Origin of the sequence: Limnobacter humi (assembly GCF_024518835.1) — a bacterium.
Classification (GTDB): domain Bacteria; phylum Pseudomonadota; class Gammaproteobacteria; order Burkholderiales; family Burkholderiaceae_B; genus Limnobacter; species Limnobacter humi.
In genome coordinates this window covers 114069-229411 of the sequence record NZ_JANIGO010000004.1, presented here as the reverse complement: position 1 = coordinate 229411, position 115343 = coordinate 114069, and the positions used below count along the sequence as shown (strand labels likewise).

The 115343-nt window shown below is 55.5% G+C and carries 109 protein-coding genes, 4 tRNA genes and 1 pseudogene (2 of these 114 cut by a window edge); 69 read left to right on the top strand and 45 right to left on the bottom strand.

The genetic code is table 11. The features are described 5' to 3' along the window. Both NQT62_RS12760 and NQT62_RS12755 read right to left on the bottom strand, forming a co-directional pair. A protein-coding gene (locus NQT62_RS12760) for a DNA internalization-related competence protein ComEC/Rec2 (RefSeq protein WP_256765105.1) crosses the window boundary here: on the bottom strand, positions 1 to 1423 show its 5' portion. Its footprint begins 1010 nt before the window's first position; 1423 of the gene's 2433 nt are visible here — the first part of the coding sequence; its start codon is at positions 1421 to 1423; the stop codon falls past the left edge of the window. Between the two features lie 81 nt (positions 1424 to 1504). Beyond that, positions 1505 to 2296 carry a TatD family hydrolase gene (locus tag NQT62_RS12755; RefSeq protein ID WP_306173675.1) on the bottom strand — a complete coding sequence of 264 codons (792 nt, stop codon included), beginning with the start codon at positions 2294 to 2296 and terminating at the stop codon, positions 1505 to 1507. A 15-nt stretch (positions 2297 to 2311) separates the two neighbouring features. On the opposite strand from NQT62_RS12755, the gene NQT62_RS12750 reads away from it, so the two are divergent. Then, entirely contained in the window at positions 2312 to 2869 is a 558-nt protein-coding gene (locus NQT62_RS12750; protein ID WP_256765103.1) for a DUF2062 domain-containing protein, read from the top strand. Between the two features lie 12 nt (positions 2870 to 2881). Here the strand turns inward: NQT62_RS12750 and NQT62_RS12745 are convergent, their stop codons facing one another. The 3 genes from NQT62_RS12745 to NQT62_RS12735 form a co-directional block, all read right to left on the bottom strand. Beyond that, positions 2882 to 3808 (bottom strand): recombination-associated protein RdgC, encoded by a 927-nt coding sequence (locus tag NQT62_RS12745; protein ID WP_256765102.1) that lies wholly within the window; start codon positions 3806 to 3808, stop codon positions 2882 to 2884. Between the two features lie 91 nt (positions 3809 to 3899). Beyond that, the gene (locus tag NQT62_RS12740; RefSeq protein ID WP_256765100.1) at positions 3900 to 4616 is read right to left on the bottom strand and encodes an ABC transporter ATP-binding protein; all 717 of its coding nucleotides are present in this window, start codon (positions 4614 to 4616) and stop codon (positions 3900 to 3902) included. Next, complete coding sequence (locus NQT62_RS12735) at positions 4609 to 5862, bottom strand: lipoprotein-releasing ABC transporter permease subunit (protein WP_256765192.1); 1254 nt, start codon at positions 5860 to 5862, stop codon at positions 4609 to 4611. The genes NQT62_RS12740 and NQT62_RS12735 overlap by 8 nt, the downstream gene beginning before the upstream one ends. A gap of 27 nt (positions 5863 to 5889) precedes the next feature. On the opposite strand from NQT62_RS12735, the gene NQT62_RS12730 reads away from it, so the two are divergent. The 4 genes from NQT62_RS12730 (at position 5890) to lysS (ending at position 11607) form a co-directional block, all read left to right on the top strand. Further along, positions 5890 to 7152 (top strand): hypothetical protein, encoded by a 1263-nt coding sequence (locus NQT62_RS12730; RefSeq protein WP_256765099.1) that lies wholly within the window; start codon positions 5890 to 5892, stop codon positions 7150 to 7152. Then, positions 7149 to 8897, top strand: a complete 1749-nt coding sequence (gene recJ / locus NQT62_RS12725) for a single-stranded-DNA-specific exonuclease RecJ (protein WP_256765098.1) — start codon at positions 7149 to 7151, stop codon at positions 8895 to 8897. The genes NQT62_RS12730 and recJ overlap by 4 nt, the downstream gene beginning before the upstream one ends. 67 nt (positions 8898 to 8964) lie before the next feature. Beyond that, positions 8965 to 10069, top strand: a protein-coding gene (gene prfB / locus NQT62_RS12720; RefSeq protein WP_256765097.1) for a peptide chain release factor 2 whose coding sequence is annotated in 2 segments (ribosomal slippage) — positions 8965 to 9045 and positions 9047 to 10069 — 1104 coding nt in all. Because the reading frame shifts where the segments join, the coding sequence is not laid out codon by codon here. A 2-nt stretch (positions 10070 to 10071) separates the two neighbouring features. Beyond that, complete coding sequence (gene lysS / locus NQT62_RS12715; protein ID WP_256765096.1) at positions 10072 to 11607, top strand: lysine--tRNA ligase; 1536 nt, start codon at positions 10072 to 10074, stop codon at positions 11605 to 11607. 267 nt (positions 11608 to 11874) lie between these two features. On the opposite strand, the gene NQT62_RS12710 is transcribed toward lysS, so the two are convergent. Genes NQT62_RS12710 through NQT62_RS12700 form a run of 3 tightly spaced genes read right to left on the bottom strand, consistent with a single transcriptional unit; the run spans position 11875 to position 18691 of the window. Continuing rightward, positions 11875 to 12786 (bottom strand): transglutaminase family protein, encoded by a 912-nt coding sequence (locus NQT62_RS12710; protein ID WP_256765095.1) that lies wholly within the window; start codon positions 12784 to 12786, stop codon positions 11875 to 11877. 2 nt (positions 12787 to 12788) lie between these two features. Continuing rightward, complete coding sequence (locus NQT62_RS12705; RefSeq protein ID WP_256765093.1) at positions 12789 to 15356, bottom strand: circularly permuted type 2 ATP-grasp protein; 2568 nt, start codon at positions 15354 to 15356, stop codon at positions 12789 to 12791. Between the two features lie 41 nt (positions 15357 to 15397). Continuing rightward, the gene (locus NQT62_RS12700; RefSeq protein ID WP_256765092.1) at positions 15398 to 18691 is read right to left on the bottom strand and encodes a transglutaminase family protein; all 3294 of its coding nucleotides are present in this window, start codon (positions 18689 to 18691) and stop codon (positions 15398 to 15400) included. 63 nt (positions 18692 to 18754) lie between these two features. On the opposite strand from NQT62_RS12700, the gene NQT62_RS12695 reads away from it, so the two are divergent. Both NQT62_RS12695 and NQT62_RS12690 read left to right on the top strand, forming a co-directional pair. Further along, entirely contained in the window at positions 18755 to 19303 is a 549-nt protein-coding gene (locus NQT62_RS12695) for a pyridoxamine 5'-phosphate oxidase family protein (RefSeq protein WP_256765091.1), read from the top strand. A gap of 11 nt (positions 19304 to 19314) precedes the next feature. Then, positions 19315 to 20277 (top strand): CE1 family esterase, encoded by a 963-nt coding sequence (locus tag NQT62_RS12690; protein WP_256765090.1) that lies wholly within the window; start codon positions 19315 to 19317, stop codon positions 20275 to 20277. Positions 20278 to 20295: 18 nt separating this feature from the next. Here NQT62_RS12690 and NQT62_RS12685 read toward each other — a convergent pair whose 3' ends face one another. Then, positions 20296 to 20574 carry a hypothetical protein gene (locus NQT62_RS12685; protein WP_256765089.1) on the bottom strand — a complete coding sequence of 93 codons (279 nt, stop codon included), beginning with the start codon at positions 20572 to 20574 and terminating at the stop codon, positions 20296 to 20298. A gap of 597 nt (positions 20575 to 21171) precedes the next feature. Then, entirely contained in the window at positions 21172 to 21588 is a 417-nt protein-coding gene (locus tag NQT62_RS12680; protein ID WP_256765088.1) for a hypothetical protein, read from the bottom strand. 69 nt (positions 21589 to 21657) lie between these two features. Between NQT62_RS12680 and NQT62_RS12675 the strand changes: the two genes are divergently transcribed. Continuing rightward, entirely contained in the window at positions 21658 to 22014 is a 357-nt protein-coding gene (locus tag NQT62_RS12675; protein ID WP_256765087.1) for a hypothetical protein, read from the top strand. A 15-nt stretch (positions 22015 to 22029) separates the two neighbouring features. On the opposite strand, the gene iscX is transcribed toward NQT62_RS12675, so the two are convergent. The 16 genes from iscX to NQT62_RS12595 all read right to left on the bottom strand — a co-directional run bounded on the left by iscX (position 22030) and on the right by NQT62_RS12595 (position 33133). Then, positions 22030 to 22224, bottom strand: coding sequence for a Fe-S cluster assembly protein IscX (iscX, locus tag NQT62_RS12670; RefSeq protein ID WP_256765086.1), 195 nt, complete (start codon positions 22222 to 22224; stop codon positions 22030 to 22032). Between the two features lie 11 nt (positions 22225 to 22235). Continuing rightward, a complete protein-coding gene (gene fdx / locus NQT62_RS12665; protein ID WP_256765085.1) occupies positions 22236 to 22574 on the bottom strand; it encodes an ISC system 2Fe-2S type ferredoxin in 339 nt (112 codons plus the stop codon). Between the two features lie 24 nt (positions 22575 to 22598). Continuing rightward, positions 22599 to 24476, bottom strand: a complete 1878-nt coding sequence (hscA, locus tag NQT62_RS12660) for a Fe-S protein assembly chaperone HscA (RefSeq protein WP_256765084.1) — start codon at positions 24474 to 24476, stop codon at positions 22599 to 22601. Further along, a complete protein-coding gene (gene hscB / locus NQT62_RS12655) occupies positions 24476 to 24997 on the bottom strand; it encodes a Fe-S protein assembly co-chaperone HscB (RefSeq protein WP_256765083.1) in 522 nt (173 codons plus the stop codon). Before hscB ends, hscA begins: the two co-directional genes overlap by 1 nt. Beyond that, a complete protein-coding gene (iscA, locus tag NQT62_RS12650) occupies positions 24997 to 25320 on the bottom strand; it encodes an iron-sulfur cluster assembly protein IscA (protein ID WP_256765082.1) in 324 nt (107 codons plus the stop codon). Before iscA ends, hscB begins: the two co-directional genes overlap by 1 nt. Before the next feature lie 27 nt (positions 25321 to 25347). Continuing rightward, the gene (iscU, locus tag NQT62_RS12645) at positions 25348 to 25728 is read right to left on the bottom strand and encodes a Fe-S cluster assembly scaffold IscU (RefSeq protein WP_256765081.1); all 381 of its coding nucleotides are present in this window, start codon (positions 25726 to 25728) and stop codon (positions 25348 to 25350) included. Positions 25729 to 25767: 39 nt separating this feature from the next. Then, positions 25768 to 26979: an IscS subfamily cysteine desulfurase gene (locus NQT62_RS12640; protein ID WP_256765080.1), complete on the bottom strand. Its 1212-nt coding sequence runs from the start codon at positions 26977 to 26979 to the stop codon at positions 25768 to 25770. 41 nt (positions 26980 to 27020) lie between these two features. Then, a complete protein-coding gene (gene iscR / locus NQT62_RS12635; RefSeq protein ID WP_256765079.1) occupies positions 27021 to 27506 on the bottom strand; it encodes a Fe-S cluster assembly transcriptional regulator IscR in 486 nt (161 codons plus the stop codon). Positions 27507 to 27793: 287 nt separating this feature from the next. After that, positions 27794 to 28702, bottom strand: a complete 909-nt coding sequence (locus NQT62_RS12630; protein ID WP_256765078.1) for a segregation and condensation protein A — start codon at positions 28700 to 28702, stop codon at positions 27794 to 27796. 24 nt (positions 28703 to 28726) lie between these two features. Next, a complete protein-coding gene (locus tag NQT62_RS12625; RefSeq protein ID WP_256765077.1) occupies positions 28727 to 28912 on the bottom strand; it encodes a DUF3460 family protein in 186 nt (61 codons plus the stop codon). 67 nt (positions 28913 to 28979) lie between these two features. Beyond that, on the bottom strand, positions 28980 to 31019 hold the full coding sequence (gene metG / locus NQT62_RS12620; RefSeq protein ID WP_256765076.1) for a methionine--tRNA ligase: 2040 nt from the start codon (positions 31017 to 31019) through the stop codon (positions 28980 to 28982). 72 nt (positions 31020 to 31091) lie between these two features. Then, positions 31092 to 31184 (bottom strand) — tRNA-Leu (locus NQT62_RS12615). Between the two features lie 16 nt (positions 31185 to 31200). Continuing rightward, positions 31201 to 31274, bottom strand: a tRNA-Cys gene (locus NQT62_RS12610). A 76-nt stretch (positions 31275 to 31350) separates the two neighbouring features. After that, positions 31351 to 31426, bottom strand: a tRNA-Gly gene (locus NQT62_RS12605). Between the two features lie 153 nt (positions 31427 to 31579). After that, positions 31580 to 32296 carry a 7-cyano-7-deazaguanine synthase QueC gene (gene queC / locus NQT62_RS12600; protein WP_256765075.1) on the bottom strand — a complete coding sequence of 239 codons (717 nt, stop codon included), beginning with the start codon at positions 32294 to 32296 and terminating at the stop codon, positions 31580 to 31582. Positions 32297 to 32464: 168 nt separating this feature from the next. After that, positions 32465 to 33133 carry a response regulator transcription factor gene (locus tag NQT62_RS12595; RefSeq protein ID WP_256765074.1) on the bottom strand — a complete coding sequence of 223 codons (669 nt, stop codon included), beginning with the start codon at positions 33131 to 33133 and terminating at the stop codon, positions 32465 to 32467. Positions 33134 to 33575: 442 nt separating this feature from the next. Here NQT62_RS12595 and NQT62_RS12590 point away from each other — a divergent pair, with 442 nt between their 5' ends. The 7 genes from NQT62_RS12590 (at position 33576) to NQT62_RS12560 (ending at position 42062) form a co-directional block, all read left to right on the top strand. Further along, positions 33576 to 34214 (top strand): RNA polymerase sigma factor, encoded by a 639-nt coding sequence (locus tag NQT62_RS12590; RefSeq protein WP_256765073.1) that lies wholly within the window; start codon positions 33576 to 33578, stop codon positions 34212 to 34214. Between the two features lie 9 nt (positions 34215 to 34223). Continuing rightward, a complete protein-coding gene (locus NQT62_RS12585) occupies positions 34224 to 34640 on the top strand; it encodes a hypothetical protein (protein WP_256765072.1) in 417 nt (138 codons plus the stop codon). A gap of 17 nt (positions 34641 to 34657) precedes the next feature. Next, positions 34658 to 36580: a peptidase domain-containing ABC transporter gene (locus NQT62_RS12580; RefSeq protein ID WP_256765071.1), complete on the top strand. Its 1923-nt coding sequence runs from the start codon at positions 34658 to 34660 to the stop codon at positions 36578 to 36580. Between the two features lie 17 nt (positions 36581 to 36597). Continuing rightward, entirely contained in the window at positions 36598 to 37956 is a 1359-nt protein-coding gene (locus NQT62_RS12575) for an HlyD family type I secretion periplasmic adaptor subunit (protein WP_256765070.1), read from the top strand. Continuing rightward, positions 37953 to 39605, top strand: a complete 1653-nt coding sequence (locus tag NQT62_RS12570) for a TolC family protein (RefSeq protein ID WP_256765069.1) — start codon at positions 37953 to 37955, stop codon at positions 39603 to 39605. The genes NQT62_RS12575 and NQT62_RS12570 overlap by 4 nt, the downstream gene beginning before the upstream one ends. Positions 39606 to 39774: 169 nt before the next feature. After that, entirely contained in the window at positions 39775 to 41139 is a 1365-nt protein-coding gene (locus NQT62_RS12565) for a hypothetical protein (RefSeq protein ID WP_256765068.1), read from the top strand. Positions 41140 to 41216: 77 nt separating this feature from the next. After that, a complete protein-coding gene (locus tag NQT62_RS12560; protein ID WP_256765067.1) occupies positions 41217 to 42062 on the top strand; it encodes a hypothetical protein in 846 nt (281 codons plus the stop codon). A gap of 24 nt (positions 42063 to 42086) precedes the next feature. Here NQT62_RS12560 and NQT62_RS12555 read toward each other — a convergent pair whose 3' ends face one another. Then, a complete protein-coding gene (locus tag NQT62_RS12555) occupies positions 42087 to 43142 on the bottom strand; it encodes an ABC transporter ATP-binding protein (protein ID WP_256765066.1) in 1056 nt (351 codons plus the stop codon). A 73-nt stretch (positions 43143 to 43215) separates the two neighbouring features. Between NQT62_RS12555 and NQT62_RS12550 the strand changes: the two genes are divergently transcribed. Beyond that, positions 43216 to 44841: an ABC transporter permease gene (locus NQT62_RS12550; protein WP_256765065.1), complete on the top strand. Its 1626-nt coding sequence runs from the start codon at positions 43216 to 43218 to the stop codon at positions 44839 to 44841. Here the strand turns inward: NQT62_RS12550 and NQT62_RS12545 are convergent. The 3 genes from NQT62_RS12545 to NQT62_RS12535 form a co-directional block, all read right to left on the bottom strand. Continuing rightward, positions 44838 to 46082 (bottom strand): DUF2863 family protein, encoded by a 1245-nt coding sequence (locus NQT62_RS12545; protein WP_256765064.1) that lies wholly within the window; start codon positions 46080 to 46082, stop codon positions 44838 to 44840. The two genes, NQT62_RS12550 and NQT62_RS12545, sit on opposite strands and share 4 nt — an antisense overlap. 48 nt (positions 46083 to 46130) lie before the next feature. Further along, positions 46131 to 47081 carry a sterol desaturase family protein gene (locus NQT62_RS12540; protein ID WP_256765063.1) on the bottom strand — a complete coding sequence of 317 codons (951 nt, stop codon included), beginning with the start codon at positions 47079 to 47081 and terminating at the stop codon, positions 46131 to 46133. A gap of 164 nt (positions 47082 to 47245) precedes the next feature. Continuing rightward, positions 47246 to 48256 carry an alpha/beta fold hydrolase gene (locus tag NQT62_RS12535; protein WP_256765062.1) on the bottom strand — a complete coding sequence of 337 codons (1011 nt, stop codon included), beginning with the start codon at positions 48254 to 48256 and terminating at the stop codon, positions 47246 to 47248. 113 nt (positions 48257 to 48369) lie between these two features. On the opposite strand from NQT62_RS12535, the gene NQT62_RS12530 reads away from it, so the two are divergent. Further along, positions 48370 to 49386, top strand: a complete 1017-nt coding sequence (locus NQT62_RS12530) for a helix-turn-helix domain-containing protein (RefSeq protein WP_256765061.1) — start codon at positions 48370 to 48372, stop codon at positions 49384 to 49386. A gap of 211 nt (positions 49387 to 49597) precedes the next feature. After that, positions 49598 to 52189, top strand: coding sequence for a bifunctional aconitate hydratase 2/2-methylisocitrate dehydratase (acnB, locus tag NQT62_RS12525; protein WP_256765060.1), 2592 nt, complete (start codon positions 49598 to 49600; stop codon positions 52187 to 52189). A 79-nt stretch (positions 52190 to 52268) separates the two neighbouring features. On the opposite strand, the gene NQT62_RS12520 is transcribed toward acnB, so the two are convergent. After that, positions 52269 to 52757: a hypothetical protein gene (locus NQT62_RS12520; protein ID WP_256765059.1), complete on the bottom strand. Its 489-nt coding sequence runs from the start codon at positions 52755 to 52757 to the stop codon at positions 52269 to 52271. Between the two features lie 126 nt (positions 52758 to 52883). Between NQT62_RS12520 and NQT62_RS12515 the strand changes: the two genes are divergently transcribed. Next, entirely contained in the window at positions 52884 to 54389 is a 1506-nt protein-coding gene (locus NQT62_RS12515) for an amidase (RefSeq protein ID WP_256765058.1), read from the top strand. A 26-nt stretch (positions 54390 to 54415) separates the two neighbouring features. Here the strand turns inward: NQT62_RS12515 and NQT62_RS12510 are convergent, their stop codons facing one another. The 5 genes from NQT62_RS12510 to prpB all read right to left on the bottom strand — a co-directional run bounded on the left by NQT62_RS12510 (position 54416) and on the right by prpB (position 63365). Beyond that, entirely contained in the window at positions 54416 to 57181 is a 2766-nt protein-coding gene (locus NQT62_RS12510; RefSeq protein ID WP_256765057.1) for a phosphoenolpyruvate carboxylase, read from the bottom strand. Between the two features lie 233 nt (positions 57182 to 57414). After that, entirely contained in the window at positions 57415 to 58614 is a 1200-nt protein-coding gene (gene prpF / locus NQT62_RS12505; RefSeq protein WP_256765056.1) for a 2-methylaconitate cis-trans isomerase PrpF, read from the bottom strand. Next, entirely contained in the window at positions 58611 to 61229 is a 2619-nt protein-coding gene (gene acnD, locus NQT62_RS12500; RefSeq protein ID WP_256765055.1) for a Fe/S-dependent 2-methylisocitrate dehydratase AcnD, read from the bottom strand. Before acnD ends, prpF begins: the two co-directional genes overlap by 4 nt. Positions 61230 to 61242: 13 nt before the next feature. Next, entirely contained in the window at positions 61243 to 62400 is a 1158-nt protein-coding gene (gene prpC / locus NQT62_RS12495; RefSeq protein ID WP_256765054.1) for a bifunctional 2-methylcitrate synthase/citrate synthase, read from the bottom strand. A gap of 77 nt (positions 62401 to 62477) precedes the next feature. Next, a complete protein-coding gene (gene prpB / locus NQT62_RS12490; RefSeq protein ID WP_256765053.1) occupies positions 62478 to 63365 on the bottom strand; it encodes a methylisocitrate lyase in 888 nt (295 codons plus the stop codon). Positions 63366 to 63545: 180 nt separating this feature from the next. On the opposite strand from prpB, the gene prpR reads away from it, so the two are divergent. Next, complete coding sequence (prpR, locus tag NQT62_RS12485; protein ID WP_256765052.1) at positions 63546 to 65174, top strand: propionate catabolism operon regulatory protein PrpR; 1629 nt, start codon at positions 63546 to 63548, stop codon at positions 65172 to 65174. A 34-nt stretch (positions 65175 to 65208) separates the two neighbouring features. Then, on the top strand, positions 65209 to 65520 hold the full coding sequence (locus tag NQT62_RS12480) for a DUF2845 domain-containing protein (protein ID WP_256765051.1): 312 nt from the start codon (positions 65209 to 65211) through the stop codon (positions 65518 to 65520). Positions 65521 to 65553: 33 nt separating this feature from the next. Here NQT62_RS12480 and NQT62_RS12475 read toward each other — a convergent pair whose 3' ends face one another. Then, positions 65554 to 65871, bottom strand: coding sequence for a hypothetical protein (locus tag NQT62_RS12475; protein ID WP_256765050.1), 318 nt, complete (start codon positions 65869 to 65871; stop codon positions 65554 to 65556). Positions 65872 to 66135: 264 nt separating this feature from the next. Between NQT62_RS12475 and NQT62_RS12470 the strand changes: the two genes are divergently transcribed. From NQT62_RS12470 to NQT62_RS12455, 4 genes are read left to right on the top strand one after another with little or no spacing between them, the layout of a single operon-like run. Then, complete coding sequence (locus NQT62_RS12470; RefSeq protein ID WP_256765049.1) at positions 66136 to 66309, top strand: hypothetical protein; 174 nt, start codon at positions 66136 to 66138, stop codon at positions 66307 to 66309. Further along, the gene (locus NQT62_RS12465; protein WP_256765048.1) at positions 66297 to 66572 is read left to right on the top strand and encodes a hypothetical protein; all 276 of its coding nucleotides are present in this window, start codon (positions 66297 to 66299) and stop codon (positions 66570 to 66572) included. Before NQT62_RS12470 ends, NQT62_RS12465 begins: the two co-directional genes overlap by 13 nt. 52 nt (positions 66573 to 66624) lie before the next feature. Beyond that, on the top strand, positions 66625 to 67029 hold the full coding sequence (locus NQT62_RS12460; protein WP_256765047.1) for a PPC domain-containing DNA-binding protein: 405 nt from the start codon (positions 66625 to 66627) through the stop codon (positions 67027 to 67029). 33 nt (positions 67030 to 67062) lie between these two features. Next, entirely contained in the window at positions 67063 to 67542 is a 480-nt protein-coding gene (locus NQT62_RS12455; protein WP_256765046.1) for a TspO/MBR family protein, read from the top strand. A gap of 20 nt (positions 67543 to 67562) precedes the next feature. On the opposite strand, the gene NQT62_RS12450 is transcribed toward NQT62_RS12455, so the two are convergent. Both NQT62_RS12450 and NQT62_RS12445 read right to left on the bottom strand, forming a co-directional pair. Then, positions 67563 to 68546: an HpcH/HpaI aldolase/citrate lyase family protein gene (locus tag NQT62_RS12450; RefSeq protein WP_256765045.1), complete on the bottom strand. Its 984-nt coding sequence runs from the start codon at positions 68544 to 68546 to the stop codon at positions 67563 to 67565. 93 nt (positions 68547 to 68639) lie between these two features. Beyond that, a complete protein-coding gene (locus NQT62_RS12445; protein WP_256765044.1) occupies positions 68640 to 69626 on the bottom strand; it encodes a malate dehydrogenase in 987 nt (328 codons plus the stop codon). A 167-nt stretch (positions 69627 to 69793) separates the two neighbouring features. On the opposite strand from NQT62_RS12445, the pseudogene NQT62_RS12440 reads away from it, so the two are divergent. The 29 genes and pseudogenes from NQT62_RS12440 to NQT62_RS12300 form a co-directional block, all read left to right on the top strand. Beyond that, positions 69794 to 70513: pseudogene (locus tag NQT62_RS12440) on the top strand (GntR family transcriptional regulator); the annotation flags it as partial. Positions 70514 to 70690: 177 nt separating this feature from the next. Further along, positions 70691 to 71104 (top strand): succinate dehydrogenase, cytochrome b556 subunit, encoded by a 414-nt coding sequence (gene sdhC, locus NQT62_RS12435; RefSeq protein ID WP_256765042.1) that lies wholly within the window; start codon positions 70691 to 70693, stop codon positions 71102 to 71104. A gap of 3 nt (positions 71105 to 71107) precedes the next feature. Next, the gene (sdhD, locus tag NQT62_RS12430) at positions 71108 to 71485 is read left to right on the top strand and encodes a succinate dehydrogenase, hydrophobic membrane anchor protein (protein ID WP_256765041.1); all 378 of its coding nucleotides are present in this window, start codon (positions 71108 to 71110) and stop codon (positions 71483 to 71485) included. Between the two features lie 2 nt (positions 71486 to 71487). Then, positions 71488 to 73269, top strand: coding sequence for a succinate dehydrogenase flavoprotein subunit (gene sdhA / locus NQT62_RS12425; protein WP_256765040.1), 1782 nt, complete (start codon positions 71488 to 71490; stop codon positions 73267 to 73269). 22 nt (positions 73270 to 73291) lie between these two features. Next, positions 73292 to 74008 carry a succinate dehydrogenase iron-sulfur subunit gene (locus NQT62_RS12420; protein ID WP_256765039.1) on the top strand — a complete coding sequence of 239 codons (717 nt, stop codon included), beginning with the start codon at positions 73292 to 73294 and terminating at the stop codon, positions 74006 to 74008. A gap of 75 nt (positions 74009 to 74083) precedes the next feature. Continuing rightward, on the top strand, positions 74084 to 74356 hold the full coding sequence (locus tag NQT62_RS12415; RefSeq protein ID WP_256765038.1) for an FAD assembly factor SdhE: 273 nt from the start codon (positions 74084 to 74086) through the stop codon (positions 74354 to 74356). Positions 74357 to 74386: 30 nt separating this feature from the next. Next, positions 74387 to 75694 (top strand): citrate synthase, encoded by a 1308-nt coding sequence (locus tag NQT62_RS12410; protein ID WP_256765037.1) that lies wholly within the window; start codon positions 74387 to 74389, stop codon positions 75692 to 75694. Between the two features lie 86 nt (positions 75695 to 75780). Next, positions 75781 to 77322, top strand: coding sequence for a 2-isopropylmalate synthase (locus NQT62_RS12405; RefSeq protein WP_256765036.1), 1542 nt, complete (start codon positions 75781 to 75783; stop codon positions 77320 to 77322). A 147-nt stretch (positions 77323 to 77469) separates the two neighbouring features. After that, positions 77470 to 77739, top strand: coding sequence for a 30S ribosomal protein S15 (rpsO, locus tag NQT62_RS12400; RefSeq protein ID WP_256765035.1), 270 nt, complete (start codon positions 77470 to 77472; stop codon positions 77737 to 77739). Between the two features lie 130 nt (positions 77740 to 77869). Further along, the gene (gene pnp, locus NQT62_RS12395) at positions 77870 to 80029 is read left to right on the top strand and encodes a polyribonucleotide nucleotidyltransferase (RefSeq protein WP_256765033.1); all 2160 of its coding nucleotides are present in this window, start codon (positions 77870 to 77872) and stop codon (positions 80027 to 80029) included. Between the two features lie 6 nt (positions 80030 to 80035). After that, positions 80036 to 81025: an NAD(P)H-quinone oxidoreductase gene (locus tag NQT62_RS12390; protein WP_256765032.1), complete on the top strand. Its 990-nt coding sequence runs from the start codon at positions 80036 to 80038 to the stop codon at positions 81023 to 81025. A gap of 60 nt (positions 81026 to 81085) precedes the next feature. Then, positions 81086 to 81853 (top strand): triose-phosphate isomerase, encoded by a 768-nt coding sequence (gene tpiA, locus NQT62_RS12385; protein WP_256765031.1) that lies wholly within the window; start codon positions 81086 to 81088, stop codon positions 81851 to 81853. Positions 81854 to 81860: 7 nt separating this feature from the next. Then, positions 81861 to 82226, top strand: a complete 366-nt coding sequence (gene secG, locus NQT62_RS12380) for a preprotein translocase subunit SecG (protein WP_256765030.1) — start codon at positions 81861 to 81863, stop codon at positions 82224 to 82226. Between the two features lie 6 nt (positions 82227 to 82232). Then, a tRNA-Leu gene (locus NQT62_RS12375) sits at positions 82233 to 82318 on the top strand. A gap of 89 nt (positions 82319 to 82407) precedes the next feature. Beyond that, on the top strand, positions 82408 to 82767 hold the full coding sequence (locus NQT62_RS12370; protein WP_256765191.1) for an NADH-quinone oxidoreductase subunit A: 360 nt from the start codon (positions 82408 to 82410) through the stop codon (positions 82765 to 82767). A gap of 18 nt (positions 82768 to 82785) precedes the next feature. Further along, entirely contained in the window at positions 82786 to 83262 is a 477-nt protein-coding gene (locus NQT62_RS12365; protein WP_256765029.1) for a NuoB/complex I 20 kDa subunit family protein, read from the top strand. 12 nt (positions 83263 to 83274) lie between these two features. After that, positions 83275 to 83874 carry an NADH-quinone oxidoreductase subunit C gene (locus NQT62_RS12360; protein WP_256765028.1) on the top strand — a complete coding sequence of 200 codons (600 nt, stop codon included), beginning with the start codon at positions 83275 to 83277 and terminating at the stop codon, positions 83872 to 83874. Positions 83875 to 83876: 2 nt separating this feature from the next. Further along, positions 83877 to 85130 (top strand): NADH-quinone oxidoreductase subunit D, encoded by a 1254-nt coding sequence (locus NQT62_RS12355; protein ID WP_256765027.1) that lies wholly within the window; start codon positions 83877 to 83879, stop codon positions 85128 to 85130. 14 nt (positions 85131 to 85144) lie between these two features. After that, a complete protein-coding gene (nuoE, locus tag NQT62_RS12350; protein ID WP_256765026.1) occupies positions 85145 to 85624 on the top strand; it encodes an NADH-quinone oxidoreductase subunit NuoE in 480 nt (159 codons plus the stop codon). Then, the gene (gene nuoF, locus NQT62_RS12345) at positions 85621 to 86916 is read left to right on the top strand and encodes an NADH-quinone oxidoreductase subunit NuoF (RefSeq protein ID WP_256765025.1); all 1296 of its coding nucleotides are present in this window, start codon (positions 85621 to 85623) and stop codon (positions 86914 to 86916) included. The genes nuoE and nuoF overlap by 4 nt, the downstream gene beginning before the upstream one ends. 20 nt (positions 86917 to 86936) lie before the next feature. Beyond that, on the top strand, positions 86937 to 89204 hold the full coding sequence (gene nuoG, locus NQT62_RS12340) for an NADH-quinone oxidoreductase subunit NuoG (protein WP_256765024.1): 2268 nt from the start codon (positions 86937 to 86939) through the stop codon (positions 89202 to 89204). Beyond that, positions 89201 to 90274 carry an NADH-quinone oxidoreductase subunit NuoH gene (gene nuoH / locus NQT62_RS12335; RefSeq protein ID WP_256765023.1) on the top strand — a complete coding sequence of 358 codons (1074 nt, stop codon included), beginning with the start codon at positions 89201 to 89203 and terminating at the stop codon, positions 90272 to 90274. The genes nuoG and nuoH overlap by 4 nt, the downstream gene beginning before the upstream one ends. 12 nt (positions 90275 to 90286) lie before the next feature. Further along, positions 90287 to 90778 (top strand): NADH-quinone oxidoreductase subunit NuoI, encoded by a 492-nt coding sequence (gene nuoI, locus NQT62_RS12330; RefSeq protein ID WP_256765022.1) that lies wholly within the window; start codon positions 90287 to 90289, stop codon positions 90776 to 90778. 29 nt (positions 90779 to 90807) lie between these two features. Beyond that, positions 90808 to 91422 (top strand): NADH-quinone oxidoreductase subunit J, encoded by a 615-nt coding sequence (locus NQT62_RS12325; protein ID WP_256765021.1) that lies wholly within the window; start codon positions 90808 to 90810, stop codon positions 91420 to 91422. Between the two features lie 16 nt (positions 91423 to 91438). Further along, positions 91439 to 91744 carry an NADH-quinone oxidoreductase subunit NuoK gene (gene nuoK, locus NQT62_RS12320; protein WP_256765020.1) on the top strand — a complete coding sequence of 102 codons (306 nt, stop codon included), beginning with the start codon at positions 91439 to 91441 and terminating at the stop codon, positions 91742 to 91744. Between the two features lie 6 nt (positions 91745 to 91750). Then, a complete protein-coding gene (nuoL, locus tag NQT62_RS12315) occupies positions 91751 to 93736 on the top strand; it encodes an NADH-quinone oxidoreductase subunit L (RefSeq protein ID WP_256765019.1) in 1986 nt (661 codons plus the stop codon). Positions 93737 to 93772: 36 nt separating this feature from the next. Beyond that, positions 93773 to 95254 carry an NADH-quinone oxidoreductase subunit M gene (locus NQT62_RS12310; RefSeq protein WP_256765018.1) on the top strand — a complete coding sequence of 494 codons (1482 nt, stop codon included), beginning with the start codon at positions 93773 to 93775 and terminating at the stop codon, positions 95252 to 95254. A 22-nt stretch (positions 95255 to 95276) separates the two neighbouring features. Continuing rightward, on the top strand, positions 95277 to 96740 hold the full coding sequence (nuoN, locus tag NQT62_RS12305) for an NADH-quinone oxidoreductase subunit NuoN (protein WP_256765017.1): 1464 nt from the start codon (positions 95277 to 95279) through the stop codon (positions 96738 to 96740). A gap of 21 nt (positions 96741 to 96761) precedes the next feature. Further along, on the top strand, positions 96762 to 97064 hold the full coding sequence (locus tag NQT62_RS12300) for a DUF2818 family protein (RefSeq protein ID WP_370569180.1): 303 nt from the start codon (positions 96762 to 96764) through the stop codon (positions 97062 to 97064). Between the two features lie 57 nt (positions 97065 to 97121). Here the strand turns inward: NQT62_RS12300 and NQT62_RS12295 are convergent, their stop codons facing one another. Both NQT62_RS12295 and NQT62_RS12290 read right to left on the bottom strand, forming a co-directional pair. Continuing rightward, positions 97122 to 97685, bottom strand: a complete 564-nt coding sequence (locus tag NQT62_RS12295) for a hypothetical protein (RefSeq protein ID WP_256765016.1) — start codon at positions 97683 to 97685, stop codon at positions 97122 to 97124. A gap of 86 nt (positions 97686 to 97771) precedes the next feature. Next, the gene (locus NQT62_RS12290) at positions 97772 to 99424 is read right to left on the bottom strand and encodes an electron transfer flavoprotein-ubiquinone oxidoreductase (protein WP_256765015.1); all 1653 of its coding nucleotides are present in this window, start codon (positions 99422 to 99424) and stop codon (positions 97772 to 97774) included. Between the two features lie 243 nt (positions 99425 to 99667). Between NQT62_RS12290 and NQT62_RS12285 the strand changes: the two genes are divergently transcribed. The 6 genes from NQT62_RS12285 (at position 99668) to ftsB (ending at position 105408) form a co-directional block, all read left to right on the top strand. Continuing rightward, on the top strand, positions 99668 to 100372 hold the full coding sequence (locus NQT62_RS12285) for a CoA transferase subunit A (RefSeq protein WP_256765014.1): 705 nt from the start codon (positions 99668 to 99670) through the stop codon (positions 100370 to 100372). Positions 100373 to 100382: 10 nt separating this feature from the next. Then, a complete protein-coding gene (locus NQT62_RS12280) occupies positions 100383 to 101027 on the top strand; it encodes a 3-oxoacid CoA-transferase subunit B (protein ID WP_256765013.1) in 645 nt (214 codons plus the stop codon). A gap of 94 nt (positions 101028 to 101121) precedes the next feature. Beyond that, positions 101122 to 102768 carry a CTP synthase gene (gene pyrG, locus NQT62_RS12275; protein ID WP_256765012.1) on the top strand — a complete coding sequence of 549 codons (1647 nt, stop codon included), beginning with the start codon at positions 101122 to 101124 and terminating at the stop codon, positions 102766 to 102768. Between the two features lie 55 nt (positions 102769 to 102823). Continuing rightward, positions 102824 to 103684, top strand: a complete 861-nt coding sequence (gene kdsA, locus NQT62_RS12270) for a 3-deoxy-8-phosphooctulonate synthase (protein WP_256765011.1) — start codon at positions 102824 to 102826, stop codon at positions 103682 to 103684. A 29-nt stretch (positions 103685 to 103713) separates the two neighbouring features. After that, positions 103714 to 104997 (top strand): phosphopyruvate hydratase, encoded by a 1284-nt coding sequence (gene eno, locus NQT62_RS12265; protein ID WP_256765010.1) that lies wholly within the window; start codon positions 103714 to 103716, stop codon positions 104995 to 104997. Positions 104998 to 105039: 42 nt separating this feature from the next. Further along, entirely contained in the window at positions 105040 to 105408 is a 369-nt protein-coding gene (gene ftsB, locus NQT62_RS12260) for a cell division protein FtsB (protein ID WP_256765009.1), read from the top strand. Positions 105409 to 105418: 10 nt separating this feature from the next. On the opposite strand, the gene hslO is transcribed toward ftsB, so the two are convergent. Together hslO and NQT62_RS12250 are read right to left on the bottom strand one after the other, a co-directional pair. Then, on the bottom strand, positions 105419 to 106336 hold the full coding sequence (hslO, locus tag NQT62_RS12255) for an Hsp33 family molecular chaperone HslO (RefSeq protein ID WP_256765008.1): 918 nt from the start codon (positions 106334 to 106336) through the stop codon (positions 105419 to 105421). Positions 106337 to 106365: 29 nt separating this feature from the next. Continuing rightward, a complete protein-coding gene (locus NQT62_RS12250; protein ID WP_256765007.1) occupies positions 106366 to 106890 on the bottom strand; it encodes a gamma carbonic anhydrase family protein in 525 nt (174 codons plus the stop codon). 68 nt (positions 106891 to 106958) lie between these two features. Here NQT62_RS12250 and NQT62_RS12245 point away from each other — a divergent pair, with 68 nt between their 5' ends. The 9 genes from NQT62_RS12245 to NQT62_RS12205 are packed head-to-tail and all read left to right on the top strand — an operon-like array spanning position 106959 to position 114757. After that, positions 106959 to 107762: a ferritin-like domain-containing protein gene (locus NQT62_RS12245; protein WP_256765006.1), complete on the top strand. Its 804-nt coding sequence runs from the start codon at positions 106959 to 106961 to the stop codon at positions 107760 to 107762. A gap of 14 nt (positions 107763 to 107776) precedes the next feature. Beyond that, positions 107777 to 108703 carry a 3',5'-nucleoside bisphosphate phosphatase gene (locus NQT62_RS12240; protein WP_256765005.1) on the top strand — a complete coding sequence of 309 codons (927 nt, stop codon included), beginning with the start codon at positions 107777 to 107779 and terminating at the stop codon, positions 108701 to 108703. Between the two features lie 15 nt (positions 108704 to 108718). Further along, a complete protein-coding gene (locus NQT62_RS12235; protein ID WP_256765189.1) occupies positions 108719 to 109375 on the top strand; it encodes an L-threonylcarbamoyladenylate synthase in 657 nt (218 codons plus the stop codon). A gap of 2 nt (positions 109376 to 109377) precedes the next feature. After that, positions 109378 to 110034 (top strand): site-2 protease family protein, encoded by a 657-nt coding sequence (locus NQT62_RS12230; RefSeq protein WP_256765004.1) that lies wholly within the window; start codon positions 109378 to 109380, stop codon positions 110032 to 110034. 3 nt (positions 110035 to 110037) lie between these two features. Then, complete coding sequence (locus NQT62_RS12225; RefSeq protein WP_256765003.1) at positions 110038 to 111240, top strand: tryptophan--tRNA ligase; 1203 nt, start codon at positions 110038 to 110040, stop codon at positions 111238 to 111240. Between the two features lie 16 nt (positions 111241 to 111256). Continuing rightward, positions 111257 to 111826, top strand: coding sequence for a class I SAM-dependent methyltransferase (locus NQT62_RS12220; protein WP_256765002.1), 570 nt, complete (start codon positions 111257 to 111259; stop codon positions 111824 to 111826). A 12-nt stretch (positions 111827 to 111838) separates the two neighbouring features. After that, entirely contained in the window at positions 111839 to 112717 is an 879-nt protein-coding gene (dapA, locus tag NQT62_RS12215) for a 4-hydroxy-tetrahydrodipicolinate synthase (protein ID WP_256765001.1), read from the top strand. 25 nt (positions 112718 to 112742) lie between these two features. Further along, positions 112743 to 113906 (top strand): NlpB/DapX family lipoprotein, encoded by a 1164-nt coding sequence (gene bamC / locus NQT62_RS12210; RefSeq protein WP_256765000.1) that lies wholly within the window; start codon positions 112743 to 112745, stop codon positions 113904 to 113906. 26 nt (positions 113907 to 113932) lie between these two features. Beyond that, positions 113933 to 114757 (top strand): MBL fold metallo-hydrolase, encoded by an 825-nt coding sequence (locus NQT62_RS12205; protein ID WP_256764999.1) that lies wholly within the window; start codon positions 113933 to 113935, stop codon positions 114755 to 114757. A 71-nt stretch (positions 114758 to 114828) separates the two neighbouring features. On the opposite strand, the gene NQT62_RS12200 is transcribed toward NQT62_RS12205, so the two are convergent. Then, complete coding sequence (locus NQT62_RS12200; protein WP_256764998.1) at positions 114829 to 115047, bottom strand: hypothetical protein; 219 nt, start codon at positions 115045 to 115047, stop codon at positions 114829 to 114831. A gap of 239 nt (positions 115048 to 115286) precedes the next feature. After that, positions 115287 to 115343, bottom strand: partial view of a cupin domain-containing protein gene (locus NQT62_RS12195; protein WP_256764997.1) — the final stretch only. 1095 nt of this gene lie beyond the right edge of the window; only the last 57 of its 1152 coding nucleotides appear in the window; its start codon lies beyond the right edge, outside the window; it ends in the stop codon at positions 115287 to 115289.

Below are 115343 nucleotides of genomic sequence, written 5' to 3'. Positions count from 1 at the left end.
ACAGTGCTTGTAACCAAATGAGGGCATTCTCCAGCAGGGTTAGAGAGTCGCCAGCGAGACGTAGCGCCCAAGTTTGGTGGCCCAGCCCGCCCAGCAAGGTCAGTGGTGTGCTGACGATGCTCATCCAGGGGATGGCGATTGCGTTGGCCAACGGACTAAGGATGGACTGCTGGTTAAATAGCAGCACCGAGGGAACGAGCAAACCCATGGTGACCGCGAATTGGGCGCGAACCGGTTCGGTCAGCCAGTCTGGCCAGCGTTTGTTCAATCGGTAATGACCGTGGCTGGAAAAGATCAATGTTGCAATGGCAGCAAAACTGAGCTGAAAGCCGGTGTCGTAGAGGCTCCAGGGGCTGCCAAGCACGCACAGAAAAACAGCGGTGAACCACACGTCCCATGGATTGACCCGGCCTTGCCGGTGCAGCAGCCAAACGGTCAGTGCCAGCATGTAAACCGTGCGTTGCGCCGGTGCCTGCCAACCGGAGGTCAGTGCATACACCAGCGCCAATCCAGCGCCGCCCGCCAGGCCCACCTGTCCAGCCGGGTATCGAAGGCACAGGCCGGGGCTAAGCCGCCACAGTTGCCCGAGTAACCCACCGAACAACTGGGCAAACAGCGTGATATGTAAACCCGAAATGGCCACCAAATGGGCAATGCCGGTGTTGGCATACAGGGTGCGATGGTCAGGGTCGATCAGCCCCTGGTCGCCGGTGAGCAAAGCCAGGGTGAGGGCCTGCTGGCTGTGGCCGTCCAGGGCTTGCATCACCCATTGCGTCAGTGACCAGCGAACACGGGCCGGCCAATGTTGCAGGCGTTGCCAGACGGTGTTCAGGCTGTCGACTGGTGTGAAGTCCTCAGTCGCTTGCGCAAACCCCGACAGGCCGGTCTGCATCCAATGGGGTTCAATGGAGAATCCATCAAAATTTTTGGTGGGATGCAAGGCTCGCAGGGTGAGCCTGGTCGTGTAGTGGTCACCAATCTGCAAGGTGACCGCTTGCGACAGGGGCAAGCGGATTTGTACCTGAGCGCGTTTTGTCAGGCAATCGCTGGCGGTGGTGGTCTGAAGCACCGCGCGCGCAAAACCGCCTGTTCGCATGCTCAGCTCCAGCAACTGGAACGTTGTATTCACATGGCGTTGATGGCATTCCAAGGCAATGCGTTTGGTCAATGTACTGGTACTGTCCAACGCCATCCAGCCATAGCCGGTTGCACAAACCCCCACCAGCAGACACCACTGGATCACCGGCCATGCTGAGGCGGATCGCTTGGCCGCCATCCACAGGGTGAGGCATATGCCCAGCCCCACAAGCGCATGCGCAGCCCATGGCAGCAACCACTGGGCAGGGCTGAGGCTGCACAACCAGATACCGAGCACGAACGCAGTGATCAGTACACGGAATCGGGGTGGGCTGGTGGTTTGCATGCGCCAAGCTTGTCATGGTGCTGGCGATTTAACCCGAGGCGGTGAACATGGATGACCCGCCCAGTGCCGCCCAAATGACGTTCAGGCGATTGGGATCCGTGCCAGCGCTGGCAACGCGTCGATTGTATTGTTGTGCACGATACGGGCCAGTTCGGTCAGTTCCTTGCCCCGCAGGGCCGCTATCACGGTCGCGATGCGGGGCAGGTGGGCGGGTTCATTGCGCTGTCTGTTGATCCATTCCGGTGCAATGTCAGGCCCGTCGGTTTCCAGCACCAGTGCCTCGGCGGGTAAGTCAGCAGCCAATCGCCGAAGTTGCAGCGCCCGTGTAAAAGTGCAAGCGCCGCCGAAGCCCAGTTTCATCTGCAGATTCAAAAAATGGTCAGCTTGCTGAAAGCTGCCGTTGAATGCGTGGGCAATGCCACTGGTGGGCTTGAACATTCGCAGGCCTTTCAGGATCGGGTCCTGCGCTTTGCGCACGTGCATCACCACCGGCAGATCAAAGTCCCGAGCCATCTTCAATTGGGCGTGAAAAAATTTCACCTGCCGATTCCAGTCCAACCCGGGTACAAAACCGTCCAGACCGATTTCCCCAACGCCCGCCAGCAAGGGATCGTCTCTGTTCTGCTGAAGTGCATCTCGAAGCGTATCCAAATGGTAGTCCGTGGACTGGTGCACAAAAAGCGGGTGAATGCCCAAGCAATAGACTGCCCCGGGTGTGCGATGGGCAAGTGCAATCAGAGCATTAAAATGGTCCGCATGCACGGCTGGTAACACAAACCGGTTAACATGTTCTTTCAGCGCGCGTGAAACCACAGCCATCCGGTCGTGGTCATATTCCTGTGCATCCAAATGTAGGTGTGTGTCTGTCCACATGTTGTTGAGTTTGCCATGATTCGCCGCTGGATTCGTCATCATTTGCCCTCTGCCGAACACTTTGAGCGGCTACCGTTGTTGCGGCATTTCAAGTCGCACCTGGCACACCCCAATTTGTGGGCCTTGAACCGCCGCAGCATCGCTGGTGGTGTTGCCGCTGGTTTGTTTTGCGGACTTATTCCAGGCCCATTTCAGGTGGCGGCTGCTTTTGTCTGGGTATTGGTGTGCAAGGTCAATTTGCCAGTGGCATTTGCCACCACCTGGTACACCAACCCCATCACCATTGTGCCGCTCTACATTGTGGCGGTGGCCTATGGTGATTGGTTACTGGGTTCGGGTGCGAACGCAGTGATGCACCCAGTGCCTGATTGGGACTGGCACCATTTCTCAGGCTCAATGCATGCGCTTCTGGATTGGATGTTGAGTTTGGGGCCATCGCTGGCCGTGGGTTTGCCAGCCCTGATGGTCACCTTGTCGGTGTTGGGGTATTTTGCCGTGCGTGTGGGTTGGAATATTGGTGTGCGCTTCAGTTGGGCCCGTCGAAAAGCACGCCGGGCCCGCGAACAGGGTTGATGAGAGTTCAGGTCAGGCCGCTTTCAGGTCTTGATTGGCGCTTTCGCCCACCTTCAGTTCACCACCCAGCAGGTTCACCACATCGGCAATCAGCTTGCGCAGTTCACCACTCATGAGTGCGAAGTCGGTGTCGAATGCATCGTTGTCTTTGTCCAGCTCAGCACTTTCCTTGAGTACATCCAGCGGCGCAAGGCGCTTGAGTTGCAAATTTTCCTGCAATACAAACGACACCCGGTCCGCCCAGGTGAGTGCCAAGCGTGTCGCAGTTTTTCCTCCTTGGATATGTCGGGCCACTTCCGCACTGTCCAGGCTGTGCTTCACATAGCGGATGGTGGCGGCTTGCTCGCCACGGCTGCGCAGTTCGCAATCCTGGTCCACCGTAAAGTTGCGTGGGTTGTCCTCCTCGGTCAGCCATTGGGTCATGGCCGTGCCCGGTGACACCTTGGTTTTCAGCAGGGTGAGTGCCAGACCCGGTACCGATTTCATGAGCAGGCTCATGACATCTTCCGCCTTACTTGGGCTGCCGGCATCAATGATCAACAATTCGTCTACCGGGTTGATCCAGGCGTAGGTCCGGCTGCGAATGACGAATGCACGCGGCAGCAACTCGGTCACCACCGCTTCTTTAATGTCTTTGACCTGCTTACGTCCGGGCTTGTAACCTTCGCGTTCTTCAATCTCAGCCACGCGGGCCTGGGTGAATTGCTTCACCACACTGGTTGGCAGCAGTTTTTTCTCGACCCCCAAGCTGATCAGCAACTGCTTGTTCAGTTCAAACACCAAGGGCTCGCCATCGGCTTTGGGGGCAACCCAGCCGCGGGTTTGCAAGTCGCCACCACCGCAGGGTGGCAAACCGTGTTCAGCCAATTTGTCATGCAGGCTGTCGGCGGTTTCGTTCCAGTTGTGGAGGCGATAAATGAACAGGTTTTTAAACCACATAGGGTGTGTCGTCGAAAAAAAGGATGAGGGGTGAAGAGTCTAAACCAAATGCCGCGTGATCTTCTTGCGGTCACTTCGACTCTCAATGACTTCAATCTTCGTTCGCTCGTTTCAGTTCGCCTTTTTCCAGGCGCAACACCCGTTTGCAGCGGCAAGCCAGTTCCAGTGAGTGGGTCACAATCACCAGCGCAGTACCCAGTTCCTGGGTGGCATTCAGCAATAGGTCGAACACGGCATCGGCCGTTTCCTGGTCCAGGTTGCCAGTGGGCTCATCGGCCAGAATGGCCTTGGGTTGGGTCACCATGGCGCGGGCAATGGCCACACGCTGGCGTTCCCCGCCCGACAATTCTGCTGGGCGATGGCTCAGACGATGCGCCAGACCCACTTTTTCCAGCAATGTTCGGCTGCGGGCCTGTGCATCCCGCTTATTCAGGCCACCAATGCGCAGCGCCATGGCCACATTGTCCAGCGCGGAAAATTCGGGCAGCAAGTGGTGAAATTGGTAAATAAACCCCAAGTGGCGGTTGCGCTTCAGGCCCAACTGCTTGACCGACCAAGGCTCAATCGCTTCACCACTCCACAACACCGAGCCACTGTCGGCCTTTTCAAGGCCGCCCAACACATGCAGCAAGGTGCTTTTGCCGGCGCCCGATGCACCCACAATCGCGACGGTTTCGCCCGCCGTAATCTGCAGATCAAGGTGCTTGATCACTTGGGTGGCTTGGTCGGCCGCACCAATGCCTTGAAAAGCTTTGGACAGGCTGCGGGTTTCCAACACCACGGGGGCTTGTTGATGGGGATTATTCATACCGCAGTGCCTCGGCGGGTTCGGCGCGTGATGCTCGCCAGCTGGGGTAAATGGTGGACAGTACACTCAATACCAAGGCCACGGAAACGATGGTGATGACATCGCCCAAGCGTGGATCTGAGGGTAGCTCACTGATGAAGTAAATGGACTTGGGCAAAAACTCCACACCCAGGGTGCGTTCAATAAAAGGCACGATAGTCCCCAGGTTGATGGCCATCAGCCAACCTGCTGTGACGCCGAGGAATGTACCAATCCAGCCCACCAAGGCGCCCTGCAACATGAAAATGCGTTGAATGGAAAACGGGCTGGCCCCCAGCGTACGCAAAATGGCAATTTCACCGCGCTTGTCCTTCACGGTCATCACCAACATCGAGACCAGGTTGAAAGCGGCCACGGCAATAATCAGCGTCAGAATAATGAACATCATCCGTTTCTCGGTTTGAACGGCAGCAAACCAGGTGCGGTTTTGCACCGACCAATCCCGGACCCACACGGTGGGCGGCAGGTTGCTTTCCAGTTTGCGGGCCATGAAGGGCGCACTGTTCATGTCTTTCAGTTTGACGCGCAAGCCGGTGGGCCCATTGCTGCGGTAAAAGCGGGCTGCGTCGTCGATGTTCATCAGCACCAGGCCACTGTCGTATTCATAGTGGCCCGTGCTCACCAGGGCGGCGATTTGAAATGCCCGCAGACGGGGAATCATGCCCGCCGGAGTCATTTGGCCCGATGGCGCAATTAATGTGATTTTGTCGCCCACCTGCACACCGATTTGACGGGCCAGGTCCAGACCAATCACCACTTTGAATTCGCCAGGTATCAAGTCAGCCAGCGTGCCGCCCACCACTTGCTGGAAGGTGGACACCTGGGTTTCCAGGGCGGGGTCGATACCGCGCACAATGGCTGGCCTTAGCAAGTCGCCATAGGCCAACATGCTTTCACCCGCCACATAGGGCGCCACGCCTACAATGTCGGGGTCGAAAGCCTTGATCTGCTTGCGCAAGTCATCGGGGTCGATAAAACCATCCTGCGGCGCCAGAATTTCGATGTGGGCAATGACCGACAGCATGCGGTCTCGAACTTCTTTCTGGAAGCCGTTCATGACGGACAGCACCACGATGAGCGCCGCAACGCCGAGGCCAATACCGGCCATGGACAAGCCCGAGATGAACGAAATGAATCGATCGCGACTGCGGTGGCCACCACCGCGCACGTAGCGCAAGGCAATCTCGACGTCAAAGGGTAAACTAATCACAGCTGTGTCCGATTGATTGTTTGTGTGCCTGCACCCCGTGCAGCGCGCACCCATTGTAGTGTGAATAAAACCGTGTCCAACACCCACCATGCGCCTTTGCGGGTTCTCGTCCCCAACATTCTCGTTCCCGAGGCTGCACTGGCCCGCCTCCAGCGATCCCAAGGTGCGAGGGGCCAAAGCCAGTCGCCCAGTCAGATTTTCCAGGGTTTGCCAACCGGCTTGCTTCAGGTCATGGCCCGCAGTCAGCCCGATGTGCACCAGCCCAGCGGGCAGCTTGACCGGGTTGAGGCCTGGTTATTGAACAGCTTGGATCCCAATGGGCTTGCAAAGTTCGACCAGTATCCAGCCTGGGCGATGTTCAATGCGCAGGCACCCGATTTCACACGATTTTTTGCCAGTGTGGGCAACCTCGAACTGAACCGGGACGGTGTGCAATTCACGCCGCCTGAGGTGCTTCAAATCAGCCAAGCCGACCTGGCTGCGTTTTGGTCTGTGGTGCAAGGTGAACTGGAAGCACAGGGCTGGCGCTTGGACGGGCCACCGGGATTTCACACGGCGTTGAGTAACAACACCCCGCTGCCCATGGAACAGGCCTCGCCTTGGTCGGTGCAAGGCATTCGGCTCACCGACTATTTGCCCATGGATGATGATTGCGCTGCCTGGCGCCGCATGTGGCTGAACCTTCAGGTGGAATTGCACAATGCACCCTTCAATCAAGTCCGTGAGCAACGGGGCTTAAAGCCGTTGAACGCCTTGTGGTTTTGGGGCGGTGGCCGCAGTTGGCAGGCCGCCGAGGCGCTGCCCACAGTGAAATCCGTGGGGTTGGACGGCGTGTTTGATGCTGTCAAAATCACCGATGCCGGCGGTGAAGCGTTGAATCGCATCGTGTTTTGGACCCAATTGTTGAAGGGCACCCGTACACCGGACGCCCAGCCATCGACCGTCTACGTGGTGGACTTCGACGGTTGGGGGGGCTCCACGGCGGCTTTCAACATATTGGAAGCTGAAGTGCTTGAACCCATGCGCCTGGCCGGTTTGGCGTTTGATTGGACCCTGATGGGTCAACACGGGTGGCGAACCGCCCGCAGCGGTTGGACGCAGCGTTTGAAATTTTGGCAACGGCAACCCAATTGGCTCCACCTGGCCGAACCGGAACCCGATGGCTTGCCGACGGAAGACGACCTGCAAGCGGCCTACCAGCGCGGCCAGCAGGAGCAGGATCAACTCAATGCCATGCTGCTGGGCGAGTTTGAACCCCAAGCTGACGCCCGAAAGGCTCGACCATGACACAACACACCAACACACCCCAACTGAAGGTACGCACGGCACAGCCCCACTTGGAGGCCCGGTTGCAACAGCAAGGACTGCACCCTTTGTTGGCCCGTTTGATGGCTGCACGCGGTGCAGTCAAGCCTGAGGAGGTTCAAACCCGGTTGCAGGATTTGCTCAACCCACTGGACATGAAGGGCATGGCCGAGGCCGCTGAGATATTGGCGGACGCACTGGAGGCAGGGGCTCGCATTGTGGTCATCGGTGATTATGATTGCGATGGGGCCACTGCCACGGCTGTGGCGGTGCGCGGGCTGCGCATGCTGTTGGCTGCATTGGGGGCCGATGAAGCAGCCTGCCGTTATCACATTGATTTTTTGGTGCCCAACCGCTTTGACTATGGCTATGGCCTGAGCCCGCAAATCGTGCGCCTGGCTGCCGAGCAATTTGAACCCGATTTGCTGGTGACGGTGGACAACGGCATTGCCAGCGTGGACGGGGTTCGTGAAGCCAACGACCTTGGAATTGGTGTGCTGGTGACCGACCACCACCTGCCGGGCGACACCTTGCCGGAAGCCCTGGCGATTGTGAACCCCAACCAGCCGGGTTGCGGGTTCGAGAGTAAGTCGATTGCCGGTGTGGGCGTGATGTTTTACACCTTGCTGGCCACCCGCGCCGTGCTGCGCGACCGGGGGGCATTTGACGCCCAAAGTCAACCCAAAATAGACCAACTGCTCGACCTGGTGGCCTTGGGCACCGTGGCCGATGTGGTCAAGCTGGATGCCAATAACCGCCGTTTGGTGGCCCACGGGCTGAAACGCATTCGTCAGGCGCAGGCCCAGCCGGGTTTGCTGGCTTTGTTCAACGAGGCTGGTCGTGACCACCGCAAGGCAGTGGCCACCGACCTGGGCTTTTCGATTGGCCCACGCTTGAATGCAGCAGGGCGATTGTCTGACATGACCATCGGTATTCGAACCCTCATCACGGACGATGCGGCCGAAGCCAGTCAACTCGCGGCCCAGTTGGGTCAAATGAACGAGGAGCGCAAGCGGATTGAAGAGTCCATGAAGCGAGATGCCTTGGCCGATATTGAAGCCTTTGTCAGCAGCGACAACCCTGCCGCAGGCGTGGTGGTGGCCCACGACAGTTGGCACCAGGGTGTGATCGGCATTTTGGCCTCCCGCATCAAGGAAAAACTCTACCGCCCCACCATTGCGCTGGCGCCGGGTGATGCTGGGCAGTGGAAGGGCAGCGGGCGATCCGTACCCGGTGTGCACTTGCGCGACGTGCTCGATTTGGTGAGCAAACGCCTGCCCGAAGGCGCCATGCCCAAGTTCGGCGGACATGCCATGGCAGCGGGCTTAACGCTGGATGGCCAATACCTGGAGCAATTCAAGTTAGCCTTTGCCCAAGCCGTGCTTGACCTGAGCGATCCGTCTGCGCTCACGCAAACGGTGGAAACCGACGGGTCTATTCCTGCGGATTACATCGTGGGCCAGGCCGCTGACCTGCTGGAAACGCAGGTGTGGGGACAGGGATTTCCACCCCCGTTGTTTCACGACGAATTCGAGGTGCTGGAACACCGTTTGCTGAAAAACGCCCACAGCAAATTCACGCTGCGCCGGGATGGCAAAACCTTTACGGCCTTGCGCTGGCGCAGCGTAGAGCCCCTTCCGCACAAAGTTCGCATTGCGTACCGCTTTGAACGCGATACATTCCAGGGGGGTGAGGCGGTGCAACTGATTGTGGAGCATGTGCTGTAGGGGCCATGAAACCGGCGGCGGCTTCCTGCGTTACAATAGAGGGTTACGCAAACACACGCTGAAAACCATGGAAGCCGAACGCTTAAACGCCCTGATCAACACCCTGACTGACCTAGCCGACCGTGCAGGCCAGTTGCGGAGGTATCTTTGACGTCGATCGCAAAGCGGAACGACTGACCGTCGTTGATGCCGAGCTGGAAGCCCCCGACGTCTGGAACGACCCCAAACATGCGCAAGAGCTGGGCAAGGAAAAGAAGCTCCTCGATGGCGTGGTGGTGACCATGAACACGGTGCAAAGCAATCTTGCCGATGCCTCTGAACTGGCCGACATGGCCAAAGGTGAAGGCGATTTCGACACCCTGGAAGCCATTGAAGCTGACGTGGAATCGTACAAAAAGGTCATTGAAGACCTCGAGTTCCGCCGCATGTTCAGCAACCCGGCCGACCCCGCCAATTGCTTTATCGACATCACCGCCGGTGCTGGTGGTACAGAAGCGCAAGATTGGGCGTCCATCCTGCTACGTCAATACATCAAATACTGTGAGCGCAAGGGTTTCAAGGTTGAAATCATGGAGCAGTCCGATGGTGATGTGGCCGGTATCAAATCCGCTACCCTGAAAGTGGAAGGCGACTACGCCTTTGGCTACCTGCGCACTGAAACCGGCGTGCACCGCCTGGTTCGCAAGTCTCCATTCGATTCGTCGGGTGGTCGCCACACCTCGTTTGCCTCGCTGTTCGTGTATCCCGAGGTGGACGATTCATTTGAAATTGAAATCAACCCCGCCGATGTTCGCACTGACACCTACCGCGCCAGTGGTGCGGGTGGTCAGCACATCAACAAGACCGATTCTGCCGTTCGTTTAACCCACATTCCCACCGGGATTGTGGTGCAGTGTCAGAATGACCGCTCGCAGCACCGCAACCGCGACGAAGCCTGGAGCATGCTGAAGGCCAAGCTGTATGAATTTGAAATGCGCAAGCGCATGGCCGAGCAACAAGCCCTGGAAGACACCAAGACCGATGTGGGTTGGGGCCATCAAATTCGCAGTTATGTGCTGGACAACAGCCGCATCAAAGACTTGCGCACCGGCGTTGAAATTTCCAACACCCAGCGCGTGCTGGATGGCGACCTCGACCCCTTCATTGAAGCCAGCTTGAAACAAGGCATCTGACCATGAATGACAAAACACAGAACACGGGTGCCGACGAGCAGCCGTTGGATGAAAACCAGATCATCGCCGAGCGCCGTGGCAAGCTGAGCAAGCTGCGTGAAAAGGGGCAAGCGTTTCCAAACGGCTTCAAGCCCACCCACAAAGCGGCCGACTTGCATGCCCAATATGGCGATATCAGCAAGGAGGAACTGGACCCACAAGGCATTGAGGTCAGTGTGTCGGGCCGCATGATGCTCAAGCGCGTGATGGGCAAGGCCAGTTTTGCCACCGTGCAGGATGGCACTGGGCGCATTCAGTTTTACATCAACAACGATGGTGTGGGCGAAGCGGCTCATGGCGAATTCAAGCATTGGGACTTGGGCGACATCATCGCCGCCAAGGGCAAGTTGTTTAAGACGATGAAGGGTGAGTTGAGTGTGCACTGCACCGAAATCCACCTGCTGGCGAAGAGCCTGCGCCCTTTGCCCGACAAGTTCCACGGCCTGGCCGACCAGGAAATGAAATACCGCCAGCGGTATGTCGACCTGATTGTGACCGAAGAAACCCGCAGCACCTTTGTGGCCCGCTCCAAGGCGATGTCGTCCATTCGCAGTTTTATGGCCAGCCATGGTTTTCTGGAAGTGGAAACACCCATGCTGCACCCCATTCCCGGTGGTGCATCGGCCAAGCCATTCATTACCCACCACAATGCGCTGGACATGGAAATGTTCCTGCGCATTGCGCCTGAACTGTATTTGAAGCGCTTGATTGTGGGTGGGTTTGAACGGGTGTTCGAGATCAACCGCAACTTCCGCAATGAAGGGGTGAGCCCGCGCCACAATCCCGAATTCACCATGATGGAGTTTTACGCGGCGTATTGGGATTACCGCGACCTGATGGACTTCACCGAGAAGGTGATCCAGAACGCCGCCATTCAGTCACGCGGCACCGCCACACTGACGTATCAGGGCCGTGAACTGGACCTGGCCAAGCCCTTTGCGCGCCTCACCATTGTGGAAGCCATTCAGAAGTATTTCCCGGAATACACCACTGAACAACTGAACGATGTGGCTGCATTGAAAGCTGCGCTGTTGAAGAAAGGTGTGAATACCGAGAAAGAACCTGCGCTGAAGAATGCGGGTGTGGGCGCTTTGCAGTTGGCCCTGTTTGAAGAAACGTCGGAAAGCCTACTGTGGGAGCCCACCTTCATTGTGGACTACCCGGTGGAAGTATCACCCTTGGCCCGCGCGTCGGACAACAATTCGCAGATCACCGAGCGATTTGAATTGTTCATCACCGGTCGTGAAATTGCCAATGGCTTTTCCGAGTTGAACGACCCCGAAGACCAGGCTGACCGCTTCCGCAAGCAGGTGGAAGCCAAAGAAGCAGGCGATGACGAGGCCATGTTCTTTGACGCGGATTACATTCGCGCGCTGGAGTACGGCATGCCCCCCACCGGTGGTTGCGGCATTGGGATTGACCGGTTGATGATGCTCATCACCGACAGCCCCAATATTCGCGATGTCATTTTGTTTCCGCACTTGCGGCGCGAGGATTGAACGCTGCTTAAGCAAAACCGGCAGCCAGGTCCGAACGCCCCCCAAAGGGAAAGGTTTCCCCGCGCATGTCGAACCGTCCCGAGAACTCGCCACTGCGTGGCTCAGACATCTCGGTCCGTGTGTTCGAATGCTGTGCGGGTCAAACCGATCGGGGGGCTGACTGTTCGGCGCCGGGCATACCGGCATTGCTAGGGGGCATGGCACCGAGTCGTATGGCGGCCTGCGCGGTAAAGCGTAGCGCCACGAATAAGCGAATCGCGATGCCCGTCAAAACACCGTAACACCCACCTTCAAACTGTGCTGCCCACCCCCATGCACCACGCCCCGAATCGGGGGTACATCCGCATAATCACGCCCCAAGGCCACCGTCACATACCGGCTGTCGGGCAACTGGTTGTTGGTGGGGTCGAAATCAACCCAACCCAGCTCCGGACCACACCACAGCGACACCCAAGCGTGGCTGGCATCGGCCCCCAGCAACTTGGGCTGCCCGGGTGGTGGCTCTGTCAGCATGTAGCCGCTCACATAGCGAGCCGACAATCCCAAGGAGCGCAGTACGCCCAGCATGACATGGGCAAAGTCCTGGCACACGCCTTGGCGTTTCTGCATCACTTCTTCGACTGTGGTCTGAATGGTGGTTGAGCCGCTTTTGTAGGTGAATTCCTTGAAGATCCGCTGCATCAAGGCGTAAGCGGCTGGTACCACCGCACGATTTGGCCAAAAGTCCAGCCGTCCGTAATCGCGCAGGCTGTCCAAGATCGGCACATGCTTGCTTTCGAATCGAAATTGAAAGTCGGTGCTCACTTCTTGCCCTGCCTTGTAGCGCAGCGCATCAACAATACCGTGCCAAACGGGTGATTCAAGCTCATCCAGTGAGCCTGTGTGCAACATCGGGATCACCTCTACTTCCAACTCGCTCACCACTTCCAGGTGGTCATGTGGGTAGTTCATTTCAAAGTGATGAACCACGTTACCAAAAGCGTCCTGGCTGGTTTGCACAGTGGACGGATTGGGCCGAATTTTCAGGGCATGTCGCAGCAGTTTTTGACCCTTGCGCAAGAGGCCCACCGTCATCTGGTTACTTTCTTGCGGCTGGAGGATACAAATCTGTTGCGAGCACTCTGCTGGGCTTTGGTAATCGTATTCGGTGACATGTATCACCTTGCGTTGTTCTGCCATGTTCACCGCCCCTGGATCACTTGGTCCGGTTGATCGGCCAGCCTGAAATACTGGGCACCTACTAGGTCTGACAATTTGTAGGCGGTGTCGAGCAAGTCGGCGAGCCATGCTCGCAGCTTACGCCCGGTTTCCGCAGGGAAGGGGGGTTGCAGGCTTTCCAGTGACAAGCCCTCGGGTAGCCGGTTGTTGCGGTACACACTTTCAAACAACATGCGCAGGGGTTGCACGTCGCCCGGCAGCTGGTTCAGCACAATATTCAGTTTGTACAAAATGCGCTGCACGGCGTAGGGGGAGTCTTTGTCAAACAGCAACAGGTCCAGTGCAGGCAGCCATTCAAAACGGTGTTGGTATCGGCTGCGGTAAGTAATCGTGCTGTCCGCCATGGCCACAGCCAGTGCCAAGCCATGTTCGCCTGCACGCCCCGGCATGCTGGTCATGGACAGCAAACAGTCGCAGGCACTGCACAGGCGCTCCAGTTGACGGCCCAGTTGAAGAAATCGCCAGCCGTAGTCCCGGGTCATGTGGTCACTTTGTTCGCCATGCATGGCCATGAGGTAAAGCTGTATGCGTTCCAGTGCGGGCGTGGGAATGGTTCGCAGGGCTTGGGTACCTTGGGGTTCATGCAGTACTTTGGAGCAATCATTGAGCAGTCGCCAATGGTGGCTGCTCAGGCGGTCGCGCAGTTGACCAGCCACCACGGCAAGTCCATTCAGTTGGGCAGCCAGGCCCATGGCGGGTTTGCCACCCAAGCCAGGTTTGTACCAAATGCGGTTCAGAACATCGTCTTCAAAATCGTTTTGGCTCAGTGGGGCTGCTGCATCAAACTCGCTACTCAGGCCCTGTTTACCGCACAACTCGTGCAGAAAGCCCAGCGTGGTGGTGTCCAGTACCTCTTCCTCTTCCAGCAAAGTTTGCGCGTGCATCAGCAGGCGAAGCGAAAAACTGGCCCGCTCGGTGTAACGTCCGAGCCAAAACAGGTGTTCGGCAGCACGGCTGGACACAGGCCTGCGCAGTTCCTTCAGGTCTTTGGCCTGAAGGCGCTCTTTCAAATTGCTACTGCGGTCAACCGCTTGCCCGGTACACACCCAGGTGTCCAGGCTGCTGCCACCTTTTTGCATGGACACAATCCCATGTTGGTCGCCCGCAATGCGGGTCAGCCCGCCTGGCATCACCTTGTAACTGCATTGCCCATCGGTGACGGCAAACAGCCGAAGCATCATGGCGCGTTCTTCCACATGGCCTTGCGCAGTCCAGATGGGCACGCGTGACAACGGGATTAATTCCTGCAGGGTATATTCCGATGGATGCTGGCTGATGCGTGACAACCAATTGCGTTTGGCGATGTCGTCCAGCGATGAGCCCATCACAGATTCCATAACCCGGCCTTTGCGGTTGGGCCCGGTGGATTTGATCACCAGATTGTCCAAGCGCTCGCTGGCCTGTGCCCAGGCTGGTGACTCGCCGCACCACCAACTGGGTACACTGGGCAGCACCAATTCTTCGTTGAGCATGTGCTCGGCCAAACCCGGCATAAAGCCGTGCATGGCGGGGCTTTCCAGCCAGCCCGCACCGGGCATGTTCGCCAGCACTACCCCACCGGTGCGGGCTGCCTGTAACAGGCCGGGTACGCCCAGTTGGGAATCTTCGCGAAGTTCCAGTGGGTCCAACCATTGGTCGTCTGTACGGCGCATCAGGCCGTCGATTTGCTCCAGACCATGCACGGTTTTCAAGTAAACCGTGTTGCCCCTCACCACCAGGTCACTGCCTTCCACCAGCGTGATACCGAGGTAGCGGGCCAGGTAGGTGTGTTCAAAATAGGTTTCGTTGTAGGGGCCCGGGGTCATCAACGCAATGCGGGCCTGTTCACCTTTGGGCGACAACCGTCGGATGGCGTCGATGGTGTCGCGATAAAAGCCAGCCAAGTGTTGCACTTGCATGTCACGGAAAGGGCGACTGAAACTGCGCGAAATGCTGAGACGATTTTCCAGTGCATAGCCCAGGCCAGAGGGTGCCATCATGCGGTGGTTGATGATCCACCATTGCCCATCGGGACCCCGGCCCAGGTCGAAGGCCACCAGGTGCAGCCACACATCGCCAGCAGGTTTCACGCCTTGCATTTGCGGCAAATAACCTGCGTGTCCATACACCAGGTCTGCTGGCATCAGTCCACGCCGTAGAAATTCCTGTGTGCCATAGGCATCCACCATCAGCGCATTCAGCAGCCGGGCGCGTTGAACAATGGCCTGCTCCAACAGTGCCCAATCGTTACCGTCCAAAATAAACGGTAGCAGGTCGAGTGACCATGGTCGCGCAGCGCCCTGGTGCTCGTCGGCGTATACGTTGTAGGTGATGCCATTGTCTCGAATTTGCCGCGCCAACGCCTGTTGCTTGGCATTCAGGTGGTCGGCGACGTGTTGTCGCGGCAGGTGCGACAAAAATGTGGACCACACCGGTCGAAGGCGACCTTCCCCAGCCAGTTCACTGTAGTACGCGCTGGTGCCATCCAGAATGGCCTGTTGCCAGGCAATGTCGGCATCTGCAATGTTCGGCAGGTTGGGGTTGGCGCTCACGGCAGGCCACAGTTCAGCGATGAAGCATTCATTTTACTGGTTTAAGACCATCGCAAATCCAGTGTAAGCGGGAACTCGCCCCGGGGCTTGCAATCGCTGGCTGTCCACGGGCCCTGGCTGTGGCCCATCCGGAAAAAGCGGGCCAGGCGTCGGCTTTCCGCTTCAAAGGCATTCACCGGGAATACCTCATAATTCCGGCCGCCTGGGTGGGCCACATGAACTTGGCACCCCCCCAGACTGCGGCCATTCCAGGTGTCGACCACATCAAACACCAAAGGGGCATGCACACCGATGGTGGGGTGGAGCGCATTGGGTGGCTGCCAGGCGCGGTAGCGCACACCCGCCACATATTCACCGGCTCGCCCCGTTGGGTGCAAAGGCACCGGGTGCCCGTTGCAGTTGAGCAGGTATCGCTCATCCACCCAATTGCGAAGCCGCACTTCCAGCCGTTCAAGCGAGGAGTCGACGTAACGGACTGTACCACCGGCGCTGCCTTCCTCGCCCAACACGTGCCATGGTTCCAGCGCTGCATGAATATCCAATCGAAGGTCGCGCACCTGCAAATCGCCGATCTTCGGGAATCTGAATGCGACATGCGGTTCAAACCAGGCCATCTTCAAATCAAAACCACCCTCGTTCAAATCATTCAGCACATCCTCCAAATCCTGCCGAACAAAGGTGGGCAGCATGAACTGGTCATGCAGGCGGTTACCCCAATTCACCAGCCGGGCTTTGTAGGGGCGCTGCCAGAAATGGGCAATCAGGCTGCGCAGCAGCAATTGCTGAGCAAGGCTCATCCGCGCATTCGGTGGCATCTCAAAGGCGCGCAATTCCAGCAAGCCCAGGCGGCCTGTGGTGGAGTCGGGGCTGTACAGTTTGTCGATGCAGAACTCACTGCGGTGTGTGTTGCCTGTGCCGTCCACCAGCAGGTTGCGCAACAGCCGATCCACCAGCCAAGGCGGGGGTTCGCCGTTGTGCCGCTGGGTTTGCCGATCCAGCTCGGTGAGCGCCAGTTCAAGCTCGTGGGTTTGGTCGGTGCGGGCCTCATCCACGCGGGGGGCCTGGCTGGTGGGACCAATAAACAGGCCTGAGAACAAATAACTCAAACCCGGGTGGTTGTGCCAGTAACGCAGCAGGCTGGCCAGCAAGTCGGGTCGACGCAAAAATGGGCTGTCTGCCGGGGTTTGCCCACCCATCACGATGTGGTTGCCGCCCCCGGTGCCCGTGTGTCGGCCATCCAGCATGAATTTCTCGGTGGATAAGCCGCACTGCCGGGCCTCTTCATACAAGGTGCTGGTGAGCCTCAGCAATTCTCCCCAATGCTGGCTGGGTTGCACATTCACCTCCAGCACACCGGGGTCGGGGGTCATCTGAAGCACGGTGAGGCGCGGGTCGCGCGGTGGAGGGTAGCCCTCCAGCACCACCGGGCATGTCAGGTCGGCTGCTGTTTTCTCAATGGCCGACAGCAGCTCCGCATAGTCTTCCAGGCTGGCCAGTGGTGGCATGAAAATATACAGGTGCCCTTGTCGTACCTGAGCGCACAGTGCTGTGCGAACGATCCCACTGGCGCTTTCAAACAGCGCAGGCTCAGTCGATGCGCTTGACTGCAAGTTGGCTTGCGCTGCAGTGTGCGATTGAAATTGGGTTTTTGGAATCAACGGTGGCGGTGCTGTGTCGAATGGATCTCGCTCGATCAGCACCGGCAGGTCGGCCTTGCTGGCCCAGGGCAATGAGTCCAGCGGCAAGCGGTAGCCCATGGGCGAGTCGCCCGGTAGCAAGTACAGCCGCTCATCCCGCAAAAACCAAGGGCCTGTCTTCCAGCCCGCGTCGCTTTTGGCCAGTGGCAGGCAATAGCCGGTTACGCTGCCCAGGCCTTGTGCAAACACGGCACGCAGCCGCTTGCGTTCCAACGGGTCGTCAAGGCGCGAATCAAACGGGTCCACATTCACCGGTAAACGGCGTTCGCGCCACAGGTGGTACCACGCGTCTTCATGGCCAGCCAGTAGGTGGGTATCGCTCACAAACAGGTTGTGGCACAGGCGTTTCAGGAATGTCTTGCCGTCGGCTGTGGTCGCCTTGCCTGGGCTTTGCTCATCATCCAGCAAGCCCCGGTTGTGCCACAACACCGTGCCGTCTTTCATCCAGTACAGGCTGAGCGCCCAGCGGGGCAATTGTTCGCCGGGGTACCACTTGCCTTGGCCAACATGAAAAAAGCCACCCGGGCCGTAATGCTGGGCCATCCGCTTCAAGAGCTCAGACCCGTAAGTGCGTTTGGTCGGTCCCAGCGCGTCTGTGTTCCACTCAGCACCCCCGCGGTCGGTATTGGACACGAAGGTGGGCTCACCACCCATGGTCAAGCGCACGTCCAGTGCATCCAGCACTTTGTCCACGGTGTGGCCCATGGCTTGAATGTCTGCCCATGTTTCTTCCGTGTAGGGTTTGCTGGTCCTGGGGGCTTCGTGAATGCGTTGAATCTGCATGTCGTGTTCAAACACCACCTCGCATTCATCCAGCGCACCGGTGATGGGGGCTGCACTGCCCGGGTCGGGGGAACAAGCCAATGGTATGTGGCCTTCGCCCGCCAACAGGCCCGATGTGGGGTCCAGACCAATCCACCCGGCACCGGGCAAGTAGACCTCGCACCAGGCGTGCAGGTCAGTGAAGTCGGCGTCGGGGCCGTCTGGTCCGTCAATGGCTTTAACATCGCTTTTGAGTTGAATCAAATAGCCCGATGCAAATCGGGCTGCCAAGCCCAGCCGTCGCAGCACCTGCACCATGAGCCAGGCCGAGTCACGGCAAGAACCACTTCGCTTGTGCAGGGTCTCGTCCGGTGTTTGCACGCCAGGCTCCAGGCGTATCAGGTAGCCAATTTTCTGAAACAACAGTTGGTTCAAGTACACCAGGTAATCCACGGTGCGGCAACGGTCACGCACCAGGGTGTTCATGAATTGTTCAAACACAGGGCCCAGCGGGCAGGGCTTTAAGTAGGGCGCCAGCTCATGGTCCAAGGTGGGGTCGTACTTGAACGGAAAGTACTCGGCCTCTTTTTCCAAAAAGAAATCGAAAGGGTTGTAGACCGCCATCTCGGCCACTAAGTCAACAGCCACCTCGAATTCGGTGGTTTTGTCCGGGAAGACCAAACGTGCCAAGTGGTTGCTTTGTGGATCTTGCTGCCAGTTGATGAAATGCTGGGCTGGCAGTACCTTCAAGCTATAGCTCAATATCCGTGTGCGTGCATGGGGCGCAGGCCGCAGGCGCACCACTTGGGGGCCAAGGTGTATGGGCCGGTCATACCGGTAACGTGTAATATGGCGCAGGGCAATGTGAATGGACACGGTTCAATTCCCAAAAACAGGGCATCAATGTCAGCAAATAATCCTCTTGTGATGTGACAAAGCATGAATCATGCCGCTGAAACATGGGCCACGCTGGTTCGGGCCAGCGTGGACAACAAACACCCTTGGCGCACACCCGCCTTGTGCACGCAGGGTTTGGAAGGCCCCAATGCACGCCATGTGGTACTGCGCAAGGCAATGCCAGACGCGGCGACCCTGGTGTTTTACACGGATCGCCGAAGCCAAAAAATGCGTGATCTTGAACACTGCAACACAGTGAGCCTGGTGTTTTGGAACCCCAAAAGCAACACCCAGTTACGGGTGTGGGGCACTGCCCGTATTGAAAACGATGATGTTCAAACTGAGCAATACTGGGCCCGTGTGCCCGACCACGCCCGGCGCGACTACGCCACACTGTCAGCACCGGGCTCCGCGTTGAATGCCAGTGACGAACAGGCGCATGACATGAGCCTGGCTCGCCAGTGTTTTACGGTGTTGTTGGTGCAAGTTGATCGATTGGACTGTTTGCAATTGAGTCGACTGGGGCATTTGCGCTGGGGTGCTCAGCGCAATTCGCAGGGTGAATGGATGCTGCAGGATTTGGTGCCTTAAAGGACATGGGTATGCAGTTTCAACCAATTGCTGATCGTTTGGTACGCCTGGCAGCCTGTGCTTGTTGGCTCTTTTTGTGGCCATTGCAATCTGTTCATGCGGATGTGCTGGAGGTAAACGGACAGAAGCGCACCTTCACCTTGGTGAAGCCAAATGCCAACAAGCCCGCCCCTTTGGTGATGGTGCTACATGGCAATACGCAGCAAGGCGCAGACTTGATGGAGCGCAGCAGTTGGCCTGAATTGGCACGCCGAGAGGGCTTCGCCGTGGTGTTCCCCGATGGGCTGAACGGCAGTTGGGCCGATGGCCGGTATCCGGCCGAGCGCGCAGGCACTGTGCCACCAACAGGCACAGACGACCGTGCGTTTTTGCTGGCCCTGACCGATCATTTGATGCTGCGGGGCATCGCAGACCCCCGCCGGGTGTATTTGGCCGGAGTATCCAATGGCGGGGCCATGGCGCTAACACTGGCCTGCAGCGATCCGCAACGCTTCACCGCCGTGGCCAGTGTCATCATGTTGATGACGCAAGGCTTGTTGGACACTTGCACCGATTTGCAACCCAATCCACCCTTGCCGATGTTGTTCATGAACGGCACTGAAGATCCCTTGGTGTCATTCACCGGGGGACAAGGCCGCGCGGGCCGTGCGGTTCGCGGAGCGTGGTCTTTTGAAGAAACACTGGGTTTTTGGCGCAGTTTCAATGGCTGCCAGGACGGTGATGCTCGGGTGGTGCAATTGCCCAACAAGGACACTCGGGATGCCAGCACGGTCACCCGTGTTGAATCAAATTGCCCCAACGGAACTGATGTGCTGGCTTACCGGGTGAACGGTGGCGGGCACCGCACGCCGGGCCGAAGCCCGGATGCGCGTTTTCCGAAGCTGGTGGACAAGGTGCTGGGTCCACAGAACCATGACATCGACGGACCCGAGGAAATCTGGGCCTTTTTTCAGCGGTTCAGTTTGGTGCGATAAGTCACTTTTTTGGCAGCATTACCGACATTGACGAGGCGGCTGGTCTGAGCTGAATGCTTGTCGGCTTGATGCGATTCGGAGGTGCTGATTCGATGTGAAAATTTCCACATAGAGCTTGGTGCTGTCCTTCTGAAGGGCGGTGTTTGCTTGCATGGCAGCTTTTGTCAATGGACTGACTGTTAATTCCAGCCGTGCCCAATCGACGCAGCGCGCTGACTTGACTGGAAGCCATTCAACATCAATCACCTCACCCAAGGCACCGAGGGGTTGCAAGGCGACTGCGGGTTGTTCATCCATGGTAGCTGCGGACAGCCAATAGTTCAGACGACAAGGTGTACTGGTTTCAGTCTGACAACGGTTGGTCTTTTCGGGAAGGCTGTGCAATCGAACCCAAATGGATTTGCTGATGGTTGGTGAATAGTCATTGACCTCTTTGGTTTGTCCGATCGCAATCATTCGAGTCAGATCGGTTGAATTCGATGCGGCCCATGTGTCCGCAACCGACATTTCAAATGTCAGCGTCAAACCGAGCACACTCAAGGATTTTTTAAGATTGACTCTCATCCTTAATCCACCGACAAATCTATGTGGTCATGATGGCCATCCACTGCAAATGGTCTACCCGATTTCTTCTTGAAAAGCGGCCCAAAATTTTCTCGTCGACCCTGTTGCAACTCAAACTTGGAGAGCATTGTCAATGCTGTTGAGAACATGGGGGCCGAATTCGACCTTAACACCGTTGATATTGCTGGGTAATGTGGCCAATCAAGCGACTCCAATCAATACAAAGCCGACAAACTAGCAAAATCCTACCGCACTCAACAAATACAGTCTCCGTTCAGAAATCGGGTGTTACCGACCGAGGGATTGGGCATTGATGCCCATCCCCAATGTTCATTTCCGCTTTTTCTTTTGTGACACCACTTTCAATGGGTCCAGACTATCCATTTCGACCAGCAAGCGAGTGATGTTTTCCAGCTTGGCCCGGTGCATGTTCAATTCAATTTCAGTGCGTTCCAGTTGAACGCTCAAAGCGGCATTCTCCTTTTCAGCCATCATCAACTTTCGGTTCAGTTCCTGGTTTTCCTGCTCCAGTTCTTTGTGGGCCTGGTACATCTTCATGAGGTTGGTTTGCAGGCTGCGTACCTTGTCCTGTAGTCCATCCACTGTGCTTTTCAAGCCGCTTTCAAACTGGCTGACCTGGTCCACCACGGCCGTCAGCAGGTTGCCTGCAGGCAGGGAGGCAGCACCCGCTTGCGCAACGGATTTCAATCGGCTCAATACAGCACCGCTTTTCTTGGTTACACCCATGGTTTTGTCTCCTGTTATGATGGTTGGGTCGCAGTGTGCAGTGTGCCCTGCTTTTTCGAACCTGCAAAGATGAAACTTTTACACCCTGCAAATTGTTTGCTCGCACTGTCGCTGTCCATGGCAGCGTGTGCGTCGCCACCGCCCAAGTCCGTGGAGCTGGCCAAGCGAATCACCAATGTGCAGTGTGAGCCTGCAAAAACCACGGTGATCACGCTGGATACCGAGTTGGCCAAGGCGGGGGTGGCAGTCAATGCTGCGCGTTGCGCAAGCGATGGCCGCATGTACGCTGCGGTGTGCGGCGGGCCTACCGCCTTTATTCGAGTGGTGTCGGTGGATGCCAGCGATGAGCAAAAAGCCCGGGCCTTGGGTTATCAACCCGTCAGTCTTTTTCCCGGTTTGACGGACAGCAATTGCCCGGCAAACTGATTTTCAAACACGCTTTTAGTCCTGCTCGTCGATCCAGGTCATCTGGATCGCTTCCAAAATTTTTTCATTGGACTTGCTAGCGTCATCAGCAAACCCAGGCAATGCCATCACCCACGCATGCAGGTCGGTGAAGCGAATGTACTGGGGGTCCACATCGGGATGCGCATCAATCAGGGCCAGCGCGATGTCCAGCGTATCGGTCCATTTCATGGTCGAGTCTCTCAGTGGTGTTCTCGGGCGTGGTTTTTGGTGTACTTGGGCAGTTCCAGCGTGAGGTCTTTTTGGGCGACTTTCACCTGGCAAGACAGTCTGCTTTGGGGGGTCAAGCCCCATGCCATGTCCAGCAAGTCATCTTCATCATCGTCGCTGGCTTCCAGGCTGTTGAACCCCTCGCGCACAATCACATGGCAGGTGGTGCAGGCACAACTCATTTCGCAGGCATGCTCAATTTCAATGTCGTGTTTCAACAGGCTTTCGCACAGCTGTTCCCCTGTCGCCACTTCAAAGGTTTTGCCTTCGGGGCACAGCGTTTCGTGGGGCAATACCTTGATTACCGGCATGGTCAATACTTCCTTGATTCCCGTTTATTGATTGGTCAATTGTTGGCTGACCGCATCCAGCGTTTTTCCAGCCAGGGCTTTGCGAATGCCTGCATCCATGCGGCGCGCAGCAAAATCTTCAGTGAGGTGGCTCAAACTTTCAATGCCTTGCTCAATGGCGCGCAGCTGGTCGCTGCCAGCAAGCTCACGCAATGCACCCACACTGGATCGAATTGATTTCAATTCCGTGTCGTCTAGCAATTGTGCATCTTTTTCAAGCGCGGCTTCGACCGATTCCACCAGGCGCATGGCCTCCACCTGCTGCTCACGCAACTGGCGTGCATGCATGTCGGCTTCAGCATGCTCAAAACTGCTTTTCAGCATGTCGGCGATTTGATCGTCGCTCAAGCCATACGAGGGTTTCACCGTGATGTTGGCCGACACATTGGAGCCGGTTTCCACCGCATTCACCGACAGCAAACCATCGGCGTCGACTTGGAACGTGACGCGAATGCGTGCAGCACCGGCCACCATGGGTGGAATACCCCGCAATTCAAACTTGGCCAGTGAGCGGTTCTCGCTCACCAATTCGCGCTCGCCCTGCACCACATGAATGGCCATCGCGGTTTGACCATCTTTGAAAGTGGTAAATTCCTGCGCCCGGGCCACTGGAATGGTGCTGTTGCGGTTGATGATGCGCTCGGTCAGACCCCCCATGGTTTCAATACCCAGCGACAACGGGATCACGTCCAGCAACAGCAGTTCATCGTCGTTGCGGTTGCCTGCCAGCATGTCGGCCTGAATCGCCGCACCGAGGGCCACCACTTCATCCGGATTCAGGTTGACCAGGGGTTCCTGACCGAAAAATTCTTTCACCGCCTTGCGAATGACTGGCATGCGGGTGGATCCACCCACCATCACCACACCGTCAATCTCGCCAATCGACAAGCCAGCATCCCGCAGGGTTTTGCGCGTGGCCGTCAGGGTGCGCTTGACCAGGGGCTCAACAATGTTGGCAAACTGCTCAGCTGTCACGGTTTCAGCAATGGTTTCACCGCTCTTGAAGTTGACACTCAGAAATGCAGTGTGTTCGCTGGAGATCTGTTCCTTCACCCGGCGGCAGGCCATCACCAGGCGGGACCGTTGTTGCGGATTCAGCTCCGTCAAGCCATGCGTTGCCAGAAAGTGGTCGGCCATGGCGCGGTCAAAATCATCACCGCCCAAGGCGGAGTCACCACCCGTGGCCAGCACTTCAAACACGCCCGCTTGCAGGCGCAAAATCGATACATCAAAAGTACCACCACCCAGGTCAAACACCACAAACTGGCCTTGGGCCTTTTGGTCCAAACCGTATGCCACAGCAGCAGCGGTGGGTTCGTTGATGAGGCGCAATACATTCAGGCCCGCCAGTTGAGCAGCGTCTTTGGTGGCCTGTCGCTGGGCATCGTCAAAGTAGGCAGGTACCGTGATCACAGCGCCCACCAGTTCACCACCGAGCGATGCTTCAGCCCGTTTGCGCAAGGCGCGCAGAATGTCGGCCGACACCTCCACCGGGCTTTTGACGCCAAAATCCGTGTCGATGTTCACCATGCCTGCGGTGTCGGTCAAGCGGTAGGGCAGCTTCAGGCCCTGCACATCGGCATGGCCACGGCCCATCAACCGTTTGACGGAAAACACCGTGTTGAATGGATCGGTATCGGCACAAGCCAATGCCTCTTCACCCAGGTTTTTGACCCCTTGTTCGCCGTAACGAACCACGGAGGGCAATATCACGCGGCCAGATGCGTCGGGCAAACAACTTGCGCTGCCAGAGCGCACGCTGGCCACGAGCGAATGGGTCGTCCCCAGGTCGATGCCAACCGCCAGCCGGTGTTCATGCGGCGCGGTGGACATGCCGGGTTCAGCAATCTGCAACAAAGCCATTAGCTGGCATCCTCCATCTGCTCCAGCTTCTTCTGAAGCTCCAGCAGGAATTTGTCAATGAACATCAAGGCCTGCGCGGTGTGCGTGGCGGCCTTGGCATCCCGTTCTTCATCAATCTCTCGGGCAATCACACCTAGGCAGCGACGCTTTTCAGCAGCCACGGCGTCCATCAGTTCTTCAAGTGCAGCGGGCGAGTCAATGTCTTCAGCCTCTTCACGCCAGTCCATTTGCTGCATCAGCAGGGCAGGGGGCAATTGGCTTTGCTGGGCGCGGGGTGCTTCTCCCTGCAGTTCACACCAGTAAATGGCGCGCTCCAAGGGGTTTTGCAATCGCTTGTAGGCTTCGTTGATACGGGTGGCCCACTGCACAGCCAGGCGCTTTTCCTGCGCACTGGCATTGGCAAAGCGGTCTGGATGCGTTTGGTTTTGCAGGCGAAGGTAGGCCTTGCTCAGGGCTTCCTTGTCCAGCGAAAAGCGTGCAGGCAGGCCAAACAGTTCAAAATCGCTGTCGCTGAGGTTCATCACACGGTAAAGCTTTCACCACAACCGCAGCGGGCTTTCTCATTGGGGTTGTTGAATTTGAACCCTTCATTCAAGCCTTCGCGGGCAAAGTCCAGCTCAATACCTTCCAGGTAGGGCATGCTCTTGGGGTCCACAAACAGCTTCACGCCATGGCTTTCAAACACGGTGTCTTCCTCGGCCGAGGTGTCCACAAACTCCAGCTTGTAAGCCATGCCCGAACAACCCGTGGTGCGAACACCCAGGCGCAGCCCAATGCCTTTGCCGCGTTTGGCCAGAAATTTGGAGATGTGGTCAGCAGCCCGTTCTGTCAGTGTGATGGCCATGGTGTTTCTTCCTTCTCAAACCCTGATTCAAGCGTGCTTCTTTTTGTAGTCTTCCACGGCGGCCTTGATGGCGTCTTCGGCCAGAATGGAGCAGTGGATTTTGACCGGTGGCAGTGCCAGTTCTTCGGCAATGGCGGTGTTCTTGATGTCCAAGGCTTGGTCCAATGTTTTGCCCTTGACCCACTCGGTCACCAGCGAAGACGAGGCAATCGCCGAACCGCAGCCGTAGGTCTTGAATTTTGCATCGGTGATTACACCGTTTTCACCCACTTTGATTTGCAGCTTCATCACGTCGCCGCAGGCGGGGGCTCCCACCATACCGGTGCCGACTTCATCGTCGTTTTTGTCGAATGAACCCACGTTGCGGGGGTTTTCGTAGTGATCAAGCACTTTGTCGCTGTATGCCATGGTACTTCTCCTTCAATTCCGGTTGGTTCAGTGGTCCGCTCAGTGGGCGGCCCATTGCACAGTGTTCAGGTCTACGCCGTCGAGGTGCATTTCCCACAACGGGGACAACTCGCGCAGCTTGGCCACTTTGGTTTTCATGAGTTCGATGGTGAAATCAATGTCGGCTTCGGTGGTAAAACGGCCCACCGAGAAACGGATGGAGCTGTGCGCTAGTTCGTCGCTACGGCCCAGTGCGCGCAGCACGTACGACGGCTCCAGCGAGGCCGATGTACAGGCAGAGCCCGAAGACACAGCGATGTCTTTCACCGCCATGATCAGTGACTCACCTTCAACAAAGTTGAAGCTCACGTTCAGGTTGTGCGGCACGCGGCGCTCCAGGTCCCCGTTCACATAAATTTCGTCGATCTGTTTCAAGCCATTGAGCAAACGGTCGCGCAAGGCGCGGATTTTTGGCAATTCGGTGGCCATTTCTTCCTTGGCAATGCGGAAGGCTTCGCCCATGCCCACAATTTGATGCGTGGCCAAGGTGCCGGAGCGCATGCCACGCTCGTGGCCACCACCGTGCATTTGGGCATCAATGCGAACGCGGGGCTTGCGGCGTACATACAGGGCACCCACACCTTTGGGGCCATAGGTTTTGTGGGCTGAGAAGCTCATGAGGTCCACTTTCAGCTTGTTCAAATCGATGTCGATTTTGCCAGTGGCTTGGGCAGCATCGACATGGAACACAATGCCTTTCTCGCGGCACAGCTCACCAATGGTCTCGATGTCTTGAATCACACCGATTTCGTTGTTCACATACATGACTGAAATCAGCACGGTGTCAGGACGAATGGTGGCTTTCAAGACATCCAGGTCGATCAAGCCATTTTCCCGAACATCCAGATACGTGGCTTCAAAACCGTGGCGTTCCAGCTCGCGGAAGGTGTCCAGCGTGGCTTTGTGCTCGGTTTTCACCGTGATGATGTGCTTGCCCTTGCTTTCACCGTAAAACATGGCCGCGCCTTTGACAGCCAGGTTGATGGACTCGGTTGCGCCCGATGTCCAGACGATTTCGCGGGGATCGGCATTGACCAACGCAGCCACATGGCCACGGGCCTTTTCAACCGCGTCTTCTGCTTCCCAGCCGTACGCATGGCTGCGTGATGCGGGGTTGCCAAAACTTTCGCGCAGGAAGGGGATCATGGCATCGACCACGCGGGGGTCCACAGGGGTTGTGGCGCTGTAATCGAGGTAAATCGGCATCTTCATGTTCAACTGCTCCAAATGTGTTCTGTCGTATCGTGTGTTACTCAGGCTTGGGCTGCGGTATTCAAATCCATCGGCCTGTCGCGAAACTGAATGGTTTTTCCTGTGCCCTTTTCGGCGTCTTTTTGGCGGTGTTTGTCCACCAGGCACTGCAAGCTGACCGAGCCCAGGTATTCCAGCATTTTCTGGTTCAGGCTGGACCACAGGTCGTGTGTCATGCACTGGCCTTCATCGGTGCAGTTTTCCTTGCCGCCACATTGGGTTGCATCCAGTGGCTCATCCACAGCCAGAATGACATCGGCAACGCTGACCTTGGTCAGTGGTCGCGAAATCTGATAGCCACCGCCTGGGCCGCGAACACTATCCACCAGCGCATGGCGGCGCAGTTTTGAGAACAATTGTTCGAGGTAGGACAGCGAAATATTCTGGCGTTGACTGATGCCAGCCAACGACACGGGGCCTTCATCCTGCTGAAGGGCGAGGTCGATCATCGCTGTGACGGCAAAACGGCCTTTCGTGGTCAATCGCATGGCACAAACCCAATTCCGAGTATTTTGGTCAAGTATAACAAAGTTGACTAAATCACTCAACTTTGATGTGGTGCAACATGGCTGGGGAAAACCCGATTTTGGTTTGTCAGAATATTGCGGCACTGCGCGGTTACCTCACCCTTGGCTTTACCTTCGAGGGGCGTTCGGACCGGGCTACCGGTGTTGCTGGGGAGCAGTAAAAAGGCACGGGCTAACTTTGCTGCTACAGGGGCGGTCAACAGCCATCGGTTACTGGCGTTGCTTGGTGACATCAACCCGGCCGAAGGCTAAACCGGGTCAGCACCATCTGCATGAAACGGCACAGCCGGCTCGGCCGAGGTTTGCGAACCCGTCGCTTCATATCCCAAGCGCACGTAAATCGGTGCGTAGGGCTCGGCCTGCGTCACCTTGACCAAACCTTCTCGAGTCAGTTCCAGCATGGCGATGAAGTGAACCACCACCACAGCCACCCCTTTTGCGGTGTCAAACATGTCAAAAAATTCAACGAATTTTTGGGTTTGCAGACGGCGCAATATTCGGGTCATGTGCTCGCGCACAGACAACTCCTCGCGAGAAATCGTGTGGGCCTTTACCAAAGAGGCCCTGCGCAAAATGGCTTGCCACGCCTCTTTCAGCTCGTCTGAATTCACGTCAGGGTACTGCACCACTGTGCTCGGGTCGTGATGTGCGTGGGGCGTCCAGAAATCTCGACCCAGCATGGGCACGCGGTCTAGCTCCTGAGCAGCCAGCTTGATTTGTTCGTACTCAATCAGCCGCCTGGCCAGCTCGGCACGGGGGTCTTCTGTATCGTCTTCACCGTCTTTGGGAATAACCGGCAGCAACATGCGCGACTTGATTTCGATCAACATGGCGGCCATCAGCAGGTACTCAGCAGCCAATTCGAGGTTGCGGCTTCGTATTTCTTCCACATAGGTCAAGTACTGACGGGTCAGTTCGGCCATGGGGATGTCCAGAATATTGAAATTCTGTTTGCGAATCAGGTAGAGCAACAGGTCCAGAGGGCCTTCAAAAGCCTCCAGGAACACCTCTAGCGCATCGGGTGGGATGTAGAGGTCTTTGGGTACATTGAACAGTGGCTCGCCGTACAGGCGAGCCAAGGCCAGACCGTCCACTGTGTTGGGCGTGCTGTCCTGGGCGCTGCTCAGCCCGACATCGGCAAGCTCTGGGGTGCTCATGCGGGCGTGCTCATGGGTTGGTGCTTAATTGCTCTGGTACACGTAAGGTTTTTGGGGAACCTTGGCCGTTTTGAAGCCGGCTTGCAGTTCGCGGTCCAGTTGCTTGTCCCACAGCAACGAACGTCCTTTGAGCTGTTCCTGTTCCAGATGGGGGCGTTCCTGTTTCAGTTGATTCAGAAATTGTGTTGCTTCAGATTCGTAGTGCGCCATGTTCAATGCCTGTTCAAAGGGTTTTCTTGGATTTTATCAGGGGGCCTGCGTCAAAGGCCCGCCATGGTCAACTGATTTTCATGCCGGGCGTCAAAGGTCCGGTCGCGGTCAGGGTGGACAGCACCGAGTCATTGTCTGCAGCGGCGCACAGCACCATGCCTTCGGACACGCCGAACTTCATTTTGCGTGGGGCCAAATTGGCCACCACCACCACGAACTGGCCCACCAGCGCCTCGGGTTTGTAGTGCGCAGCAATGCCGCTAAAAATGTTGCGTGGCTTGACCTCGCCCAAATCGACCGAGAGCTGAAGCAGCTTGGTTGAACCGTCAACCGCACTGCAACTCAGCACTTTGCCCAGGCGTAAATCGACTTTGGCAAAGTCGTCGATGGCAATGAATTCGCCCGCTGCGGCGTTTGTTACTGGCGCAGCACTGGCGCCCAGCGACTGTTTATTGGCTTCAATCAGCGCCTCAATTTGTTTGGCGTCGACCCGCTGCATCAAGTGTTTGAACGGAGAAATTGCCTGGCTGGATTCCAGTGGGTGGTTCACACTGCGCCAATTCAACTGTCCAACACCCAGCAATTGCTCCGCATTGCTCGCCAACGTTGGCAGCACGGGTTTCAAGTACACCGTCAACAGCCGGAAGGCTTCCAAGCACACCGAACAGGCGGTGTGCAGTTCGGTCCGTTTGTCCTCGTTTTTTGCCAGGTCCCACGGCTTTTCCTGATCGACATAGGCGTTTACTGCATCAGCGCCCGCCATGATTTCACGAATTGCTTTGCCATATTCACGCTCGTCGAAGTGCTCAGCGATGGTCGCGGCCTGCGCGCGCAGCTGTTGCAGCAAGGGGTGCTGCATGGCGTTGTCCTGCACCTTGCCATCAAAGAACTTGACCAAAAAGCCGGCGCTGCGGCTGGCAATGTTGATGTACTTGCCCACCAAATCACTGTTCACCCGGGCCGTAAAGTCGGTGAAGTTCAGGTCCAGGTCTTCCATGCTGGAATTCAATTTCGCGGCAAAGTAATAGCGCAGCCACTCTGGGTTCAGCCCTTGTTTGATGTAGCTTTCAGCGGTGATGAAGGTGCCTCGGGATTTGCTCATCTTGGCGCCATCCACGGTCAGAAAGCCATGCGCATTCACTTTGGTGGGTGTGCGAAGGCCTGCGAACTGCAACATGGCCGGCCAGAACAGGGCATGGAAATACAGAATGTCTTTTCCGATGAAGTGAATCATTTCGGTTTGGGTGTCAACCGCCAGAAATTCCTGGTAGTCCACGCCAATCCGCTCGCAGAGGTTCTGAAAGCTGGCGAAATAACCCACGGGCGCATCCAGCCAAACATAGAAATATTTGCCGGGCGCGTCAGGAATTTCAAAGCCGAAGTAAGGTGCATCGCGGGAAATGTCCCAGTCGGCAAGTTTTCCACTGCCTTCCTCGCCCAACCATTCCTGCATTTTCCGGCTGCCTTCGATTTGCAGGCGGCCTGGGCTTTGTGTCCATTGGCGCAAAAACTGTTCGCACCGCGGGTCAGACAACCTGAAGAAATAGTGGTCTGAGCTTTTTCGTACGGGTGTTGCCCCCGACACGGTGGAGTATGCGTTTTTCAGCTCTGTGGGTTGGTAGGTTGCCCCACACACTTCACATGAGTCACCGTACTGATCTTTGGCACCGCACTTGGGACATTCGCCCTTGATGAACCGGTCAGGCAGGAACATGCTTTTAACCGGATCATAAAACTGCTCAACCGACCGGGTTTCAATCAGACCTTGTTCTCGAAGCCGCTTGTAGATGGTTTCGCAATGGGCTTGGTTCTCGGGCGCGTTGGTTGAATAGTAGTTATCGAATCCGACAAAAAAGCTGGCGAAGTCACGCTGGTGTTCCAGGCTGACCCGTGCAATCAGTTCTTCAGGTGAAATACCCTCGGCTTGCGCGCGCAGCATGACTGGTGTGCCGTGGGTGTCGTCTGCGCACACGTAATACACCTCATGCCCCAGCATTTTCTGAAAACGAACCCAGATGTCGGTTTGGATGTACTCCACCAGGTGGCCCAAATGAATGGCGCCATTGGCATACGGAAGTGCAGAGGTAACGAGAATGCGGCGTGTCACGGTGATTCACAAAGGGTGTCGGTACAAGCCGACATTGTACTTCGGGATGCCTACGTGAGGCGCTAAGTTGTGTGGTGCCCGGGACCGGAATCGAACCGGTACGCCCCTTTTACGGTAAGCGGCGGATTTTAAGTCCGCTGTGTCTACCAATTTCACCACCCGGGCGGCCTGCAGATGTATTTGGAGGCGGGGGTCGGAATCGAACCGGCGTACACGGAGTTGCAGTCCGCTGCATGACCACTCTGCCACCCCGCCAAGGGTGTTCTACGCGGCATAAAAGCCACCCGTAGACGTGGAAAAGGGGAAGTGTAGCACTTCCCCTTTGGAAATATGGAGCGGGAAACGAGGCTCGAACTCGCGACCTCAACCTTGGCAAGGTTGCGCTCTACCAACTGAGCTATTCCCGCGTTTTCAGCAACAATGTGTCGCTGAGAGAACGAAATTATAGCAATTAATTTGCACCTGTCAAACACTTTTTTAAAATTTTTTGGAATGACACGGGTTTGCTTAAAGTTTGGGCAAACCCGCGCGGGGCCTTGTTGCCGGTCCATGCGAACGTGTTAATTTTCAAGTGGTTGATTCACCGTGGAAATGTACTGTGACCAACCGTTTTTTCGCAATTCACAGGCGGGGCATTGGCCACAGCCATAACCCCAGTCGTGCAGTAGGCTGCGGTCGCCCATGTAACAGGTGTGTGTTTGAGTCCGTATGATGTCCAGCAAGGCTGCTCCACCCAGTTGTGCCGCCATTTTAAAGGTGTCGGCTTTGTCGATCCACATCAAGGGTAGTTCAAACCGGAACTGGCTGGCCATGCCCAGATTGGTGGCCACCTGAAGGGCCTTCAACGTGTCTTCCCGGCAATCTGGATAGCCCGAAAAGTCTGTCTGGCACATGCCACCGACCAATGTGTTCAGTTCCCGGCGATAGGCCACGGCGCTGGCAATCAGAAAGAACACCAGGTTACGGCCTGGTACAAATGTGTTGGGCAAGCCACTTTCCGAGAGCTCAATTTTGCGGTTTTCGGTCAGAGCGCAATCCGATATCTGGCCCATCCAACCCAAGTCAATGACCCGGTCTTCTCCAATTTTATGAGCCCAAGCTGGGAATGCTGTGCGAATGCCTGTTAGCACCTTCAAGCGGCAGTCCAATTCCACCCGGTGTCGTTGCCCATAGTCAAAACCGATGGTTTCGACATGATCAAATCGGGACAGGGCCCAAGCCAGGCAGACGGTGCTGTCCTGGCCGCCTGAGAATAGGACCAACGCTTTGTTTGACATGCTGTTTGACGATGTGGGTGTTAACTCAACATCTCAATTGTAGCGTGTTGTGACTTTGGGCCGACTGTCGCCACGTGTTTGCGGGCTGGAGCGGATGTGAAAAAGCCCCGCTGAATGGTCGGGGCTTTAAAGGGCTTGATCGTTTTGGCGATGTTCCGGCTTTTCGGGTCAGCTGGCCAAGCCAGCGGAGATCGCGTATTTGACCAATTGAACACTGGAGTCGAGGCTGAGTTTTTGAAGCAGCCGTGCACGGTATGCATCAATGGTTCGTGGGGATACCTTCAGCAGCTCTGCGATTTCGCGCCGTGGGCGGCCTTGCGCAATCAGTGTGAGTACTTGGCGTTCGCGACGGGTCAGTTGTGTAGTCTCTTCGTCGTCCTGGAACGTGTTCAGCTTTCCGCCCAGCTCAGTGCGTTCTGGCGTGTGGGTTGCATTGGGTTTGGCATTGACCAGCTCCGGTGCAACGAAGCGCACGCCCGCTGCCACGGTGTCGATGGCCTCGCGCAGTGTTTCTACTGAGGATTGGCGGCCCACACATGCCCAAACACCTTGTTTGAAGGCCATGGCCAGAATGTCTTGCGCTGATCCCTCGCAGACCAACACGATGCGGACGTCGGCGTAATGCTCACCGATATGCTCAACCACTGTTTCGCCATGGCTGCTGCCTTTTTCCAGTGTAACAACCACGATTCGGGTCTCGGCGCTGGCCAGGTGATTGTCAATCTCTGCAAGGGTTGTTCGGTTGGTCACGAACATGGGTTGCAGGCTGACAGTGCGGCTTACAGACGATGGATTCAGTGCTGACGAATCACGCCCTGGGCTGGTGCGGCCAGCCATTATTTTTTCATTTGTCATAGTCCCACCCAAGGTCGGCTGGTTTGGCCAGCTCGTACGTAGTGTCATGTTAGCCCCGCATTTGACGTTCACGTTCTGTACTGCAACGATTGTGACTGTTACTTAACACCTCATAAATCGGATTCAACTATCAGTCGGTAAAGTTAGCGCTTGTCAATTCGGGGGTATCCAATATGGGGATAGATCTTTCGGTAATTGTCTGTAAGCAAACCAACACAAGATGCTGTTCGGTCCCTTTAACTTTTGCTAGTATCACTGAGCTGAGGGATACCGAGAAGTTACATCCCCAGATGCGGGTGGCCCTATTGAGCGGTTTGACCTGAAAAACTGGGCTTATTTGACAGACCCTGACACCCGCTCGGCCAGTAAATTACGACAGTAAAGAATCGTTCCATTCCAGAAACGACCTCTCGGGGACACTCATTTGAAAGACGAACTGGCTTCTCTGATCGAGCGCATTGCCAATCGCGACCGCCGCGCGTTTGAGGAGCTGTATCGCCTCACGTCCCGGAAGATGTTCGCGGTGGCCATGCGCATCGTTCGTGAGCCTGGCGTCGCCCAAGATGTCATTCAGGATTCCTACATCCGCCTCTGGCGGTATGCCCACACTTTCAATGCCAAGCTGTCTGCCCCGGAAACCTGGTTGCATCAAGTGGTTCGCAATCGGGCCCTGGACCTGATCTCTCAGCAAGGGTATGCGCAAAACTGCATTTCAATCGACCAGTTTGCCGACAATGATGATGGTGAGCCCAATGCGCTGCTGGAGGCCCACAGCACCCATGCCGATGAAGGTGATTCGGGGCAGGTGATGCGGGATTGCGTTCAGAAGCTGGAAGGCAAGTATCGCCAAGTGCTGACCCTGGCCTATAACCATGGGATGAGCCACGCAGAAATCGCGGATCACTTGGACGTTCCTTTGGGTACGGTGAAAACCTGGGCCCGGCGCGGTTTGATTGAATTGAAAGCGGTCTACGACGAGTACCAATCGGAGTTGACGGCCATGTCACTGGCTGCAGTGAACAAACACCGCCAGGATGCTGAGCAACCTGGTTTCATGGCCTAGGAGGCATTCATGACCGATGATGAAAAAAACTGGTTGGCGGCCGATTATGTGCTGGGTGTATTGCGTGGCGCGGAAAAACTCGCTTTTGAGCAGCAGATGCGCCATGACACCATACTGGCAAGAAGTGTGCTGGACTGGCAAACGCGCCTGAGTCTGATTGATGGTCAAGGCCAGGCCTTCACGCCGTCGATGAGTGAGGCTGACATTGATGCGGCCCTGGGGCAGGTGTTTGAACGGGTTTGCAAGGCGATTGACGCTCAGTCTGAGGCGGACGTGAAGTTAAACAACCCGTTGACTCGGCTTAGTCGCGAGCAATTGGGTGCGATGCGCCCGGCGGTTGTGCGCATGATTGCCTCCTACCTGGTGCTGCTGGAGCGTTTGAAAGCCCAGCAAGCCCGCATGGCCAGTTCCGCTGGCCTGGCCTGAAAATCTAGGATTTTAGAATGTCAGTCAAATATTTGTTCAAAGAACGCCTGGAAGCACTCTGGAACTTCGGCTTAAAGTCGGGCAGTAACGCTGGGGAAGAGGGCGAGGCTGCTGCCTTGGGGCAACAGGGTGAGCGCACGGTTCAAAGCGTGATTCGCGGCGCCTTGCCCATGCTCAAACGAGCCGCGTTGCTGTCAGTGTTTGTCAACTTGGTGGCCTTGTTTCCGGCGGTGTTTTCTTTGCAAGTGTACGACCGCGTTATTTACCGCGGTGGCTTGAATACCTTGGTGGCGTTGTTGATTGGCATGGCCATTCTGATGGCGGCCGATTTGATTTTACGGTCGTTCCGTGCTCGGGTTTTGCGGGTGGCCGCAGTGAAAATCGATGGTCAAATCGCCAGTGACCTCATGAACAAAATTCTGGCCATTCCGCTGCGTCAGCTGGAGGCCAAATCCACCGCTGCATGGTACGCGCTGTTCAAGGATGTTGACACGGTGCGGGTGGTGTGGAGTGGGGCTGTGGCCATGACCATTCTGGATCTTCCGTTTGCCATCTTGGCTTTGGGCCTGATTGCCACCATCGCCTTGCCCATTCTGCCCGTGGTGCTGGCTGGTTTGGCGTGCCTAGCCAGCCTGGCTTGGTATAGCTCCGGTGAATTCCGTAAACGCAGGGTCGAAGAATTCGCCCGGGCCCGTCGCCGGGACGAGGTGTTGGCTGAGGTGTGTCGAGGTCGTGAGGCCATCAAAAGCCTGGTGCAAGATGACTCGGCCAAACGGGCTTGGGTATCCAGTTACAACTCCTGGGTTCAGGAAAGCTTCAGCAAAAACGGCGAGCTGGAAGATCAGCGCGAACTGTCGACCACCATCATGCTGTGCGTGAACGTGGCCATCACCGCCGTGGGTGCCTTTTCCGTGATTAACCAGTGGATGACTGTGGGTGGTTTGATCGCCTCCAACATGTTGGCCAGCAAAGCGATTGGACCATTGGCAGCGTTGTCCGGACACTGGCGTTCAATTGCCCATGCCCGTGAGGCCACTGACCGGTTGAATGATGTCTTGGCTGCGCAGGAAGAAAAACAGGCCACAGGCCTGAGCTTGCCGATGCCGTCTGGCGCCTTGCGCCTGGAAAACGTGAGCTATCAGCACGTGGGTGCACAAAAAGAAGTGGTCAAAACCGTTTCCGCTCAAATCGGTCCGAGAGGGTTGTATGGATTGGCGGGCGACAACGGGGCGGGCAAATCCACCTTGCTGAAACTGCTCCGCGGTCTGTATGAACCACAAGAAGGGCGGGTGTTGCTGGACGAGTATGATCTGTCGCAGTTCTCCCGGGTGGAATTGTCCAAGTGGATCGGATTTTTACCTCAAACCTCCCAATTGTTTGAAGGCACGATTGTCGACAACCTGCGACGGTCAAATCCCGATGCCAGTGACGAGCAGATCCTTCTGGCATCCAAGCGGTCGGGTGCGCATGACTTCATTGCCAAGATGCCCGATGGTTACATGACGCAAGTGGGCGAGGGCGGTAACCGGCTCTCTGGCGGTCAGCGCCGCCGCATTGCGATCACCCAGGCGTTTTTAAGTGATGCGCCAGTGTTGTTGCTGGATGAGCCCACCAACGACCTGGACTTTGCAGCGGAAACCCATTTGATGGCTGTTTTTAAAAGCCTGGCGACCGTGAAAACGATTGTGATGGTGACCCACTCGGTCCGGCTCATGTCCATTTGCGACAAGATTATCTATCTCGACAAGGCATCCAAACTCCATGTGGGTGCCACACCCGAGATGTTGAAGCTGCTGTATGGCATTTCCGTGCCGAAACCGGTGGCACCGGTGGCCAAGCCGACCGTGGCTCCGGTCACTGATCAGTCGGCGCCAGGTGGCTTAAGCAGTGCGTCAGCGGTGTCCGATACTGACACCAGCGGCAAAGCGGCCCAGGCCTGATGAGTGAGACACCGGACATGAACAAACCCAACAACGCGGTGGCTGAAGTGCCCAAGCGAGAGCCCGCCCTGCGAAACGACCCTCAGGTGATTGAGGTTCCCTCGTTGTACAAACCCACCGGCGGCACCTTTGACACCAAGAGCAAATTCGCTTTGGGGCTGATTTCGATTGCGCTGTTTGCCTCGTTGTTTATTCGGGTCGATCAGGTGGTCAGTGCACCTGGTAAGGTCATCCCGTCCAGCCGCATCAAAACAATCCAGCACTTAGAAGGCGGTATCGTCAAAGAGCTGGATGTGAAGGAAGGCGATGTGGTGAAAGAAGGGGATGTGTTGGTTCGCCTGGACTTGGCCACGTCCGGGATCAACATTGAGGAATTGAAAAGCCGCCGGGCAGCGCTGGAAATGAGCCGTGCACGTCTCATTGGTGAAGCCTCCGGCAAGCAGCCTGAGTACCCTGCCGAGCTCATCAAGGATTTTCCAGAACTGTATCGCACCGAACAGTCCACCTACATTGCCCGCATGGCAGAACTCAATGGCGTTTTGTCCGTGAATGACAGCCAAACGCTGGGCAACCAGGGCAAGGTGGGTGAGTTACAAGCCAAGCTCGACGGTTTGCAAAACCGTGAAGTCACCACAGCCCGCGAGTTGGAAATCACCAAGGAATTGGTCCGTGAACGGTTGGTGTCCCAGTTGGAGTATTTGACCAAAAAACGTGAATACGACAGCTTGGTGGCCGAGATCAACTCCATTCGTCAAACCATTGCATCTGCCCAGGCGGCGGTCACCGGCGGTCGTGCCAAGCGCATGGAAGAAGACGGCAAATTCAGGCGTCGTGCGGCTGATGAACTGACCACCCTCGAACGTCAATTGGCCAGCTTGAAGGAAGACATTGGCCGCGCCACGGATCAGCGGGACCGCGCTGTGATCAAATCCCCGATTGACGGGGTGGTGAAAAACCTGAAACTTCAGGCTGTGGGCAACGTGGTCCGTCAAGGTGAGCCCATGATGGAAGTGGTGCCGGTTGACGAAGTGCTGGTGGTTGAAACACGGCTTTCACCGTCAGACCGTGGCTATGTTTCGCTGGAACAAGAGGCTCAGGTTAAAGTCTCGGCGTATGATTTTCTGCGTTACGGCACACTGCCCGGGAAAGTCAGTCAGATTGCTGCGGACACCGATCCAGGCAGTGAAGAAACCGGTCCATACTATCGGTTGATTGTGAGCACTGACAAAGCATTTTTTGGCACCGCTAGCGCTCCGCTGCGGATATCACCGGGCATGACGGCCGAGGTTGACATCAAGGTGGGCTCACAGCCCTTTATTTACTATCTGCTTAAACCAGTATTGAAACTGAAGTACGACGCTTTCAGGGAACCATGAACAAAAACCATTGGGGTGGGAACAAGCTGCAGGCAATCTTGCTGGTGCTGGCCGGCTTGTCTGTGAGCGCACATTGCATGGCTGAAGTGGCCGTCAAAAAGGGCGTCAACAGCGCAGCCCGCCGCATATCACCGGCTGAAGCAGCCGACATGTCAATTCCCGACCAAGCGAAGTTCCGCTTCCTCAACATGTTGCGAACCAACCCGGAAATTGCAACATCGCGCATCAACTTGAACGCCCAGCAGTATGTGGAAGACGCTGCCCGTGCAGCCTACTATCCCAAGTTGACTGTGGGTGCGAATGCCAGTTCAAGCTCCACCGTCACCAACCGCCAGTCCACGGACATCACCGTGACTCAGCCTATCTACACGGCCGGACGCATCGGCGCACGGGTGGATGCCGCGTTGGCCGATGAAACGATTGCGCAAGGCCAATTCAACAAAACAGTGCAGGATGTGGTGCTGGAATCATTCATTGCCAGCAATAACCTGTCCCGAAATTCATTGTTGGTCGATGCATCACGCGCTGCGGTAAGTGCGGTTTCTCAGCTGTTGGCCTTGGAAGAAAAACGGGTGGAGTTGGGCGGTAGCGGTATCACCGATGCCCAGTTCGCCAAGGCTCGGTTGGCTGTGACCCAAGACCGTTTGGTGAACTACGAGGGGCAGTTGGACGAATCCCGCGCGACCTATTTCAAATATTTTGGTGCCTATCCGGAAGGGTACAACGTGCCGGAACTTGAAATCACCAAGACCATGCTGCCACCCAATCTGGACGATGCGGTGAACAAAGCCCTGTTTGCCAATCCCGATATCCGCGTGGCTGAGGTTCAAATCACCAAAGCCAAACACAATTACAAAGCGGAAGATGCGAGCCTTTACCCCTCCTTGAACCTGGTGGGGATTCAACAGTTTTTTGGTGAAAAAGATCCATTTACGGGCAAAAACACCGACAGCTCTGTGAACTTGCGTTTGTCTTACAGTGCCTTTTCTGGCGGTGAACAGGTGGCCCGCGTTAACCAGGCTGCAGCCACCATCGATACACGGCGAACGCAATTGACCTCGTCCCGCATGCGGGTGGAAGAATCGGTTCGTTTTCAATGGGGGCGTTATTTGGCCGGTACTGCGCGGTCCAACACCTTGCGCAACGCCTATGCTGATTCACTGCAGGTGTTCAAAAACCGCAAACGCCTGCGTGACTTCGGCCGCGAAACCGTGATCGTGATGCTGGATGCCCAGGTTGAGTACTTCAACGTGCTGATTGCCTATGTGAACGCGGTGTTCGATGCTCGGGAGGCTGGTTTTCGCCTGATGCACGCCATGGGCCAAATGATGCCCACCGCTGGTGCAGAGGCCACGTGGTTTGCCCAGTTTTTTGCTCAGCAAACCGAGCGCGCTAGGCTGGAGGAAAGTCTGAAGGCCACCGCAGACATCGCCAGCAGCCCGGCAGACCAGGACATTGCCAAGCGCTTGGGCCTGGATGTAAGCCAGAAAGAGATTCAGAAGGCCTCTGAATTCACGCTGACACCGGCCCAGCGTTTGCAGGTGGAGCGGGAGGCGGAAAAGGTTCGAGTAGCGCCCAGCGACAATGAGAAGGGTTTGAAGCCCAAACTTCGCGCAGCGCCCATTTTAGACCCCCGTTTTTATCGGTAAGTAAAACCTTGATTGTTGTCGGTAAAGTGCGGACAATGTGAATTAGAAGCACTTTTACCCGCCAATTCCTGGCATTCCTGTGCTCCCTGGCTTGAGACACTAGTCTTATCGGGGAAGACCATTTGGGGCCGGGGCTTGACCGGTTCTCTTGAACAGGGAAGGCAAGATCATGGGTGACACACCGCAGTTTGAATCGCAGTGGACAAGTCTGGATGCAGACCTGCAAAAAGCAGAGTCGGTGCTTGCCGATCCGCATGCGCTGAACATGCAGATTCTTCAGTCCACCATTGATCACATCCCTCAAGACCTCTCGGCCGCCAGTGCCAGCCTGCCCAAGCCGACACTCAACAATCCGATTGCGCACAGTTATGCCACTGCCCCGTTGGGTGGTGTGGCGCCGGCTTTCTCGGGTTTGGGTTTACTGGCCGCGACGGCAGACCATGGGGGTGCAGCATCCGCACTGGGCTTGGTGTCCTCCACTGCTGCCGCAGCGCCCAGCAGTTTTGGAAAAACCAGTTTGGGTGATGCCGCTCAGCTGTCGCATTTGGGTGCGAAAGCCTTGGTCGATACCATGCCGCCAGAACGTCTGGCCGATTCTCTGCCTTTGCTCAAACCGATTGTTGGACAGGAGTCTCACAGCATGAGTCCCGAACTGGATCATTTGTTGGCTTCGTTCATGAGTCCTGAAGCCATGTCGTCTGCCATGGACCCTGCACACTTTGTACAAGGACTGGGCAGCAATCCCAGCGCGGATGCACTTCAAGCTGCCATCAACACCTTGGTTGATCAAATCAATTTGCTGAACAGCACCTTTGAACCTGTTTATGAAAACTTGGGAGTCGATGTTTCTCAACAGGTGAGCGATTACTCCGCGTTGCCCAGCAACGACCTCGGCGTGATTCTTCATGACGATGCATCGAACCTCAGCGATTCGCTGTCGTCACTGCTGCACATCACCGATACCATCGGTAACCCGTCGATCGATAACCTGTTGCATTTGGGCAATGCAGTGGATGATGTGGTGTCTCTGGTGGGTAGTTTGCCTGGTGTTGATTTGTCACCTGTCTTGACGCCGGTAACGGATGTGGTCGGAGGCATCACAGATGGTGTGGGCGGTATCGTGGGGGACATCACGCACCCCATCACCGACATTGTCGGTGGCATTACCGAGCCGATCACCCAGCCCATCACGGATATCGTCGGTGGCATTACCGAGCCGATCACCCAGCCCATCACGGATATCGTCGGTGGCATTACCGAGCCGATCACCCAGCCCATCACGGATATCGTCGGTGGCATTACCGAGCCGATTACCCAACCCATCACCCAACCCATCACCCAGCCGATTACCGATGGTGGTGGCTTGTTGGGCACGGCAACGGGTGGCCTGCTGGGCACACTCCAGGCGGACCCTGCGCCTGCCCCCGATACCAGCATGCTGAACTCGCTGAGCAGCGGTATTTCTAGCACTGCAGGCTCTGCAGAGGGCGCTGTGTCCCACCTGTTGGGTGGTTTGGACCCAACGAAGACTTAAGAATGTCCGATTCGATTTGAATCCGAATTGTGGGCTGTGTCGTATAATTGACATAGTCACAACGTTCGGACGTTACCGTGCAACCCACTGCAATTCAAATTCAGGCAGACGACAACCACAGCACAGTTCAAGGTGAACTGATCGACGTTGCACGTGCGGCGTCCATTCGGGTGTTTGAACACAGTGCACCTTCCGGTGATGTCGGTTTGGTCCGGCTGGATTCCGTGTCAGGTGTGTTGAAAGGGGCGCACATACAATCCACGGTTGGCGAAGTGTCTACCTTGGGCGACGTCCGTCTGTTTGCCAGCCACTGCGTATCAGATTCCAGTTTGCTGGGTGAACACCCCCTGGTGTCTGGTACAGCCACAGCGGGTCTTTGGATGGAATCCGAACCTGCCGGAGCCCTTGCCCACATGACACACGATCACAGCACTGCCCATCTGGGCCATGATTTGACAGGGTTGATTCCAAAAATTGATGCCGCCTTGGCAGGTCATCTCAGTGCGGGTGAGCTGAACCAACTGATTGCAGATCTTCAAAGCCAGGTGCTCGACCTCAACAGCGGCGGTCAGCAGTTGTTTGGCGACCTGAGTAGCGACATTCATTCGACTGTGCATGAACTGCAGGGGCTCGACAGCCATGTTCTGCTCAGCACCATGAGCCTGGACAGTGCTTATTTGGGAGACCCAGTATTGGATGCCATGACTGCGTCCACGCCACTGGCCACCCTGACCACGCTGGATGGTTTGTTTACCTCGCCAGAGGCGTTCCCCCTGACACTGGATTTTTCAAATCCGCACAGCGTGCACGAGGCAACTGAACTGTTCGCCGCAGCTGGTGGCTCTTCCATCAATTCGTCCGCTTCGTCGGCCGATTCGGGGCTTGTGGCTGATTCGGGCAACAACACCAACGACTTGGGTTGATCTCAGCGGGTTGTAATCCGCCGTTCACTGTCGCGCAAACACCATCACATGGTCCAGTTCCAGCCGGATGCCAATGGGTTCCCCAATGGTGTGATTGTGGTGGCTGGGAACCAGCGCCATCACCTGATCGCCACTGTCCAAGGCCAGCGTGTACAAAAAATCGGCGCCGCGAAAAGCCTTCCGAACAACCCGTGCTTGTAGTGGACTGGCGTCGTCGTGGATGATGTCATCCGGACGAACCAAAACGTCGAATTCCCCATCGCAGGGTACCTGGCTTTGCTGCAGCGGCAATTCGCCCAGTTCGAAGGCGATGCCTTGCGCTGAGCGGCGCGCCGGCAAAAACACGCCCTGACCAATGAAGTCAGCCACCATTCGGGAATTCGGTTGGTGGTACAGCGCGTAGGAAGAGCCCCACTGCTGCAATCGACCCTGATCCATCACGCCGATTTCGTCGGCCATGCTGAATGCTTCATGTTGATCGTGCGTTACCAAAATGGCACTCATGCGCTCAGCTTTTAGAATATCCCGAACCTCCAGGGTCAAGCGCTCTTTCAGTTCAACATCAAGATTGGAAAACGGCTCATCGAGCAACATGAGTGCCGGGCGTGGTGCCAGGGCCCGCGCCAAGGCCACACGTTGCTGTTGGCCACCAGACAGTTCGTGCGGGTACCGTCGGGCCAGGCTTTGCAATCCGACCAGCTCGAGCAGATCGCTGCAGCGCGCTTTCCGGTGTGCAGCCGGTTCGCCGTGGAGCCCAAACGCAATATTGTCCTGAACAGTGAGGTGGGGAAACAGCGCGTAGTCCTGGAATACCACACCCACTTGACGTTTTTCCGGATTCAGAACCTCTCCGGGCTTGCTCACGCACCGACCTGCAATTCGGATTTCTCCGGACGATGGCGGTAGGAAGCCGGCGATGGCCCGAAGCAGGGTTGTTTTACCGCAGCCAGACGGCCCCAACAAACAGGCAATGGTGCCCGCCTTGAGCGCAAAGCCAATGTCTTTGACTGCGGGTTCACCGGCGCCAGCATACCCAATGGTCAGACGGTCAATCTCAAGTGCCAGGGAAGGAGTGTCCATGGATGAACAGCGCAGCTGCCAACTTAAAGTAAAATGATAATTACTTCTATTTTGCCATGCTTAGGCGGTTGGTTTGTTGACATTGGGTATTCGAAGTCGGGTTTCAGCGGGTTTGCTGGCGGCCATGTTGCTGTTGCCGTTCTGTTGCCTGGCGGGTATGGCCTTGGTGGGGCTTTACTCAGCGCCAGACGTCTTGCTGCACCTGATGTCCACCACCTTACCTGGTTTGTTGTTTCAAACACTGGGGCTTGCCTTGGGTGTCATGGTTCTCACCAGCACCATGGGTGTATTGCCAGCTTGGTGGATCACCACCCACGAATTTCCAGGCCGGCGCTGGATTGAATGGTTACTGATTCTGCCGCTGGCCATGCCATCCTACGTGATTGCCTATGCGTACACCGATGCCTTGCAGTTTTCCGGCCTTTTCTCCACCCTGTTGCGCTCGCTGCTGGGACTACAATTCCGGATGCCTGACATTCGGTCGCTCACTGGTGCAATACTGGTCTTGTCTTTTGTGCTTTATCCCTATGTCTACCTCCTGGCGCGTGCGTCCTTTCTGGCCAGAAGCCCCTCACTGATGGATGCGGCCCGATCGCTCGGATACTCAGCCACTCGCGCCTTCTTGCAGGTGGCATTGCCAGTGGCCCGCCCAGCCTGGGTGGCTGGTTTGGCGTTGGTGTTGATGGAGGCCCTGTCCGAGTTTGGCGCCTTGGCCTATTTCGGTGTGCAAACATTCACCACCGCCATTTTCAACACCTGGTTAAACCTGGGTGACCGGGCCTCTGCAGCCCTTCTATCCGTGATGTTGTTGCTGATGATGCTCGGTTTGATTGTGGCTGAGGGTCGAGCCCGTGGCCGTGCCCAGTTTTACACCCAGTCAGGCAAAGGGCAAACCATGGTACGCAGTCGATTGAAACCGCTGCAGGCTGCGGTGGTGATGACCCTGTGCACGCTGCCTTTCCTGCTTGGTTTTGTATTGCCAGTGATGTTTTTGCTTGTGTTGTTGCAGCATGTGGACACCTCAATTGACTGGGCACGCAGCTTGGCATGGGCCAAACATTCAGCCATCCTGGGCTTTTCGGCCGCAGGCGTGTCGCTCGTGTTGGCCGTGTTTTTGTCGTATCTCAAGCGCCAGCAGCCACAGCGCTGGATTCAAACTGTGCACCGTCTGGTTGCGCTGGGTTATGGGGTGCCCGGTGCCATTCTGGCGATTGCGATCCTTCTTCCACTGGCTTTTGTCGATCGCTTTACTTTTGAGATGGGATGGTCGCTGCCCGCACTGACCGGTAGTGTGGTCGCACTGGTGTATGCCTACAACGTCCGTTTTACATCGGCTGCCCTACAGGCCGTGGATGCCGGTCTGAATCAAATCACACGGCACATCGATGAGTCTGCTCGTGTGTTGGGGCGAACTGCTCGACAGGTGCTGTGGCAGGTACACCTGCCCATTCTCAGAGGGCCTCTGGCCACCGGTGTATTGCTGGTGTTGGTGGATGTGGTGAAGGAATTGCCAGCCACCTTGGTATTGAGGCCGTTTGATTTTGATACGCTCGCTGTGAAGGCGTATCAGTTTGCGGCCGATGAACGTTTGACCGAGGCTGCCGTGCCTTCATTGTTGATTGTTCTGGTTGCCCTGGTCCCCATTCTGCTGCTCATGCGCCAGGGCGCGCGCCAGCAGCAGTCGGGTACCGGGCACTAGTGCAGCTGCATGGTGTTGGGCAGTTCGGAGTCTTCTGGCAATTCTGCATGCATCAGTTCCCCTTCCGGATTGGGGTAGAGGGGTGAGCCACAGTCTTCGCAGTATTCCAGCGGAAAGCGTTCTTCCAGCACAGTGATCTTTCGGATACCGACTTCTTTCAGCAGGGCTTCAATCTTTGAACGGATAACAGGATTATCCGGTTCGCTTTCAATGTCTCGCTCGTACACTGGATCGGGCTCATTGCCATATTCTTCGCCAATGAGCGGCCACACCACACCGTGCACCACGTCCGGAGTGCCCTCCAGTGAAAATCCAATCCGATACTCCTCAATTTCGCCCCGGTCCACAAAAGCGCCCACACTGGCACAGATTTTTTGAGGCGGTACGTCCAGTGCACTCTCCAGGAACGCGGCCGATGCTCTGACCGAATAGGCCCGTGCCTCTTTCTCCGCCTCACGGCAAGCGTTGTACAGCCCGTTGGGCAGCATCAGTTCCAGCAGGCAACCGGGCATGATTTTCTGAAGTGCCTGACTTCCAACCACACGCCAGTTTTCCAGCACTTCTTCTTTGCTGAGCAACACGCCATTGCTATGGGATTCCACCTGCCATTTGAAAGCAGGTTGTCCGTTGGGCACTGCAATGGCTCCAATCAGGTAGCGGACATCTGACAAGAAACTCTGCGTTGCCGGAAGGTTTTCAGTGTCGATTCGAACCATGACCTTGTCCACGGCGGCCTGGCCCAATTGGCGCGCCAATTCAGCCGCAGATGTATAGCTTTCCGGCAACTGGTCCGGGCTAAACAGCATATTGGTCAGTACCAGATGCGCCTGATCGGACAGTACATTTTTGTGCAACAGTTCGGTGAACAAGGCCACCGTTGATTCATCAATTTTGCCCGATGGAATGTTGTAGGTTGACCAAGCCAGAATGGGCGCAGCCAACAACAGTACATCGACTGAACCGTCACCGATGGCTGGCGATTCAACCGTGTTTTCAATGGCAAAGGCCAGTTCGTCATAAGCGCGGTAGTTGGTGCTGTACAGATGGTCCAGTGTTTGAACCAGCGTGGTGTCGCTGCGGCTCTCCAGCATGGGTGCCAATGCCGCAAACAGCTTTTTTTTCCAGAATCGCCGTTCCAGGCGGCTACCCGCGTCGGCCAGCAATATGGCCAGGTTGGCCAGTGGCTTGGCATACTTGGAGAGCTTGGAGCGGGAGGCGGTGTTCAGCGGTTTTCGGCGCATGGGTGGTTCCTGTAGGGTTCCACCCATTGTAGTACGAGATGGTCCTGCTTACGCTTTTGCGGTGGCGGCTGGCGTTGGTTTGTCTCGCAGGTTGGACTGATCTGCCAAGCCAGGGCGTACCCACTCCGGTGGTGCCCAAATGTGCTTGATGCGTTGCCACAGTGGCCCAGGTTTTAACGCATCGCTGAACATGTCGCGCCATTCATGTGTGTTCAGGGTCCAGATGTTGTTGGTTGTGGGCTGGCGAACAATGCCGTAATCCACCGCTGCAACTTCCGGCTCAAAGGTGCCGAACAAACGGTCCCAAATAATCAGCACACCACCGTAATTCTTGTCGATGTATTCGGCGTTTCGACCATGGTGAACCCGGTGATGGGATGGCGTATTAAACACGAATTCAAACCATCGGGGCAGTTTGTCCACCGCTTGGGTATGCACGAAATACTGGTAACCCAGATTCACGCCATAGGCCAACAACACGGCCCACACTGGGAAGCCGATGATGAGCATGGGCGCCCAGAAAATCTGGTGCAGGTTCACGGCGTAAAAAAGGCTTTGACGCATGGCGGTGGTGGTCGTCATGTTCTCGCCACTGTGATGAACCACGTGGGCGCACCAAAACCACCGAATGCGATGGCTGGCCCGGTGAAACCAGTAATAACAAAACTCGATGCCAAACAGCAGACCGAGAAAATTCAGTGGGGTTACCTCAATGGTGGCCACACGAAAACTGTACAGCCACTCCATGAACACACTGACAAACAAGGCATACCACACCACTTCCATGGCCTGGTAAGTGCCGCCCAGCAGCATGTTGGTCATGACCTCTTGCTTTCTAAAAAAGAAAGACCGTCCAACCTTTTTCAGGTACAGATACTCGACCGCAGTGCCCAACAGGAACAGTGGGGTCAGTATGCTGAGGAATACCTGTTTCCAGTCCGGGTCAGGACCGAAAAACAGATGTATGGTGGGCAATGCCTGCTGGATCAGCGCTTCCATGTGGGGTCTCCCCGTGGTGTTGTGTTGATGTTGGCAGTGTGGCGGGAAATGGTCGACTGTTCTTGCGAAATCAGGACTATTTTTTGTGATTTCGCGCCAAATGGAATCTCGATGCACTGTGTTGGCGCTTTTTGCTCACCCCCGTGACGACGGCCGCAGGCTCATCACTTGAGCCCAGCCTCCCACGCCAAATACGCTGCAGCCACCTCGTTGGGTTTTTCCATCATCGGTACATGGCCTGTTTGGTCCATCAGGATTACCTTGGCCTGGGGCAAACCTTCGGCCAGTTCGGCAGCGCCATCCACATGCAGTACCCGGTCATTCTGACCCCACACAATCATGGCTGGGCCTTTGTAGCTGGATGCTTTCAATGTGCTGGCCAGGTCCGATGGCAGCGCCTTGAAGTCTTTGTAAATCCGTTGGTTCAATGCTTGATCTCGAATGGCACGTTCGGCCATGGCGTTCACCACAAAACCCGGTGCAAAAGCCGGCCGTTTGTACATCACCGTGTCCACAATATTGTCAAACTCCGCGCGGTTGCCTGCGGTCAGTACAATTTTTCCCGTGGTGTCATAGGTCTTCAGCACCTCCGATTTTCTCGAAGCCTGCAAACCAGCGGGCGCCAAAAACAGGATGGAGCGCACCGCGTCGGGATAGCGGGCCGCATAGGCGCCGGAGATCCAGCCGCCCATCGAGTTTCCACCGATGTGTACCTTGTTTAGACCAATCTTCTGCAGGATGGCATGTACACGGTCCGCTTGCGTGTTAATGCGATAGTCTGCATCGGGTACGCGGGTGGATCCACCAAAGCCAGGCACATCAATGGCGTAAACGGTGAAGTGATTCTTCAGTTCCTTTGCAAATCGGTTGAAGTTGTCTTTGGAGCCACCAAACCCGTGTATCAGCACCAATGGCTCACCCCGCCCACCCGTCAGATAAGGCACTTTAAATCCGTCGATATCGACTTCACGTCGTTCCAGACCACACCAGGCGCGCTCAGCGGCGATGGCCAAACCAGCCAGGCCCTGAATCTCGCCCTCGGGTTGTTTCAAACTGCACGCCGCTACACCTGTGACCATGGCAACGCCCAAGGCCAATCGGCCCAGCCACAATCCCAAGGTGGCGTGTGGTCGGCCAGGCAAGTTGTGCAGGGCTTTGTCAGTGTACTTTTTCATGGCGCGTCTCCGGTATGGTGGTTGCTTTACGCGATAGCATAGAGCAGGCTTGCGCTTGGGGAAGACTTCATTCCCGCTGAAATTCGGACACCCTTTGCCTGTTTGTCGCCCAGATGACATTGACACCACCCCCCATCCCGGTTGATCTCGGCCACATTTCAGCCAGTTACGTCAATCTGCTGTTTGATTGGCTTGAGTTGGCCCATCCAGACCTGGCGAGGCAAATCCCATTTGATCGGCCTTCGCCTGGTGACTTGAATCGGGTCCCTGTTGCCGACTGGCAGCCCATGCTCGCTTGGGTAGACCAGCAGTTGAAAGACCCGGACATGCCACTTCGGGTCGCCGCCAGCGTAAAAACCGCCAACACTGGGCTACTGGGCTATATGGCGTCCTGTTGTGCGACCTTGGGCGAGGCCTTTGCCCGACTGCAACAGTTTGAACACCTGATTTATTCCGTGAATGCCCTGCAGGTTCAGTTCGATGGCGGGCTGTTGTGTTTGCGGTGGGGGGCCGAGCGAGGCAAACCTGGCCATTGGGTGGATTCAGTCGCCATCGGGGTATTGGTTTCATTCACCGGTAGCCTGGTTGATCAGCCGGTTCCTCTAACGCATGTTTGTTTTGTGAATCCGCCACCGGTCAACGTGGCTTACTTCGAACGCTTTTTCGGTTGCCCGGTGCTGTTTGATCAGCCCTACACTGAAGTGGCCATGCCAGACTCGGTGTTGCAGTGGTCGCTCAAATCACCGGATGCAGCCTTGCGCCAATTGTTGGACCAGCAAGCCGAGCAGTTGTTGGCCAGGGTACCAGAGCAGCTCGAGGCCATGCCTGGCCTTCAGCGCGCCATTCAGGACAGTGTGTTGGCTGGCTTGCCCATGTTGGAGGAAGTGGCCAAGCGCCTCTGCATGAGTGCGCGCACGCTCCAGCGTCATTTGCAATCACAGGGCATGACGTTCCGTGGCGAACTGGAAAAGGTTCGCATTCGGATGGCTCGGCACTGTCTTGAAAAGCAAGACATGAGCTTGGTTGATTTGGCGAGTTTTTTGGGCTACAACGACCAAAGTGCCTTCACCCACGCATTCAAGCGAGCGGTTGGACAAAGCCCTGCCAAGTATCAAAAATCCCGCCATTGACCCCGCACTGCAAAATCGAGTGTGCAATCGGTTCTGAAGCCTGTAAAAAGAGGTCAAAGTCCTATATCATATATAAGACTTGTTGAGCCAACTCGCCCTGTTTCGCGCCGCCATCGACTTGCGGTTTTTGCTGTGCAGCACTTGTATCGGGTGTTGAACTGGCTCAAAATCACAGTTTCCTATTGACCTTCACCCAATCAAGGGAGTTCTCATGCTTGAGTCCTATCGCCAACACGTGGCCGAACGCGCCGCGTTGGGCATTCCTCCACTGCCACTGTCTGCTGAGCAAACCAACGGTTTGATCGCTCTGTTGAAGAATCCACCCGCAGGCGAAGAAGCCTTCCTGATGGACCTACTGACCAACCGTGTTCCTGCCGGCGTGGATGATGCCGCCAAAGTCAAAGCTGCCTTCCTGGCCGCCATCGTGAGCGGTGCCGACCAATGCGGTCTGGTATCCCGCCTCAAAGCAGTCGAACTGCTCGGTACCATGCTCGGTGGTTTCAACATCAAGCCCCTGATTGATGCTTTGGGTGATGCTGAAGTGGGCGAGGCTGCCGCTGCTGCTCTGTCCAAAACACTGCTGATGTTTGACTACTTCCACGACGTGAAAAACCTGGCCGACAAAGGCAATGCCAACGCCAAGCGCGTGATGCAGAGCTGGGCCGATGCCGAGTGGTTCACCAGCCGCCCCGAAGTGCCCGCATCCATCAAGTTGACCGTGTTCAAGGTGTCTGGCGAGACCAACACCGACGACCTGTCCCCAGCACCCGATGCCTGGAGCCGTCCCGATATTCCGTTGCACGCCCTGGCGATGTTGAAGAACCCACGCCCTGGCATCAACCCCGATGAGCCTGGCAAAGTCGGTCCCATCCAGCAATTGGCTGAATTGCAGAAGAAAGGCAACCCCATCGCTTATGTGGGCGACGTGGTCGGTACCGGCTCTTCCCGCAAGTCCGCCACCAACAGCGTGTTGTGGTTCACCGGCGATGACATCCCGTTCATTCCCAACAAGCGCTTCGGCGGCTACTGCCTGGGCAGCAAAATTGCGCCGATCTTCTTCAACACCATGGAAGACGCCGGTGCGTTGCCCATTGAGTTGGACGTGAGCCAAATGGAGATGGGCGACGAAATCGAGTTGCGTCCCATGGAAGGCAAGGTTCTGAAAAACGGCGCCGTGATTTCTGAATTCCAGGTGAAAACCGATGTGTTGTTCGACGAAGTGCGTGCCGGTGGCCGCATTCCGCTGATTATTGGTCGTGGTCTTACCGACCGTGCGCGCGCTGCACTGGGTCTGGAGCCCAGCCCTGTGTTCCGTCGCCCCTCGGCCAAAAACGACAGTGGCAAAGGCTTCTCGCTGGCCCAAAAAATGGTTGGCAAGGCTTGTGGTTTGCCCAAAGGGCAGGGCGTTCGCCCCGGTGTTTACTGCGAACCCCACATGACCACCGTGGGTTCCCAAGACACCACAGGCCCCATGACCCGCGACGAGCTGAAAGACCTGGCTTGCCTCGGCTTCTCGGCCGACCTGGTGATGCAGTCCTTTTGCCACACAGCGGCTTACCCCAAGCCCGTGGACGTGAAAATGCACCACGATTTGCCAGAGTTCATCGAAAACCGTGGCGGTGTTGCCCTGCGTCCCGGTGACGGCGTTATTCACTCCTGGTTGAACCGTTTGCTGATGCCCGACACGGTAGGCACTGGCGGCGACTCCCACACCCGTTTTCCGATCGGTATTTCCTTCCCCGCAGGTTCTGGCCTTGTGGCGTTTGCAGCTGCCACGGGTGTGATGCCCCTGGACATGCCCGAGTCGGTGCTGGTGCGCTTCAAAGGTGAAATGCAACCCGGTGTCACCCTGCGTGACCTGGTCAACGCCATTCCGTTGTACGCCATCAAGGCAGGCTTGCTGACCGTTGAAAAGAAAGGCAAGAAGAACATCTTCTCGGGCCGCATTCTGGAAATCGAAGGTCTGCCACAGCTGAAGGTCGAGCAGGCATTTGAGTTGTCCGATGCATCTGCGGAGCGTTCTGCCGCCGGTTGTACCGTGCACCTGGACAAAGAGCCCATCATCGAATACATGCGCTCCAACATCACACTGATGAAGTGGATGATTGCGCAGGGCTATCAGGATGCAAGGACCTTGACACGCCGCATCAAGGCCATGGAAGACTGGATTGCCAATCCTGAGTTGCTGAAGGGCGATGCCGATGCTGAATACGCTGCAGTCATCGAGATTGACCTCAAAGACATCAAGGAGCCCATCCTGGCTTGCCCCAACGACCCGGATGACGTGAAATTCCTGTCTGAAGTGGCTGGCGACAAGATCGACGAGGTGTTCATTGGTTCTTGCATGACCAACATTGGACACTTCCGTGCAGCCGGCAAGGTGCTGGAAGGCAAGAGCGACATTCCAACCCGTTTGTGGATTGCCCCGCCCACGAAGATGGACCAACACATCCTCACCGAGGAAGGCTACTACGGCATTTTGGGTCGCACCGGTGCTCGCATGGAAATGCCGGGTTGTTCACTGTGCATGGGTAACCAGGCACAAATCCGCAAGGGTTCCACGGCCGTGTCCACGTCGACCCGTAACTTCCCGAACCGTTTGGGTATCGACACCCGCGTGTACCTCAGCTCGGCCGAACTGGCTGCTGTGTGTGCCTTGTTGGGCAAAATCCCGACCGTGGAAGAGTACATGGAGCAAGTGAAGATGTTGGGCGCAGTGTCCAACGATGTATACCGCTACATGAACTTCGACCAAATCAAAGAGTTCGTGGACGTGGCTGCAACCGCCAAGCTGGCAGCCTGATCGGCTTCAGCCTGGTTTGATTCCAGCAAAAAAGCCCTCCGCAAGGAGGGCTTTTTTTTGATGCAGCAATAGGCTGGCCTTAATTCGCGCGGCTCAGGATCTCATCAAATTCTTGCGCCAACCGAATGGATGAACGTTCAGGTCGTCCCAGTTCCTCATTGGCGTGCAGCAGCAGGGCACTGAGCAGCGATTTGGTCAAACTCAAAGAGGCCTGTTTGCCCAGCAGACAAATGTCCCGGTTGTTTTCAAAATACACCCGAAGGTCCGTGTGGTCTTCTTGCATGAACAGCACATTGGCATTCGGAAAGGTATTCAGCGCCCGTTCAAGCCCCAAGTCCTGTTCGGCCGTGGCCCAGTTCATGTCCACCACCACCAGTTTAGCCCGCTCGACTTCGTCGGAGATGAACTCAGGCAGGGCATCCAGCACGGTCACCTTGAATTCACCCAGACTGGCCAAAAATTTCAGATAACCCATGGCCTTGATGGGATAGTCGGACAAGACGACACAGGTGGATGTGGCTGAGTGCATCAAAGCGAATTTCTCAATGTAAGGTAAAGTTTCACGCATTGTCTCCAAACTCCCCCAATTTTTGTATTACCTGACTGGGTTAACATTCCCCCTGACAGGTGGTTAGAAAAGCACAACGAAACCACTGCAGTTGCAGCATCAAAAACACCGAGGAGACAGAGCACCATGGCGGGTTTCAAAGAGTTCGATCAGTACGACGCATTGGGTTTAGCCCAGTTGGTTCAGGCTGGGCAGGTTAACCCTTTAGAGTTGCTCGAAGAGAGCATTGCGCGCACGGAACGTGTGAACCCCCGAATTAACGCAGTGATCCGTCCGATGTATGACATATCCCGCAAACGGGGGGAGGGGGCCTTCGATGGTCCTTTTGCGGGTGTGCCATTTCTGCTCAAGGACCTGATTGCCAGCTTTGCCGGCGTTGAAATGAGCAATGGCAGCCGTTTTTATCAAGGTTTTGTGCCTGCCGAGGATTCTGAATACGTCAAACGGTTCAAGCGGGCTGGCTTGAATATTTTCGGCAAAACCAACACGCCAGAGTTTGGTATCACGCCATCCACCGAGCCAGAACTTTCTGGACCAAGCCGAAATCCCTGGGATCCTTTGCGCAGCCCCGGCGGGTCCAGCGGCGGGGCCGCTGCCGCTGTGGCGGCTGGTATTGTTCCCATGGCCAGCGCCAGTGATGGTGGCGGCTCTATCCGTATTCCCGCATCATGCTGCGGTTTGTTTGGTTTAAAGCCGACTCGCGGTCGGGTGCCTTCCGGTCCCGATCAAGCCGATGGCTGGTTTGGATTTATTGCTGAGCATGTGATTTCGCGAAGTGTGCGCGACTCCGCGCACATGCTGGATGCGATTCAGGGCAATTATCCCGGCCAGTTGATGCGGGTTGCCCCGCCGGCCCACAGCTACGCGTCTGCGCTGGAGCGCAAACCCAAGAAACTTCGTATCGCCTACTCAACCGATCCCGCGCTGGGAGAAACCCTCCATCCCGATTGCAAACAAGGTGTGTTGGACACGGTCAAGTTGCTCGAGAGCCTCGGACATGTGTGCGAGGAGGTGAAGCTTCCCATTCAACGCGAGGAATTCATCTACGCCTACAGTGTGCTGATTTGTTCGGAAATGGCTGCAACTGTTGCGCAAGGGGAGCGCCTGATGGGAAAAACCGCCAAAGCTGCCGATTTTGAGGCCAGAACTTGGGCTTTGGCCAAGTTGGGGAAAAGTTTTTCGGGGGGAGACGTTGCACAAGCGTTGTGGACCCTGGACCAGTTCAGCCGACAATGGATGACTTACTTTGAGCCCTATGACGCGTTGTTGACAAGCACTTTGGGGGACCTGCCGATTCATGTGGGTGGGTTGCGCCCCACGTCCCAAGAGTTGATTGAATTGAAGGCACTTGCTTATTTGCCCATTGGTTTTATCGCCAAGCAAAAAGACTTTGTGCTCAAGGCTGGGCGAAGAATTTATAACTACTGCTCCCAAACGATTCCTGCCAATGTCACCGGTCAGCCATCCATGAGTGTTCCGTTGCACTGGAATGCTCAACATATTCCTGTTGGAATGATGTTTACTGGACGCTGGGGCGAGGAGGATGTCCTGTTCAACCTCGCTGCCCAGCTTGAGCAAGCAAAACCCTGGTTTGACCGCCGAGCACCCATTCATGCCAGCCATTCAGCTTGACTGCGTGGGCTGGCAGCCTGAATGACTTAACCGAACCGGCCAACGCCGTTGGCGTTGGCTTGCATGCTCATCACCAGCAGGGGTTTCAAGGGTTCGAGCCGTTCATGGTTTGTTGTCTGGTTGAACTGCTTCAGCAAGCCCACTTGAACCTGCTGGGCCCAGCGCCGCAAGGGTGCACGATCGTCAACCGCCTGTTTGGCATGCAATTCCTCGGCTGAACTGGTTTGTGGTTCCTTGATGAGTCCTACCATGGTACTCGCAAGCTGGTGCTCCTGGTCGATCAGTTCAAAAACCTCCCGAGCAGATGGTTCCAGGTCTGCATAGTTCCGTGCCATGGCCATGTCACTTTTGTGCAAAGCCATGTCCGTGCGGTCGATGAGGTTTTTGAAAAATGGCCATTGTTGATACAGGGTTTTCAGTTCCTGTAGCTTGCCGTCGTTGAACCGGCCACCACCGGGGTTCAGCCCCACATGCGCAGCCAACGCCGTTCCGGTGCCAAAGTATGCGGGCATCATGCTGCCGCTTTGGTACCACGCTGCAGTCCAGGGAATGGCACGCATTTGCTCTAGATATTCCTGATCATTGTTGGCCACTTTCCTGGAGGCAGGGCGACTGCCTGCATTCGACAGCCCCATGTACTGAATCGGTGTGGTTTTCCGAAAGAAATGGGCCAACTGCGGATGTTCGTACAACTGTTTGTAACGCTGATTGGCGGTATCGGCCAAAGAGTCCATCACTGCTTTGAATTGATCAACCCCCTGGTCTGCGCCTTTGCTGGCCACACGCAAGGTCGTGCCCAGCATGTCCATCAAGTTGGCCGTTGACAGTGCCCTGTTGCCGAATTTCAACGGCACTTCTTCACCCTGTTCGGTTTGTCGAAGCCCCATGGCCAGACTTTCACCATTCAGGTACTCAATGTCCTGTTCATAGGAATGTCCCGAGCCACGCGCCTCTGTGCCGCCTCTGCCATGAAACACCTGCAACGCAAGTCCGTGTTGCTTGGCCAGCCGGGTCATCGAGGTTACCGCTTTGTGCACAGCCCAGCTCGATGCCAATGGGCCATCCAGGCGGTTGCTGTCTGAATAGCCCACCATCACGTGCTGAACACGCGGACTGTCCGGATCATTGGGATTGGCCAGCGGCAGTCGGTCTGTGTACCACGGCATGTTCAAGACCTGTTTCAGCATGGGCTCTGCATGTTTCAGGTCATCCACGGTTTCAATCAGTGGCATCACATTCATGTGCAAACCCCTCTGATCAATCAGGCCCGCCACCTTGAGCAAGAGCATCACTTCCAGCATGTCGCTGGCGCTCTCCGAGTTGGCCGTGATGCAGTTTTTCAAAGCGCCTTCACCATATTGGTCTTGAATCGCTTTGTACGCTTTAATCAAGGCCATTTCGGAGGCAAAGTCCGATGTACTCAGGGTAGTGTTCAGTGGCGCATCCAGCCGGTTGGATTCATCCAGCGCTGTTAGCAAGACATGGCAACGCTCCTCCTCCGTCAGGTTTAAATAGTTGGCTTCCACATTGTTCTGCTTCAAGATTTCGGCCACTGTTTTTTGGTTCATGGCGCTGTTTTGCCGAATGTCAGTGGTGGTCCCAAAAAATCCCATGGTTTGGATGTCCTGCGACAGGCGAAGCAATTTGGATTGAGCCCGACTCTGATCCTCCATGTCCAAGGTGCTCAAGTCGAAATCCTGGAGTGCCGCATCCAAGGCCCGGGCCGACTGAAAATGCGGTTTCTGCGGATCGAATTTGTCGGGATCATTCAGCCGGTAATCGGTGTTGCGGACCTGATCAATCAACGCGTTCAGGCGGCTCTCCTGTCCTGCTGCAGTCAACAGGACACGCAGGCTGCTGGGGCGTTGATACTCGCCGTCGGCGTCGGTGCCATTCAGTTTCTTGAGGTAAAAATCAAAAGCAGCCCGGCTGTACTGGCTCACCACATTCATTAAATCGCTTGCTGAAATGGTCGGGTTACCGTCCCGGTCGCCAGCAACCCAGTTCCCCAGCTCGAACAAATTTTTTGTTGGTGCCGCCATGCCGAGGTTGTCCGTGGTTTTATGCACCAGTTTGTGAATTTTGTGGCTGCTGTTAAGCAGTGCTTTGACCATGGGCTGAAAATAAGCTGCCTCTTGCTGCACGGTGGGTTTTTGCGTACGTTGACCCTGGCCCGCCCACACTTCATCACACAGTTGCGCAATTTCACCGGGCAACAGGTCCATGGATTCAATGCGCGTCAACGCCGATTGAATCGCCTCGGGTTTGTTCAATGAGGTGGGATGTCCGGTGATCACTGGGCGCACCATCACTTGTTCTAAGCTGTTCACAGAGTCTGTGCTGGTGCTGTGTTCTGAAAATGTGGTGAGCCCACGCTGGAGCTTTGCTGGTCCGTTCAAGCGCTGCGCTTTGATGTGCTGTTCGGCCACCAGCTTCACCAGCAATTGGCTGTTGACGGTTTTTAGCGCCAGCTCGAGTACCTTGGGCGATGTCTGCAATGCGCGCATGAGAGACTCAGGGAAAGGCTGGTCCCCCTGTGTGTCTAGGTGTTCGAGTGTCTCCAGTGTCGATCGCAGTGTCTCCATGTCGGTGTCATTTAAACCGCAGGACAGGCCCTCGGCCCATGCTTTTTGTTTGAACAAGGGCAGGCACTGATGGCTCAGCGAATGCGTGTCCAGCATGGTGGATTGTTGACCGCTGTTCACTGGGTTTTGTCCCACGGGGTTTTCATCGACCCATGGGTTGGCTGAACGACTGGATGAGACGGTTGGGTGAAAGGCGGATACCGGCATGCTGGATCTCCCTTGGGTGTTGTTGATCAGGAGGGCTAGCATAGGAGAGCCTGTGCGGCCTCACCCGGAAAGGGTGTGACCCTACCCATTGTTCCTCCTCAAGGTGTCATTCTGTTAGCCTTGGTTATTAATTGGTGATGATTAGGCTCGTACCATAAGCTTCATCGACCAATAAAAAACGGCGTCCTATGTGGACGCCGTTTTTTATTGGTTCACAGTGAATTCCGGTCTGCTTAGAAGGTGTCTGCAGGTACCCGAACCCAACCCTCCATCAACACCCGTGCACTGCGGCTCATGATGGCTTTTTTCACAACCCACTGGCCGTTTTCTTGCACGGCCTGCGCACCCACACGCAAGGTACCACTGGGGTGACCAAAGCGCACCGCTTCACGTTCAGTGCCACCTGCAGCAAGATTGACCAGGGTACCTGGTACTGCTGCTGCTGTACCAATCGCCACCGCAGCCGTGCCCATCATGGCGTGGTGCAGTTTACCCATGCTCATGGCGCGCACCAAGAGGTCGATGCCGCCGGCCTCCACCACTTTGCCACTGGAGCTTGTGTAGGTTTTGGGCGGAGCCACAAAGGCCACTTTGGGTGTGTGTTGACGGGTGGCGGCTTCATCCACATGCTTGATCAAACCCATTTTGACCGCGCCGTGGGCGCGAATGGTTTCAAACTTCTTCAAAGCATCCGCGTCGCTGTTGATGTGGTCTTGAAGTTCCGTACCTGTGTACCCAATGGCCTGCGCATTCACAAAAATGGTGGGAATGCCAGCATTGATCAACGTGGCTTTCAGCGTGCCCACGCCAGGCACTTCCAAGTCGTCGATCAAGTTACCGGTGGGGAACATGGAACCGCCCGCACCGTCTTCACCATCATCGGCTGGGTCCAAGAATTCCAATTGAACTTCAGCCGCCGGAAAGGTCACCCCATCCAGTTCGAAGTCGCCAGTTTCCTGAACCAATCCATCGGTGATGGGCACGTGCGCAACAATGGTTTTGCCAATGTTGGCTTGCCAAATGCGCACGGTGCAGGTGCCGTTTTGAGGTACCCGTGCTGCATCCACCAGCCCGCTGGCTACCGCAAACGACCCCACAGCAGAGGACAGATTGCCGCAATTCCCGCTCCAGTCCACAAAGGCCTTGTCAATACTGACTTGGCCGAACAGGTAGTCCACGTCGTGGTCAGGCTTGCTGCTTTTGCTCAAAATCACGGTTTTGCTGGTGCTTGACGTGGCGCCGCCCATGCCGTCGATCTGCTTGCCGTAGGGGTCTGGGCTGCCGATGACGCGCAACAACAGTCGGTCACGTGCAGCACCCGGTTTTTGGCAGGCTTCCGGCAGGTCTTGCAGGCGGAAAAACACGCCCTTGCTGGTGCCGCCACGCATGTAGGTGGCGGGCACTTTGATTTGCTGGGTGGCTTTTTGGGTCATGCTTCAGCCCCTTCCAGAAAGTCTTGCGCAAAACGCTGCAGCACACCACCAGCTTCGTAAATCGACACCTCTTCGGCGGTGTCCAAACGGCAGGTCACGGGGAATTCCACGCGCTCGCCATTTTTGCGGGTCATGATGACAGTCAATGTGCCGCGTGGTGTGCGTTCGCCCACCACTGCAAACACTTCACTGCCTTCGATGCCGTAGGTGTGACGTGTTTCGCCGGCCTTGAATTCCAGCGGCAAGGTGCCCATGCCAATCAGGTTGGTGCGGTGAATGCGCTCAAAGCCTTCAGCAATAATCGCTTCAACACCAGCCAGCCGCACGCCCTTGGCCGCCCAGTCGCGTGATGAACCCTGACCATAGTCAGCTCCCGCGATGATGATGAGCGGTTGCGCACGGTCCATGTAGGTTTCAATGGCTTCCCACATGCGGGTCACTTTGCCTTCAGGCTCAATGCGGGCCAGCGAGCCTTTCTTCACTTTGCCGTCTGCATCGCGAACCATTTCGTTCAGCAAGGTGGGGTTGGCGAATGTGGCGCGTTGTGCGGTCAGGTGGTCGCCGCGGTGGGTGGCGTAGCTGTTGAAGTCTTCTTCGGGCAAGCCCATTTTGTGCAGGTATTCACCCGCCGCGCTGTTCATCAAAATCGCGTTGGATGGGCTCAGGTGGTCCGTGGTGATGTTGTCACCCAGCACCGCCAATGGACGCATGTTTTTCAGTGTGCGTGGTCGTGCGGCCAATGCACCTTGGCCCTCGGTGTCCCAATACGGTGGTCGGCGAATGTAAGTGGACTGAGGGCGCCAGTCGTACAGCGGGCTGGGGGCCTTTTCCACAGCGCCGAGGTCGAACATCGGGATGTAGATTTGACGGAATTGCTCGGGTTTGACGTGTTGGTTCACAATCGCGTCGATTTCTTCGTCGCTGGGCCACAAATCTTTCAGGCGAATTTCTTTGCCATTGACCACACCAAACACGTCTTGTTCGATGTCGAAACGCACCGTGCCTGCAATCGCGTAAGCCACCACCAGTGGCGGGCTGGCCAGGAAGGCCTGCTTGGCGTACGGGTGAATACGGCCATCGAAGTTGCGGTTGCCACTCAACACGGCGGTGGCGTACAAATCGCGGTCAATGATTTCCTGCTGAATTTTGGGGTCGAGTGCACCGCTCATACCGTTACAAGTCGTGCAGGCAAACGCCACAATGCCAAAGCCCAGCTTTTCCAGCTCGGTTAGCAAGCCTGCTTCTTTCAGGTACAACTCGGCCACTTTCGAGCCCGGTGCGAATGAGCTTTTCACCCACTGCTTTCGCACCAGGCCCAATTCATTGGCTTTCTTGGCCAGCAAGCCAGCGGCCACCACGTTGCGGGGGTTGCTGGTGTTGGTGCAGCTGGTAATGGCGGCAATAATCACCGCGCCATCGGGCATCAGGCCTTGTTGTTCCTCGGCTTTGGCCTGGTCCAGGTTCACCGCAATGCCACGTTTGGCCAGCTCGGTGGTGGGCATGTGCGCGTGTGGGTTGGAAGGGCCCGCCATGCTGCGGGTTACTTTGCTCAGGTCGAACTTCAACACGCGCTCGTATTCGGCCTTGGCCATGCCATCGGCCCACAGGCCTGTGTGCTTGGCGTAGTGTTCCACCAGCGCCACTTGCTCGCTTTCGCGGCCAGTCAGCTTCAGGTAGTCGATGGTCTGCTCGTCGATGTAGAACATCGCGGCGGTGGCGCCATATTCTGGCGTCATGTTGGAAATGGTGGCGCGGTCGCCAATGGTCAGGCTGCGCGCGCCGTCGCCATAAAACTCCACATAAGCACCCACCACACGCTCTTTGCGCAGGAAGGCGGTCAGTTCCAACACGATATCGGTGGCGGTAATGCCAGGTTGGCGTTTGCCCACCAGCTCAACACCCACAATGTCGGGCAGGCGCATCATGGATGCACGGCCCAGCATCACGGTTTCTGCCTCCAGACCACCCACACCCACTGAGATCACCCCCAGCGCATCCACATGCGGCGTGTGGCTGTCGGTGCCCACGCAGGTGTCCGGGAAGGCCACACCGTCACGCACTTGCACCACCGGTGACATTTTCTCCAGATTGATCTGGTGCATGATGCCGTTGCCCGCTGGAATCACATCCACGTTCTCGAAAGCCGTGCGGGTCCAGTTGATGAAGTGGAAACGGTCTTCATTGCGGCGTTCTTCAATCTCACGGTTTTTGCGGAATGCGTCGGGGTCAAAACCGCCGCATTCTACGGCCAGTGAGTGGTCGACAATCAACTGCGTGGGCACCACGGGGTTGATTTTCGACGGGTCACCGCCTTCCTTGGCAATGGCGTCTCGCAGGCCAGCCAGGTCCACCAGGGCAGTCTGGCCCAGAATGTCGTGGCACACCACGCGGGCCGGGTACCACGGAAAGTCCAGGTCGCGCTTGCGGTAAATCAGCTGCTTCAGGCTGTCGGTCAATGCGGAAGGTTCGCAGCGGCGCACCAGTTGCTCAGCCAGAATTTTGCTGGTGTAGGGCAAGCCGTCGTAGCTGCCCGGCTGAATCGCTTCAACCGCCTCGCGGGTGTCATAAAAGTCCAGTTGCGTGCCGGGCAGTTTTTTTCTGAATGGAGTGTTCATGGTGGTCACCGGGTCACTTGCGGTCTTTCAAGGGTACGAAGGACTGGTCTTCTGGGCCAGTGTAGTTCGCGCTGGGGCGAATGATCTTGCCGTCAATGCGCTGCTCGATGATGTGCGCAGACCAGCCAGATGTGCGGGCAATCACAAACAGTGGTGTAAACATGTCGGTGGGCACACCCATCATGTGATAACTCACCGCACTGAACCAGTCCAGGTTGGGGAACATCTTCTTGATTTCCCACATCACGCTTTCCAGGCGTTCAGCAATCTTGTACATCTTGAGGTTGTTCTGTTCTTTGGACAGGTCTTCAGCCACTTTTTTGATGACCACGTTGCGAGGGTCGCTGACGGTGTACACGGGGTGGCCAAAGCCAATCACCACTTCTTTGCGTTCCACGCGGGCGCGAATATCCGCTTCCGCTTCATCGGGGTTGTCGTAGCGTTTCTGAATTTCGAAGGCCACTTCGTTGGCGCCACCGTGTTTGGGTCCACGCAGGGCTCCAATACCGCCGCAAATGGCGGAATACATGTCCGATCCTGTGCCAGCCACCACACGGCTGGTGAAGGTGGAGGCATTGAATTCGTGTTCGGCATACAGAATCAGTGAGGTGTGCATGGCGCGAACCCAGCTGTCGCGAGGCTTCTCACCGTGCAACAGGTGCAGGAAGTGGCCGCCGATGGAATCGTCATCGGTTTCCACGTCAATGCGCTTGCCGTTGTAGGCAAAGTGGTACCAATACAGCAGCATGCTGCCCAGGCTGGCCATCAGTTTGTCGGCGATGTCGCGGGCACCGGGGTGGTTGTGGTCTTCTTTTTCAGGTTTTACGCAACCCAATACGCTCACGCCGGTGCGCATCACGTCCATGGGGTGGGAAGAGGGTGGCAGTTGCTCCAAAGCCACTTTCACGGCTGCGGGCAATCCGCGCAGCGATTTCAGTTTGGTTTTGTAGCTGGCCAGTTCAGCCACGGTGGGCAGTTTGCCGTGCACCAGCAGGTGGGCAATTTCTTCAAATTCACTGGTGGTGGCCAAATCCAGAATGTCATAGCCGCGATAGGCCAAGTCATTGCCCGTACGGCCCACTGTGCACAGTGCTGTGTTGCCAGCTGCAGTGCCGGACAATGCAACAGACTTTTTGGGCTTGAATCCTGGTGTTGTGGTTTGTTCAGTCATCTCGATCTCCAGTTTTTTTAGTGGGGCTCATGGGGTGAGCCCCAATCAATCTGTGGGTTTGTCAAATCAGGAAAATATTATTTTTTGCCTTGAGCAAACAGGGCATCCAGCTTTTGTTCAAAGTCGTGATAACCAATGGCGTCGTACAGCTCCATACGGGTCTGCATTAAATCAAGCACATTTTTCTGTGTGCCGTCACGGCGCACGGCTTCGTAAACCGACTGTGCAGCCTTGTTCATGGCACGGAAGGCTGACAAGGGGTACAGCACGAGGCTCACGCCCACGCTTTTTAATTCTTCGGTGGTAAACAACGGCGTAGAGCCAAATTCAGTGATGTTGGCCAATACAGGCACTTTCACCGCTTCCACAAACTGCTTGTACATCTGCAGGTCTGTAATCGCTTCCGGGAAGATCATGTCAGCACCCGCTTCAACACAGGCGCAGGCGCGGTCGATGGCCGATTGCAGCCCTTCCACAGCCAGCGCATCGGTGCGGGCCATGATCACGAACTCATCGCTGCCACGGGCGTCAGCAGCGGCGCGCACCCGGTCCACCATTTCGGCTTGGGTCACAATCGCTTTGCCCGGGCGGTGGCCGCAACGCTTGGCCCCCACTTGGTCTTCAATGTGCATGGCTGCTGCGCCAGCCTTGATCATCGCTTTGGTGGTTCGGGCAATGTTGAATGCCGAAGCACCAAAGCCTGTGTCGACGTCCACCAGCAAGGGCGTGTCGCACACGTCTGTGATGCGGCGTACATCGGTCAATACGTCGTCCAGTCCGGAAATACCCAGGTCGGGCAGGCCCAGCGAACCCGCTGCAACACCGCCACCGGACAGGTAAATGGCTTTAAAGCCAGCACGCTTGGCCAGCAGGGCGTGATTGGCATTGATCGCACCGATCACTTGCAATGGTTGTTCTTCTTGAACGGCTTGGCGAAAACGGGCGCCTGCGGATACTTGAGTCATGGTCTTCTCCCAGTTGAGATGAATTTATTCTGCAAACGCTGTGCCACCACCCGCCATTCAAGCAAGTTACTGATCCGTCTCGTATTTATTTCATGCAATTTCATTGACGGGTTGATGTTGTTTCAAGTAATGTCGCAAATAAAACATCAATGAAACATTAATGAAACGTTGTATTAAAATATGAAACCTCGCATTGTCGTGTTCAGTATTAGCGCCTTGGCCGGCACGCTGCGTGAAATTTCTCGAGATTATCTTCACCAGGCCAACATCGAATTGGTGTCCAAGGCGTACGAAGATGCCTTGGCATATGCGCGCAACCGGTATTACACCGACACAGCCGATGTGTTTGTCGCGGCGGGTTCCAATGGCGCATTTCTGGCCAATCAGCTTGAAGCGCCTTTGGTGGTCATTCGCACCGATGGTTTCGACCTGATGCAGGCCTTGGCTGTTGCCCGACGCACCTCGCCTGAGATTGGGTTGGTCACCTATGAAACTGCATTCGACGAACTTGCTCAGTTTTCCAGGGCATTTAACTTATCCATTCCCACCCGTACCTACCGCACGCCAGAGGACGCTCGCCAATCCGTGCGGGAATTGGCGCAGTTGGGCGTTAAAACCGTTGTGGGGCCAGGCTTGGTCAATGAGATTGCGCAGGAGTGGCAGCTCAACAGTGTGCTGATCTACTCACGGCAAGGGGTGATGAAAGCATTTGATGAAGCCATTCGATTGGCCAGTGCCAAGGCTGGTGGATCGCCCCGGGCCGCACGTCCATCGTATGTTCACCACACCGAGCAGGACATTCTCGGCGTCAGCCACGCCGTGGAGCAACTGCGCGCAACCATCCGCTTGTGTGGCACGGTGGATTTTGCGGTGCTGATTCAAGGCGAAACTGGCGTGGGCAAGGAGTTGGTGGCCCAATCCATTCACGCTGCAAGCGCACGGGCTGGCAAACCGTTTGTCGCCATCAATTGCGCGTCGCTGACGGAAACCCTCTTGGAAAGCGAGTTGTTTGGTTACGAGGAAGGCGCATTTTCTGGGGCGATCAAAGGTGGGCGAGCCGGCATGTTTGAAAGTGCGCAGGGTGGTACGGTTTTCTTGGATGAAATTGGTGATATGCCACTGGCTTTCCAAACCCGGCTACTGCGTGTTCTGGAGGAAGGCCATGTTCGACGAATTGGCTCCAGCATTGCGCGCAAGGTGGATTTCCGTTTACTGGCTGCCAGCCATGTCAATTTGCAGCGAGCCGTTCAACAAGGTCGTTTCCGTGAAGATTTGTATTACCGCTTGAATGAATTGTTGATTCAAATTCCGCCCTTGCGGGATCGTCCTGAGGATATTGAGCCTTTGGCAGGGCACTTTTTGAGAGCAACGCCGGTGCGTGTTCCCAAAGTGCGGTTTGATGATTTCTTGTTGCTGGCGATGCCTGATCTGCAAAGCCTGCCCTGGCCTGGGAATATTCGCCAGCTCAAAAATGTGTGCAAACGCGCTGCCATCATGCTGGCGCAAGATTTGTCTGTGAGTCACTGGAAAAGCTGGTTTTCCGACTTGTTTCAGGAAATGCCCTCAAGCTCACGCGCTGAGCCTGCCATGGCCAGCCAACTTTTACAGCACACGCCCGTGGTCAGCGACTGGGATCATCTGAGCTTGATCTATCAGAAAGCCACCAAGGCAGAAAAACCCGCCGTGGTTGCGCAAGCCCTCACCATGGCGGGTGGTCAGGTACACACTGTTGCAAAACACTTGGGAATTTCCAGGTCCACTGTATGGCGCATGGCCAAAGGTTTAGTCACCATGGAAGGTGAAAATTGACGTGAGGTGGATTGTGCGCAGTCATTGGTTTCTTTTGCTTCTGCTCTGGCCATTGCAGTCCCAGGCTGAGTCACTTCGTTGCAATGCGGGCAGTGTCTCCGAGGGCGATTCCAAAGCATCGGTGCTGTACAAATGCGGTCAACCCACACTGGCGGATACCACCTGCGCACCAGTCTATCTGCCCGGGTCTCCGTATCCGGTACCCCCCGCTTATGTCGGCTCGGTCTTGCCTTGTCAGCCAGTCGAGGAGTGGTTGTACAACCGTGGCGCAGGCAACTTACTGGCCACGGTTCGTTTCAAGGATGGACGCGTATTGTCTATTCGTTATGGCCAGCAGCCCGAATAGTCAACCCATTCATCGCCCACAGCCGTGCCGGCCTTATTGTGTTTGTCGATCATGCTTTTGGCGGTAAATGTCCTTGCTGGTCCGGTTTTGCATCCGTTCAATACGACGGTGCTCAGCTTTGGTCATTTTTCCATCAGCACCAGCCCTGGCTTCGGCCGCTTCAATCTTCGATTCGCGCTTTTCCAGATGCGCAGTTTCTTTGGTGGTCAATTGTCCAGACTGGACACCTTGTTCAATACGTTCCTGTTGACGCACATCACGACTTACCGGCGTTTGTGCTGTGGCCAGGTTGGCCGACAGTACACCCGCAAACATCACAGCAATCAAGGCACTTGTTTTGGACAGTTTCATGGCACGACATTCCTCAAAAATGGGTGGGAGATTGGATGCGTCGACTCATCTGTGCACTTAACGCGGTTCAGCCTACGGTGGAATACGCAAGTCTGGCCCTGTTGGCCTGTTGTGGAATCCACAATATGGGGATTCTGTCCAGGTGTGTATACTCGATAAGAACAAGTGTCGGTGCGGGTTACAAGCAATTGGGGGTTTATTGTGAACGAACAGCCAGACAGCGGTTTCGAAGGTTCCATTCCTCATCTTTACGAATCTTTACTCGTGCCCATGATCTTTCAACCCTATGCTGAAGACATGGCGAGCCGAGTCACTGCGGAGCAGCCTTTGTTTGTTCTGGAGGTGGCTGCAGGTACCGGTTGGCTCGAATGTTCCCAGAAGATCCACCTCGGTTTTTGCAGCGCACCCCGCATGGTCATCATGACTTGGATCAATTAAAGTCCGCTTTGTATGCCGCAGGTTTTTATTCAACTGTTCAGTTTGAATCACTGGAATTGGTCAGTGCCGCCGATTCTGCGCAACAGGTTGCCCAAGCGTATTGTTTGGGTACGCCATGGCGTCATGAAATCGAGCGCTGCGCACCGGGGCGGCTTACAGCTGTGCAAGCCGATGTGACCGACGAATTGATTGGCGAATATGGAACAGGTCCTCTTTCGGCGCCGATGCAGGCTTGGGTAATTCGAGTGGAATGTGAGGACTAATGATGCAAAACAATGTTGAGCGGCTGTGGCTGGTTCCCAATCTGGAGTCCTGATGAATCCAATTCCTGTTCGACTCTGTCCCGGTAACGATCTTCGACGATCCCTTGAGCGTTTGGCATGCGCTTTCCCAACTGGGTCCGGGTTTGTGCTGTCGGGCATTGGCAGCCTGGCTGATGCGTCAATTCGCTTGGCTGATCAGTCTGCCGAAACAACGATCACCGGGCCTCTTGAACTTCTGTCCGTCTCAGGCAGTCTGTCGCAGGGCGGGGCGCACCTCCACGTGTCTGTGGCCGATGCATCAGGTCGTGTCATCGGCGGGCATCTTGGATATGGTACGCTCGTGCGCACAACGGCCGAAATTCTCTTGGTGTCGCTGGATACCTGGACACTGGTTCGTGAGGTCGATGAAATCACCGGTTTCAAAGAGCTTGTGGCTCGGCCTGTCGTGTCGTCTTAACTGATTGAAATGCGCTGTTGAACAGAGGTTCGAATGAAGAATCTGATTGGCCTGGTCGTCTGGCTGGCAGTGACCCTTGGGGTCGGTGCATTGGGTGCAGTGGCTTCGGTCAATGCAGCCAGCTTTTACGCCAACCTCGTTCGCCCGGAGTGGTCACCGCCGGGTTGGCTTTTTGGGCCTGTCTGGACGACCTTGTACATCTTGATGGCTGTGTCGGTCTGGTTGGTGTGGAAGCAAAACCCTTCAGCCCGTCGCACCGGTGCGCTGGAGTGGTTTGTCGCACAGCTACTGGTCAATGGCCTGTGGTCCTGGCTGTTTTTTGCCTGGAACATGGGGCTGTGGGCATTTGTGGACGTGGCTCTGTTGGTCTTGATGATCGGTTGCACAGTCAGGTCATTCTGGGCTTTGAACAAAACGGCGTCATTGCTCCTGTTGCCTTACTGGGCTTGGGTCATCTTTGCAAGTGCTTTGACTTGGTCGGTGTGGCGGGCCAACCCGGGCGTATTGGGTTGACCTCAAGAACACGCGGAAGCTCATCCCCACGGTTGGGCTCGGCTTCTCAATACCTCAAAAAAATACCGGTAGCTCGCGCGGTCATGCAGCTCGCCTCTCATCTGTATCGGTCCCCAGTTGGCTTTTTCCGCCTCCTGTAGCACCAATGTCGCCTCGTCTACCTCAGCTGCTGTCGGCAACAGGGCTGAAACAATGTGAACAATCTGAGCCGGGTGAATGCTCCACATTCGAAGGTATCCGAAATCCTTCTTGGCGCGCGCTGCATCCGAACCCGCCTGTTCAGGCTGAAAAATCTGGCGGCTCACATTGTGCGAGGGCACTTTGCCATGGCGGTGGCAGGCTGCTGATATTTCCAGCTTCGCACGTCTAACCAAAGGCGTTTCAAATTGTCCCGGGCTGTTCAAGGCACCTTTGGGTATGGCTCCCCGGTGTCCCGAGACAAAATCCATCAAGCCAAAACTGAGCGACTCCACCGCTTGTAAACCAGCAATCGCATGGACATCGGCCAATGCCCCATGGGTTTCAATCAACACATGCAGTGGTGGGGCTGGTTTGCTCGCCTTGTTGCATTGGTCAGCGATCAACTCAAGTGCCAATTGCACATCGGCCAGTTTTTCTGGTTTGGGCAACATCAAGAAAGCCGGTGTGGGCACTGTTTCTTGAAGCACTGTTTGGATATCCATGTGAAAGTGAGGATCAGCCACCGGGTGTAGTCGAACGCCAGGTCGGCGTGCTGTTGGGCCATGGCGAGTTTGGTATTCCCCAAGACTGCGGGCTGCCCACAGCGCCATTTCCTGGGGTTGTCCAACCTCTGCGCCATCCTCCAGATCCAGGGTGATGTCAAAACAGGCCCCCAGTTCTGCCTGAAGATTCAAGGCTTTCTCAAAAAATTTCGGTTTTCCGGCATAGTGATCACACACCGGCAGGTGGCTGGGCAGCCGTCCCTCGCTGTACAAGATGGTTGAGATGTGTCCAAGATCCAGTGTGGGTTTTTTCTGGCCCATGATTGGCATCAAATCCTGTGTCAAAGGTTTCTGCTGGACATAAAAAAAGCCAGCATCTCGCTGGCTTTCTTTTTAGCACACTGCGTGGGTTAATTACTTGCCCAGCAGGTGCTTCACGCCTTCACGCTCTTCCATCAGTTCGTTCAGGGTGATGTTGATGCGTTCCTGGCTGAATGCATCAATGTCCAGGCCTTTCACGATCTCGAACTTGCCGTTGGCGCAGGTCACGGGGAAACCAAATTGGGTCTTCTCGGGAATGCCGTAAGAGCCATCTGAAGGAATACCCATGGTCACCCACTTGCCGTTCGTGCCCAGTACCCAGTCGCGAACGTGATCGATTGCGGCGTTGGCGGCCGATGCTGCAGAAGACAGGCCGCGTGCTTCAATAATGGCTGCGCCACGCTTGCCAACAGTGGGCAGGAATGTATTGGCATTCCATTCCTGGTCGTTGATCATGGTTTTCACGGAAGCGCCGTCAATGGTCGCAAAACGATAGTCGGCGTACATGGTGGGCGAGTGGTTGCCCCACACGCACAGCTTTTCGATGCTGGCCACTGGTTTGCCTGTTTTGGCGGCGATTTGGCTCAGCGCGCGGTTGTGGTCCAAACGCAGCATGGAGGTGAAGCAGTTCGGGTCCAGATCCGGTGCGGATTGCTGCGCGATGTAAGCATTCGTGTTGGCTGGGTTGCCAACCACCAGCACTTTGACGTTGCGCTTGGCATGGTCGTTCAGTGCTTTGCCCTGAACGGTGAAAATGGCGCCGTTGGCTTCCAGCAAGTCTTTGCGCTCCATGCCCTTGCTGCGCGGGCGTGCACCCACCAACAGGGCAACGTCCGCATCTTTGAATGCAGTTGCGGGGTCATCGGTGATCACCACACCTTGCAGCAAGGGGAATGCGCAATCTTCCAGTTCCATCACAACACCTTTCACTGCGGGCAGGGCGGGGGTGATGTCCAGCAACTGCAGAATCACAGGCTGGTCCTTGCCCAGCATGTCGCCATTGGCGATACGGAACAACAAGCTGTAGCCAATCTGGCCAGCAGCGCCGGTAACTGCAACACGCATTGCGGGTTTGGTCATGACGAACACTCCAACAGTGAGATGAAAAATCGAAGGCCATAGTTTAGCCCCAAACGCAGTCTGCTGGTTGAGCTATTCCGGATTTAGAGCCCTTTGTCTTTGAAAAGTCCTCTATAAGATATAAGATATGGGATAGAGAAAAACAGACCGAGACAACTTTGCCACCACCGAACCCGACCTTCAGCCCCTTGTATCAGCAAATCAAAGGCTTGCTGATACAAAGTCTGCAAGATGGCGAATGGAAGCCAGGTGAACTCATACCCTCCGAAACTGAACTGGCGGTGCGCTATGGTGTCAGTCAAGGCACTGTCCGCAAGGCCATCGATGAGCTGGCAGCCGAAAATCTGGTGGTGCGCAAGCAGGGACGCGGAACTTTCGTGGCCACGCACAACGAAGCAAAGGCGGAATACCGTTTTCTTCGTTTAGCGGCAGACGATGTCAACACCGGCAAGCCAAAATCCAGCTATTTGGCGGTTGATCGTGTACGTGCCAATTCCCATGTGGCCAAGTTGCTTGATATCAAGCCCAGCGATTCGGTTTTTGTCGTCAAGCGCGTGCTCCGATTTGACGGGGTCCCCCAAATTCTCGACGAAATCTGGTTGCCAGCCTCTCAGTACAAGGGGTTGACCCTGGAACGCCTGCAGTCCTGGAATTCAACATTGTATGGGTTCCTTGAAAGTGCTTTTGGCGTGCGCATGTTGCGTGCGATTGAAACCATCAAGGCAGTGAGCGCTGAACCGGAGCAAGCCGAGGTGTTGCAAGTGCCTGTCGGCGCCCCTTTGCTTCTGGTTGAACGGCAGTCGATGACCTATGCCGATCAGCCCGTTGAATTGCGTCGGGGCTGGTATCTGACTGATCGTTTTTCTTACAAAAATGAATTGTATTGAATTGATCTAATTGTATTGAGCCAAAATGACCCAAAAGCATCTAAAAATCCCCAAAACTTCTGGGGCTTTATATTCAAGATTCAGGTGATTTGGTTCAAAATGTGGGTCTGTCTGGAACCGTTTCCAATACTGAACGGCCCCTTCCAACCGGTTTTTTTTACACAGAAGAAATTGAGCATGTCAAACACTGTTGCCAAAAAGCGTCCGGAATACCGGAACATACATGTCACTCAGATTCTCAAGTACCGTCTGCCATTGGCTGGCAAGCTATCCATCCTGCACCGCGTTAGCGGCGCAGTCATGTTCCTGGCCTTGCCCATCATTTTGCTGCCATTGTTTGACAAAAGCTTGACCTCTGAATTGTCTTTCGAAGAAATGAAGGCACTGGTGGGCAATCCATTGGTGAAAGTGGTGCTTCTGGGCCTTATCTGGTCTTACATGCATCATTTCTGCGCCGGTATTCGTTACTTGGTGCTCGACATGCACGTGGGCACCGACAAATACGCTGCTGCCAAATCGGCTGGTTCCGTGTTTGCTGTCAGCCTGACGCTCACGGCCATCTTCGGCCTCAAACTGTTCGGAGTGTTCTAAATCATGGGCAACAACATTGGTTCCAAGCGCTTGGTGGTTGGCGCACACTACGGTTTAAAAGAGTGGGTGGCGCAGCGTATTACCGCGGTCATCATGGCCTTGTACACCATCGGCCTGTTTTTGGCCGTACTCTTTACGCCTGACCTTGACTACATCAAGTGGGTTCATTTTTTCAATTTCACCCTGTTGTCGTTCCCGCTGGGGAAGATCTTGGCGCTGCTGGCCTTTTTGTCGCTGTGCTATCACGCGTACATTGGCATTCGCGACATTTGGATGGACTATGTAAAGCCCACAGGCATTCGCCTCACATTGCAAGTTTTCACAGCACTGTGGCTGATCGGCTGCGCCGGTTACGCCGCTGATATTCTCTGGAGGGTCTGAAAGTGACTGCAGTTAAAACCAACCTTCCACGTCGTAAATTTGACGCGGTAATCGTGGGTGCTGGTGGCGCCGGTATGCGCTGCTCCCTGCAACTGGCGGAAGCCGGCCTGAATGTGGCTGTGCTGTCCAAAGTGTTCCCGACTCGCTCCCACACCGTGGCCGCACAGGGCGGTATCGGTGCTTCTTTGGGCAACATGTCCGAAGACAACTGGTACTGGCACATGTTCGACACCGTCAAGGGTTCGGACTACCTCGGCGACCAGGACGCCATTGAATTCATGTGCCGCGAAGCACCCAAAGTGGTGTACGAGCTTGAGCACTTCGGCATGCCGTTTGACCGCAACCCGGACGGCACCATTTACCAGCGCCCGTTTGGTGGTCACACCGCCAATTTCGGTGAAAAGCCTGTGCAGCGCGCCTGCGCTGCGGCTGACCGTACGGGCCACGCTTTGTTGCACACGCTGTACCAGCGCAACGTGCGCGCCCGTACCCAGTTCTTTGTGGAGTGGATGGCGCTGGACATCATCCGCAATGCCGAAGGCGATGTGGTTGGCGTGACCGCGCTGGAAATGGAAACCGGCGAAATCATGATTCTGGAAGCCAAGGTCACCGTGTTTGCCACGGGTGGTGCTGGTCGAATCTGGGCCGCTTCTACCAACGCCTTCATCAACACCGGTGACGGCATGGGCATGGCTGCACGTGCAGGTTTGCCACTGGAAGACATGGAATTCTGGCAGTTCCACCCCACCGGCGTGGCTGGTGCTGGGGTGCTGGTCACCGAAGGTGTTCGCGGCGAAGGCGGTATTTTGCTGAACTCCAACGGTGAGCGTTTCATGGAGCGCTATGCACCAACCCTGAAAGACTTGGCTCCGCGTGACTTTGTATCCCGCTCAATGGATCAGGAAATCAAGGAAGGTCGTGGTTGTGGCCCCAACAAGGACCATGTGCTGCTGAAGCTGGACCACCTGGGGGCCGACACCATCATGAAGCGTCTGCCTTCCATCCGTGAAATTGCGATCAAGTTCGCCAACGTGGACCCCATCAAGGAACCGATTCCAGTCGTTCCAACCATCCATTACCAGATGGGCGGCATTCCCACCAACTTCTATGGTCAGGTTGTTGCCCCCAAGACCCCGGGTGGTGCACAGGAAGTGGTCAACGGCATGTATGCCATTGGCGAATGCGCTTGCGTGTCCGTGCATGGTGCAAACCGCTTGGGCACCAACTCCTTGCTCGACCTCGTGGTGTTTGGCCGCGCAGCCGGCAATCACATCGTGTCGCAAAACTTCAAGACGCAATCTCATCGGGATTTGCCGGCGGATGCCAGTGACTTCACCATGGAGCGCATCAACAAATTGATGAACAGCACCTCTGGTGAACGCACGCAGGATGTGGCCAACGGTATTCGCGCCAAGATGCAATACCACTGCGGTGTGTTCCGCACCACCGAACTGATGAACGAAGGTGTGAAGGTGATCAACGAGTTGGCCGAACAAGCCGACAAGATCTTCATCAAGGACAAGTCCAAGGTATTCAACACAGCACTGGTTGAGGCACTGGAACTGGCCAACCTGAAAGAAACTGCCAAAGCGACCATGGTGTCGGCCGCAGCGCGTGAAGAAAGCCGTGGTGCCCATGCACACCGTGACTTCCCCGAGCGCGATGACGACAAGTGGATGAAGCACAGCCTGTGGTACTCCGAAGGCAACCGCCTGGACTACAAGGCCGTGAATACCAAGCCACTGACTGTTGAAACCTTCCAGCCCAAAAAGCGGACTTTCTAATCAAGGATTCGAGGTAATTAACATGAGCGGAAAGCGAGTAGTTAAGTTCGAGATTTATCGCTACGACCCTGACACCGGCGAAGCACCCAAAATGCAAAAGCTGGAAGTGGAGCTGGAGCCCACCGACAAAATGCTTTTGGATGCACTGATGCGCATCAAGAGCGATGTGGATGATTCTCTGTCGTATCGCCGTTCCTGCCGTGAAGGTGTGTGTGGCTCTGATGCCATGAACATCAACGGTAAAAACGGCCTGGCCTGCATCACCAACCTGCGCGATCTGAAAGAGCCCATCGTTCTGAAGCCGCTGCCCGGCCTCCCCGTGGTGCGCGACTTGATTGTGGACATGACCCAGTTCTTCAAGCAGTACCACAGCATCAAGCCCTACCTGGTCAACGAAACGCCACCTCCAGAAAAGGAGCGCTTCCAGTCCCCAGAAGAACGTGAAGAGCTCGATGGCCTGTACGAGTGCATTTTGTGCGCATGCTGCTCAACCAGCTGCCCATCATTCTGGTGGAACCCTGACAAATTCGTGGGCCCCGCTGGTTTATTGCAGGCTTACCGCTTCATCGCGGACAGCCGCGACCAGGCCACTGGCGAGCGTCTGGACAATCTGGAAGATCCGTACCGTCTGTTCCGCTGCCACACCATCATGAACTGCGTGGATGTGTGCCCCAAGGGGTTGAACCCCACCAAGGCCATCGGCAAGATCAAGGAATTGATGGTGCGTCGCGCCGTCTAATAACCGACGCATTGCAATTTTTTTAGGCAATTCGGGGTTGTGCACTGCAAAACCCCGTTTTTTTTGTTGTAGTTTATGAGTCATCAACAGCATCAATCCGATCCAGCGCAACGAGCCCGGCTTCGTTGGCGCGCCCGCAGGGGTTTGCTGGAAAATGATTTGATTATTCAGCGGTTTTTCGACAAGTACGAAATGGAGTTGACCGACGACGACGTCGCGGCGCTAACCCTGTTGTTTGAAGAAATTGACAACAAACTGCTTGATCTCCTGCTTGGACGCGCTGCACCAGAGGGAGACCTGGACACACCTGCTGTGCGAAGGGTGATCCAGTTGATGAAAGACGTTTAATTTAGACATAGACCATTAGAAGGAAATCCGATGAGCACCGAACACAAGGCCACGCTGTCGTTCACTGACGGCACCCCGTCTGTTGAATTTCCCATCCATCAGGGCACAATTGGGCCAGATGTCATTGACATTCGCAAGCTATACGGCGCCACCGGCAAGTTCACCTACGACCCTGGCTTCCTGTCCACGGCATCCTGCAACTCCACCATCACGTACATTGATGGCGACAAGGGTGAATTGCTGTACCGCGGTTACCCCATTGAACAGTTGGCAACCAACTGCGACTTCATGGAAGTGTGCTATCTGTTGCTGAATGGTGAGTTGCCCAACGAATCCCAGCGTGCTGAGTTTGTATCCCGTGTGTCCAACCACACCATGGTGAACGAGCAGATGCACTTTTTCCTGCGCGGTTTCCGTCGCGATGCACACCCCATGGCCGTCATGACAGGTCTGGTCGGTGGCATGTCAGCTTTCTACCCTGATTCCATGAACCTCATGGACAAAAACCAGCGTGATATTTCTGCGATTCGCCTGATCGCCAAAATGCCAACCCTGGTTGCCATGGCCTACAAATATGGCATTGGTGCGCCACACATGTACCCCAAGAATGAGTTGTCCTACACGGCCAACTTCATGCGGATGATGTTCGGCAATCCTTGCGAAGATTACAAAGTCAATGACGTGCTGGTTCGCGCCATGGACCGCATCTTCATTCTGCATGCTGACCACGAACAAAACGCCTCCACCTCCACCGTGCGCCTGTGTGCTTCCTCGGGCACCAACCCGTTTGCTGCCATCGCAGCCGGTGTGGCCTGTTTGTGGGGCCCTTCCCATGGTGGCGCCAACGAAGCCTGCTTGAATATGCTGATGGAAATTCAGCAAAACGGTGGTGTGGAGAAGATTGGTGATTTCATCAACAAGGTGAAAGACAAGGATTCTGGCGTTCGCTTGATGGGCTTTGGCCACCGCGTTTACAAAAACTACGACCCCCGCGCCAAGTTGATGCGCGAAACCTGCCATGAGGTGTTGAACGAGCTGGGTCTGCAAGACGATCCATTGTTCAAGATCGCAATGGCCCTGGAAAAGATTGCGCTGGAAGACGAGTACTTCGTCAAGCGCAAGCTGTACCCGAACGTGGACTTCTATTCCGGCATCGTTCAAAAGGCGATTGGTATTCCCGTGCCGCTGTTCACGGCCATCTTCGCATTGGCTCGCACCGTTGGCTGGATTGCACAACTGAACGAAATGATTGCCGACCCCGAATACAAAATCGGTCGTCCACGCCAGTTGTTCATGGGTGCCACACACCGCGACGTCAAGCCCATCGGTCAGCGCTAATCCGACTTTCCGATGTGTTCAAAAAAGCCACCTTCGGGTGGCTTTTTGTTTTGTTGTATCCTTGAAAGATTATCAGGAGACTCACCATGTCAGACCGCCTCATCATTTTTGACACCACCCTGCGCGACGGCGAACAAAGCCCCGGCGCCTCCATGACCCGGGAAGAAAAAATCCGCATTGCCAAGCAGTTGGAGAAGCTGAAGGTCGATGTGATCGAGGCCGGTTTTGCGGCATCCAGCAACGGTGATTTTGAGGCGATCAAAAGCATTGCTTCGGTGGTGAAAGAGTCCACGGTGTGTTCGTTGGCTCGGGCCAATGAGCGAGACATCAGCAGGGCGGGTGAAGCGTTGGCACCGGCTGAACGACGACGAGTGCACACCTTCATTGCCACATCGCCCCTTCACATGGAAGTGAAGCTGCGCATGACGCCTGAACAGGTGCTTGAGCAGGCTGTGAAGGCTGTCAAGCTGGCCTTGCAATACACCGACGATGTCGAGTTTTCAGCAGAAGATGGCTACCGTTCCGAATTGCCGTTTTTGGCCCGCGTTTGCGAAGCTGTCATCAAGGCCGGTGCAAAAACCATCAATATTCCGGATACCGTGGGCTACGCTGTGCCATCGTTGTATGGCGAATTCATGAAAAGCTTGCGTGAAATGACCCCCAACAGCGACAAGGCGGTTTGGTCGGTTCATTGCCACAACGACTTGGGCATGGCGGTGGCCAATTCACTGGCGGGTGTTTCTCTGGGCGGTGCTCGCCAAATTGAATGCACCATCAACGGTTTGGGCGAGCGTGCCGGAAACTGCTCCTTGGAAGAAATCGTGATGGCCGTGAAAACCCGTCGTGACTTTTTCAATCTGGATGTGGGCATCGACACGTCCCAGATCGTTCCAGCCAGCCGTTTGGTCTCCAACATTACCGGCTTTGTGGTTCAGCCGAACAAGGCCATCGTGGGGGCCAATGCATTTGCCCACGCCTCCGGCATTCACCAGGACGGTGTGCTGAAGGCCCGCCAAACCTACGAAATCATGACTGCCGAAGATGTGGGTTGGACGGCCAACAAAATTGTGTTGGGCAAATTGTCGGGCCGCAATGCATTCAAGCAACGTCTTGAAGCGTTGGGTATTGAAATGGAATCGGAAGCCCAGCTCAATGAGGTATTTCAACGTTTCAAAGACCTCGCCGATCGCAAGGCCGAAATTTTTGATGAGGATATTCACGCCTTGGTGTCTGGTGACTCCATCGATGGCGAGCAGGATTTCTACAAATTCGTGTCCTTGTCCCAGCGGTCTGAAACAGGCGAGCGCCCACAGGCGCGGGTGGTGTTTTCAGCAGAAGGACAGGAATTTGTGGCTGAAAGCGAGGGAAATGGACCCGTGGATGCGACGGTCAAGGCCATTGAGTCAAGGGTTTCCAGCGGCGCTGAATTGCTGTTGTTCTCCGTCAATGGCATCACGTCAGGCACCACCGAAAGCCAGGGCGAGGTAACCATGCGTTTGCAGCGCGGCGGTCGCATCGTCAACGGCGTGGGGGCAGACCCCGACATTGTGGTGGCCTCGGCCAAAGCGTATTTGTCGGCGCTGAACAAATTGCAGTCCAAAAATGAGAAATTGAATCCACAGGTTTGATTTTTCGTGGTTTTCCGCTACAATCATGGGCTTGGTTGCTTGCTCATGGTTGGGCGGCGTAAAAGGGTTGTCCAAGTTTGTTCGCACGAAGCCTAGGCTATTCGGTTGTTGAGCCGGTTTGCTTGGGTTTTCGCAAGTGGAGTTAACATGACAGTAGAAAACATCAACAAGGCAACCATCGTTGCCGAATTTCAACGTGCCAAGGGCGACACAGGTTCTCCCGAGGTGCAAGTGGCGCTGTTGACAGCCCGTATCAACTCGCTGGCCGACCATTTCAAGGCCAACGCCAAAGATCACCACTCACGCCGCGGCCTGCTGCGCATGGTGTCCCGCCGTCGTAAACTGCTGGACTACCTCAAGCGCACCGATGCTGACAAGTACCGTACCCTGATCGGACAACTGGGCCTGCGTAAGTAATTGGTCTACGCCACAATCCGTTGATTGAACTCAAATGCCTGCAACAGCCGTTGTGGGCATTTGTGTTTTGAAACTCGCGGGCTCTCGCATGGGAATGTGACCCACCGGGATAACTACAAGGAAGAGAAAAGTGTTTGAAATTCATCGTGAAACATTCCAGTACGGCCAGCACACAGTGACGCTGGAGACAGGCGAAGTCGCCCGTCAGGCCGATGGTGCAGTGCTTGTCACTGTGGATGACACCGTTGTTTTGGCCACTGTTGTTGCGGCCAAAACTGCCAAGCCCGGTCAGGACTTTTTCCCGCTGACCGTGGATTACGTCGAAAAATTCTATGCCGCGGGTCGAATTCCCGGCGGTTTCTTCAAGCGTGAAGGCAAAGCCACCGAGAAGGAAACCCTGACAGCGCGTTTGGTGGATCGTCCATTGCGTCCCTTGTTTCCTGAGGGTTTCTACAACGAGGTACAAGTCGCCTTGACTGTGATGTCCTCCAATCCTGAAGTGAATGCAGACATCCCTGCGCTGATCGGTGCATCGGCTGCGTTGTCGATTGCCGGCATTCCCTTCAATGGTCCGATTGGTGCGGCCCGTGTGGGATACATCAATGGCGAATACATCATCAACCCCACCACCAGTCAACTGAAAGACAGCAAGTTGGACCTGGTGGTTGCCGGTACAGAGTCCGCCGTGTTGATGGTGGAGTCTGACGCCTACGAGTTGACGGAAGAGGTCATGCTGGGTGCCGTGGTCTATGGTCACGAGCAAATGCAAACCGTCATCAATGCCATTCATGCCCTGACTGCCAAGGCAGGCAAGCCTGAGTGGGATTGGCAAGCGGCTCCCAAAAACGAGCCTTTGATTGCGGCCATCACCGAATTGGCTGGCGAAAAAATTGCCGCTGCTTACAAAATCACCCAGAAGCAAGCCCGCAGCAAGCGTTTGAAGGAAATCACTGCCGAGGTTCAAGCCGAGTTGCCAGCAAAAGTAGGCGAAGAGGGCATGGCTGGTGTAACCGGTGCAGACATTGGCGAGGTGTTGTTCAACCTGGAAGCCAAAGTGGTTCGCAGCCAGATTTTGAACGGTGAACCCCGCATTGACGGCCGTGACACACGCACCGTGCGCCCCATCACCGTGCGCACTGGCGTGTTGCCCCGTGCCCATGGTTCAGCTTTGTTCACCCGTGGTGAAACACAGGCCCTGGTGGTGACCACCTTGGGTACGGGCCGCGATGAGCAAATCATTGACGCCATCAACGGTGAGTACCGCGACCGCTTCATGTTCCATTACAACATGCCCCCCTACGCCACCGGCGAGTGCGGTCGCATGGGTGCCCCAAAGCGTCGTGAAATTGGTCACGGCCGCTTGGCGCGCCGCGCCATTGAAAACCTGCTGCCTGCTGCCGAAGACTTCCAGTACAGCATGCGTGTGGTGTCGGAGATCACCGAATCCAATGGTTCCAGCTCCATGGCCTCCGTCTGCGGTGGCTGTCTGTCCCTGATGGATGCCGGTGTGCCGGTGAAAGATTTCGTGGCGGGTATTGCCATGGGTCTGATCAAGGAAGACAACAAGTTTGCGGTGTTGACCGACATTCTGGGTGACGAAGACCACCTGGGTGACATGGACTTCAAAGTGGCCGGAACTGAAAACGGTGTGACTGCGCTGCAGATGGACATCAAGATTCAGGGGATCACCAAGGAAATCATGCAGGTTGCGCTGGCACAAGCCCGCGAAGCCCGTATTCACATCCTGGGCATCATGAAGGAAGCTTCCTCCGGCGTGGGTGAGTTGTCCGATTTTGCACCCCGCATGATCAGCATCAAGATCAACCCCGAGAAAATCCGCGACGTGATCGGCAAAGGTGGTGCAACCATCCGCGCCATTACCGAAGAAACGGGTGCCACCATCGACATCAAAGACGACGGCACCATCACCATCGCGTCTGTGGATGGCGAGGCTGGCGAGAAAGCCAAAAAGCGCATCGAGGACATCACCGCCGAAGTGGAAGTGGGTGGTGTGTACGACGGCACTGTTCTCAAGTTGCTGGATTTCGGCGCCATCGTGAGCGTGCTGCCAGGCAAAGACGGTTTGTTGCACATTTCCCAGATTGCCAACGAGCGTGTCAATGCGGTCGGCGACTATCTGAAGGAAGGTCAGCAGGTGCGGGTAAAGGTTCTGGAGGCCGATGAAAAAGGCCGTCTGCGCCTGTCGATGAAGGCTTTGCTGGAGCAGGCCGCACCGGAGGCGCCAGCCGCCGGTGAAGCACCAGCCACTGAAGGCAATCCCGAGGCTTGATCAAGAATGCGCACGATGAAGGGTATCGTGGTGAAGGCACCCGGCGGGGTTGACCAGCTTGAGTTGGTTGATCTGCCGATGCCCAGCCCGGGCCCTTCTGAGGTGCTCATTCAGGTCAAGGCGGCCGGTGTGAATCGGCCTGATATCCTTCAGCGCCTTGGCCTGTATCCGCCGCCTGCCGGTGCCAACCCACACCTTGGTTTGGAAGTGGCAGGGCAGGTGGTGGAAACAGGCGAGGGTGTTGATCCAGCATTCAACGGCCAGGCTGTCATGGCCCTGTGCAATGGGGGTGGTTATGCGCAGTACGTTTGCGTGCCCGCAGCGCAGTGCATGTCAATCCCGCAGGGCCTAAGCTTCACCCAGGCCGCCAGTCTGCCCGAGGTTTACATGACCGTTTGGCAAAACCTGGTGATCAAGGGTGGGCTAAAAACAGGTGACACCGTATTGGTGCACGGGGGGAGCAGTGGCATAGGCACCGCTGCCATCCAGCTGTGCAAGCGCTTGGGTGCGCGGGTCATGGTCACCGTTGGGCAGGATTCAAAGGTGGATGTGTGTACCCGGTTGGGTGCCGATGCAGTGGTCAATTATCGAGCCCAAAACTGGGTCGATGCCGCGTTGCGCTTCTCGGATGGACGCGGCGTTGATTTGGTGCTGGACATGGTGGCAGGACCTTATCTGGACAAGGATCTGGATTGCCTTGCCGTGGAAGGCAAAATTTTGGTGATTGCCTTGCTGGGTGGCCGCACGGCTGAATTGGATGCCAGCAAATTGCTCATGAAGCGCGCTGTGTTGACGGGTACCACCTTGAGGCCCCAATCCGCGGGTTTTAAGGCAGCATTGGCCGCAGCGGTCAGCCGGGAATTGAGTGCTGGTTTTGAACAAGGCCACTACCACACGGTGGTTCATTCCGAGTTTGATTTGGCCGATGTGGCGCAAGCCCATCGCCTGATGGAATCGGGTGATTTGGTCGGCAAGGTGGTGCTTCGGATTGCTTGAAGCGGCGGTCGCGGTGTTGCGCCTACAGCATTTGAAATAGGACCATTCGGGAACATGGATATGAGTAAAAGAACAAAATTTGTTGCAGGTAACTGGAAGATGAATGGCAGTTTGGCTGCCAACCAGGCGCTGATCGAAGGGTTCGCCAGTGAGGTCCAGTCGGGTGTGGACGTCTCGGTGTTCTGCCCGTTTCCCTATTTGGCCCAAGTGGCCGGACTGGTGAAGGGCACAGGCATTTCATTCGGCTCGCAAGACGTGTCAGCCAAGGCCAGTGGCGCTTACACCGGCGAAGTGTCGGTGTCCATGCTGAAAGAATTTGGTGTCACTCAAACCCTGGTGGGTCATTCCGAGCGCCGCAGCTTTCATGCTGAAAGCAGTGAAGCGGTGGCCCTGAAGGCTGTTGCTGCGCTGGAAGGTGGCTTGATGCCCATCGTGTGTGTGGGTGAAACACTGGCAGAGCGTGAGTCTGGTCTGGTCGAATCAGTGCTGGCTGCGCAGCTGGATCCGGTGGTCGAGCATTGTTCGAGGTTTGTCTCTAATGACACCTGGAATTTGGTCATTGCCTATGAGCCCGTGTGGGCCATTGGCACCGGTGTTACAGCGTCGCCCGAGCAAGCACAGGCGGTGCATGCGATGATCCGTGCCCGGTTGAAAGCCATGCTGGGCGAGGTTGTTGCGCAAAGCACCCGTATTTTGTATGGCGGCAGTGTCAAGCCGGGCAATGCGGCAGAAATATTTGCAAAAGAAGACATTGATGGGGGCCTAATTGGCGGTGCGGCTTTGTCTTCATCCGATTTCTCTGGAATAATACGCGCCGCGAGAGGTTAATAACGTCATGAGTATTTTTCATTCCATCATCACCGTGGTGCAGGTTTTGGCTGCAGTGGCGGTCATCATTCTGGTTTTGTTGCAGCACGGCAAGGGTGCCGACATGGGGGCTGCTTTCGGCAGCGGATCCTCTGGAAGCCTCTTCGGCGCTACAGGTTCTGCAAACTTCCTGAGTCGGGCCACAGCCGTTTGTGCTACAATCTTTTTGCTTTGCACATTGGGTTTGGCCTTCTTTTCGCGGGCTGGCGCAAGCCACGAATCCGGTGGTGTGATGGAGTCGATTCAGACTGCTCCAGCTGCGGAGGGCACGGCAACCCCTGCGGCTCCGAAGCCTGCTGAACCTGCCACACCAGTGCAGGAAATTCCGAAGTAAAAACAAGCCGACGTGGTGGAATTGGTAGACACGCTATCTTGAGGGGGTAGTGGCCACAGGCTGTGCGAGTTCGAGTCTCGCCGTCGGCACCAGATTAGAATAAAAAAGCCGGTCCTCTGTGTGAATGACCGGCTTTTTTTTGGGTAACACAAACCTGCTTAGGGTTTACACGGGAGCCAACGTGAACTTAGAGTCGTATTTTCCGGTTTTGCTTTTCATTCTGGTTGGCGCAGGCGTGGGCGGTGGTGCCATGCTGGTCGGGCGTCTGCTTGCCCCTCATCGTCCGGACGGACAAAAGCTCTCCCCTTATGAATGCGGCTTCGAGGCGTTCGAAGATGCGCGCATGCAGTTTGACGTGCGCTATTACCTCGTGGCCATTCTGTTCATTTTGTTCGACCTCGAAATCGCGTTCCTGTTTCCATGGGCTGTGGCCTACCGCGAAATTGGTCCGGTTGGATTTTGGTCGATGATGATTTTCCTGGGCATTCTGGTGGTCGGTTTCATTTACGAATGGACCCGCGGCGCGCTGGATTGGGAATGAACCTTCAGAGGTGTAAAGATGGGAATTGATGGCGTATTGAACGAAGGGTTTATCACCACCACAGCCGACAAGCTGATCAACTGGGGGCGCACCGGGTCGCTGTGGCCCATGACATTTGGTTTGGCCTGCTGCGCAGTCGAAATGATGCACGCAGGTGCCAGCCGCTACGACCTGGACCGGTTCGGAATCATTTTCCGTCCCAGCCCCCGTCAGTCTGATCTCATGATCGTTGCCGGCACGCTGTGCAACAAAATGGCACCAGCCCTGCGCAAGGTGTACGACCAAATGGCCGAACCGCGTTGGGTGTTGTCAATGGGTTCCTGCGCCAATGGTGGTGGTTACTACCACTACAGCTACTCTGTGGTGCGTGGCTGTGATCGCATTGTTCCGGTGGATGTGTACGTGCCCGGTTGCCCACCGACTGCGGAAGCCCTGATGTACGGTCTGCTGCAGCTGCAGAACAAGATCAAGCAAACCTCCACCATTGCACGCTGAGGAATTTTCAACATGTCCGAAAATCTGTTGCGTTTGCAAACGGCACTTCAAGACGCGTTGGGCGACAGGATCGTGTCCGCGACGCTGGCGTTGGGCGAACTGAATGTCGTGCTCAAGGCGAAGACGTATCTGGAAGCCTGCGGCATCCTGCGTGATCATGATGCCTTGCGGTTCGAGCAGTTGATTGACCTGTGTGGTCTTGACATGCAGGACTACAAAAACGAAGTGAATGAAGGCCCCCGGTTTTGGGTGGTATCTCAATTGTTGTCGGTCTCCAACAACCTGCGTGTTCGCATCAAGGTGGCCTGTCCCGATGACGAGCTGCCCACCGTACCCTCCGTGAATGATGTGTGGTCCTCTGCCGGCTGGTATGAGCGTGAGGCATTTGACCTGTTCGGAATCGTGTTTGAAGGACACGCTGACTTGCGTCGCATTCTCACCGACTATGGCTTTGTGGGGCATCCCTTCCGTAAAGATTTCCCGCTGTCCGGCCATGTGGAAATGCGCTACGACCCCGAATTGGGCCGCGTGGTGTACCAACCTGTGAGCATTGAGCCTCGTGAAATTACACCGCGCATCATTCGCGAACCTCAGTACGGCGGAGCGAAATAACCATGGCTGAAATCAAGAATTACACCCTGAACTTTGGTCCACAGCACCCTGCAGCGCATGGCGTGTTGCGTCTGGTGCTTGAGTTGGATGGTGAGGTTGTCCAGCGTGCAGACCCCCACATCGGCTTGCTGCACCGTGGTACTGAAAAACTGGCTGAGCACAAAACATTTATTCAGTCATTGCCTTACATGGACCGGCTGGACTATGTGTCCATGATGGCCAATGAACATGCGTATTGCATGGCCATTGAGAAGTTGCTGGGCATCGAGGTGCCTGTGCGCGCCCAATACATCCGTGTGATGTTTGATGAAATCACCCGTGTGCTCAACCACCTGTTGTGGATCGGCGCTCACGGTCTGGACGTGGGTGCCATGGCGGTGTTCCTGTACGCATTCCGCGAGCGGGAAGACTTGATGGACTGCTACGAAGCGGTCTCGGGTGCCCGCTTGCATGCTGCGTACTACCGGCCCGGTGGTGTGTACCGTGATCTGCCCGATCGCATGCCGCAGTACAAGCCGTCGAAGGTTCGCTCCGCGAAAAAAGTCGACGAATTGAACCGCAACCGTCAAGGTTCGTTGCTTGATTTCATCGACGACTTCACCCAGCGTTTCCCCAAGTATGTGGACGAATACGAAACACTGCTGACCGACAACCGCATTTGGAAGCAGCGCCTTGTGGGCATCGGTGTGGTTACACCGGAGCGCGCGCTGTCGATGGGCTTTACTGGCCCGATGCTGCGGGGCTCTGGCATTGCGTGGGATTTGCGCAAGAAGCAACCCTACGAAGTGTATGACCGCTTGGACTTCGATATTCCCGTGGGCAAGAACGGCGACTGCTATGACCGATATTTGGTGCGGGTGGAAGAAATGCGCCAGTCCAATCGAATCATCAAGCAATGCGTGGACTGGTTGCGTGCCAATCCTGGCCCTGTGATGAGCGACAACCACAAGGTATCGCCGCCCAAGCGTCTGGACATGAAGTCCAACATGGAAGAGCTGATTCACCATTTCAAACTGTTTACCGAAGGCATGCATGTGCCCGAAGGTGAAGCCTATGCAGCGGTAGAACATCCGAAAGGCGAGTTCGGTATTTACCTCATGGCCGACGGCGCCAACAAGCCTTACCGCTTGAAGATTCGAGCCCCTGGTTTTGCACACTTGCAAGGTTTGGACGAAATGTCTCGCGGCCACATGCTGGCCGACGTGGTGACCATCATCGGTACCCAGGACATCGTGTTCGGTGAAATTGATCGCTAAGGATTTATCCCATCATGAAGTTGAGTGAAAACGCGTGTCGTTTGATCGACAAGGAATTGACCAAATACCCGGCGGATCAAAAGATTTCAGCCGTGATGGCTGGATTGCGAATTGTGCAAGTGGAACTCGGTTGGTTACCCGCTGAGGCCATTGAAGCGGTTGCGGATTATCTCGAAATTGCTCCGATTGCGGCCTACGAGGTGGCCACCTTTTACAACATGTACGACACCAAAAAGGTTGGCAAGTACAAGTTGGTGGTGTGCACCAACCTGCCATGCGCATTGTCGGGTGGCACCGACGCGGCCGAGTATCTGAAAAAGAAACTGGGGATTGATTACAACGAAACCACCCCGGATGGTCAGTTCACCTTGAAAGAAGGGGAGTGCATGGGGGCTTGTGGTGATTCGCCGGTGATGTTGGTGAACAACCACCGCATGTGCAGTTTCATGAGCAATGAAAAAATCGACGCGCTGGTAGAGGAGTTGAAGTCATGACCTGTTTGCACGGACGTCACATCAACCCGGTGATTTTGGCCGGTTTGGATGGCAGCAATTGGGATCTGAAAGGCTATGAGGCCCGCGGTGGTTACAAGGCCTTGCGCAAGATCCTCACCGAAGGCATTTCGCAAGAAGATGTCATTGCCGAAGTGAAAAAATCGGCTTTGCGCGGTCGCGGAGGCGCTGGTTTCCCCACTGGTTTGAAGTGGAGCTTCATGCCCCGTCAGTTTCCTGGTCAAAAGTACCTGGCTTGCAACTCTGATGAAGGTGAGCCCGGAACATTCAAGGACCGAGACATTCTTCGTTACAACCCCCATGCCGTGATTGAAGGCATGGCCATTGCCGCGTATGCCATGGGCATTTCGGTGGGTTACAACTACATTCACGGCGAGATCTGGGAAACCTACGAGCGCTTTGAAGAAGCCCTGGAACAGGCTCGTGCGGCGGGCTACTTGGGCGACAACATATTGGGCTCCAGTTTCAGCTTCCAGTTGCATGCACACCAAGGTTATGGCGCCTACATTTGCGGTGAAGAAACTGCATTGATTGAATCCATTGAGGGCAAGAAAGGCCAGCCTCGCTTCAAGCCGCCATTTCCTGCGTCGTATGGCATCTATGGCAAGCCCACCACCATCAACAACACCGAAACTTTTGCAGCTGTGCCATTTATTTTGCAAAACGGTGGCGACTGGTTCCTGGAGTTGGGCAAGCCCAACAATGGTGGTACCAAGATTTTCTCGATTTCCGGTGATGTGGAAAAACCCGGCAACTACGAAATTCCATTGGGCACACCCTTTGCCAAGTTGCTCGAGCTGGCGGGCGGCATGAAAGGCGGTCGCAAGATCAAGGCAGTCATTCCCGGCGGTTCATCCATGCCGGTATTGCCAGGCGACGTCATGATGGCCACCGACATGGACTACGATTCCATCGCCAAAGCGGGCTCCATGTTGGGCTCTGGCGCGGTGATCGTGATGGACGAGACCCGTTGCATGGTCAAGAGCCTGCTGCGTTTGTCCTATTTTTATTATGAAGAGAGCTGTGGTCAGTGCACCCCCTGCCGGGAAGGCACGGGCTGGTTGTATCGCATTGTCAACCGCATTGAACACGGCGAAGGTCGTCCAGAAGATTTGGACATGCTCAACAGCATTGCGGACAACATTCAGGGGCGCACCATTTGCGCTTTGGGTGACGCAGCCGCCATGCCGGTGAGGGCATTCCTCAAGCATTTCCGTGAAGAATTTGAGCACCACATCACGCACAAGTCCTGCATCGTGCCGGCTTACGTGTAACTCCCTGCGGGACGAAACAAATGGTTGAACTTGAAATTGATGGCGTGAAGGTTGAAGTGGCTGAAGGCAGCATGCTGATGGATGCGGCCCAAAAAGCAGGCAGCTATGTGCCTCACTTCTGTTATCACAAAAAATTGTCGATCGCGGCCAACTGCCGCATGTGTCTGGTGGACGTGGAAAAGGCGCCCAAGCCTTTGCCTGCATGTGCAACACCAGTTGCCCCCGGCATGATCGTTCGCACGCACTCCGAGAAGGCCGTGAACGCTCAAAAAAGCGTGATGGAATTTTTGTTGATCAACCACCCGCTGGATTGCCCGATTTGCGACCAGGGTGGTGAGTGCCAGTTGCAGGACATTGCTGTGGGGTATGGCGGTGTTTCTTCCCGCTACAAGGAAGAGAAGCGCGTGGTGTTCTACAAGGACATCGGCCCGCTGGTGTCGGCTCAGGAGATGAGCCGCTGCATCCACTGCACCCGGTGCGTCCGTTTTGGACAGGAAATTGCCGGTGTAATGGAGCTGGGCATGGCCAACCGGGGCGAGCACTCGGAAATTTTGAGTTTTGTCGGCAATTCAGTGGACTCTGAGCTGTCGGGCAACATGATTGATCTGTGCCCGGTGGGTGCATTGACCTCCAAGCCATTCCGCTACAGTGCGCGTACCTGGGAAATGGCACGTCGCAAATCGATCGCTGCGCACGACAGCCTGGGTTCCAACGTGGTGGTCCAGGTGAAGGCGGACAAGGTCATGCGTGTGGTGCCGCAGGAAAATGATGGTATCAATGAATGCTGGATTTCTGACCGCGATCGTTTCAGTTACGAAGGTCTGGATGCGGCAGACCGTCTGACTCAGCCCATGATCAAGAAAAATGGTCAGTGGGTGAGCACGGATTGGCAAACTGCACTGAATGCGGTTGCTGAAGGTTTGAAGAAAGCCCGTCGTGAGTCGAGCGACCTGAACAACATTGGTCTGCTGGTGTCCCCCAATGCCACTTTCGAAGAAATGGCTTTGGCCAGGGCCTTGATGAATGGCATCGGCTCAACCAGCATTGATGCCGGCTTGCGTCACCATGCAAGCCTGAACCTGAGTGGCGCCAAGCCATGGTTGGGTGCCAGCATCAAAGCGGTTGCTGATGCAGACGCCATTGTTTTGGTGGGTACTGACCCCCGAAACGATCAACCGTTGTTGACCCAACGCGTTCGCCAGGCAGCCAAACAGGGCGCTGCTGTGGTGGTGGTCAATGCTGGTGGTCTGGACCCCCTGATGCCCAAGGCCCGTTGGGTGAAAGCTGCACCATCTCAATGGTCTGCGCAGTTGGGTTCTGATGCAGTGAGCAAGGCTTTGGCCGTGGAAGGCAACAAGTTTGTGCTGATCGGTCAGCAAGTGCTGATGAGCGAGCATGCCAATGCCGTGTTGTCCAAGGCAGCGGAGGTGGCCAAATCCACCGGCGCGACCCTGGGTTTCCTGGGCGATGGTGCCAACTGGACAGGTTCATTTGTGGCTGGAGTTCAAGCGGCTGCGCATGGGGGTAAACCTGCTCAAAACCTGCTGGATGGCAAAGCCAAGGCGGTGATTGTGTTTGGCGCTGAGCCTGACCTGGATTCTGCCGTGGGTCAAAAAACCTTGCGCGGTTTGATTGATGCAGAGTTTGTGGTGCAAGCGTCTGCCTTCGTCGGCAACGCCAAGCAGTACGCGGATGTGTTGCTGCCCATTTCGCCACCGACCGAAACATCGGGTACTTTCATCAACATCGAGGGTACAGCACAAACATTCAAGGCCGCCGTAAAGCCCGCTGGCGAAACTCGTCCCGGTTGGAAGGTGTTGCGTGTAATGGGGAATCTGCTCCAGCTCGACGGCTTTGAATTCAACAGTTCCGAAGAGGTTTTGAAGGTGTTCATGCCGGCCTCTCTGGGCCTGAGCAATGCAGTGTCTGCGCAGCCCGCCACCGATGTCGTGAGTGCCGGCCTTGAACTGGCGACATACGTTCCTCTCTACGACACGGATGCACTGGTTCGCCGTGCCGAGTCCCTGCGTCTAACCAAGGCAGCCAAACCAGCGCTGTTGCAAATGAACGAAAAAACAGCCGCAGCACACGGCTTGACGGCTGGTGCACAGGTCAAGTTGACCGATGAGAAAGGTGGCTTTGTTCAAGCTGCGGTTGCTGTTCACAAGCAGGTGGCTGACAACACGGTACTGGTTCCTGTGGGTCGTTCAGAAACACAGGGTTTGCGTGCTGCGTCTGGCGCTGTATCGCTGGAGTCGGTTGCTGTGGAAAGTGAGGTGCAGGCATGAGTTCCCCCATTGAACTGATCACCACCACCGGTGCCGAATTGCTGGGCCCAGCCTGGCTGCCCGTGTGGACCTTGATCAAGATTCTTTGCATTACCCTGCCTCTGCTGGGTCTGGTAGCCTACCTGACCTATTGGGAACGCAAAATGATTGGTCGCATGCACATTCGCATGGGCCCAAGCCATGTGGGCCCCATGGGCTTGCTGCAGCCCATTGCCGATGCGGTCAAGATGATGTTCAAAGAGATCATCGTTCCGATCAATGCAAACAAAGGCCTGTTTATCATTGCGCCCATCATGACCATCATGCCTGCATTGGCTGCATGGGCGGTGGTGCCTTTTGGCCCTGAAACGGTGTTGGCCAACGTGAATGCCGGCTTGTTGTACCTGATGGCGATCACATCGCTGGAAGTGTATGGCGTGATCATTGCGGGTTGGGCTTCCAACTCCAAGTACGCGTTCTTGGCCGCCATGCGCGCATCGGCGCAAATGGTGTCCTACGAGTTGGCCATTGGTTTTGTACTGGTCACCGTGTTGTTGGTCACCGGTAGCCTGAACATGACCGAGATTGTGATGAGCCAGACCCGCGGTCAATTTGCAGACGCTGGGCTGAACTTCCTGTCCTGGAACTGGTTGCCTTTGCTGCCTTTGTTCGTCATCTACCTGGTGTCGGGCGTTGCAGAAACCAACCGCCATCCCTTTGACGTGGTGGAAGGTGAATCGGAAATTGTGGCCGGGCACATGGTGGAATACTCCGGCATGACCTTCGCCATCTTCTTCCTGGCTGAATACGCCAACATGATTCTGATTTCTGCCTTGGCAGCCATCATGTTCTTCGGTGGATGGTCATCGCCTGTGGAGTACGTACCCTTCACACTGATCCCCGGCTGGATTTGGTTGGGCTTGAAAACCTTCCTGCTGGTGTCGATGTTCATCTGGTTCCGGGCCTCGTTCCCACGTTACCGCTACGACCAGATCATGCGCTTGGGTTGGAAGGTGTTCATTCCACTGACCCTGGTTTGGTTGGTGGTGGTGGCCGCCTGGATGCAAACCCCCTTGAACATCTGGAAATAATCGAGACGCACTATGTTTCAAGTGATCAAAGAATTCCTGAACAGCTTGCTGTTGCGTGAAATGCTGAAAGGCATGGGGTTGACCATGAGCTACATGTTCACAACACCCATCACCATTCTGTATCCCATGGAAAAAACGCCCATGTCCCCGCGTTTTCGGGGCTTGCACGCTCTGCGACGCTATGCCAACGGCGAAGAGCGTTGCATTGCCTGCAAGCTGTGCGAGGCAGTGTGTCCGGCGATGGCTATCACGATCGAGTCCGAGCAGCGTGCCGATGGCTCCCGTCGCACCACTCGTTACGACATCGACCTGACCAAATGTATTTTCTGTGGATTTTGTGAAGAGTCCTGCCCGGTGGATTCCATTGTTGAAACCCATATTCACGAATACCACGGTGAAAAGCGGGGCGACTTGTATTTCACCAAGGAAATGCTGCTGGCCGTGGGTGATCGGTATGAGGCTGAAATTGCCGCAAACCGCGAAGCTGATGCTGCTTACCGATGAATTCAATTTACTGAGCTAGACCCCAACTCATGAATGCAATGACTGGTTTTTTCTATGTGTTTGCGGCCATTCTGGTGTTTGCCGCGGTGAGAGTGATCACTGCCAAAAACCCGGTGCACGCAGCCTTGTTCCTTGTCTTGGCCTTTTTCTCGGCATCGGCACTGTGGATGTTGTTGGAGGCTGAGTTCCTGGCCATTTCGCTGGTGCTCGTGTACGTCGGTGCGGTGATGGTGTTGTTCCTCTTCGTGGTGATGATGGTTGATCTGAACCTCGACAAAATCCGCGCAGGCTTTTGGAAGAATTTGCCCGTGGCCACCATCGTGGGTTCGCTGATCGCTTTTCAAATGTCGGTTATCTTGATGCGCGGTTTCTGGGACCCGAATGCCGAGGCTCCCAAGCAGGCGGCGAACAACACTGGTGCGCTGGGTAAATTGCTGTACACCGAGTACTTGTACCCATTTGAAGTGGCTGCGCTGATATTGCTGGTCGCCATGGTGGCCGCCATCGCGTTGACCTTGCGCAAGCGCAAAGACACCAAGAGCCAAAACCCGTCCGAACAAGTTCGTGTCAAGGCGGCAGACCGCGTCAAGCTGGTGAGCATGCCAGCGGACCTGGACCGCAAGCAGACCAAGTCTGGACAATAAGGCAGGAACAATAATCATGATTTCACTTGCACATTACCTGGTCCTGGGCGCCATTCTGTTTTCGATCAGCGTCATCGGCATCTTTCTAAACCGTCGCAACCTGATCGTGTTGCTGATGGCCATTGAATTGATGCTGCTGGCGGTCAATATGAACTTCGTTGCCTTCTCGCACTATTTGGGTGACTTGTCTGGCCAGCTGTTTGTTTTCTTCATCCTCACTGTGGCTGCTGCTGAATCCGCCATTGGCTTGGCAATTCTGGTGGTGCTGTTCCGTAACATGAACTCTATCAACGTCGAAGACCTCGACCAGCTGAAGGGGTAAGCGCGAATGAATCCTTTGTATTTGATCGTTCCGTTTGCACCACTGCTGGGTTCTCTGCTCGCAGGCCTGTTTGGCAAACAAATTGGTCGACGCGGTGCTCACACCGTCACCATTCTCGGTGTGGCCGTGGCGCTGTTCGCATCCATTCTGGTGTTCAAGGATGTGATGGCTGGCAATACCTTCAACGGCACGCTGTACCAGTGGGCCGTGGTTGGCAAGCTGACTTTTGAGGTGGGTTTCCTGATTGACTCGCTGACTGCCACCATGATGTTGGTGGTCACCAGCGTGTCGTTGATGGTGCACATTTACACCATTGGTTACATGGAAGAGGACCCGGGTTACCAGCGCTTCTTCTCGTACATTTCCCTGTTCACATTTTCGATGTTGATGCTGGTGATGAGCAACAACTTCCTCCAGTTGTTTTTTGGCTGGGAAGCGGTGGGCCTGGTGTCTTATTTGTTGATCGGTTTTTGGTACAAAAAGCAGACAGCCATTTATGCCAACCTGAAGGCATTTTTGGTAAACCGAGTGGGTGACTTTGGTTTCATTCTGGGCATTGGATTGGTGATGGCCTATGCCGGTTCCATGAACTACGCCGAGGTGTTCGCCAAGGCCAACGAATTGGCTCCGCTCACATTCCCCGGCACTGACTGGCCCTTGCTGGCTGTGGCCTGCATCTGTCTGTTCATTGGTGCCATGGGCAAATCGGCTCAGTTTCCGCTGCACGTGTGGTTGCCCGACTCCATGGAAGGCCCCACACCCATTTCTGCGCTGATTCACGCAGCGACCATGGTGACCGCCGGTATTTTCATGGTCAGCCGCATGTCGCCGCTGTTTGAATTGTCCGATATCGCGCTCAACTTCATTTTGGTGATTGGCTCCATCACGGCGTTGTTCATGGGCTTTTTGGGCATTATCCAGAACGACATCAAGCGGGTGGTTGCTTACTCGACCTTGTCCCAGCTGGGGTACATGACAGTGGCCTTGGGCGTGTCTGCCTATCCGGTGGCCATTTTCCACCTCATGACCCATGCTTTTTTCAAAGCGCTGCTGTTCCTGGGCGCTGGTTCGGTCATCATCGGCATGCACCATGACCAGGACATTCGTCACATGGGCGGCCTGTGGAAACACATGCCCATTACCTGGATCACCTCCTTGCTGGGTTCTTTGGCGCTAATCGGTACACCGTTCTTTGCTGGTTTTTACTCCAAAGACAGCATCATCGAAGCGGTGCACTTCAGCCATTTGCCCGCAGCCGGCTTTGCCTCCTTTGCAGTGACTGCGGGTGTGTTCATCACGGCGTTTTACAGCTTCCGGATGTACTTCCTGGTGTTCCATGGCAAAGAGCGTTTCCATGATATTCAGCATGATGACCATGGGCACGACGACGACCATGGCCACCATGGCCCCGTGCAGCCCCACGAGTCCCCTTGGGTGGTGACCTTGCCGCTGGTTCTGCTGGCGATTCCGTCTGTGTTGATTGGTTACATTGCGATTGAACCGCTGTTGTACGGCACGTACTTCAAAGATGTGATCACTGTGCTGCCCAACCACGAAGCCATGGCCACGCTGGCCGAAGAGTTCCACGGCGCGGCGGCCATGGGCATGCATGCCTTCCACACATTGCCGTTTTACCTGGCCCTTGCTGGTGTGGTCTCTGCCGCAGTGTGTTACCTGTGGGTTCCCGCGATTCCCGCGGCATTCTACAAAGCGCTCAAGCCCGTTCACACGTTGCTCGAGAACAAGTACTACATGGACAAGTTCAACGAGGTGGTGTTTGCGGGCGGCGCACGCGGACTGGGTCAAACGCTGTGGACTGTCGGCGACCGCACCTTGATCGACGGTTTGATGGTGAACGGCGCTGCACGCTTGGTTGGACTGGTCTCGGGGGTGGTTCGTTACGCACAGAGCGGTTACATCTACCACTATGCATTTGCGATGATTCTCGGCGTTCTCGCCATGATCATCACATTCATCAGTTTGAATTCATGAGGGCAGGGCGCAGGTCCTACTAATTGGAAATTATCCATGTACAACAACATTCCTCTACTAAGCTTGGCCATCTGGATGCCGATTGTGTTCGGTGTGCTGATCATGGCCGTGGGCAATGACAAGAATGCGGGTTCCGTGCGGGGTTTTGCCTTGCTGGGCTCCGTTCTGAGCTTTTTGGTGACCATTCCGTTGGTCACGGGTTTTGACACCAGCACAGCCAAACTTCAATTTGTTGAAAAGCTCGACTGGATTCCCGCCTTTGGCGCCAGCTATGGCTTGGGTGTGGATGGTCTGTCGGTTTGGTTTGTGTTGCTGACCGCCTTGATCACGGTGTTTGTTGTGGTTGCAGCATGGGAGGTGATTACTGAGAAAGTGGCGCAATACATGGCCGCTTTCCTGATCCTCTCCGGCCTGATGATTGGTGTATTCAGTGCCACCGACGGCCTGCTGTTCTACGTCTTCTTCGAAGCCACCCTGATCCCGATGTACATCATTGTCGGCATTTGGGGGGGGCCAAACCGCATTTACGCCGCTTTCAAATTTTTCCTGTACACGCTACTGGGTTCACTGCTGACCTTGGTGGCCATTATTTACCTGCAGTCCAAATCCGGCACGTTCGAGATTGCTGCATGGCACATGCTGCCATTGAACATGATGGAGCAGGTTTTGATTTTCCTGGCCTTCCTCATGGCATTTGCTGTGAAAGTGCCAATGTGGCCTGTTCACACTTGGTTGCCCGACGCCCACGTTGAAGCGCCCACCGGTGGTTCGGTTGTGCTGGCGGCCATTATGTTGAAGCTGGGTGCTTACGGCTTCCTGCGGTTCTCCCTGCCCATTGCACCCGACGCCAGCCATCACCTGGCTGGTTTCATGATCACGTTGTCGCTGATTGCCGTGGTGTACATCGGTGTGGTGGCGCTGGTCCAGAAGGACATGAAAAAACTTGTGGCGTATTCATCGATTGCGCACATGGGTTTCGTGACATTGGGCTTCTTCATGTTCCAGGACCTGGCCATGCAGGGTGCCATCATCCAGATGATCTCCCACGGTTTTGTGTCGGGTGCCATGTTCTTGTGTATCGGTGTGTTGTATGACCGTGTTCACAGCCGTGAAATTGCCGCCTATGGCGGTGTGGTCAACACCATGCCCAAGTTCGCTGCGCTCTTCCTGTTGTTTGCCATGGCCAACTCAGGCTTGCCAGCCACCAGCGGTTTCGTGGGCGAATTTTTGGTCATCCTTGGTGCAGTCAAATTCAATTTCTGGATCGGCTTGTTGGCGGCGACGACCCTGATTTTTGGCGCCGCGTACTCCCTGTGGATGTACAAGCGCGTGGTGTTTGGTGACGTGGCCAACGACGACGTCAAAGATCTTCAAGATGTGAACACTCGCGAATTGTTGATGTTGGGTGCCATGGCGGTCTTGGTGCTGGCCATGGGCCTGTATCCAAAACCTTTCACTGATGTACTGCAGGTGTCGGTAGACGCGCTGTTGCAGCACGTTGCTCAGTCCAAGCTTTAATCGAGGATCGTTCGTGGATCAGATGAATCTCTCCCTAGCCCTTCCTGAAATCGCCCTGGCGGTTTTCGTGTGCGCGTTCATGATTGTGGACAGCGTCACAAAGGGCCGTATTCTTCCCGCCTTGCACAACGGTGTGGTTCTTTTCTTGCTGGCCTTGGGCGCTTATTGCTTGGCCAATGTGCCGGCAGCCGGCACGCAGTTGGCCTTCCACAACATGTACATCCAGGATGGCATGGGGATGGCCCTGAAAGGGTTCTCTGCAATCGCTGTGGCTTTTACTTTGATTGTGGGCTCCAACTACGCGAAGGACCGCGACATGTTCAAGGGCGAGCTTCACGCCTTGGTCATGTTCACCTTGTTGGGCCAAATGATCATGATTTCGGCTAACAACCTGTTGCTGATTTATCTGGGTGTTGAACTGCTTTCCCTGAGCTTGTATGCCGCAGTGGCCATGCACCGCGACAGTGTGAAAGCCACCGAAGCCGCCATGAAGTATTTCGTGCTGGGTGCTTTGGCTTCTGGTTTCCTGCTGTATGGCATGTCGATGATCTACGGTGCCACGGGTTCGCTCAACCACGCTGATATCGCATTTGCCAGCGCAGGTGCAGGATCCAAGTCAATCATCTTCGTGTTCGGCTTGGTGTTTCTGGTGGCTGGTTTGGCCTTCAAGCTGGGTGTGGTTCCATTCCACATGTGGGTGCCCGATGTGTATCAAGGTTCGCCGTCTATCACCACCTTGTTGATCAGTGGCGCACCCAAACTGGCTGCCTTTGCCATGATGATGCGTTTGTTGGTGGATGGCCTGTACACCAAGGCCATGGACTGGCAGCAAATGCTGATGGTTCTGGCTGTGCTGTCCCTGGCCATCGGTAACTTGACCGCCATTGCACAAACCAGCCTGAAGCGCATGCTGGCGTATTCGACCATTGCACAAATGGGCTTCATGCTGTTGGGCATGCTGTCTGGTGTGGTTGCTGGAAACCCGGCGAACTCCACAGCAGCTTACTCTGCCGCCATGTTCTACTCCATCACCTATGTGCTGACCACATTGGGTACGTTTGGTGTGATCATGGTGATGTCTCGCAAGGGCATTGAAGTAGAGAACATTGCTGACCTTAAAGGGTTGAACAAACGCTCGCCTTGGTTGGCGTTGGTGATGCTGTTGCTGATGTTTTCCTTGGCCGGTATTCCGCCCATGGTCGGGTTTGCAGCCAAGTTGGCTGTGTTGAAAGCCTTGCTGGCCACCGGGCAAATTTGGCTGACTGTGTACGCGGTCATGTTCAGCTTGGTGGGCGCTTTCTACTACATCCGAGTGGTCAAGACCATGTACTTTGAAGCACCGGCAGACGACGCTGGCATCGCTGTAGCGGCCGACGCGCGCACCGTTCTCGGTTTGAATGGCTTGGCCGTCATTGTGTTGGGCCTCTTGCCCGCACCGCTGATGGCCTACTGTGCTCAACTCATCCAGCAATCTCTGGCTGGTTGATGTGACAGGGAATCGCTGAGCGTGTCACAAGCAGTGGGTCATTGGTTGTTGTTCGGTTTGGCCATTTTGATGGCCAACCTGCCGTTTGTGAGCAATCGCTTGATGGGGGTTGTTCGGCTTCAACGAAAGTCGGGTTGGACCCGGGTGCTGGAAGTGCTGGCGGGTTATCTTCTGGTTGGCTTGATTGGCTTCGGTATTGAGGCCACTGTCAGCCAGATTACCCCACAGCGCTGGGAGTTTTACGCACTAACCGCCTGTTTGTTTCTCGTTCTTGGTTTTCCTGGTTTTGTGTATCGTTTTTTGTGGCGCAGCGCAAAGCACTAACCACATTTTCACGCCGCTCTCCAAACATCCGTTAACCGGCTTAAGCCATGGTTTGGCTTAGGGGTTTGGGTACACGGACTGCCTTAAAAACTGAGCGCTTAAACCGAGATAATCGAGGGTATTGCCTTTCTCTTGATTGTGCGCGGTGCAGCTTAGGTGCAAATTGTCGATATCGTTGTACAACAAGGCCAGTTGTAGTGGGTCGGTGTTGTTCCAACCCGTGGCCATTCCGAAATCGGGATTCGGTACAAACCCCTGCAACGCCAATTGCCGATAATCGTCCTCGGTGTAATAGGCAGTGACGTGGCTTTGAATAATCGAGAACGGCACGATGTGATCAATTTGCATCAGTTCTCTGGGGTGTAGTCCACGGCTCGGCATTAATGACTGAAGCCTTGGGTCATGTTGGCAGTAAATACAGCGGTAGAACACTTGTTTGCCCACCGCTTGGGTACCAGCGTTGTGCAGGTGCTTGGCCTCCACTGTTTCTGCGGTGGTACCAAAAAAGGCTGGTGTGCGGGGGCCGTCAGATCCGTAATAGTAATTGGGAGGCAGTCGCATTGTTTCGTCGTTGAACGCATCAGGTTCAATGACTGTACGGCGGGTGATTTGGCCGCTCAAGCAGACGTTCCGGTCACTCTTGATCAGTCGTCTAAAGTTCTCGTGGTTCATCAAAAAACCGCCAGTTTTGCTGGCGGTTTTTGTATTTACATATTGGGGTAGTTGGGACCACCACCACCTTCCGGCGTAATCCACACAATATTCTGTGTGGGGTCTTTGATGTCACAGGTTTTGCAATGCACGCAGTTCTGGGCATTGATCTGCAACTGGTCTGCACCGTCGTCTTTTTTCACATACTCATACACACCGGCTGGGCAGTAGCGCTGCTCAGGGCCTGCGTACTTGCTCAAATTAACCGAAACCGGCACACCCGCATCTTTCAGCGTTAGGTGGGCTGGCTGGTTTTCTTCGTGGTTGGTATTTGAAATGAATACCGAGCTCAGGCGATCAAACGTGATCTTGCCGTCTGGCTTCGGGTAGCTGATCGGTTCAAACTCTGCCGCTGGCCGCAGGCATTCATGGTCCGCATGTTTGTGATGCAATGTCCAGGGCACCTTGCCCTTGAACAGCTTTTGTTCAATGCCCACCATCATGGTGCCGGTGTACAGGCCCTTGCTCATCCACTGCTTGAAGTTGCGGGCACGGTACAGCTCATCGAACAACCAGGAGTCGTGGAAAGCCTTGGGGTAGGCGTCCAGCTCGTCGGCAGCGCGGTCATTGGCCAAGGCATCAGCAATCGCTTCTGCACACAGCATGCCGCTCTTGATGGCTGCATGGCTACCTTTGATGCGAGATGCATTCAGGAAGCCCGCATCGCAACCCACCAGTGCGCCACCCGGGAACACCAGTTTGGGCAGGCTCATCAAGCCGCCCGCAGCGATGGCGCGGGCACCATAAGCCAAACGTTTCCCGCCTTCGAAATATTTGCGGATGGATGGGTGTGTTTTGTAACGCTGGAATTCTTCAAATGGTGAGAGGTACGGGTTCTCGTAAGCCAAACCCACCACGAAGCCAACGGCCACCTGGTTGTTTTCCAGGTGATACAGGAATGACCCACCGTAGGTGTTGGCGTCCAGTGGCCAGCCGCCGGAGTGAATGACCAGGCCAGGCTTGTGCAAGGCCGGGTCGATTTCCCACAATTCTTTGAGGCCAATGCCATACACCTGGGGGTCACGGCCTTCGTTCAGGTTGAATTTTTCAATGACGCGCTTGCCCAGGTGGCCGCGTACGCCTTCTGCAAACACTGTGTATTTGGCATGCAGTTCCATACCGGGCTGGTAGGCGTGGGTAGGTTCACCATCCTTGCCAATGCCCATGTCGCCGGTTTGAACGCCTTTGACGGCGCCTTTCTCGTCGTACAACACCTCAGCACCAGCGAAGCCAGGAAACACTTCAACACCCAGCGCTTCGGCCTGTTCACCCAGCCAGCGCACCACATTGGCCAGGCTAATGACGTAATTTCCGTGATTCTGGAAACAGTCTGGCAGCAGGGCGTTGGGTACTTTTTTGGCGGATTTTTCGGTCAGGAACAGAAACTGGTCTTCGGTCACCGCGGTATTCAGGGGGGCACCGCGCTCTTTCCAGTCCGGGAACAATTCGGTGATGGCACGGGGGTCCATCACGGCGCCCGACAAAATGTGCGCGCCCACTTCGGAGCCTTTTTCCAGCACGCACACGTTGATTTCTTGCCCTTTCTCGGCAGCGATTTGCTTTAAGCGAATGGCCGTGGATAGGCCAGCGGGGCCGCCCCCAACCACCACCACGTCGTATTCCATCATGTCTCGTTCAACAGCCGACATAACGAGCGTCTCCTTCAAGTCGTTTTTCGGGGATGACAGTTCCGTGTCAGAAAACTCGGAAACCCCGATATCAATTGGATTTCAAGCCGTAAGGATAGAGGAATCTCACTCAAAAGGGTTGATAACCATCTCTAGTGGCGACAAGAAATTTTGATGCGTTGCAGCATCATTTTTGTATAATCATACGCGGTAGACTTGCGGCAAAAAACGACAATTTCAAATCAGAAGGACATTGAGATGGGGATGAACAAACTGGTGGGCAGTGCCACCCTGGCTTTGGCCGATAAAATCAAGGATGGCATGACGCTGGCGGTGGGCGGTTTCGGTCTGTGCGGTATTCCTGAGGCATTGATTGACGCGGTTCGGGAGTCCGGTGCCAGAGACTTGACTGTGATTTCCAACAACGCCGGTGTGGATGGTTTTGGTCTGGGCAAACTGCTGGAAACCCGACAGATCCGAAAAATGATTTCCTCCTATGTGGGCGAGAACAAGGAATTTGAGCGTCAATACTTGGCTGGTGAGCTGGAACTGGAATTTACCCCCCAAGGCACGCTGGCTGAAAAGCTGCGCGCAGGTGGGGCGGGTATTCCAGCGTTTTTCACCAAAACAGGCTTTGGTACCGTGATCGCTGAAGGCAAGGAAACCCGCTTGATCAACGGGGATCACTACGTACTCGAACACAGTTTGACAGCAGATATTTCCCTGGTGAAGGCTTGGAAAGCCGACACATCGGGCAACCTGATTTACCGTTTAACAGCCCGCAACTTCAACCCAGAATGTGCTGCAGCCGCCAAATTCACCGTGGCTGAGGTTGAAGAGGTGGTGGATGTGGGTGCACTCGATCCCAATTTCATCCACACCCCTGGCATTTATGTGCAGCGTTTGGTGCTGAATGCGCACCCTGAAAAACGCATCGAAAAACGCACTGTGTCGGGCACAACTGTTTAAGGGGATGAAGATGGGATGGAATCACGATGAAATGGCCGCACTGGCGGCCCGAGAATTGAAGGATGGGTTTTATGTGAACCTGGGCATTGGTTTGCCCACGCTGGTGAGTAATCACATTCCGGCGGGTGTGAACGTCATGCTGCAAAGTGAAAACGGTTTGTTGGGGATTGGCCCCTTTCCAACCGATGACCAGGTGGATGCAGACCTGATCAACGCAGGCAAGCAGACGGTCACCACCTTGCCCGGTTCAGCATTCTTTTCCAGTTCCGAGTCGTTTGCGATGATTCGGGGTGGGCACATCAATTTGGCGATTTTGGGGGCCATGCAGGTGAGCGAGCAGGGCGATTTGGCCAACTGGATGATCCCCGGCAAGCTGGTCAAGGGCATGGGCGGTGCCATGGACCTGGTGGCGGGTGTATCCAGGGTCATTGTGTTGATGGAGCACCTGGCCCGCAAGAAAGATGGCACCACGGATCTGAAAATTTTGAAGGAATGCAACCTGCCGCTGACCGGCAAACGGGTCGTGAACCGCATTATTTCAGACTTGGCAGTCATGGATGTGACGCCCACGGGCTTGAAGGTGGTTGATATGGCACCCGGTGTTACTCGGGAGGAACTTCTAGAAAAAACCGGCTGTGAACTGACGTTTGGTTGATTGCCCAACATGGAACAAAGCGCGCTCAGGTTATAATCGCGCTTTCCAACTGTGCTCTGCTTGCCGTGTGGTGATCTGAGCGCCGCTTTGAACCATGACCAAATACGTATTCGTCACTGGCGGGGTTGTCTCGTCACTCGGCAAGGGCATTGCTGCTGCATCGCTTGCCGCCATCCTTGAAAGCCGTGGCCTGAAGGTCACCATGCTGAAACTGGACCCGTACATCAACGTGGACCCGGGTACCATGAGCCCATTCCAGCATGGGGAGGTGTTTGTGACCGAGGACGGCGCAGAGACTGATCTGGATTTGGGACATTACGAGCGCTTCATCTCCGCAAAGATGAAGAAAGCCAACAATTTCACCACCGGTCAAATTTACGAATCCGTGTTGCGCAAAGAGCGTCGGGGCGAATACCTTGGCAAAACCGTGCAGGTCATTCCGCACATCACCAACGAAATTCAGGCCTTTGTCGAACGGGGTGCCAAGGCAGCCTGGGATGGTCACACCGACATAGCCATCGTCGAAATTGGCGGTACGGTGGGTGACATCGAGTCCTTGCCATTTCTCGAAGCCGCGCGTCAGATGAGCCTGCGCCTGGGTCGTAACAGCGCCTGTTTTGTTCACCTTACGCTGGTGCCTTTTATCGCATCGGCTGGCGAGCTGAAAACCAAACCCACCCAGCATAGCGTTCAAAAACTCCGCGAAATTGGTATTTTTCCAGATGCGTTGTTGTGCCGCGCCGACCGTCCCATTCCCGATGACGAGCGCGCCAAAATTTCAATGTTCTCCAATGTCCCGCTGGAAGCGGTGATTTCGGTGTGGGATGCGGACACCATCTATAAAATACCAGCCATGCTGGAAGCCCAGAAACTGGATCAGATCGTGCTTGAAAAGCTGGGTATCGATGCCAAGCCAGCCGATTTGTCCAAATGGGCCGACATCGTTTACGCGCAGGAAAACCCGACGCAGAGCATCAACATCGGCATGGTGGGCAAATATGTTGACCTCACCGAGTCCTACAAGTCGTTGATCGAAGCATTGAACCACGCAGGCCTTCACACCCGTACCCGTGTCAACATCAATTACATTGATTCGGAAGACATTGAGTCCAAGGGCACCGATGGTTTGAAAAAGCTGGACGCCATCCTGGTGCCTGGCGGTTTTGGCAAGCGGGGTACAGAGGGCAAAATCGCAGCGATTCAGTATGCGCGCGAAAACAAGGTGCCTTATCTGGGTATCTGCTTGGGTATGCAATTGGCGGTCATTGAATTTGCCCGCCATGTGGCTGGTTTGCCAAAAGCCAATTCTACCGAGTTCGATCAACGGGCCGAAACACCCGTGGTGGCCTTGATCACTGAGTGGATGGACAAAAGTGGCAAGATGGAAACTCGCACCGAGGCCTCTGACCTGGGGGGCACCATGCGCCTGGGCTCCCAGCGTTGCCCCATTACACCGGGTACGCTGGCCGAGTCCATTTATGGCCCTGAGGTGAATGAGCGCCATCGTCACCGTTACGAAGTCAACAATAACTACGTGCCACAGTTGGAATCAGCAGGTTTGCGCATCACTGCCCGGACGCCGACAGAAAACCTGCCGGAGATCATGGAATTGCCAGACCATCCCTGGTTCATCGGGGTTCAGTTCCACCCGGAATTCACCAGCACGCCACGGGACAGCCACCCGCTGTTCATGGCGTACGTGAATGCGGCGCTGGCGCACAAGCAGTCCAAGGGCATGTAAAGTAAAGTAGGCAGACGGCCAAAACCCCATCGAACAAACTGCTGGAGAATACAACATGAAGCTGTGCAATTTTGAAGTCGGGTTGGACCAACCGTTTTTCCTGATTGCCGGGCCTTGCGTGATTGAGAGCGAGCAAATGGCCATGGACACAGCGGGTCAACTCCAGGAAATCTGTTCCAGCCTGGGAATTCCTTTCATTTACAAAAGCTCTTACGACAAAGCCAACCGCAGCTCCGGGAAAAGTTTTCGGGGCTTGGGCATGGACAAAGGCTTGGCGATTCTGCAACACGTCAAAAAGACATTGAATGTGCCTGTACTAACAGATGTGCATGCCATTGAAGAAATCAAGCCGGTCGCTGATGTGGTCGATGTACTTCAGACCCCTGCATTTTTGTGCCGCCAAACCGATTTCATCGAAGCGGTTGCCTCTGTGAAACGCCCAGTGAATATCAAGAAAGGTCAGTTTTTGGCACCTGGCGACATGGTCAATGTGGTTGAAAAAGCCCGCGCAGCCAGCATTGCCAATGGCGATGATGGCAACAACATCATGGTGTGCGAGCGCGGCGTCAGCTTTGGCTACAACAATCTGGTCTCCGACATGCGCAGCCTAGCCATCATGCGCAACACCGGTTGCCCAGTGGTGTTCGATGCAACACACAGTGTGCAATTGCCAGGCGGGCAGGGCACTGCCTCCGGTGGTCAACGTGAATTTGTTCCGGTGCTGGCCCGTGCCGCCGTGGCTGTGGGTGTGGCTGGTCTGTTCATGGAAACCCACCCGGACCCTGCCAAAGCCATGTCCGATGGGCCCAACGCTTGGCCTTTGCCCCGCATGAAAGCCCTGTTGCAAACCCTTCAGGCACTGGACCGACTGGTCAAAGCCCAGCCCCTGGCTGAACAAGATTTGATGAAATCCTGAACAGAATCTGAACCATCCGAGAGGAAACTATGAGTGCAATCGTTGATGTGATTGGTCGCGAAGTGATTGATTCACGCGGCAATCCCACTGTTGAATGTGACGTGCTGCTGGAAAGTGGCGCCATGGGTCGTGCTGCAGTGCCATCGGGTGCGTCGACCGGTACCCGCGAAGCTGTTGAGCTGCGGGATGGTGACAAGTCACGCTACTTGGGCAAGGGCGTTCTGAGGGCCGTTGAAAACATCAACACCGAAATTTCAGAAGCCATTTTGGGCCTGGATGCACAGGAGCAGGTTTTTCTCGATCAAAACCTGATTGACCTCGACGGCACCGAAAACAAAAGCCGATTGGGTGCCAATGCCACCCTGGCGGTGTCGATGGCGGTGGCGCGAGCAGCGGCCGAAGAAACCGGCTTGCCCTTGTACCGTTATTTTGGTGGCATGGGCGGTATGAGCCTCCCCGTTCCCATGATGAACGTGATCAACGGTGGTGCGCACGCCAACAATAACCTGGACCTCCAGGAATTCATGATCCTCCCGGTGGGGGCGCCATCTTTCCGCGAGGCCATTCGCTACGGTGCGGAAGTGTTCCATGCCCTGAAGAAAATCATCCACGACAAGGGCATGTCGACAGCGGTGGGCGACGAGGGTGGTTTCGCACCTTCCGTGGCCAACCACGAGGCCGCCATACAACTGATACTGCAGGCCATTGAGCAGGCTGGTTTTGAACCGGGTACTCAAATTGCACTGGGCCTGGACTGCGCCGCATCCGAGTTTTTCAAAGATGGCAAATACCACCTGCACGGCGAAGGCATGACCTTGAGCAGCCAGGAATTTGCCCACATGCTGGAAGGCTGGTGCAACAAGTACCCCATCATTTCGATTGAAGATGGCATGGCTGAAAATGACTGGGATGGTTGGGCATACCTGTCCAAAACCCTGGGTCGCAAGGTTCAGTTGGTGGGCGATGATCTGTTTGTGACCAACACCAAAATTTTGTCAGAAGGCATCGAGAAAAAGATTGCCAACTCCATCCTGATCAAGATCAATCAGATTGGTACGCTGACCGAAACCTTTGCAGCGATTGAGATGGCCAAACGGGCACGTTACACCGCCGTTATTTCTCACCGCTCTGGCGAAACAGAAGACAGCACAATTGCTGATATTGCGGTGGGCACGAATGCGATGCAGATCAAAACAGGTTCGATGAGCCGTTCCGATCGCATCGCCAAGTACAATCAATTGTTGCGCATAGAAGAAGACCTCGGCGACATCGCTTATTATCCCGGCCGCGCCGCCTTCTACAATCTGGATTAAAACCCAGCTTGATCAGGCCCTGCGAAAGCAGGGCCTCTTTGCATGAATCGCCGAATCCTCTCGTTCACCCTGTTGGCTTTGCTGGCCCTGTTGCAGTATCCCTTGTGGTTTGGAAAAGGGGGGTTGATGCGCGTCCACGAACTGGAACAGCAGTTGGCCCAACAACGCAAAGTCAATGAGTCGTTGCGCTTGCGCAATCAGCAGTTGGAAGGCGATGTGCGCAGCTTGCGCGATGGCGTTGAAGCTGTCGAGGAGCGTGCCCGAAACGACTTCGGCATGGTCAAGCCTGGCGAGACGTTTATCCAGCTGATCGATCCAAAGCCCGGTGTAACCACCTCGGTACCGAGCATTCCGGGGGCCAAACCTGCCAACAAGGGAAACAAATCAGACAGCCCTGCGCTGGACGACTGAACGATTTCTTTCAATGCAGCGTGGGTTTTTCCTCGTCGCTGCCTTCGTCATTTTTGAACAAAGCCAGGCAATCAGCTTGGTTGAAGCTGTAATTTGTTCCACAGAAATCACACTGCACTTCCAATGTGGGATTCTCTGACAATGCTTCCCTCACTTCCGCTTCACCCAGGGTGACCAACATGGATCGCACTTTGTCTGCCGAACAACTGCATTCAAAGTGGGGATGGCGGTCAGCAAGCACGGCCGGGTTTTCTTCCCAAAAAAGGCGTGTTGCGAGCTCATCCAACGCTGTGGACAAGTGCTCATCTGCTTGCAGTGTATTGGCCAGTGCGACCAAACGAGGCCAGCCATCTGGGTCAAACTGGGCTTCTACCGATTTGCCGCCGCTGGTCGGCATTTGTTGCAGCATCAAGCCGCTGGCTTTGGTGGCATCGGCATTCAGCACCAAGCGGGTTTCCAGCTGTTCGGAGCTGTGCATGTAAGCCTCCAGCGCATCGGCCACGCTGTTGCCCACCAAAGGAACAACCCCTTGATACGGTGATTGTCCCGGTAGGCGGTTGCGCGGATCCAGCACAATCACACAGATGCCTTTGCCCTGCTGGTTGACCAATTCCGCGAAGGTTGCCTCGGGGGCGATTGTTGTGCCTTCGGCAATTTTGACGGTGGCCCTTAATCCCAAACGGCTGTTGCACTCGGCCACAGCCAGTTTCACCGGCCCATCTCCCTGGATTTGCAAAATCAGCGACCCTTCAAATTTGAGTGACGCGGACAGAACCGCACTGGCGGCCACCAACTGCCCCAACATTTCTAGCACAGCAGGTGGGTGATCGTGGTTTCTTGCGATGGCTGTCCAGCTGTCGTTCAGGCTCACCAATTGAGCCCGTACACTGGCTGTTTCAAAAACAAGGGTGCGAAGGGTATCGGTCATGACAATCCAGCATACAAATGGCACCCCGGTCAGTCAGGCAGACGTGCCAGGGTGTTTTTAAAGACTTTGGCCTTTTCAATATAAAACTGTGCGCCAATCAGGCGGGCTACATCTTCATCACTCAATGTGCGGACGATTTTTCCAGGAGATCCCACCACCAGCGAGCGGTCCGGAATCTCTTTGCCCTCGGTGATGAGTGCGCCGGCGCCGATGATACAGTGTTTTCCAATTTTTGCGCCATTGAGCACCACGGCCCGAATGCCGATCAAGCTTCCATCCCCCACCGTGCAACCGTGCAAACAGGCTTGATGGCCCACGGTCACCAGTTTGCCCACGGTCAAAGGGAATCCAATGTCGGTGTGCAGCACAGCGCCTTCCTGCACATTGCTGCCTGCCTGAATGTGAATGAGTTCGTTGTCGCCGCGCAGTGCAGCAAAGTCCCACACTGAGGTGTTTTCATCCAGTTGAACCTGACCGATAATGCTGGCCATGTCGGCCACATAGGCGCTGCTGTGAACGATAGGGGCAACGCCATCGACTGAATACTTTGCCATGCGTGTAGTCCTGCGAATGTTGAGGGGATGAACTAAAATACCACGAGAGATGTTGCTGCCCCATCGCCATGACCCCTGTTGTACTGCCTGAAATCCGCACCCAAGCCGCCAGCGCGCTGTCCCATGTCAATCCGTCTGACAAGGTGAATGCCGTGCTGGGTTTGGCAGTGGATGGGCCAGTTGACCCAGCGGCTGTGCTGACTCCCCGGGTTGGGCGGCCGGACAAACCGCGACTTGTTCATCCTCGTGAGGTGCCGACCCGTGGTGTGGGGGACGACACCGGGCGGGGCATGTTGTTGCATGCCCTGGCGCACATTGAATTCAATGCCATTAACCTGGCTTTGGACCTGGTGGTGCGGTTTGCGGGGCAACCAGTTGATTTTTATCGTGAGTGGCTACAGGTGGCCCGTGAGGAGGCTTATCACCACACCCTGTTGTGCGAACGCTTGGCAGACTATGGCGTGGCTTATGGCGATTACCCCGCCCACGATGGTTTGTGGCAAATGGCGGAAAAAACAGCGGGTAGTTTGATGGCTCGACTGGCCTTGGTGCCCCGTTTGCTGGAGGCTCGGGGCTTGGATGTGTCGCCCGCCATTCGGGACAAGCTCAAATCAGCGGGGGACTTGCACAGCGCCCAAGTGCTGGACATCATTCTTCGGGACGAGATTGGTCATGTGGCCATTGGCAACCGTTGGTTTAATGTGCAGTGCCAACATCAAGGTCTTGAACCTGTGGCAGCCTTTGAACAATTGCTGGCCCAATACAGCGCACCAGCTCCACGGTCGCCATTCAATTATCCAGCACGTCGGGATGCCGGTTTCAGCGAATTGGAACTGGCCTGGTTGCACCAAATTGAACTGGCCCAGCAATGAGGGTGTAAGATCAGATGATGAACGAAGTTCACGCAACAACGCCATACCGCAATCCCGCCCAAGCCTTGAGTCGATCCGCTTGGGTGGATCCTCATCGCATCAACGCGGATTTGCACTGCCACTCAGTGGTGTCCGATGGTACCCTGACCCCGGAAGACTTGGCGGCACGGGCTGCGGCCAACGGTGTACAACTGTGGTCGCTGACCGACCATGATGAAGTGGGTGGCCTAGCGCGGGCCAAAGCCGCCGCGCAAGCCCATGGCTTGGTGTTTATCCCCGGTGTCGAAATCTCCGTCACTTGGGCTGGCGAAACCCTGCACATTGTGGGTTTGAATGTAGAGTTTGAGCAGTCTGCTCTGGCAGAAGGATTGGCCAGCGTGCGGGATGGTCGCACCGAACGGGCCCGTGAAATGGGCCGTTTGCTGGCCAAAGTGGGTATTGAAGGGGCCTATGAGGGGGCATTGACGTATGTCGGCAATCCGGCGCTGATCAGTCGAACCCACTTTGCGCGTCATTTGGTGGAAACGGGCGTTTGCACCGAGGTGCGCGAAGTCTTTGAACGCTTCCTGACCCCTGGAAAACCGGGCTATGTGCCGCACGAATGGGCCACCCTGGCCAACGCGGTTCGATGGATTCTGGAGTCTAACGGACAGGCTGTTATTGCACACCCCGGTCGATATCGTTTAAGTCCACTTCAGATGGATGCCTTGATTGATCAGTTCATCGCACTGGGAGGAACGGGCATTGAAGTGGTGACGGGTAGCCACACGGTGGATGAGTACAAATACTTCGCTGCCAAGTCGGTGCGTTGTGGTCTGAAAGCCTCTCGCGGGTCGGATTTTCATGGGCCCACGGAGTCACGCGTAAATCTGGGCGAATTGCCGCCCCTGCCGGATGGGTGCGTACCAATCTGGGATAATTGGGCCCATCTGGTCTCGTAACAAGGCGTGGTTCTTTTGGCCCAGTTTTTCAACGTTCATCCTGACAACCCCCAACCCCGAACCTGCAAACAGGCTGCCGACCTCATCAACGGCGGGGCCATTGCGGCCATACCGACAGACAGTTGTTACGCCCTGGTGTGCCAGCTGGATGACAAAAACGCGGTAGAGCGTTTGCGTCGCTTAAAGGGGATTTCTGAAAAACAGCATTTGGCGCTGTTGTGCAAAGACTTGAGCGACCTGGGCAGTTATGCCAAGGTGAACAATGTTCAATACCGGCTGTTGAAGTCCATCTACCCGGGGCCTTACACCTTTATTCTGGAAGCCACCCGTGAGGTGCCCAAACGAGTGTCTCATCCGTCCAAAAAATCGATTGGCCTGCGTGTGCCCAATCACGCAGTGGTTCAAGCCTTGCTGGAACACACCAACGGCCCCCTTATTGCCACCACAGCCCAATTGCCCGGCATGGATGAACCCTGCCGCAGTGGTTGGGAAGTGGAAGAGGCCATGGGCCATGATCTCGATTTGATTGTGGATGATGGCGAATATTGCGGCGCTTTGCCCACCACGGTGATTGACTGGACCAGCGATGAGCCAGTGGTGGTGCGTTTGGGGGCAGGGCCATTGACGGGGCCACTGGAACCCATCGAAATCGACGAACAAGAGGCCTTGTGAACATGGACGGTTCCATCATTCAAACCATTGCGGTGTATGCACTTCCCGTGCTGTTTGCAATCACGCTGCATGAAGCTGCCCATGGTTATGTGGCCCGCCTGTATGGCGACAAGACCGCCTTGTGGGCGGGACGGATTACATTAAACCCGTTGAAGCACATTGACCCGATGGGTACTGTGGCGTTACCCATCTTGATCTTGATCACATCCAGCCTGGTTGGGGCTGGACCCATGTTGTTTGGGTGGGCCAAACCTGTACCGGTCAACTTTGGGCAATTGAAAAACCCCAAACGCGACATTCGGTACGTGGCTTTTGCAGGCCCCGGGGCCAATTTTGTCATGGCCTTATTGTGGGCCTTGTTGCTGAAGGCGTTGGTGGTGCTGAACATGCCTGAGCCGTTCTTTGTGGAAATGGCGCGAGCCGGCATCATGGTCAACTTGGTGTTGGCCGCCCTGAACCTGTTGCCGATTTTGCCGCTGGATGGGGGACGCATTCTGTTTAGCTTCCTGCCCAGTTCTGCAGCCTACGGTTTCAGCCGCACCGAGCCCTATGGCATGATCATCCTCATCGCACTGTTGATGCTCAATGTCTTGCCGGTGTTCATTCAACCGGTGGTTCAGGCGGGTGTCGGTGTCCTTTCTTTTTTGTTGAATCTTTAAACCATGTTTGCTGAACGCGTATTGTCGGGCATGCGCCCAACTGGCTTGTTGCACCTGGGGCATTACCACGGTGTGTTGAAAAACTGGGTGAAGCTGCAAAACGAGTTTCCCTGCCTGTTTTTCGTGGCCGACTGGCATGCCTTGACCACCCATTATGAAACGCCCGAAATCATCGAGGCAAATGTATGGGACATGGTGATCGATTGGCTGGCTGCCGGTGTCGACCCATCCCAGGCCACACTATTCATCCAGAGCAAGGTGCCCGAACATGCGGAGTTGCACTTGTTGTTGTCCATGTCCACACCACTGGGTTGGCTGGAACGAGTGCCGACCTATAAAGATCAGCAGGAGAAATTGTCCGAGAAAGACTTGGCCACCTATGGTTTTCTGGGCTATCCGTTGTTGCAGTCCGCAGACATCCTGATTTACCGAGCCACTCAAGTACCGGTGGGTGAAGACCAAGTGCCGCACATTGAATTAACCCGTGAGATTGCGCGCCGTTTTAACCATTTGTACGGCCGGGAGCCAGGCTTTGAAGCCAAAGCGTTGGAGGCTGCCAAAAAACTCGGCAGCAAACGCATGAAACTGGTGCTGGATTTGCGAAACCGTTTCCAAGAGCAGGGTGATGAAGCCGCACTGGAACAGGCCCGTGCCATGTTGGGTGAAACGCAGAATTTGAGTGTCGCCGATCGCGAACGTTTGTTCGGGTATCTGGAAGGCGCTCGAAAACTGATTTTGACCGAGCCTCGTGCCATGCTGACCGAAGCTTCCAAGATGCCGGGGCTGGATGGTCAGAAAATGTCCAAAAGTTACCAAAATACCTTGTCACTGCGTGAAACACCGGAAAACATCAGCCTGAAAATTCGCAAAATGCCCACAGATCCTCAGCGGGTGCGGCGGACAGACCCGGGCGACCCCGAAAAATGTCCGGTGTGGCAATTGCACGAGGTGTACTCCGACGAGAAGCAAAAAGCCTGGGTTCAGCAAGGGTGCAAGTCGGCTGGCATTGGTTGCCTGGAATGCAAGGAACCCGTGATTGACGCCGTGGTTCGCGAACTGGCGCCGATGCGTGAGCGTGCCGCCATGTACAGCGAGGATCCCACGCTGGTGAAAAATATCATCGCCGACGGCTGTGAGCGCGCCCGCCAGATTGCCCAGGAAACCATGCGGGATGTGCGGCAAAGCATGGGCTTGAGTTACACCTGAGGGCGCTGTGTTGGGGATGAATCACAGCGATTTGGGCACCCCGTCCGATTGGGTGGTTTCGGCTGTCCAGTCGGTTTGGGGCACTCACCGGCCTTGTCAGGGCTTGAGGGCGCTTGATCTGGCCTGTGGTTCGGGGCGACATTCGCGGTATCTTGCACAATTGGGCTTTGATGTGCATGCGGTTGACCGTCAAGTGCCGGACCGCGCCCGTTGGCCTGCCAATGTCCGGTTTGAACAATTAGACCTTGAACAGCCCGAATGGCCATTGCCGTTGGCACACTACGATCTCATTGTGGTTACCAATTATTTGTATCGACCACATTTTGAGGCTTTGTTGGCGAGTTTGAGGCCGGTTGGCGGGGTGTTGGTTTATGAAACATTCATGGCTGGCAACGCCCGTTTCGGGTCACCGAAAAATCCTGATTTTCTGCTGGAACCCGGTGAGCTTCTTCAGCGTCTATCCTCAACCCAGGTCATGCGTTTTGAACAGGGTCGAAGAACCACCCCGGGTCCAGCGATGATTCAACGACTGGTGGCCATTACGGGTCCATGGTCTGAGATACAATCTGAAACGCATACATTCTAGTGAAGGGACTCAATGATCACAGGCAGCATTGTTGCGATTGTTTCGCCGATGTTTGAAGACGGTTCGCTGGACTATGACAGCTACCGCAAGCTCATCGATTGGCACATTCAGGAAGGCACTGATTCCATTGTGGCGGTTGGCACCACCGGAGAATCGCCCACCGTTGATGTGGAAGAGCATGGCGAGTTAATTCGTGTGGCTGTCGAGCAAGCCGCAGGGCGCATTCCGGTGATTGCGGGCACAGGCGGAAACTCCACGACCGAGGCCATCGAGCTGACCGAGTACGCCCGAAAAGTGGGAGCGGCTGCCAGTTTGCAAGTGGTCCCTTATTACAACAAGCCCACCCAGGAAGGCATGTATCAACACTTCCGAAAAGTGGCGGAATCGGTTGATTTGCCGGTGGTGTTGTACAACGTACCCGGTCGTACCGTTGCCGACTTGGCGCACGAGACCGTGGTTCGTTTGAGTCAGGTGCCTGGTATCGTGGGTATTAAAGAGGCCACCGGCAATCTGGAGCGGGGGGCTTGGCTGGTTCGGGATTGCAGCAAACACTTTGCTGTGTACAGCGGTGATGACCCCACTGCGGTGAATTTGATGCTGATGGGTGGCAAAGGCAATATTTCCGTAACTGCCAACGTTGCACCTCGGTTGATGCATCAATTGTGTGTAGCGGCGATGGCTGGTGATGCCCAGACCGCCCACGCCATCAACCTGTCATTGTTGGACTTGCACAAAGCCATGTTTTGCCAGGCCAACCCCATTCCAGTGAAATACGCGCTGGCCAAAATGGGTTTGATGGCGCCCGGTATCCGGTTGCCGTTGACTCGGCTGGAAACGAATTATCACCCTGTAGTTGATGCGGCGTTGCGCGCCCACCAACTGATTGATTGAAGCTTCACCGAAGGCGACTTCTGACATGGAATTGATTGTGAACCGACCATTGAAACAATTGGTGCTGGTGGCTGCTGTGGCTGCGCTGGCCGGTTGCTCCACGTACACCAACATGGTGGAGGGCCAGAAAGTGGCCTACAAGACTGCTGAAAAGCGGGAGACTGGCCTGGATGTTCCCCCAGATTTGACTGCACAGTCTGCAGATGAGCAGTTTTTAATTCCCGGCGAGTCTGCCAACGGGGCCGTGTCAGCATCGTCCTATTACAGCAATCGTGCCGGTGGCGGTGCTGTGGCTGGCTCACGCGCGGTCAAGTCCGAACCGGTGTTGGTGTCGACTGCTGACGTGAAGATCAAAAAGACGGGTAATGTGCGCTCTCTGGAAGTGAAAATGCCGCCGGAGCAACTCTGGCCCAGGCTTCGGGATTTCTGGAAAGAAAATGGTTTTGAGCTGTCAACGGATGATCCCAAGATTGGCCTGATGGAGACCAACTGGGCAGAAAACCGAGCCAATATCCCCATGGATGGTATTCGCAAGGTGATTGGCCGAGTGTTTGATGGGATGTATTCCAGTAACCAGCGAGATCGGTATCGGACCCGTGTGGAACCCACTGAAACCGGTGTGGAGGTGTTCATCACACACCGTGGCATGGAAGAAAACTACACCGACAAAAGCCAGACCACCCTTCAGTGGATGAATCGACCTGAAGACCCGGAACTGGAAGCGGAAATGATGAACCGCTTGATGGCCAAGCTGACCGGTGACGAACAAGCGGCCAAAGATGCCGGACGATCGGTGGGCCAACAGTTGATCACTGTCCAGAAAGACGGAAACGGTGCGGCCATTGTGTTGGCGGAAAACTTCCCGTCTGCTTGGCGTCGTGTTGGGTTTGGTTTGGATCGGGCTGGTTTCATCGTGGAAGACCGAGACCGTTCCAATGGTGTTTATTATGTGAAGTACACACCGGACTCTGCATCGGCCGAGAAGAAGGAAACTGGCTTTTTTGGCAAACTGTTTGGCGGAGATGCCGGCACCAAAAACCTGAAAGCTGATCAACGGTTCCAGGTTGTTGTCGCATCCCAGAATGACCAGGCCACATCCGTCAAGTTCACCTCCGAGCGTGGCGCAGCCATCGATCCCAAGGTGTCTGAAGAGGCTTCCAATCGACTGGCCGCCAAGCTGCGCCAATAAGTCACGGTGGTTTGAAAACATCTACCATGATTCGATTTTGCAGTTTGGGCAGCGGCAGCGAGGGCAATAGCTGGCTGTTTGAGAGTCAGCAAAGCGATCGTCTGGTCAGGGTCATGGTGGATTGTGGTTTTGCGGTCAAGGAGACCGTGGCCCGTTTGAATCGGATGAGTCTCAGCCCAGCTGATATCGATGGGATTGTCGTGACCCATGAGCACGACGATCACATTGGTGGGGTGTTTAAATTCAGCAGAAAATTTGGTACCCCGGTTTTTCTCACCCACGGTACCTGGAGAGCAGCGCTTCGCTCCAAACTCAGCGCACCTGAGTACCTCCACACCGGGCGCGTGCGTTTGATTGACAGTCACACGTCATTTTGTGTGGGCTCACTGTTTATTCATCCCTTTCCTGTCCCCCATGATGCAGCAGAACCCGTTCAACTGCTGATTGAATCGGATACGGGTTTCACGGTGGGTATTCTCACCGACTGCGGTAGTTCGACACCGCACTTGGTTCAAATGTTGAATCGGGCTCATGCGCTGATTCTGGAGTCCAACCATTGCCCGGATCGATTGGCCATGTCGCCGTATCCAGAGAGTCTGAAAAGGCGTGTGGGTGGCGATTATGGCCATTTGAGCAATCAGGTGGCCTGTGACATTCTGAGTCGGTTGGATTCGGGGCGGCTACAACAGGTTGTTGCAGCGCATTTGAGCAAAACCACCAACTGCCCAACACTCGTCCAAGCCCTTTGGGAGGCTGTGTTGGGCCCCCGGGGTATCCCTTTCAGGATTGCCGCACAGGACAACGGTTTGGAGTGGGTTGATCTAAACACGGGTCGCCTTGAGGCAGCCTGATGTTGACCAGACATAAAAAAACCCCGAGATAAACTCGGGGTTTTTTGTGTTCTCTGTTGAGAACTGAAGAATTACTTCTTCTCTTCTGCAGGAGCAGCGGCTGGAGCAGCAGGAGCTTGCTCAGCAGGAGCTGCGGCAGGAGCAGCAGGTGCTGGCTCAGCAGCAGGAGCGGCAGGCGCAGCAGGAGCAGCTTGCTCAGCAGCAGGAGCGGCAGGAGCAGCTTCTTCTTTCTTGCCGCAAGCGGCCAGGGCAACAGCGAACAGGGAAGCGATCAGAATCGAGTTTTTCATGTTTATTCCTTTTGGGGTCACGAAATGGACGCTTGTTTAAGGCGCCGTTTATTGAGTAAATAGGCTCCCAAGAGAACCCAGAATCACCCAGTTTCCTATCGGGTGTTCAAGCACTCGACCGGAAAACTTTGCAAAGTTTATCGAATAGCCCGGTAAATTCAAGTCATTCTTCCGACCAAATTTTCGAGACTAAACTCTATTGACTTTGCGCAGTCGTTCCGAATTTTAAATGAATTCACTTAATTTAGGGTTTCTACCCAGCCTGCTTTTGCAAATCCAATTAAAAAATATTGAAA

Coding starts and splice junctions, on each gene's coding strand:
- NQT62_RS12520 (WP_256765059.1), bottom strand. CDS start 52,757: ATGCGTGAAACTTTACCTTACATTGAGAAATTCGCTTTGATGCACTCA.
- NQT62_RS12510 (WP_256765057.1), bottom strand. CDS start 57,181: ATGCCGGTATCCGCCTTTCACCCAACCGTCTCATCCAGTCGTTCAGCC.
- prpR (WP_256765052.1), top strand. CDS start 63,546: ATGAAACCTCGCATTGTCGTGTTCAGTATTAGCGCCTTGGCCGGCACG.
- nuoF (WP_256765025.1), top strand. CDS start 85,621: ATGACCTGTTTGCACGGACGTCACATCAACCCGGTGATTTTGGCCGGT.
- NQT62_RS12740 (WP_256765100.1), bottom strand. CDS start 4,616: ATGAATAATCCCCATCAACAAGCCCCCGTGGTGTTGGAAACCCGCAGC.
- NQT62_RS12205 (WP_256764999.1), top strand. CDS start 113,933: ATGATTCGATTTTGCAGTTTGGGCAGCGGCAGCGAGGGCAATAGCTGG.
- sdhD (WP_256765041.1), top strand. CDS start 71,108: ATGGGCAACAACATTGGTTCCAAGCGCTTGGTGGTTGGCGCACACTAC.
- prpB (WP_256765053.1), bottom strand. CDS start 63,365: ATGACTCAAGTATCCGCAGGCGCCCGTTTTCGCCAAGCCGTTCAAGAA.
- NQT62_RS12445 (WP_256765044.1), bottom strand. CDS start 69,626: ATGACCAAACCCGCAATGCGTGTTGCAGTTACCGGCGCTGCTGGCCAG.
- acnD (WP_256765055.1), bottom strand. CDS start 61,229: ATGAACACTCCATTCAGAAAAAAACTGCCCGGCACGCAACTGGACTTT.
- bamC (WP_256765000.1), top strand. CDS start 112,743: ATGGAATTGATTGTGAACCGACCATTGAAACAATTGGTGCTGGTGGCT.
- NQT62_RS12220 (WP_256765002.1), top strand. CDS start 111,257: ATGAATCACAGCGATTTGGGCACCCCGTCCGATTGGGTGGTTTCGGCT.
- NQT62_RS12250 (WP_256765007.1), bottom strand. CDS start 106,890: ATGGCAAAGTATTCAGTCGATGGCGTTGCCCCTATCGTTCACAGCAGC.
- NQT62_RS12365 (WP_256765029.1), top strand. CDS start 82,786: ATGGGAATTGATGGCGTATTGAACGAAGGGTTTATCACCACCACAGCC.
- queC (WP_256765075.1), bottom strand. CDS start 32,296: ATGTCAAACAAAGCGTTGGTCCTATTCTCAGGCGGCCAGGACAGCACC.
- NQT62_RS12640 (WP_256765080.1), bottom strand. CDS start 26,979: ATGAAGATGCCGATTTACCTCGATTACAGCGCCACAACCCCTGTGGAC.
- nuoI (WP_256765022.1), top strand. CDS start 90,287: ATGTTTCAAGTGATCAAAGAATTCCTGAACAGCTTGCTGTTGCGTGAA.
- NQT62_RS12420 (WP_256765039.1), top strand. CDS start 73,292: ATGAGCGGAAAGCGAGTAGTTAAGTTCGAGATTTATCGCTACGACCCT.
- lysS (WP_256765096.1), top strand. CDS start 10,072: ATGAATGACAAAACACAGAACACGGGTGCCGACGAGCAGCCGTTGGAT.
- NQT62_RS12390 (WP_256765032.1), top strand. CDS start 80,036: ATGCGCACGATGAAGGGTATCGTGGTGAAGGCACCCGGCGGGGTTGAC.
- secG (WP_256765030.1), top strand. CDS start 81,861: ATGAGTATTTTTCATTCCATCATCACCGTGGTGCAGGTTTTGGCTGCA.
- prpF (WP_256765056.1), bottom strand. CDS start 58,614: ATGACCCAAAAAGCCACCCAGCAAATCAAAGTGCCCGCCACCTACATG.
- NQT62_RS12310 (WP_256765018.1), top strand. CDS start 93,773: ATGTACAACAACATTCCTCTACTAAGCTTGGCCATCTGGATGCCGATT.
- NQT62_RS12595 (WP_256765074.1), bottom strand. CDS start 33,133: ATGGCTGGCCGCACCAGCCCAGGGCGTGATTCGTCAGCACTGAATCCA.
- NQT62_RS12230 (WP_256765004.1), top strand. CDS start 109,378: ATGGACGGTTCCATCATTCAAACCATTGCGGTGTATGCACTTCCCGTG.
- nuoH (WP_256765023.1), top strand. CDS start 89,201: ATGAGTTCCCCCATTGAACTGATCACCACCACCGGTGCCGAATTGCTG.
- NQT62_RS12580 (WP_256765071.1), top strand. CDS start 34,658: ATGTCAGTCAAATATTTGTTCAAAGAACGCCTGGAAGCACTCTGGAAC.
- NQT62_RS12240 (WP_256765005.1), top strand. CDS start 107,777: ATGATGAACGAAGTTCACGCAACAACGCCATACCGCAATCCCGCCCAA.
- nuoE (WP_256765026.1), top strand. CDS start 85,145: ATGAAGTTGAGTGAAAACGCGTGTCGTTTGATCGACAAGGAATTGACC.
- acnB (WP_256765060.1), top strand. CDS start 49,598: ATGCTTGAGTCCTATCGCCAACACGTGGCCGAACGCGCCGCGTTGGGC.
- NQT62_RS12555 (WP_256765066.1), bottom strand. CDS start 43,142: ATGGACACTCCTTCCCTGGCACTTGAGATTGACCGTCTGACCATTGGG.
- NQT62_RS12710 (WP_256765095.1), bottom strand. CDS start 12,786: ATGGCAGAACAACGCAAGGTGATACATGTCACCGAATACGATTACCAA.
- NQT62_RS12225 (WP_256765003.1), top strand. CDS start 110,038: ATGTTTGCTGAACGCGTATTGTCGGGCATGCGCCCAACTGGCTTGTTG.
- NQT62_RS12280 (WP_256765013.1), top strand. CDS start 100,383: ATGGGATGGAATCACGATGAAATGGCCGCACTGGCGGCCCGAGAATTG.
- iscX (WP_256765086.1), bottom strand. CDS start 22,224: ATGAAATGGACCGATACGCTGGACATCGCGCTGGCCCTGATTGATGCG.
- iscR (WP_256765079.1), bottom strand. CDS start 27,506: ATGCGATTGACCACGAAAGGCCGTTTTGCCGTCACAGCGATGATCGAC.
- rpsO (WP_256765035.1), top strand. CDS start 77,470: ATGACAGTAGAAAACATCAACAAGGCAACCATCGTTGCCGAATTTCAA.
- NQT62_RS12690 (WP_256765090.1), top strand. CDS start 19,315: ATGCAGTTTCAACCAATTGCTGATCGTTTGGTACGCCTGGCAGCCTGT.
- dapA (WP_256765001.1), top strand. CDS start 111,839: ATGATCACAGGCAGCATTGTTGCGATTGTTTCGCCGATGTTTGAAGAC.
- NQT62_RS12680 (WP_256765088.1), bottom strand. CDS start 21,588: ATGGGTGTAACCAAGAAAAGCGGTGCTGTATTGAGCCGATTGAAATCC.
- NQT62_RS12585 (WP_256765072.1), top strand. CDS start 34,224: ATGACCGATGATGAAAAAAACTGGTTGGCGGCCGATTATGTGCTGGGT.
- NQT62_RS12360 (WP_256765028.1), top strand. CDS start 83,275: ATGTCCGAAAATCTGTTGCGTTTGCAAACGGCACTTCAAGACGCGTTG.
- hscA (WP_256765084.1), bottom strand. CDS start 24,476: ATGGCTTTGTTGCAGATTGCTGAACCCGGCATGTCCACCGCGCCGCAT.
- ftsB (WP_256765009.1), top strand. CDS start 105,040: ATGAATCGCCGAATCCTCTCGTTCACCCTGTTGGCTTTGCTGGCCCTG.
- recJ (WP_256765098.1), top strand. CDS start 7,149: ATGACACAACACACCAACACACCCCAACTGAAGGTACGCACGGCACAG.
- iscA (WP_256765082.1), bottom strand. CDS start 25,320: ATGGCCATCACACTGACAGAACGGGCTGCTGACCACATCTCCAAATTT.
- nuoL (WP_256765019.1), top strand. CDS start 91,751: ATGAATCCTTTGTATTTGATCGTTCCGTTTGCACCACTGCTGGGTTCT.
- NQT62_RS12450 (WP_256765045.1), bottom strand. CDS start 68,546: ATGGGCCAGAAAAAACCCACACTGGATCTTGGACACATCTCAACCATC.
- NQT62_RS12325 (WP_256765021.1), top strand. CDS start 90,808: ATGAATGCAATGACTGGTTTTTTCTATGTGTTTGCGGCCATTCTGGTG.
- NQT62_RS12285 (WP_256765014.1), top strand. CDS start 99,668: ATGAACAAACTGGTGGGCAGTGCCACCCTGGCTTTGGCCGATAAAATC.
- NQT62_RS12565 (WP_256765068.1), top strand. CDS start 39,775: ATGGGTGACACACCGCAGTTTGAATCGCAGTGGACAAGTCTGGATGCA.
- NQT62_RS12755 (WP_306173675.1), bottom strand. CDS start 2,296: ATGTGGACAGACACACACCTACATTTGGATGCACAGGAATATGACCAC.
- NQT62_RS12410 (WP_256765037.1), top strand. CDS start 74,387: ATGAGCACCGAACACAAGGCCACGCTGTCGTTCACTGACGGCACCCCG.
- NQT62_RS12200 (WP_256764998.1), bottom strand. CDS start 115,047: ATGAAAAACTCGATTCTGATCGCTTCCCTGTTCGCTGTTGCCCTGGCC.
- NQT62_RS12685 (WP_256765089.1), bottom strand. CDS start 20,574: ATGGATGAACAACCCGCAGTCGCCTTGCAACCCCTCGGTGCCTTGGGT.
- NQT62_RS12750 (WP_256765103.1), top strand. CDS start 2,312: ATGATTCGCCGCTGGATTCGTCATCATTTGCCCTCTGCCGAACACTTT.
- NQT62_RS12545 (WP_256765064.1), bottom strand. CDS start 46,082: ATGCGCCGAAAACCGCTGAACACCGCCTCCCGCTCCAAGCTCTCCAAG.
- NQT62_RS12675 (WP_256765087.1), top strand. CDS start 21,658: ATGAAACTTTTACACCCTGCAAATTGTTTGCTCGCACTGTCGCTGTCC.
- NQT62_RS12405 (WP_256765036.1), top strand. CDS start 75,781: ATGTCAGACCGCCTCATCATTTTTGACACCACCCTGCGCGACGGCGAA.
- NQT62_RS12355 (WP_256765027.1), top strand. CDS start 83,877: ATGGCTGAAATCAAGAATTACACCCTGAACTTTGGTCCACAGCACCCT.
- NQT62_RS12540 (WP_256765063.1), bottom strand. CDS start 47,081: ATGGAAGCGCTGATCCAGCAGGCATTGCCCACCATACATCTGTTTTTC.
- kdsA (WP_256765011.1), top strand. CDS start 102,824: ATGAAGCTGTGCAATTTTGAAGTCGGGTTGGACCAACCGTTTTTCCTG.
- fdx (WP_256765085.1), bottom strand. CDS start 22,574: ATGCCGGTAATCAAGGTATTGCCCCACGAAACGCTGTGCCCCGAAGGC.
- NQT62_RS12460 (WP_256765047.1), top strand. CDS start 66,625: ATGAATCCAATTCCTGTTCGACTCTGTCCCGGTAACGATCTTCGACGA.
- NQT62_RS12570 (WP_256765069.1), top strand. CDS start 37,953: ATGAACAAAAACCATTGGGGTGGGAACAAGCTGCAGGCAATCTTGCTG.
- nuoK (WP_256765020.1), top strand. CDS start 91,439: ATGATTTCACTTGCACATTACCTGGTCCTGGGCGCCATTCTGTTTTCG.
- tpiA (WP_256765031.1), top strand. CDS start 81,086: ATGAGTAAAAGAACAAAATTTGTTGCAGGTAACTGGAAGATGAATGGC.
- NQT62_RS12515 (WP_256765058.1), top strand. CDS start 52,884: ATGGCGGGTTTCAAAGAGTTCGATCAGTACGACGCATTGGGTTTAGCC.
- NQT62_RS12575 (WP_256765070.1), top strand. CDS start 36,598: ATGAACAAACCCAACAACGCGGTGGCTGAAGTGCCCAAGCGAGAGCCC.
- sdhC (WP_256765042.1), top strand. CDS start 70,691: ATGTCAAACACTGTTGCCAAAAAGCGTCCGGAATACCGGAACATACAT.
- hslO (WP_256765008.1), bottom strand. CDS start 106,336: ATGACCGATACCCTTCGCACCCTTGTTTTTGAAACAGCCAGTGTACGG.
- NQT62_RS12290 (WP_256765015.1), bottom strand. CDS start 99,424: ATGTCGGCTGTTGAACGAGACATGATGGAATACGACGTGGTGGTGGTT.
- pyrG (WP_256765012.1), top strand. CDS start 101,122: ATGACCAAATACGTATTCGTCACTGGCGGGGTTGTCTCGTCACTCGGC.
- nuoN (WP_256765017.1), top strand. CDS start 95,277: ATGAATCTCTCCCTAGCCCTTCCTGAAATCGCCCTGGCGGTTTTCGTG.
- iscU (WP_256765081.1), bottom strand. CDS start 25,728: ATGGCATACAGCGACAAAGTGCTTGATCACTACGAAAACCCCCGCAAC.
- NQT62_RS12695 (WP_256765091.1), top strand. CDS start 18,755: ATGAATCATGCCGCTGAAACATGGGCCACGCTGGTTCGGGCCAGCGTG.
- NQT62_RS12245 (WP_256765006.1), top strand. CDS start 106,959: ATGACCCCTGTTGTACTGCCTGAAATCCGCACCCAAGCCGCCAGCGCG.
- hscB (WP_256765083.1), bottom strand. CDS start 24,997: ATGAACCTCAGCGACAGCGATTTTGAACTGTTTGGCCTGCCTGCACGC.
- NQT62_RS12455 (WP_256765046.1), top strand. CDS start 67,063: ATGAAGAATCTGATTGGCCTGGTCGTCTGGCTGGCAGTGACCCTTGGG.
- NQT62_RS12530 (WP_256765061.1), top strand. CDS start 48,370: ATGACATTGACACCACCCCCCATCCCGGTTGATCTCGGCCACATTTCA.
- NQT62_RS12625 (WP_256765077.1), bottom strand. CDS start 28,912: ATGGCGCACTACGAATCTGAAGCAACACAATTTCTGAATCAACTGAAA.
- NQT62_RS12475 (WP_256765050.1), bottom strand. CDS start 65,871: ATGAAACTGTCCAAAACAAGTGCCTTGATTGCTGTGATGTTTGCGGGT.
- NQT62_RS12745 (WP_256765102.1), bottom strand. CDS start 3,808: ATGTGGTTTAAAAACCTGTTCATTTATCGCCTCCACAACTGGAACGAA.
- eno (WP_256765010.1), top strand. CDS start 103,714: ATGAGTGCAATCGTTGATGTGATTGGTCGCGAAGTGATTGATTCACGC.
- NQT62_RS12415 (WP_256765038.1), top strand. CDS start 74,084: ATGAGTCATCAACAGCATCAATCCGATCCAGCGCAACGAGCCCGGCTT.
- prpC (WP_256765054.1), bottom strand. CDS start 62,400: ATGACTGAACAAACCACAACACCAGGATTCAAGCCCAAAAAGTCTGTT.
- NQT62_RS12630 (WP_256765078.1), bottom strand. CDS start 28,702: ATGAGCACCCCAGAGCTTGCCGATGTCGGGCTGAGCAGCGCCCAGGAC.
- NQT62_RS12535 (WP_256765062.1), bottom strand. CDS start 48,256: ATGAAAAAGTACACTGACAAAGCCCTGCACAACTTGCCTGGCCGACCA.
- nuoG (WP_256765024.1), top strand. CDS start 86,937: ATGGTTGAACTTGAAATTGATGGCGTGAAGGTTGAAGTGGCTGAAGGC.